We start from the raw sequence: 112,373 nt of genomic DNA on the forward strand, positions 1-112,373 counted from the left end.
TGTGGGTCATCAAGATGACTCACAGGCATCACCCTCATCGTGGTGTCCGCCGTCCGCCCCTCTGCTCGACCGAGGACCTTGACACACGGCCTAGCCGCCCAGCCGAGCAGGTCGGGCCTTTGGCCGCCCAGCCCGGGCAGGTCGGGCCTGGCCGCCCAGCCCGGGCCTGGCCGCCCAGCCCGGGCCTGGCCGCTCTGCCCGGGCAGGTCGGGCCTAGGGCTAGCCGCCCAGCCCGAGCAGGCGCTGGCGGCTCAGTGCGCCCACCGGGCGGCCGTCGTCGGTCACCAGGAGCCGGTCCTGTCCCGACGTCAGCAGTGCCGCCAGAGCGTCGTACGCCGTGCCGTCCAGCGTCACGCTGGGCAGGTCGGCAGGGGCGTCGGCGGGCACGGGCTCCAGTGACTCGCGGTCGAGCGGAGTGACCGCCAACCGGCGGATTCCCCGGTCGGCGCCGACGAACTCACGGACGAACGCGGTGGCCGGCGCGCCGAGCAGAGCGGCCGGGGTGTCGTACTGCTCGAGATGCCCACCCTCGGACAGCACCGCGATCCGGTCACCGAGCCGGACGGCCTCGTCGAGGTCGTGGGTGACCAGCACGATCGTCTTGCGGACCTCGGCCTGGAGGCGGAGGAACTCCTCCTGCAGGCGGGCCCGGACGATCGGGTCCACGGCGGAGAACGGCTCGTCCATCAGCAGCACCACCGGGTCGGCGGCGAGTGCACGCGCGACACCGACGCGCTGCCGTTGACCGCCTGACAGCTCGTGCGGATAGCGGCGGCCGAACTGGGCCGGGTCCAGACCCACCAGGTCGAGCAGCTCGTCGACCCGGGCGCGGGTTCGGTCGCGGGACCAGCCGAGCAGACCCGGCACGGTGGCCACGTTCGCCCGGACCGTCTGATGTGGGAAGAGGCCGACGTTCTGGATCACGTAGCCGATCCGGCGGCGTAGCCGCACCGGGTCGGTGTCCGTGACGTCCTCGTCGCCGAGCATGATCCGTCCGGCCGTGGGCTCGATCAAGCGGTTGATCATGCGGAGCACCGTCGACTTGCCGCAGCCGGACGGGCCGATGAGCACCACCAACTCGCCGGCCTTGACGTCCAGGCTCAGCTCCCGCACGGCCTCGGTGCCGTTCGGGTAGCGCTTCTGGATGCCCTGTAGAGAGATCGATGCCGCGCGAGGGGACCCGGCCGCGCCGGGGGCCTCCGGGGTAACGTCCACGTATGTCCTTCCGCCTGAGCTACCGGGCCGACCCGGGTAACCCCTGGTTCTCCTGGCAGTACGTGCGGGACAACTCTGACACGATCCTCGCCGCCTTGCGTGAACACGCCTCCCTCACCGGGCGCGCGGTGCTGATCGCGGTGTTGATCGCCCTGCCGTTGTCCGTGCTCGCGTACTGGGTCCGCCCGTTGGCCGGCCCGATCCTCGGTGTCACCGGCGTGATCTACACCATCCCGTCGCTGGCGTTGTTCGCGTTCATCGCGCCGTACCTGGGCACCGGCGCCACCACCGTACTGGTCGGGCTGGTCCTGTACGCGCTGCTGCTGATCGTCCGTAACGTGGTGGCGGGGCTCAACCAGGTGCCGCCGGAGGTCGGCGAGGCCGCCGAGGGCATGGGCTACGGCCGGTGGCGGCGGCTGTTCCGGATCGACCTCCCGCTCGCCATCCCCGGCATCCTGACCGGGCTGCGGCTGGCCACCGTGTCGACGGTCGCGCTGGTCACCGTCGGAGTGCTGGTGGGCCACGGCGGCCTCGGTCAACTGATCTTCGCGGGCTTCCAGAACAACCTCTACAAGGCCGAGATCATGACCGGGACGGTGCTCTGCGTGGCGCTGGCTGTGCTGCTGGACCTGCTGCTGGTGCTCGCGGGCCGGCTGGTCACCCCCTGGGCCGCCCGGGGCGTTCGATGAGCGCCGCCGCGAACCCCCTGCAGCAGGGGGTGCTCTGGCTCAACGACCCGCTGAACTGGACCAACCCGGGGGGCATCCTGGACCGCCTCGGCGAGCACCTGACGATCTCCGCCCTGGCCGTGGCGCTCGGCTGCCTGGTGGCCTGGCCGGTCGGGCTCTGGCTCGGGCACGTTGGTCGGGGCGGCGGCCTGGTGGTGCTCGTATCCAATGCCACCCTCGCCATCCCCACCCTGGCGCTGCTGACCATCCTGCCGCTGACGTTCCTCGGCTTCGGCCGTACGCCGGTGGTGGTGGCGCTCGCCGTCTTCGCCGTACCGCCGCTGCTGGCCAACGCCTACACCGGCGTACGCCAGGTCGACCCGGAGGCACGCGACGCGGCCCGTGGGATGGGCCTGTCCGGCGGGCAGTTGCTGCGGCGGGTGGAGTTGCCGTTGGCGGTGCCCTACCTGGCCGCCGGATTCCGGACGGCGGCCGTGCAGGTCATCGCCACGGCCGCGCTGGCTTCGTTCGTCAACGGCGGCGGGCTCGGCGAGATCATCCGCACCGGGTTCGGTCTGAGCATCGCCGCCGGTGGCGGACAGATCGTGGCCGGCGGCGTACTGGTGGCCGGGCTGGCGCTGCTGGCCGAGCTGCTGCTCGGGCTCGTCGAACGCGTGGTGACCCCGCGTCCACTGCGCCGGGGCCGGCAGCGTGCGGGCCGTCCGCGACCCGCGGACGCCACCGGCCGGGCCTGACGTGGTGGCGGGCCGTGGCCCGTCCGGGTGAGCGGACGCCGAAGCGGCGGCCAGCAGTGGGCCGGTCGGTGACGATGCGGTGACGAAGCCCATCCCAGGTTGTCGGTCGGTCGCGGACCATGTTGGGTGGAGAGTCGCGGGCGACCGACATCCAGGATCGCCCGTCGGACACGCGGCCGGCCCGGGACGGGTCGCGCCGGGACACGGAAGGCGGGCGGCACATGCGCGCACGTACACGTCTCGCGATCGGCGTCATCGGCGTCGTGGCCGGGGCAGCACTTCTCACCGGGTGTGGCGACGCCGGCTCGTCCGGCACCGACGCCCCCCAGACCAACGCCTCCGGCGCTGGGTGCGCACCGGTCGCCGGCAAGCAGCTCATCGCGCTGACCGACGACAAGAAGCTCCAGAATTCCGACAACGTCCTCCCGGCGGTCAACAGCAAGGTGGCCAACCCGCAGCTGATCGCCGCGCTCGACAAGGTCTCCGCAGCGCTCGACACGCCGAAGCTGGTCCAGCTCAACAAGGCCGTCGACGCCGACCGTAAGACCCCCAGGGTGGCCGCCGAGGAGTTCAGCAGCGCCAACAACGTCACCGCGGGCATCGCCAAGGGCCCGGGCGGTGAGATCGTGGTCGGCGCCGGCAACTTCAGCGAGAGCCAGACGCTGGCCGAGCTGTACCGCATCGCGCTCACCGCGGCTGGTTACCAGGTCAAGGTGCAGCAGATCGGCAACCGGGAGCTGTACGAGCCGGCGCTGGAGAAGGGCGAGATCCAGGTCGTCCCGGAGTACGCGTCGACCATGGCCGAGTTCCTCAACGCCAAGGCCAACGGCCAGAACCCGCCGCCCGTCTCCTCGCCCGACATCAACAAGACGGTGACCGCGCTCAAGGCCGAGGGCGACAAGGCGGGCATCACCTTCGGTGCCCCGGCCGCCGCGCAGGACCAGAACGCCTTCGCGGTGACCCAGGAGTTCGCCGACAAGTACGGCGTGCGGACCCTCTCCGAGCTGGCCGCGAAGTGCTCCGGCAGCGCCACGGTGCTGGGCGGCCCGCCGGAGTGCCAGCAGCGGCCGTTCTGCAAGCCGGGCCTGGAGAAGACCTACGGTCTCTCGGTGGGTTCGTTCTCCTCCCTGGACCAGGGCGGGCCGCTGACCAAGAACGGGCTGCGTGAGGGCAAGATCAGCGTGGGCCTGATCTTCTCCTCGGACGGCGCGTTCGCCACGAGCTGACGCTCCGCTACGGCGTGTCACGGACGCCCCTGCCCCCTGCGGGGCGGGGGCGCCCGTGCGTCCGGGATCCGTTCCCTCCGGTGCGGATCGTCGGTAGGCTGCTCTTCCATGCCAGCCCCGGCCACCCCCGACGCCCGGCGTCAACCGCTGCTGCTGACCGTGCTCTTCTGGGGCGGCGTGGCTCTGGCGCCCGTCGCGGCGCTGATACTCCTGGTGGCGGACGGTAACGGTCCACTGCGTCTCGCGGCGGTGCTCGCCATCGTGGCGGTGGTGCTGATCGGCCTCTCCATCGCGTTGCGCCCCGACCGTGACGGCGCCTCGGCGCGCGCCGACGAGCTGCTGGACGAGATCGAGGAGCTGCGTCGGGAGTTGCGCGCCGAGATCGTGGCCGCCGCGCAGCGCGGCAACCAGGCGCTGGACCAGGCGCAGCGAGCCCAGGAGGGCGTCGCCGCGGTGCGTCGCCGCCTCGACGCCACCGGCGCGGCCCTCGCCGGCGGTGCCCCGGCGGCCGAGCCGGCGACCGCCAGCCGTGCCCGCGGGCCAGCCGCCGACCCCGTGGACGAAACCCCGCCCGCCCGCAGCCGGGTCCCGGTCCCCGGCGACACTCCGGCCGCCCGCGTGCGGGTGCCGGCTCCGGTCGAGGCCGCCGCTCGGGTGCCCGCTCCGGGCACCGACGGGATGGCCCCCCGGACGCGGGTGCCGGCTCCGGACGATACGGCTGGTCGGTGGGGTCGGGACGAGCGCGACGACGACGAACCGGCGTACCGCCACCGTGCCGCCGACGCCCCCGAGCCCACCGCCGGCAGCGTGTACGGCGCCGCTCCCCGCCCCCCGGAGCACGACCGTGCGCGCGAGCACGGCCCTCAGCGCGAGTACGGCCGTCCGCGCGAACACGACCGTCCCGAGCCGGCGCACCGACCGGTCGGCGTGGTCCGCCACACCGAGACCGTGCACGTCACCACCCGGCACACGGTCGTCGACGGCGGCGGTACGGCGGAGCCGGCCGGACGCTACGGCGGCGGGTACGCCGGCCAGTGGACCCCGCCGGCCCAGGAGTGGACCCGGGGCGGTGGCGCCCAGGGGCGTGCCCGTTCCTGGGATGACGCGGAGGAGCCCCGGTCCGGGTACGCCGACGACCGGGACCGCCGCGCCGACGACCGGACCTGGGGTGCGCAGCAGGGCCCGCGGGGCGAGTCGGCCCCGACGGGCCCCCGCGACGGCTCAGCCCGGGGCGGACCCGAGCGCGGCGACGAGGAGCCCCGTTGGGCGGCTCCCCGCGACGAGCCGGAGTGGACCGACCAGCGCGACGCGTACGCACCGGCCGACGAGCCCGCCTGGGACGGCCGGGCGCAGCGCCGTGGGTGGTCGGAGCAGGTCGAGCCGGAGCGCGCCGGCGCCCCGCAGCCCGGTCCCGCGCTGCGGGCGGACGACACCGGCGAGTACTGGTCGCAGTTGCGGGCCGGCGACCGCTGGGCGGCGGCCCGCGACGACGAGAACGGTCGTGAGCTGCACGTCGGGGAACGCCGGGCCGAGGTGCACGCCGACGCCACGGGCACCGAGTACCGGATGGCGGACCGTTGGGCCTCCGTCCGCCACGAGGAAGCACGCCGCGAAGGCCCGCGCCGCCACGAGGACCCGCGGTGGCCGGACGAGCGCCGGCCGGCGTTGCCGGTCGGCGGGGTGCCCGTGCCGGACGAGTGGCGTCCGCCGCGCCAGCGCGGCCGCGAGCCGGAAACCGCCCCCGAGCAGCAGGGCGGCCGCCGTCGGGTCGATGAGCGGTACGGCTACCCGCCGCAGGACGACGCGCCCCGCGCCGGCGGTGCCCCGGTCACCGACCGCTGGCGCTGACCGGCGGGCCGACCCCGGTCACTTGTCGATGTCACCGACCACGAAGAACATCGAGCCGAGGATGGCGATCAGGTCCGGCACGAGGCAGCCGGGCAACAGGGTGGCCAGGGCCTGCACGTTGGCGTACGACGCGGTGCGCAGCTTCAACCGCCAGGGCGTCTTCTCGCCCCGGGACACCAGGTAGTAGCCGTTGATGCCGAGCGGGTTCTCCGTCCAGGCGTACGTGTGCCCCTCCGGCGCCTTGAGCACCTTCGGCAGGCGGGTGTTGATCGGCCCGGTCAGCCGGTCCACCCGGTCCAGGCACTGCTCGGCGAGGTCCAGCGACGCGTACACCTGGTCGAGGAGCACCTCGAAGCGGGCGTGGCAGTCCCCGGCGGTCTTGGTGACCACCGGAACCTCCAGCTCGTCGTACGCCAGGTAGGGGTCGTCGCGGCGCAGGTCCAGGTCGAGGCCGGAGGCGCGGGCCACCGGCCCGGACGCGCCGAACGCGGCGGCGTCGGCGGCGGACAGCACGCCCACCCCGACGGTGCGGGCCAGGAAGATCTCGTTGCGGCGGATCAGGTGGTCCAGGTCGGGCAGCCGTCCGCGTACCTCGCCGATCGCCGCCCGGGCCCGCCCGGTCCAGCCGTAGGGCACCTCCTCCTTGAGGCCGCCCACCCGGTTGAACATGTAGTGGATCCGGCCTCCGGAGACCTCCTCCATCACCGCCTGGATGGTCTCCCGTTCCCGGAAGGCGTAGAAGACCGGGGTGATCGCGCCGATCTCCAGCGGGTACGAGCCGAGGAACATCAGGTGGTTGAGCACCCGGTTCAGCTCGGCGAGGGCCATCCGCAGCCAGGTCGCCCGCTCCGGCACCTCCATGCCCATCAGGCGTTCCACCGCGAGCACCACACCCAGCTCGTTCGAGAACGCCGACAGCCAGTCGTGCCGGTTGGCCAGCACGATGATCTGGCGGTAGTCGCGTACCTCGAAGAGCTTCTCCGCCCCCCGGTGCATGTAGCCGACGATCGGCTCGCAGGCGACGACCCGCTCGCCGTCGAGGACCAGCTTCAGCCGCAGGACGCCGTGCGTCGAGGGATGCTGCGGACCGATGTTGAGCACCATGTCGGTGCCGAGCTGCTGATCGCCGGTGCCGGCGACCAGCCCGGCCCCGGTGCCGACGGTCAGTTCGCGAAGGTCCCCGGCGTCGGTGCTCATGCCCGTCATCGTGCCACGGCCGGCGACAGCGGGATGCCGACCGGTTGGCGCAGCCACCAGTGCCCGCCGAGACCGGCCGGGTCGGTCAGCTCGGCCACCGCCGACGCCGTGGCCAGCGCCCGCACGTAGCCGGCCGGGTCGGTGCCGGCCTGGCTGAGCGGTGGTCGCCCACCGTCGGCCCCGAGCGCCCGCAGCGCCTCTCGCTGCGAGACCAGGGAGTACGCACACCGGGCGACCGCCGCGCCGGCGGAGGCGACGGAGTCCATGGCGACGTGAGCGGTGACGTCACTCGACCCGTCCGGCACCGGAGGCACCTGCCGCCCAGCCCGGTAACCGGTCAACGTCCCGTCCACCGGTCGGCCGTTCCGCAGATGCCCGTAGTCGACCGTCACGGCCAGCCCTCGGCTGATCTTCCGGACCGCGTTGGCCCAGGCTTCGTCCCTTGGTCTGCCGATCTCTGCCCGGAGACCCGACTCGCTCTCGCTGGCTCCGTCCGTCCAGGTCAGCCCCAAATCTGGGTCGGTGGCCAGGCTGGCCGGACTAGCGTGACCGGGCCACCAGGTAGTCAGCCAATCAAGATCAGCGGCGTTGGCCGGCTCACCAACCGTCTCCACACCGGTCGAGGGCTCGACCAGTACGTATCGCCAGCCACCGTCGGCGTGCACCGCAGCGTCGAGCGGAACGTTGTCCAACCACTCGGTCGCCAGCAGTAGTCCGGTGATGCCGTCGGGGATCTCGGTGGTCCAGTGGATCTCCTTGGGCAGGTTCTCCGGCCGGTTGGCGTACTCGACCGCTGTGAAGCGGACTCGCTCCGCAAGCGACGGACGTCCGGTGAGCGACGACGGCTCGTCGGGTGACCGACGGACGGCGGCCGCAGGAGTCAGGGTCTCCGGGGAGCCCGACCACGTAGGGATCAAGCCTGACCGCCCGGAGTGGGCGGGCTCCCCGGAAACCCCCACGGCAACCGCCAAGGACATCAGCAGCTCCCCCCGCCCAGCCCCGACGTCGACCACGTCCAGCCGTGGTGGGTGGCCCAGGGCAGAGTCCACCTCCGCGACAAGGCGCAGGAGGGCGGCGGCGAAGGCGGGCGAGGCGTGCACGCTGGTCCGGAAGTGGTCGGCCGGGCCGGCGCCGGTCACGAAGAAACCGTCCGGCCCGTAGAGGGCCTGGCTCATCGCGTCCCGCCACGGGATCGGCATCAGCTCGTGCGGGGTGCGGGAGGCATCACCGTGCCGACCCTACGGCCACCGGCCCGGTGACGAGTCAAGATCTGCTTGGTGTCCGGGCGTGGTGAAGGTTTTCACACATGCTTGTCCCGGTTCGGCGGGCCGGGAGCATACTTGCGATCGACCGGTACCCCTTCTCGAGGACTGGATCGTCGTCATGAGCGCACCGTTGCGCCCGCGCCCGGCCGCCCCACGTGGGCCTGCCGGTTCGTGGGATCGCGCCGACACCGGCGTCCGCGCCACCCCCCGCCCGCTCACCGTCGGTGTCGTCGGCGCGGGCCGCGTCGGGGCGGTCCTGGGCGCGGCGCTCGCCGCCGCCGGGCACCACGTGGCCGCTGTCGCCGGTGACTCCGGGGCCAGCCGCGCCCGTCTCGCCCTGCTGCTGCCCGACGTGCCCCGCCTGCCGGTCACCTCCGTCGCCCACGCCGCCACCGACCTGCTGCTGATCGCGGTGCCGGACGACGCGCTCGCCGGGGTGGTCGCCGATCTCGCCGCCCGTGGTGCCCTGCGCCCGGGGCAGGTGATCGCGCACACCTCCGGCGCGCACGGTCTGGCTGTGTTGACGCCGGCCGCCGCGCTCGGTGCCCGGCCGCTGGCCCTGCACCCCGCCATGACCTTCACCGGTACGCCGGACGACCTGGCCCGCCTGGACGGCATCTCGTACGGGGTGACGGCCCCGGCGGAGCTGCGTGCGCTGGCCGCCCGGCTCGTCACCGACCTCGGCGGCGTGCCCGAGTGGGTGGCCGAGGCGGACCGCCCGCTGTACCACGCGGCGCTCGCCCACGGCGCCAACCACCTGGTCACGCTGGTGAACGAGGCGACCGACCGGCTGCGCGACGCCGGGGTGGCCCGCCCGGAGAAGGTGCTCGCCCCGCTGCTGCGGGCCGCCCTGGAGAACGCGTTGCGCCTCGGCGACGATGCGCTGACCGGTCCGGTGTCGCGGGGCGACGCGGGCACGGTCGAGCGGCACCTGGCCCGGCTGGCCGCCACCGCGCCGGAGTCGGTACCCGCCTATCTGGCGCTGGCCCGGCGTACGGCCGATCGTGCGATCGCCGCCGGCCGGCTGCGACCGGTGGACGCGCAGTCGCTGCTCGGCGTGCTCGCCGGAACCGATCGGGAGGTGGCGGCATGACGCAGGTGGTGCACACCCGTGCCGAGCTGGACGAGGCGCGGGGTGCGTTGAAGGGCACCGTCGGCGTGGTGATGACCATGGGGGCCCTGCACGAGGGACACGAGACCCTGCTGCGCGCGGCCCGGGAACAGGCCGACCACGTCCTCGTGACGATCTTCGTGAACCCGTTGCAGTTCGGGCCGAACGAGGACTTCGACCGCTATCCGCGCACGCTCGACGCCGACCTGGAGGTGTGCCGGCGGGCCGGTGCCGACCTCGTCTTCGCTCCCTCGGTGGCCGACATGTATCCGGACGGTCAGCCCCGGGTACGTCTCGACCCGGGTCCGCTCGGGGCGGAGCTGGAGGGCGCGAGCCGTCCCGGCTTCTTCCACGGCGTCCTCACCGTGGTCCTGAAGCTGCTCCAGCTCACCCGCCCCGACCTGGCGTTCTTCGGTGAGAAGGACTACCAGCAGCTCACTCTGGTGCGGCGGATGACCCGCGACCTGGACGTCCCGGTCGAGGTGATCGGCGTACCGACCGTGCGGGAGCCGGACGGGTTGGCGCTGTCCAGCCGCAACCGCTACCTGAACGAGTCCGAGCGCGCGGCGGCGCTGAGCCTGTCCGCCGCGCTGCGGGCGGGGGTCCAGGCCGCCGACGACGGCCTGGACGCGGGCGAGGTGCTGTCCGCCGCGCACGCCGCGTTCGGCGGCGGTACGCCGGGGGCGCGGCTCGACTACCTGGTGCTCACCGATCCCGCGCTGGAGCCGGGGCCGGTGTCCGGGCCGGCCCGACTGGTGATCGCCGCCTGGGTGGGCGCCACCCGGCTCATCGACAACGCGGCGATCCACCTCGCTCCCCGCCCCTGACCTCCGGCCTCACCCCACCACCACCTTTCCGAAAGGCCAGTCCGATGCTGCGGACCATGCTCAAGTCGAAGATCCACCGCGCCACGGTGACCCAGGCCGACCTGCACTACGTGGGTTCGGTGACGGTGGACGAGGACCTGCTCGACGCCGCCGACCTGATCCCCGGCGAGCAGGTCGCGATCGTGGACATCACCAACGGCGCCCGGTTGGAGACGTACGTCATTCCGGGTCGGCGGGGCAGCGGTGTGATCGGCATCAACGGTGCCGCAGCGCACCTCGTGCACCCCGGTGACCTGGTCATCCTCATCTCGTACGGGCAGATGGACGACGCGGAGGCCCGGTCGTACCGGCCACGGGTGGTGCACGTGGACGCCGACAACCGGGTGGTCGAGCTGGGCGTGGACCCCTCCACGGCGGCGCCGGGAACGGCCGGTGACCCGATGCCCAATCCGCTCGCGGTGTCCGGAGTCTGATCTCGCGCGACGCGATTCCGGTCTGTTACCGGAAGGTCATTTCCGGTTACCCTGGGCACGCTGGCGGAAGCCGGTGGGTGGCTGGGGGAGGCCGCGATGCGTCGTGCCATGACGACCCTGTTCGCCACTGCCGTCACGGCAGTGTTGCTGGTGGGCTGTGCCGGGTCCGGCGGCCTCGACGGTGATCTGACCGATGACTGGGCGGCGCTGCCGGCGGCGACGGCCTTCACGCCGGCCGCCGGGGTGTGCCAGGCCGCCGACTTCATCGAGGTGGTCACGCTGGCCGCCTACCAGCCGATCGACTGTGCCGGGCCGCACCTGGTGGAGACCGTGCACGTGGGGGCGTTCCCGCCCGAGCGCCCCGCCGCGCCGGCCACCGGTTCGGTGGAGCTGCGCGGGGCGTTCGCCGAGTGCGACACCAGGGCCTCCGCGTACGTGGGCGACGACTGGCGGGCCGGGCGACTGCGGCTGTCGGTGGCGCTGCCCTCCGGGCCGGGCTGGGCGGCCGGCTCCCGCTGGTACCGGTGCGACGTGACCGAACTGACAACTGTCGAGGCGGCGGCAACTGTGGTGGTCCGGTCGGGGAGCCTGCGGAACGCGTTGAAGGGTGCCTCCGGGCTGCGGTTGGGCTGCCAGCAGACCCGGGCCGGGGCGGGTCGCGGTGTGCAGACGCTGGTTCCGGTGGAGTGCGGTGGTCGGCACGACGCCGAGTTCGTCGGGGTGTGGCGGGCGCCGGACAAGCCGTACCCGGCCAAGGACGCCGACTGGGCGCCGCTCTACACCGGCTGCCGCAGCGTCCTCGGCCGCTACGTGGGCGTACCCGACGACTCCGACCTGCGGTTCCGCAGCGGTGTGGTGGTACGTCCGCCGGGTGCGGGGCGTTGGCGGGTCGGCGACCGGGGGGTTCGCTGCTACCTGTGGTTGAGCGACCGTACGGTCACGGCGTCGTTGAAGGGCGCGGGCTCGGCGGGTCTGCCGGTGCGGACGAAGTGAACAAGCTGCTCGTTCCCGGCCGGACGGGGTAGCCCAAACCACTCGTTGAGCCCCCGCCTCCCCCGGCGAGGATCCTTCGGGTTGACTGGTGGGATGGACCTTCCGACGGTCGACCTGCCGGCCCTGCCCCGACTGCTGGCCGCGCCCGAGCCCGGCTGGGTGGAGACCACCGACGTGATCGTGGTGGGGTCCGGGGTGGCCGGACTGACCGCCGCGCTGCACCTGCGTGAGGCGGGCCTGCACGTCACGGTCGTCACCAAGGTCAACATCGATGACGGCTCGACCCGGTGGGCGCAGGGCGGCATCGCTGCGGTGCTCGACCCAGCGGACACCCCGGCGGCGCACGCTCGGGACACCGAGATCGCCGGCGTGGGGCTCTGCGACCCGGCGGCCGTGCGGGTCCTCGTCGAGGAGGGGCCGACGCGGCTGCGGGAGCTGATGCGGATCGGCGCCGAGTTCGACCGCCACCCGGACGGCTCGCTGATGCTGACCCGCGAGGGCGGGCATCGGGCGGACCGGATCGTGCACGCCGGCGGTGACGCGACGGGTGCCGAGGTGCAGCGGGCCCTGCACGCGGCGGTGCAGCGCGACCCGTGGATCAGGCTGGTCGAGCACGCCCTCGTGCTGGACCTGCTGCGCGCGCCCGGCGACGGCCCGGACGGCCTCGGCCCGGCGTGCGGGATCACCCTGCACGTGCTCGGTGAGGGCAGCGAGGACGGTGTGGGCGCGCTGCTGGCCCGGGCGGTGGTGCTGGCCACCGGCGGGATGGGGCAGATCTTCGCGGCCACCACCAATCCGGCGGTCTCCACCGGCGACGGCGTGGCGTTGGCGCTGCGGGCCGGCGCGGCGGTGACCGACGTGGAGTTCGTGCAGTTCCACCCGACCGCGCTGATCACCCCGTCCCGTGCCGGGGTGCCCGGTGCCGGGCACGCGCAGCAGCCGCTGGTCTCCGAGGCATTGCGGGGCGAGGGGGCGTACCTGGTGGACGCCGACGGCAAGCGGTTCATGGTAAGCCAGCACGAGCTGGCCGAGCTGGCCCCCCGGGACGTGGTGGCCAAGGGCATCCACCGGGTGCTGCTGGCCAGCGGCGCGGACCACGTCTTCCTCGACGCCCGGCACCTGGGCGGCGACTTCCTGGCCGCGCGTTTCCCGACCATCGTGGCGTCCTGCCTGGCGATCGGCGTGGACCCGGCGACCGACCTGATCCCGGTGGCGCCGGCCGCCCACTACGCCTCCGGCGGGGTCCGCACCGACCTGCGCGGCCGCACGTCGATCCCCGGTCTGTACGCCTGCGGCGAGGTGGCCTGCACGGGCGTGCACGGCGCGAACCGGCTGGCCAGCAACTCGCTGCTGGAAGGACTGGTGTTCTCCCGGCGCATCGCCGACGACATCGCGGCCGGCCTGCCCGAGCAGGCCCAACCGGCCGACGTCGGCGCCTGGCGGGGTGGCGCGGGCTGGGTCGTACCGGCCGAGGCGACGTCGACGTTGCAGCGGGCGATGACCCGTGGGGCAGGGGTGCTGCGCTCGGCGGCGACGTTGGCCGAGGCGGCCGGGACGCTGACCGGGGTGGGTGCCGCCCGGGGTCGACCCCGGACCGCCGACTGGGAGGCGACGAACCTGCTCACGGTGGCGGCGACGCTCGTCGGGGCGGCCTACGCGCGGGGCGAGACGCGGGGCTGCCACTGGCGGGAGGACTTCCCGACGGCGGACGAGCGGTGGCGGGGCCACCTCGTCGGTTCGGTCGGGACGCAGGGTCGGATGACGCAGCAGTGGGAGGGGAGCGACCAGTGAGCGCGAGGAGTGAGCCGGTTCTGCGAGCGCCGCAGTCGCGAACGGAGAAGATGATGACGGAGTCGACGCGGGCGGCGCTGCGAGCGGCCGGACTGGACCCGGAACAGGTACGACGGGTGGTGGAGAACGCGCTGGTCGAGGATCTGGGGCCGGAGTTCCTGGACGTCACCAGCGTGGCGACCATCCCGGCCGAGCAGACCGACACCGCCGATCTGATCGCCCGGGCGGACGGCGTGGTGGCTGGGCTGGCGGTGGCTGCCGCGGTGTTCGAGCTGGTGGGCGAGGTGACGGACTTCGGTCGTACCGTCGAGGTGTCGGTGTCGGTCCAGGACGGCGAGCGGGTGGCCCGCGGCGACGTGCTGGCGACGGTGGCCGGCCCGACCCGGTTGCTGCTGACGGCCGAGCGGACGGCGCTCAACCTGCTCTGCCGGATGTCCGGGGTGGCCACCCACACCCGGGCCTGGGCGGACGCCCTGGCCGGCACGAAGGCGATGGTGCTGGACACCCGCAAGACGACGCCGGGCCTGCGGGCGCTGGAGAAGTACGCGGTCCGGGCCGGCGGCGGTACCAACAAGCGGATGGGCCTCTACGACGTGGCCATGATCAAGGACAACCACAAGCTGGCGGCCGGGGGCATCACGGCGGCGTACCGGCGGGTCCGGGAGTCGTTTCCGGAGGTGCCGGTGCAGGTCGAGGTGACCACCGTCGCCGAGGCCGTGGAGGCGGTGGAGGCCGGGGCGGACTTCCTGCTCTGCGACAACATGACCCCCCAGGTGCTGGCCGAGGCGGTCGCGGCGGTGGGCGACCGGGCGGAGCTGGAGGCGACCGGCGGCCTGACCCTGGAGGTGGCGGCCCGCTACGCGGCCACCGGCGTCGACTTCCTCTCGGTGGGCGCGTTGACGCACTCGTCGCCGATCCTGGACATCGCGCTGGACCTGCGCACCGATTAGTTGTCTAGGCTGCGAGCGTGCTGCTCTGCATCGACATCGGAAACACCAACACCGTGCTGGCGACCTTCGAGGGCGACAAGCTGGTGCACTCCTGGCGGATCAAGACCGACGCCCGTTCGACGGCGGACGAGCTGGGCCTGATGTTCCGGGGTCTGCTCGCCGGGGACAACGTCGAGATCACCGGTGTGGCGGCCTGCTCCACGGTGCCCGCCGCGCTGCGCTCGCTGCGGACCATGCTCGACCGCTACTACGCCGACCTGCCGAGTGTCATCGTCGAGCCGGGCGTGCGCACCGGGGTGCAGTTGGCGATCGACAACCCGAAGGAGGTGGGCGCCGACCGGGTGGTGAACACCCTGGCCGCGTACACGCTCTACGGTGGGCCGTCGATCGTCGTGGACTTCGGCACCACCACCAACTTCGACGTGATCAGCGGTCGCGGCGAGTTCCTCGGTGGCGCGTTCGCGCCGGGCATCGAGATCTCCTTCGACGCGCTCGCGGCCCGGGCCGCCCAGCTGCGCAAGGTCGAGGCCACCAAGCCCCGCTCGGTGATCGGCAAGAACACCGTGGAGTGCCTCCAGGCCGGCCTGTACTTCGGCTTCGCCGGGCAGGTGGACCGGATCGTCGAGCGGATGACCGAGGAGTTGGGCGAGGTGCGGGCGGTGATCGCCACCGGCGGCCTCGCCTCCCTGGTGATGAACGAATGCCGCAGCATCACCCACCACGAACCGATGATCACCCTGATCGGCCTGCGGATGGTCTACGAGCGCAACATCTGACCGGGTCAGAGGCGTCGGGCGCGCAGGACCAACGTCCGGTACGGCAGCTCGACGGTTTCCCGGCCGGCCAGGGCGGGGTGGGTGTCCAGCAGGTCGGCCAGCTCGCGTTCGACCCGCCGCTGGTCGTCGGCCGAGGCGGTGAGCCAGTACGAACGGGTGCGGATCATGCCCAGCACCTCGTCCGGGGTGAGGACCGTGCGGTGGCCGAACTCGCGTGCTTCGACGGCCGTGAACCCGCGGCCGAAGTCGGTGTTCTTCTTGACCAGCTCTGCCGACTTGTCGTCGAGGTGGGCGATCCGGCCCAGCTCTGCCACCCATTCGACGTTGTCGTCCCGGATGTTCCAGAGCGGGGCGAAGATGCCGCCGGGGCGCAGCACCCGGGCGATCTCGGCGTGCGCGGGCTCTCGGTCGAACCAGTGGTACGCCGTCCCGACCAGCACCGCGTCCGCCACGCCGTCGGGCAGTGGCACTGCCTCCGCGCTGCCCGCCAGCGCCGTCGTGCCCGGCGTGGAGACCGCGAGTTGCGTCCGCATCCCCTGATCAGGCTCGACGGGTACGACGTGGAAGCCCAGGGCCTGCACGGCGCGCGTCAGGATGCCGGTGCCCGCGCCCAGGTCGACGACCTGCCCGCCGTCGCCTGGCTCGGCCCGTCCGGCGTCGTTCAGGCCGTCGAGGGCCCAGCGAATCGCCTCTTCGGGATACCGGGGGCGGAACCGGTCGTAATCGCTCGCTGCGACACCGAACGAGAGCGCCTGGGTGTGATCGACCATGACGGGCAGTATCCGCTAACGGCTCCCGGAACGCTTGAGTACGCTCGGGCCTGACCCCCTGTATCTCCCGTGACGAGGAAGCGTGCCGTGAGCGAGCAGAACGCCGTGCCAGTGGACCCCGCCGACGACCTTCCCGAGCAGATGAAGGTCCGCCGGGAGAAGCGGGACCGGATGCTCGCCGACGGCGTCGAGCCCTACCCGGTCGGGTTCCCCCGGACCACCACGTTGGCCGAGATCCGTACCCGCTACGCCGAGTTGCCCACCGACACCGCCACCGGCGACGAGGTCTCGGTCACCGGCCGGGTGATCTTCGTACGCAACACGGGGAAGCTCTGCTTCGCGACCCTGCGCGACGGCGACGGCACCGAGTTGCAGGCCATGCTCTCCCTCGACAAGGTCGGCGCGGAGCGGTTGGAGGCCTGGAAGCGCCTGGTCGACCTGGGTGACCACGTCGGCGTGACCGGCGAGGTGATCACGAGCCGCCGGGGCGAGCTGTCGGTGCTGGCGCAGCGGTGGGAGATGACCGCCAAGGCGCTGCGGCCGTTGCCGGTGGCGCACAAGCCGCTCTCCGAGGAGGCGCGGGTCCGGCAGCGCTACGTTGACCTGGTCGTGCGTCCGCAGGCCCGGCAGATGGTCCGTACCCGCGCGGCGGCGGTACGCAGCCTGCGCGATTCGCTGCACGGTCAGGGTTTCATCGAGGTGGAAACTCCGATGCTGCAACTGTTGCACGGTGGCGCGACGGCCCGACCGTTCGTGACCCACAGCAATGCGTTGAGCACCGATCTGTATCTGCGAATCGCTCCGGAACTGTTTCTGAAGCGTGCCGTCGTCGGTGGCGTCGACCGCGTCTTTGAGATCAACCGTAACTTCCGTAATGAGGGTGTCGACTCTTCGCACTCGCCCGAGTTCGCGATGCTGGAGACCTACCAGGCGTACGGGGACTACGACACGATCGGCGAGTTGACCCGCAATCTCGTGCAACAGGCGGCGATCGCGGTGAGCGGCTCGACGGTGGTGACCCACGCCGACGGGCGGGAGTTCGACCTGGGCGGCGAGTGGCGGTCGGTGCCCCTGTTCGGGGTCCTTTCCGAGGCGCTCGGCGAGGAGGTCACGGTCCGTACCGAACGTTCCCGGCTGGTCGAGTACGCGGACAAGGTGGGATTGGCCGTGGACCCGAAGTGGGGCCCGGGCAAGCTGGCCGAGGAGCTGTTCGAGGAACTGGTCGTCCCCGGCCTGCAGGCGCCCACCTTCGTACGGGACTACCCGGAGGAGACCAGCCCGCTCACCCGGGCGCACCGCAGCGAGCCGGGGCTTGCCGAGAAGTGGGACCTCTACGTCCTCGGTTTCGAGCTGGGCACCGGGTACTCTGAGCTGGTCGACCCGGTGGTGCAGCGGGAACGGCTGGTCGCCCAGGCGCAGCTCGCCGCCCGTGGTGATGACGAGGCGATGCGTCTCGACGAGGACTTTCTCCGGGCCATGGAGTACGGAATGCCTCCGGCCGGGGGTATGGGAATGGGAATCGACCGCCTCTTGATGGCCCTCACCGGCCTCGGAATTCGGGAAACGATCCTCTTCCCGTTGGTCCGCCCGGAGTAGTCGACCGCCGGCTCCCAGCGAGTCGTAACGGCATCCTATTGACGGGGCGAGCAGCACGCGGGCTATTGTGCTCTCATTAGCAGGAGCGCCCTGCTCGAAAGGATTGTGGGACGTGGCCAAGCAGATCATTCACAAGCTGGTCGATGACCTGGACGGCGGGGACGCGGACGAGACCGTCAAGTTCGCGCTCGACGGCGTTCAGTACGAGATCGACCTGTCCGGCGCCAACGCCGCGAAATTGCGCGACGTATTCGCGCCGTATGTCGGAGCCGGCACCAAGGTCGGTCGCGGTGGCGTGGTGATCGGTGGACGGGCTGCTCGCGGTCGCGGCGGCGCCACCGCCGACCGGGAGCAGAACAAGGCGATCCGGGACTGGGCCAAGAAGGCCGGCAAGGACATCTCGGACCGGGGTCGTATTCCGCAGGAGATCGTGGACGAGTTCCACGCCAAGCGCTGATCCGTTCAGCTGACCGGTGGCAGCCGCCACCGCCAGGCGACACCGACGCCGGGCCGGAGCACTCTCCGGGCCGGCGTCGCCGTATTCCCGACCCGTCGGGTCGGATCGGAGCCACGGGCGCGCCCGCGGCGGGAATGGCGGGCGGCCCGACCGGCGTTGTCCACAGGCGGTGGAGTACCTATCCACAGCCTGTGGACGACCGGCTGGAGGCCTCCGCGTGGACCGTCGGATTTCGCTCTGCGCGTAGCGACAGGGGTACCGGAACACCTCCTGAGCGCGGACGGTTGTGCAAAACGACGTGGAACCGACCCCGACCAGAGAGACACGACCTCAGCTGAGTCGGTCAGCGACGATAGAGTAAGGAGGCACGGACGCCCGTCTTGGACGTTCGTGCACCGGCCCCGCCGAGATCTAGACCATCAAGGCGCACGGCACGTGAGGAGCACGAGGGCATGTTCGAGCGGTTCACCGACCGAGCGCGACGGGTTGTCGTCCTGGCCCAAGAAGAGGCCCGGATGCTCAACCACAACTACATCGGTACGGAGCACATCCTGCTGGGCCTCATCCACGAGGGTGAGGGCGTCGCCGCCAAGGCTCTGGAGAGCCTCGGCATCTCCCTGGAGGGCGTGCGCCAGCAGGTCGAGGAAATCATCGGCCAGGGTCAGCAGGCGCCGAGCGGGCACATCCCGTTCACGCCGCGGGCCAAGAAGGTGCTGGAGCTGTCGCTGCGCGAGGCGCTGCAGCTCGGCCACAACTACATCGGCACGGAGCACATCCTGCTCGGGCTGATCCGCGAGGGTGAGGGCGTCGCCGCCCAGGTGCTGGTCAAGCTCGGCGCCGACCTCAACCGGGTCCGCCAGCAGGTGATCCAGCTCCTCTCCGGTTACCAGGGCAAGGAGCCCGCCGCCGCAGGCGCCGCTCCGGGTGAGGCCGCGCCGTCGACCAGCCTCGTGCTGGACCAGTTCGGCCGCAACCTGACCCAGGCCGCCCGCGAGGGCAAGCTCGACCCGGTCATCGGGCGCGAGAAGGAAATCGAGCGGGTCATGCAGGTGCTCTCCCGCCGTACCAAGAACAACCCGGTCCTGATCGGTGAGCCCGGCGTCGGTAAGACCGCCGTGGTGGAGGGGCTTTCCCAGAAGATCATCAAGGGCGAGGTGCCCGAGACTCTGAAGGACAAGCAGCTCTACACGCTCGACCTGGGTGCGCTGGTCGCGGGTTCCCGCTACCGGGGTGACTTCGAGGAGCGCCTCAAGAAGGTGCTCAAGGAGATCCGCACCCGCGGCGACATCATCCTGTTCATCGACGAGATCCACACCCTGGTGGGTGCGGGTGCCGCCGAGGGCGCGATCGACGCCGCGAGCATCCTCAAGCCGATGCTGGCCCGTGGCGAGCTGCAGACCATCGGTGCCACCACGCTCGACGAGTACCGCAAGCACCTGGAGAAGGACGCCGCTCTCGAGCGCCGCTTCCAGCCGATCCAGGTGGGTGAGCCGTCGCTGGCGCACACCATCGAGATCCTCAAGGGCCTGCGTGACCGTTACGAGGCGCACCACCGGGTCTCGATCACGGACGCCGCTCTCGTGGCCGCCGCGACCCTGGCCGACAGGTACATCTCCGACCGCTTCCTGCCGGACAAGGCGATCGACCTGATCGACGAGGCCGGTGCCCGGATGCGGATCCGTCGGATGACCGCGCCGCCAGACCTGCGTGACTTCGACGAGCGCATCGCCCAGGTGCGTCGCGACAAGGAGTCCGCGATCGACGCGCAGGACTTCGAGCGCGCCGCCCAGCTGCGCGACAAGGAGAAGCAGCTCCTCGGTCAGAAGGCGCAGCGGGAGAAGGAGTGGAAGGCCGGTGACCTGGACGTCGTCAGCGAGGTCGACGACGAGCAGATCGCCGAGGTGCTCGGCAACTGGACCGGCATCCCGGTCTACAAGCTGACCGAGGAGGAGACCTCGCGCCTGCTGCGCATGGAGGACGAGCTGCACAAGCGCGTCATCGGCCAGGAGGACGCGGTCAAGGCGGTCTCGAAGGCGATCCGGCGTACCCGGGCCGGCCTGAAGGACCCGAAGCGCCCCTCGGGCTCGTTCATCTTCGCCGGCCCGTCCGGTGTGGGTAAGACCGAGCTGTCCAAGGCGCTCGCCGAGTTCCTCTTCGGCAGCGAGGACGCCCTCATCCAGCTGGACATGTCCGAGTTCCACGACCGGTACACGGTGTCCCGTCTCGTGGGTGCCCCTCCCGGCTACGTCGGTTACGACGAGGGCGGGCAGCTCACCGAGAAGGTGCGTCGTCGTCCGTTCTCGGTGGTCCTCTTCGACGAGATCGAGAAGGCCCACCCGGACGTGTTCAACACGCTCCTGCAGATCCTGGAGGACGGTCGGCTCACCGACGGTCAGGGTCGGATCGTGGACTTCAAGAACACGGTCATCATCCTGACCACCAACCTGGGCACCCGTGACGTCGCCAAGGCGGTGTCGCTGGGCTTCCAGCAGTCGGAGGACTCCGAGTCCACCTACGACCGGATGAAGCAGAAGGTCAACGACGAGCTCAAGCAGCACTTCCGGCCTGAGTTCCTCAACCGGATCGACGACACCATCGTCTTCCACCAGCTGCGTCAGACCGAGATCCTCTCGATCGTGGACATCATGATCCAGCGGATCGAAGGCCAGCTGCGCAACAAGGACATGGGTCTGGAGCTGACCGACAACGCCAAGAAGTACCTGGCGGCGAAGGGCTTCGACCCGGTGCTCGGTGCCCGTCCGCTTCGTCGCACGATCCAGCGCGACATCGAGGACAACCTCTCCGAGCGGATCCTGTTCAACGAGCTGACCCCCGGTCAGATCGTGGTGGTGGACTGCGAGGGCGACCCGAACGACATCGACAAGTCCAAGCTCGTCTTCCGGGGTGCCGAGAAGCCGGTCGAGGTTCCGGACGCCGTTCCGGCCGACCTCGGTGGCACGGCCGCCGGCACCGCGGCAGCGGCGACGGACGAGGTGGCATAACCAGCAGCACAAGGGGCGGGGCTCCGGCGGCGTAAGCCACCGGGGCCCCGCCCCTGTTGTGCGCCTGTCCAGCGGGCACTCGCCGACCCGGCGCGGCCCGCGCCGTCGTGCGCCACCTGCCCGTCTGCGCCGTCGAGCGCCACCGGCCCCAGTTGCGCGGCGGGCCGACCAGGAGCGCTGGCAAGATCGCGCTGCATCCTGGATGTAGTGGCATCCGGCGCGGCCGACACCACTACATCCAGGATCGAGCGTGATCTGACGTCCGAGCGCGGGGCGTGGGGCTTGAGCCCTAAGGGCCCGAAGGCTCGGCGGGTTCGAAGGCGCGGCCGGTCAGGCGGTCAGGTCTGCGGTGGCGGTGGGCGGGCCGTCGCCGGCCAGCCGGAACGAGTCCGTGCCGACCGGTTCGACGAGCCCGTCCTGCACGAGGCCGGCCAGCGCCCGTGCGCGCTGCACGGCGTCGGTCCAGACCTGGTCGAGGCGCTGGTGGGGGACCGGCCCGGTGGTCTCCCGGAGCACACCGAGCAGCAGTCCGCGTACCTGCCGGTCGGTGCCCGCGTACCGCTGGGGTCGGCGGGTCGGGCCGGTCGGCGGCTCCTGCCCGGAGGCCCGCCACGCGCAGACCGACTCGACCGGGCAGGCCGTGCAGCGCGGTGAGCGGGCAGTGCAGACCACCGCCCCCAGTTCCATGAACGCGGCGCTGGCGAGCGCGGCAGCGGCGGGTTCCGGCGGCAGCAGCTCTTCGGTGGCGACCAGGTCGGCGGGGCGGGTGACCGGTCCGGCGTCCGGCTCACCGGCCACGGCCCGACAGACCACCCGGCGTACGTTCGTGTCGACCACCGGATGCCGTTGCCCGAACGCGAACGCGGCCACCGCGCGGGCCGTGTACGTGCCCACGCCGGGCAGCGCCAGCAGCTGTTCCAGCCGGTCGGGCACCTGACCGCCGTGTCGGTCCACGATGGCTACCGCGCACTCCCGCAGACGGACGGCGCGGCGGGGATAGCCGAGGCGTCCCCACATGCGGATCGCCTCGGCCGGGGTGTCCGCCGCCAGCGCGGCGGGGTCGGGCCAGCGGGCCAGCCAGGCCTGCCAGGCCGGCACCACCCGGACCACCGGCGTCTGCTGGAGCATGACCTCGCTGACCAGGATGGCCCACGGGCTCACGCCGCGTTCCCGCCACGGCAGGTCACGGGCATGCTGCTGGAACCATCGGCTGACCAGGGCGGCGAAATCGGGTTGAGTCATGGCGTCGTCGATGATGTCACGCGGTCCGGTCCCGCTGGTTGGGCGGCTCGGGCGGGGTGTCGCGGTGGCGGTGGGCGGATCGGGCAGAATGCGCGGATGAACGAGCTCGCGATCACCGTCATCGGTCCGGACCGGCCGGGCATCGTGGCCGACGTCGCCGAGGTGCTGGCCCGGCTGGGCGCGAACCTCACCGACAGCACGATGACCCGACTGCGGGGGCACTTCGCGATGACCCTCATCTGCACGGGGCCGGCTGCGGCCGAGGTGGAGGCGGCGTTGGTGCCGCTGGCGGCCGAGGGGCAGCTACTGGCGACCGTACGCGCGGTCACGCCCGACGGTGCGGTGGCACCGGCCGGCGAGCCGTACGTGCTGGCGGTGCACGGGTCGGATCGGATGGGCATCGTGGCGGCGATGACCCGTGTGCTCGTGGACGCCGGCGGGAACGTCACCGACCTGAGCACCCGGTTGGCGGGTTCGCTCTACGTGGTGGTGGCCGAGGTCGAGTTGCCGGCGGGGGTCGTCGAGGCGTTGACCGAACGGCTGCACCGGACGGCCGCCGAGGTGGGGGTCGAGGTCACCCTCCGGCCGGCAGACCCGGATCTGCTGTGAGCGACGAGCAGCGCGGGTCGTACGCCGGTCTGGGGGGTTGGACGCCGGAGACGCTGGCTGTGGCGGGCGAGGTGCGGGCCGTCGTGTCGGCGCCGCACCCGGTGTTGAGCCGGGCCGGAGGCGATGTCGACCCGACCGCCGAGGAGACCGTCCGGTTGGCCGCCGACCTGGTCGCCACGATGCGGGTCTCGCCGGGCTGCGTGGGTCTGGCGGCACCGCAGGTCGGCGTCGGCGCCCGGGTCTTCGCCGTCGACGTGACAGGCCACCCGAAGGCGGTCACCGTGCACGGCACCTTCGTACTCTGCAACGCCCGGGTGGTGGAGGCGACCCGATGGAAGCCGGGTCGGGAGGGGTGCATGTCCGTGCCGGACCTGACCGGGGACGTGAAGCGGGCCAGTCGGCTGGTGGTGGAGGGTGACCTGCCGGGTACGGGCGCGCCCGTCCGGTTGGTGACGGACGGCTTCGAGGCGCGGGCGTTGCAGCACGAGATCGACCACTGCGAGGGGTTGCTCTTCCTGGATCGGGTTGCCGGTGCGCACGCCGTCTACCAGCGCAAGGTCTACCTCTGACCAGGTGGTCGGACGCTGGTCTGTCCGTCCTCAGTGGAGCGTTGTCGCGCCGCCCGGGTGGCGCTCCGGCGCGTCGTGACCCATGCGTGGGTGCGGCGCGACTACGGTGGGGGGCATCATGCGTCTGACGGTCGGCCCCCTGCCACCCGCCGTGTACTGGCGGCGTCGCGCCGTCGTACTCGGAGCGGGGCTTCTCTTCCTGATTGTCCTGCTCTACTCCTGCACCGGCTCGGGTCGCTCCGGCGGGCACACGGGGGCGGGGGCGACATCGACTCCGACGTCGAGCCCGGGGCCGAGTGGTTCGTTGCTGACCCCGCAGACCGGGGCGCCGCCGGCATCCGGCTCCGCGGAGCCGAATGCCACGGACCGGTCCGCCGATCCGAATGCCGTGAATGGCACGACTCCGAGCCCCGAGGTCACCAGCAACGACCCGCCGCCGGGCTCGGCCGCCGGATCGGTCGACGACGGCACCTGCACCGACGCGGAGGTCAGCGTGACGTCGGTGGCGCGACCTACTTCGGTCCAGCGTGGCGCGTTGGTGGACCTCCAACTGAAGATCAAGAACACCTCGGACCGTACGTGCAGCCGCGACGTCGGCGCCGACGTCCAGGAGATCTTCATCAAGGCCGGCGCCGAGAAGGTGTGGTCCTCCGACACCTGCGGCAAGGCCAAGGGCTCGGACGTGCAGTCGTTCACGCCCAATTTCGAGCGCTCCTACCAGGTGGGCTGGAACGGGCGGGACGCCACGCGCTGCGATGACGCGGGGCTGGCCGCCGGCCCGTTCCCGCCGGCCGGCACGTACCAGGTGTTCGCGCGGGTCGGCACCAAGTACAGCGCACCCGTGAAGATCACCGTCACCGGCTGAGCCGGATCAGACGTACCGCTCCAGGATGGAAGCCTCCGCGAGCCGGGACAGGCCCTCGCGGACGCCCCGGGCACGGGCGTCGCCCACGCCCTCGACGGCCTGAAGGTCCTCGACGGTCGCACCCAGCAGCCGCTGGAGGCTGCCGAAGTGCAGCACGAGGCGATCGACAACGGCCACCGGCAAGCGCGGCACCTTGGCCAGCAGCCGGAAGCCACGCGGGCTGACGGCGGCGTCCAGCGCGTCGGACGCGGCCGGGTAGCCGATCGCCTTGGCCACCGACACCAGGTCGATCAACTCGGTGGCACCGAGCAGGTCAAGCTCGACCAGCGCCTCGTCCAGCGTGCGGGACTTGCGGCCGACGGGCAGGTAGTCCCGGATGACGAGCGTGCGGTCGGCGTCGACGCCGGCCATCAGCTCGTCGAGTTGGAGGGCGAGCAGTCGACCGTCGGTGCCCAGCTCGACGACGTAACCGGCGATCTCGTCGGCGATCCGGCGGACCATCTCCAGCCGCTGCACCACGGCCACCGCGTCCCGCACGGTGACCAGGTCTTCGATCTCGAGCGCGGAGAGCGTGCCGGAGACCTCGTCCAGCCGGAGCTTGTAACGCTCGAGGGTGGCCAGCGCCTGGTTGGCCCGGGAGAGGATCGCCGCCGAGTCGTCGAGGACGTGCCGCTGGCCATTGACGTAGAGGCTGATGATCCGCATCGACTGGCTGACCGAGATCACCGGGTAGCCGGTCTGCCGGGCGACCCGCTCGGCGGTGCGGTGCCGGGTGCCCGACTCCTCAGTCGGAATGGACGGGTCGGGCATCAGGTGGACGGCGGCCCGGACGATGCGGGTGCCGTCGCTGGACAGCACCACGGCGCCGTCCATCTTGCACAGCTCCCGGACCCGGGTCGCGGAGAACTCGACGTCCAGCGGGAAGCCGCCGGTGCAGAGACCCTCGACGACCTTGTCGTAACCGAGCACGATGAGCGCGCCGGTGCGACCCCGCAGGATGCGCTCCAATCCGTCGCGTAGCGCGGTGCCGGGTGCCATCAGGGCGAGATTCGCCCGCAGCGGATCGCCGGCGCCCCCGGCAGCGGCGGTCACGCTCACGCTGATCGGGCGGGCCGGCGAGCCCACGGCGCCGGTGCGGGCCTGGGGCGGCGCTCCGGCAGGCTTGGTGGTATCGCGGTCGATCGGCACGGGCACAGTCTACGGACTGCCGTGCGGTGGGTGCTGTCGTGGTTACTGTGATGTGTCACGATGCCGCCCTTCGAACCGTTCCCACTTGCGCCGATGCTGTCCGGTATCGCCGTTGGCGTCGGCACGCTGAGTCACTCGGCGGACGCGCGGGCCGCGTGTTGCAGGGCCGAACGGACATCAGTGACCTCGGTCACCCGCATCTGCTCGGGACCGGCGCCGGTGCTGGTCGGGCCGCAGCCGGGCGGAACAAGTGCCACCTTGAAGCCCAGGCGGGCAGCCTCGGCCAGTCGGCGCGGCACCGCACCGACCCGGCGGACCTCGCCGGTCAGCCCCACCTCGCCGATCGCCACGAGGTGTGGCGCGATCGCCAGGTTGAGCCCACCGGAGGCCACCGCCAGCGCGACGGCCAGATCGGCGGCCGGCTCCACCACCCGGATGCCGCCCACGGTGGCTGCGAACACCTCCCGGTCGTGCAGGGTCAACCGCTCGGTGCGCCGTTGCAGGACCGCGAGCACCATGGCCAGGCGGGCCGAGTCGAGGCCCGAGACCGTACGGCGGGGAGAGCCGGCGACCGTCGCGCCGATCAGGGCCTGCACCTCGGTGACCAGGGCCCGTCGTCCCTCCATCGCCACGGTCACACAGGTGCCGGGCACCGGTTCCGAGTAGCGGGTGAGGAACAGCCCGGACGGATCGGCAAGGCTGCTGATGCCGCCCTCGTGCATCTCGAAGCAGCCGACCTCGTCGGCCGCCCCGAACCGGTTCTTGACGCCGCGCACGAGGCGTAGCGAGGAGTGCTTGTCGCCCTCGAAGTGCAGCACCACGTCGACCAGGTGCTCCAGCACGCGTGGCCCGGCCACCTGACCGTCCTTGGTGACGTGGCCGACGAGCACCGTCGCGATGCCCCGCTCCTTGGCGACCGACACCAGTGCGGCGGTGACCGCGCGCACCTGGGTCACGCCGCCCGGCACGCCCTCGGTGCCGGTGGTCGAGATGGTCTGCACCGAGTCGAGCACCAGCAGGCCCGGCTTGACGGCGTCGAGGTGCCCGAGCACCGACGCCAGGTCGCTCTCGGCCGCCAGGTAGAGCTGGTCGTGCAGGGTGCCCATCCGCTCGGCGCGTAGCCGGACTTGACTGACCGACTCCTCGCCGCTGACCACCAGGGAAGGGCTGCCGGCATTCACCGCCCACTGCTGCGCCACGTCCAGCAGGAGGGTCGACTTGCCCACGCCGGGCTCGCCGGCGAGCAGCACCACCGCGCCGGGCACCAGGCCACCGCCGAGCACCCGGTCCAGCTCGCTCACCCCGGTCGGCCGGGCGCGGGCCGGAGCCGCGCTGATGGTGGCGATCGGACGCGCCGGCTCGCTCGGCAGCCGTGAGCTGACCACCCGACCGGAGACGGTCGGCCCGGTCACCGTCGACTCCACCACCGAGCCCCACTCGCCGCACTCCGGGCAGCGACCCACCCACTTGGGCGGTTGGTGCCCGCAGGCGTCGCACTCGTACGCCGGGCGCGGCTCGCGGGCCGCGGACCGGGCACGGGGGGCACCGGCCGCGCCGCCACGGCCAGAGGTCGATCGGGAGGTGGTCACATCAGGACGCTAGCCCTCTCGTACGACGAAAACACCCCGGCGTGGTGGTTCCCACGCCGGGGTGTCCGGTACTCAGGATCAGGTCACTCGTGGGTGGTGCCGCCCTCGTTGCCCTCGTAGCCGCCCTCGCGCTCGATGATCGGCGAGACGCGGGCCGCTGGGGTGAGCGGCACCGCGATCGGCGCCGGACCGGAGACGGTGTTGCCGTTACCGAAGTCGAAGGTCACGACGATGCTCTGGCCGGAGCGCAGCGCCTCGGTCAGGCCGACCAGCCGCAGCTGCGAGGTGGCCTCCGAGTTGAGCTGGAGGTAGCTCAGCGGGGCCAGCTCGATACGGGCCGGCTGACCCGGCGCGGCCGGGCTGGCCGAACCCGACGCCCGCGCCGACTCCGGTGCGGACGGGGTCGCCGACGACGAACCGGTCTCGGAGGGGGTGGCCGACGGGCTGGCCGAACCGGACTCGCGGGCCGACGGGCTGGCAGAGGCCGACTCGGAGGCCGACTCCGAGGCGGACGGCGTCGCGCTCGCCGAACCACCCGAGATCAGTACCTCGCGGGCGCTCTGGGTGGTGACGGTGACCGTCACGGTGCTCTTCGAGTCGTTGTAGATCACCGCGTTGAGCGGGGCGTCCTGCCCGGCCCGGTAACCCTCGGTGCCGGGGTAGGTCACCAGCAGACCGCGCACCGAGTATGCGCCGTTGGGGGTCGTGAGGTTGACGCCCTGGACCGACGGCTCCTTCTCGGCGGTCTCGGCGACCTGACCGGCGCCGCAGCCGGACGCCAGCAGGCTGGTGGCCGCCGCGATCCCGGACAGCACCAGGGCCGCCCGCCGAGATCGGTTGATCGAGCGCGTCACGTCGGTCCTCCTCGTTACGATCCCCACCCGGGCGCACGCCGGGCGAGGTGGCCATACCCGCGCAGACCGCGCTCCAGGGTAGTTGGAGCTGATCGAGGCCCGCACGGGGACCCGGTATTGCCACCCCTCCCGGGTGCCCTCACACGACTCGACCGCTCGCCACCAGCAGCACGACGTCGATGAGAGCCACCAGCATCACCGCCCGGAAGGCAGCCACCGGCCGCCGGCCCGCCCGGGCCGCCGAGCGTTCGGCGTACCAGCTCAGCGGTGGCACGACCGCGGCCGTGGCGACCGCCGCGAGCCCGAGGGCCGACGGCTGTCCGGGCGGCCCCAGGACCAGGACGGCGGTCGCGGCCAGGAGCAGCCCCGCCGCGGCCGCCCGGCTGCCCGCCGCGCCGAGGCGGTGCGGCAGTCCGCGCACGCCGGTCCGGGCATCGTCGGCGAGGTCGGGCAGCACGTTGGCGAAGTGCGCGCCGGCACCGAGGCAGGCCGCCGCCGTCAGGAGCCAGACCGGTGGGGTCGGCTCGCCGGGGAGCGCCAGCACCACGAAGCCCGGCAGCGCGCCGAAGGACACGGCATACGGCAGGACCGACAGAGCGGTGGCCTTGAGCGGCCAGTCGTAGAGCAGCGCGGAGACCAGGGCGACCGTGAGCCAGAGCGCCGCCGTGGGGTTCGTGGTCAGCGCCAGCAGCGGGCACGCCAGCGCGGCGACCGCGGCGGCCCAGGCCGTGACGCGCCGGCCCACCGCGCCAGCGGCGACCGGCTTGTCGGTACGCCCCACAGTGGCGTCCCGCTCGGCGTCCAACGCGTCGTTGGTCCAGCCCACGGCGAGCTGGCTGGCGAGTACGGCCAGCACCACCGAGACGATTCCCACCGGCCGGTGCCCCACTCCCCAGGCCAGCAGACCGGACACTGTGGTCACCGCGGCGGCCGGTTCCGGATGGCTCGCTCTGACCAGCCCTAACACCCTCGACGGCATAAGGGAAGTCTGGTCGTTACCGAGCAGTCGTGCCACGCTCGGAGCCATGCGAGACGTGGCGTCCACCGCTGAGCGGGTGCTGCCGCGCAACGACCCGCGCCAGTACGACGATCTGGCCGGCGAGTGGTGGCGACCAGATGGCGCGTTCGCGATGCTGCACTGGCTGGCCGAGGCCCGCGCGGCGCTCGTGCCGCCGGCGACGCGTCCGGACGCGGTCCTGGTCGATCTGGGCTGCGGGGCCGGACTGCTCGCGCCGCACCTCGCCGGCAAGGGTTACCGGCACGTCGGGGTCGACCTGACCCGTTCGGCGCTCGTCCAGGCAGCCGAGCACGGCGTACGCGTGGTCCAGGGCGACGTCACGGCGGTGCCGCTGCCCGACGGGTGCGCCGACGTGGTCTCCGCCGGTGAGCTGCTCGAGCATGTGCCGGACTGGCCGCGCGCGGTGGCCGAGGCGTGCCGCCTGCTGCGCCCGGGTGGGCTGCTGGTGCTGGACACGCTGAACGACACGGCGCTGGCCCGGCTGGTCGCGGTGCGGATCGCCGAACGGCTGCCCACGGTGCCCCGCGGTATCCACGATCCACGGTTGTTCGTGGACGCGCGGGCACTGGTGACCGAGTGCGCCCGACACGGTGTCGAACTGCGTCTGCGCGGGATTCGACCGCAGGTCGGGGGGATGCTCGCCTGGCTGGTGCGGCGCGCCCGCGCGGCGCGGACGCCGGGTGCGCCGTCGACGGGTCGTGCGCCACGCATCGTGCCGACCCGGTCCACCGCCGTGCTGTACCAGGGCCAGGGGGTCCGCAGAGGATAGTCGGCTCGTGGCGGGGTATGGGACGCCGAGGAGGGAGCGATATGACGGTGCACGCGCTTGAGGCGGCCCGCCGTTTGACGCCGCGGTTCACCGCGCGGGCGGCGGAGCACGACCGGGATGGCTCCTTTCCGATCGAGGACTTCCGTGACCTGCGGGAGGCCGGCCTCTTCGGGTTGATGGTCCCCCGCGCGCTGGGCGGCCAGGGGGCGAGCTTCGCGGAGTACACCGCGGTGGCGACCGAGCTGGCCCGGGGCAACGGCGCGACGGCGCTGGTGTTCAACATGCACGCCTCGGTCACCGGCGCGCTGGGCGCGGTCACCGAGGAACTGGCCGAGGCCCTCGGTGTGCCCGACGAGGCGTTGGTCGCCCGGGACCGGCTGCTCACCGCGGCGGCCCAGGGCGCCTGGTACGGCGTGGCGATGAGCGAGCGTGGCACCGGTGCCCGGCTCTCGCAGCTGAGCACGGTCTACGAGCAGACCGACGGCGGCTGGCACCTCAAGGGCAGCAAGACCTTCTGCTCCGGTGCCGGCCACGCCGACGGCTACCTGGTGGCCGCGCGCAGCTCCACCGACCAGTCCGTGGTGTCGCAGTTCCTGGTGCCGGCCGGCGACGGTCTGACCGTCGAGCCGACCTGGGACGCCCTCGGCATGCGCGCCACCTCGTCGCATGACCTGCACCTGGACGTCACCGTGCCGGGCGACCGGCTGCTCGGCGGGGTCGAGGGGTTGGCGCTCGTGGTCGCCCAGCTGATGCCGCACTGGTTGGTGGCCAGCTACGCGGCGGTCTACGTGGGTGTGGCCCGCGCGGCCATCGACGCGGCCGCCGAGCACCTCAACGCCCGCAACCTGGCCGGTCTCCCGGCGGTGCGCTCGCGGCTGGGCCGGGCGGACGCGGCGACGGCGGCGGCGGAGCTGGCGGTGGCCGAGGCCGCCCGTCGGGTGGATGACGCGCCGGGTGACGCGGAGACCAACCGCTGGGTGTGGCGGGCGAAGCTGCTGGCCGGGACCACGGCCGCCGAGGTGGCGGCGTCGATGCTGGAGGCGGCGGGTACGTCGGCGACCCGGCGTGGTCATCCGTTGGAGCGGCTCTACCGGGATGCCCGGTGCGGCTCTCTGCACCCGGCCACCTCGGACGTCTGCGCCGACTGGCTGGGCATCGCCGCGCTGGGCGGCGACCCGGACCGCGACGGATCGGCACCTCGTTGGTGAGCCGGTGTCGCGGGACACGCACGGGAAAGGAACCGGCCGCGGTGGCCGGTGGGAAGGCCAGGGGGAGGACAGCGTCTGACGAGAGGTGGGGATCGTGTCCGTACCAGTGATCGCGGGGCTCGGGACAGCGCAGCCGCCGTCTGCTTCCCAGGACGAGTTGTGGGAGGGTTTCTTCGCCAAGCACTTCTCCGGCAACACCCGGGCGTTGGCCGAGCGGATCTTCGCGAATTCGGGGGTGACCCGACGTCAGGCCGCGGTCAATCCGTTGATCGAGGACGTCTCGGACTGGCCGACCGAGCGCCGGATGCGTCGCTACCAGGTGGAGGCGCTGCCGCTGGGCAAGGAGGCGGTGGGGCGCGCGTTGACCGCCGCCGGCCTGGACGCCGGCGACATCGGGATGTTCATCGTCTGCTCCTGCACCGGGTACGCCACTCCGGGGCTGGACATCCTGCTCGCCCGCGACCTGGGCATGGCAGCGGACACCCAGCGCATGTTCGTCGGCCACATGGGCTGCTACGCGGCGCTTCCCGGGCTGGGCGCGGCGAGTGACTTCGTCACCGCCCGGGGCCGGCCCGCGTTGCTGCTCTGTGCGGAGTTGACAAGTCTGCACATCCAGCCGTCCACGGCCCGGGTGGACACTCAGCAGATCATCTCGCACGCGCTCTTCTCGGACGCCGCCGTCGCCGCCGTGGTGGTGCCCGGCGGCCGGGGGTACGCGTTGCGCGAGGTCGTGTCGGTCACCGACACCTCGACAGCCGACCACATGACCTGGGACGTCACCGACGCGGGATTCCGGATGGGGCTGTCGTCGAAGGTCCCGCAGGTCCTCTCCCGACACGTTCGCGGTCTGGTCGACGACCTGCTGGCCCGGCACGGTGGCACCAGCTCCGACGTGGACGGCTGGGCCGTGCACCCGGGCGGGCCGCGGATCCTCAACGTGGTCGAGCGGGAGCTGGCCCTGCCGCCGCAGGCGTTGGCCGCGTCCCGGGCGACCCTCGACGAGCACGGCAACTGCTCTTCTCCGACGGTGCTGTTGATCCTGGACCGGTTGAGTCGTTCGACTCCGCCGCCCCGACGGGTCGTCATGCTGGCGTTCGGCCCGGGCCTCACCCTGTACGCCGTCCTGCTCGATCGACAGGAGTGAGCGCTCACGACCCGGCCGGTACGCTCCTCGCATGGATGCGGCGGTGGACGACCGGTTGCGCTCGGCGGTGCTCGTCGGGGTGGCCCTTGCCGCGCTGGCGCTGGGTGGCTGGTGGTGGCGTGCCGCCGCGCCCGCCCCGGTGGCCGGGCCGGTGGGCCGACCGGTGGTCGCACCCAGCGTCAGCACCGAACTGGAGCGCATCGTGGCCAGTGGTGTGCCCGAGGAGCGGGTGACGGTGTGGGTGGACCCGCAGACGGGCGAGGCCGTCCGGGTGGGCGGTGACCGTGGCCGGGTGATCGAGTTGGGGACGGATGCGAGCGCCGACAACGGCGCCGAGGGGGTCCTCGTACCCGGGAGCGACCTACCCTCGTTCCGCGACACGATCTGGAGAGAGCAGCGGGAGTTGGCGCCCGGTGAGGAGCGGACCCGACAGGCGTCCGACGACGGCGCGCGCTATCTGTTGCAGTACCGGTGCACCCGGCCCGGCACGCTGGCGGTGACGAGCACCGGGGCCGAAATTGTCGGTCCGCCGCGCATCGACTGCGACGGCACGCTCGCCTCGGCCCAGGTGCTGCCCGGCGGTGGGCCGTTCCGCGTGTCGCTGTCGGCCGTCGGCGACCGGCCCATCGACGTCCAGGCGCAGCTCGTCGCGCTGCCCCCGTCGTAGGCCGCGGGGTCGTTGGCCGTTCAGCGGGCCAGGGCGGTCAGATCATCCTGGTACGCGTCGACGGGCCCGACACCGGGCAGCACGCGCGTCACCACGCCGGTGCGGCCGACCAGCAGCGCGTTGGCGGCACCGGGGCCCAGGAACGAGCGCAGACCGCCGGCGGGGTCGGCTAGCGCGCGGACGCCGTCGAGCGGCGGTGCGGTGGCGACAGCCCGGCCCTCGGTCACGGTGACCACCGTGACGCCGGCGGGCGCCGCCGCCACGGCCTCGGTGACGACGTCCGGGCAGCCACAGTCGTCCACCAGGATGATCATGGCAGGGAGCAGGCCGCGGAGCGGCACGGGCGTCTGCCCGGCGTCGACCAGGTCCAGCGCGGGCAGCGCCCGGCCGGCGAGGGGCGTGGGCGGCGTGGAGGGTGCCGGGGTGGGCCGGTCGGTGCTCCGGCCGGCGCGGGGCCAGGTGACGGCGAGCAGGCCGGTCAGGGTGGTGAGCACCGCCACCAGCAGGACGAGCAGCGGCAGGGCGAGCGCCCGACGTCCGGCGTGCCGGCCGGTGGCCCGGCGGAGCTCACGACGTACCTGGGCGGCTTCGCTGGCGAGGGTTGAGGCGTCGTCGGGAACGACGATGCGGCCCCACTCGGGCGGTAGGTCGGGCAGGCCGTCGGGCGGCCCGTGGCCCTCTGCGTCCGGCTTGCCCATCGGACCCCCCAGGAAGCGTCTCGAGAGCGGAGTGTGGCTCGGACTCCAGGGTCCCGCACCGGGGGCACCTCCCGCTACATCTGGGCGCGGTCCCGCACGCCGGGATACCATGGGAGGAGCGCATAGCCCTTGATCTCGACGTTCTGCTCATCCGTATCGGGAAGTCATCCGATCGTCACAGAGCGTGTTTGAACCACCGGTTTGACCGCCTGTCAAGCTGAAGAAAGACCTCTCACAGGGCCCCTGAGCTGCGCCAACGGTCAGGACATCGGTGAGACATCGTTGCCTGAGCGTGTTACCCTAGACACAGCGAAAGGGGTTTCGAACCTATGGTTTTCAGTGTCGGCGAGACCGTTGTTTACCCCCACCACGGGGCCGCACTCATCGAGGCAATCGAGACTCGGGTCATCAAGGGCGAGCCTAAGCAATATCTCGTCCTGAGGGTCGCGCAGGGTGACCTGACGGTCCGGGTGCCGGCTGAGAACGCCGAGATCGTGGGCGTTCGTGAGGTGGTCGGCGAAGAGGGCCTCGGTAAGGTCTTCGACGTTCTCCGGGCTCCGCACACCGAGGAGCCGACCAACTGGTCGCGGCGTTACAAGGCCAACCTGGAAAAGCTGGCCTCCGGCAACCCACTGAAGGTCGCCGAGGTCGTGCGCGACCTGTGGCGCCGGGAGCGGGAGCGGGGCCTCTCCGCAGGCGAGAAGCGGATGCTGGCCAAGGCCCGCGACATTCTCGTCGGCGAGGTCGCGCTGGCTGAGAAGAGCACCAAGGACGAGGCGGAGACGCTGCTCGACAAGGTCCTCACCGAGGCCTAGTCCGCACACAGCATCGTCGTACCCACTTCGTAGCGAAGAAACCACCGAGGACCGCGACGTGACCGCGCAGCTCAACCCGCGCGGTGACGTCGCGGTCCTCGTGCCTGCGGCGGGTGCCGGCGTACGGCTCGGCCCCGGCCGACCCAAGGCGTTGCGTCTGCTCGCCGGCGAGCCGCTGCTGGTGCACGCGGTGCGCCGGCTCGCCGCCGCCGCATCGGTCCACACGATCGTGGTGGCCGCACCCGCGGCCGAGGTGGCGGGTGTCCGCGAGCTGCTGGCCCCGGTGGCACCGGTGACCGTGGTGGCCGGTGGCGCCGAACGGCAGGCCTCGGTCGCCGCCGCGCTCGCCGCCGTGCCGGCCGGCCCGACGATCGTCCTGGTGCACGACGCGGCCCGCGCGCTGACCCCACCCGAGCTGGTCGAATCGGTCGCCGCCGCGGTTCGGGGTGGGCACGCCGCGGTGATCCCGGTCCTGCCGGTGGTCGACACGATCAAGGAGGTCGGTGCCGGCGAGGTGGTGCTGGGCACCGTCGACCGATCGGCCCTGCGCGCGGTGCAGACCCCGCAGGGCTTCCGCCGGTCGGTGCTGACCGCCGCGCACGCCGCCGCGGGTGATCCACTCACCGACGACGCCGGCCTGGTCGAGAAGCAGGGCGTGGCGGTGACGTGTGTGCCCGGCTCGGAGTACGCGCTGAAGATCACCCGCCCGTTCGACCTGACACTGGCGGAGCATCTGCTCGCCGCCGACGCCTGAAGCGTCACTCGGTGGCTCAGATATCGGTCGTCGTGGTGGCCCGTCGGAGTCTGTCGCGGACGACATAACGCTGGCCCTGAGTGAAGGCGCTGCCTCTGCCCCTCGCCAGGTGGGGAACCGGCTGTCGCAGGCTGAGGTGGCCTCGCATCCCAGGCTCGGTCAAACCGAAGACCTGATAACGACCGTCGGTCCAGCCGAGCTTTCGGCTGGCCTCGATGATGTCGGCGACTCGTGCGTCGCGCGCCTGCCCTGTGACGCGTAGCCGGTTGATCTCTCCGGCGGACCAATCGACATTGTCGACGCGGAACACGATCTTCGGCACTTCGGCGTGAATCTGTTGCGGGAGTAGAAGGCCAGGTATTCCACCGGCTGGAAGGCGCGGCCAGCCTGGCACACATAGGCGCGTACGGACTCGTAGAGACCCCAGGCATCCCGAGCCGATACCACGACCGTGTCCTGTCGTGGTAAAGGTCGGGCCGTGTGTACGTGGGTGACCCGCTCGTTGTTCGCAAGCCAGTTGGCCGCGTCGGGGTCGGCCCAACCCAGTACATCGATCATCTGCGTGAGGCGGAATGGTACGTCGGCTGCGAGTAGCGAGTCGTGATGAGCCAGGCGGTTGCGAAAGACGCGCAATCTTTCCAGAGCCGCCACGACGTCGTTCCGCTTGCCGGAGGAGTGTGGGAACGCCCTTGTGGATGGCTTCCCGCCACAGCTGCTCATGCTTGGGACCCAGCAGGTTGACCCAGAACCCGAAGCTCAGGCCGGCGATGACCTGATCGCGCTTCTCCTTGCTGCTGTTCTCGCTGCGCAAACGGTTGCGGACCTGCAGGAAGGGGTGCTGCGCCATCGTCAAATGATAGGGAGAAGCACGCCCGCGAGCGGTGGCTGAACGACGTGTTCCGAAAATATTAGAGCCCCAGGAGCATGCAATAGGCAGAGGCGACCTGGGGCGTTCGGCCCGAAGCTACCCCCGGGGTAATTCGGTTGCCAAGACCACTTGAGCGTGGAGTGGGGCGTGATCCGTCCGTGGTGACGCGTAACCTCGGATCATGATCGTTCCTCGGGTGGCCATCGGCACCGATGTGCACGCGTTCGAGCCAGGCCGGCCCTGCTGGCTGGCCGGTCTGTTCTGGCCCGACCAGGATGGTCTGGCCGGGCACTCGGACGCCGACGTCGCCGCCCACGCCGCCTGCAACGCGCTGCTCTCCGCCGCTGGTCTCGGTGATCTCGGTTCCGCCTTCGGGGTGGGTCAGCCGGAGTGGGCCGGTGCGTCCGGGGTGGCGCTGCTGACCGAGACGGCCCGCCGGGTGCGGGCTGCCGGCCTGGAGGTCGGCAACGTCTCCGTGCAGGTCATCGGCAACCGGCCCAAGATCGGTCGCCGTCGGGAAGAGGCCCAGCGGGTGCTCTCCGAGGCCGTCGGCGCACCCGTGACCGTCTCCGCCGCGACCACCGACGGGCTCGGTTTCGCCGGCCGCGAGGAAGGTCTGGCGGGCGTCGCCGTCGCCCTGGTGTACGACGCGCCGGCCGCCTAGGCTCGCCGCGATGTCCACCGACCCCACTCCCGACCAGTTCGCTGCCGACGGCTACCTCGAACGCGCTCAGCTCCTCGCCGAGCTGGGCCGCCACGACGAGGCCGTCGGCGAGTTGACCGAGGGCCTCGCGTTGAAGCCCGCCGACCCGAAAGCCCTCACCATGCTGGCTCGGGTGCATCTCGCCGCCGACCGGCCGGTCGACGCGCTCGTCGCTGCGGATTCGGCCGTGGCCGCCGCACCGGACGCTCTGCCGACGCTCGCCGCGCGGGCCATGGCGCTGGTCGACCTGGGGCGGTACGCCGAAGCGGCGGCCATCGCCGACCGGCTCCTGGCGCTCGGGCCGACCGATGCGTACGCCCAACGCAGCGCGGCGGCGATCCTGGCCGACGCGCGCAACGGCCAGCCGGCGCTGAACGCGGCCTGGCGTGGGGTCGAGCTGGCCCCCCAGGAGCCGCAGGCGCACCTGGTGCTCAGCCTGGTCGCTGCTCGGCTGGAGCTGTTCGACCTGGCCGAGCGGGCCTACCGGGAGGCGTTGCGGCTCGACCCCCGCCTCACCGAGGTCGGGCACGACGTCGGCGTCCTGCGCCTCGAGCAGCGCCGCTGGTCGGGGGCACTGGAACAGGTGGCGGAGACGGTCACTCTCGGCCCGAGCCGGATCGACTCCCCTCGGACGCTCGCCTACGGCCTGCATCGCCTGGTGCTCTACGGCGCGGGCTGGTCACTGGTCGCCGCGGTGGTGGTCGCGTTCGCGGCGTCGACGAGCGACGGGTTCTCCCGGGTCCTGGCGGTGCTCGCCGCGCTGACCGGCGCCGTCGTGGTGTGGCAGCTCGCGTCACGGCTACCGGGGCTCACCCGGACCGTCCTGCCCGCCATGCTGCACGCCGACCGGACGATGGCCCTGGCCATCTACGCGGTGGCCGCCGCGCCACTGCTGCTGATCGTGTACGCGGTGGTCGGCTCGCCGTGGCCGCTGGTGCTGGCGATCGTCGCCACGGCAATAGCCGAGTTCGCGGTCTTCACAAGAACAGACTTCCGCTAGCCGCGACGCGCCCACGTCCAGGCGTACGCCTCGTCCTCGCAGGCGCATGCCGCGTCGCAGAGGTCGAGGGGGCGGAAGGTGTCGACCATGACGGCCAGCTCGTCGAAGTAGTCCGCGCCGATGGAGCGCTCGGCGGCACCCGGCTGAGGGCCGTGGGTGAACCCGGACGGGTGCAGCGAGATCGAGCCCTGCTCGATCCCGGAGCCGCGCCGGGCCTCGTAGTTGCCGCCGGTGTAGAAGAGCATCTCGTCGGAGTCGACGTTGTGGTGGTTGTACGGCACCGGGATCGACTGCGGGTGGTAGTCGACCTTGCGGGGCACGAAGGAGCAGATGACGAAGTTCGGGCCCTGGAAGGTCTGGTGCACCGGCGGGGGCTGGTGGATGCGGCCGGTGATCGGCTCGAAGTCGTGGATGGAGAACGCCCACGGGTAGAGGTGTCCGTCCCAGCCCACCACGTCGAAGGGGTGGTTGGCGTACACGTGGCGGGTCCAGCCACGGCGGTGCCGGACCAGGACCTCGACCTCCTCGCCGTCGACGAGCAGGGGGGTGTCCGGGCCGCGCACGTCGCGTTCGCAGTACGGCGAGTGCTCCAGGAACTGCCCGCGTACGGAGAGGTAGCGCTTGGGTGGGCCGATGTGCCCGGACGCCTCGACGGTCAGCAGTCGGACGGGCGCGTCGCCGGTGGGGACCAGCCGGTGGATGGTCGAGGTGGGAATGACGACGTAGTCGCCGGCGACCGCGTCCAGGGCTCCGAACGGTGACTCGACCCGCATGGTGCCCGCCTCGACGTACAGGCAGTGGTCGCCGGTGGCGTCGCGGAACAGCGGCGACGGGCGGTCGGCGAGCACGTACCCGATGCGGACGTCGTCGTTGGCGAGCAGGTACTGCCGGCCGAGGATCGGGTCGGCGTCACCGGCGTCGAGCTTGTGGGTGCGCAGGTGGCGGGGCTTGAGCGGCAGGTTCGGCGCGCGGGTGAACGCGGGTGGGGTGAACTCGTCGGCGGCGAGGATCGCGGTGGGCGCGTGCCGGTGGTAGAGCAGGGACGAGTCGGAGGAGAAGCCCTCCTGACCCATCAGCTCCTCGGCGTAGAGGCTGCCGTCGGGCTGGCGGAACTGGGTGTGGCGCTTGCGCGGCACCTCGCCGACGCTGCGGTAGTACGGCATGTCGCCTCCCGATCTATCCCGTTCACCGGTCGAAGGCGTCCGATAATCGGACGCTGTTGTCCGTTCCTCGTAGCGTCCCGTAGATTCTTGTTCCGTGTCAACGCAGGTGCCCGCGCTCCTTCACGCCCTGGTGGACGACGCCGCCGTCTTCCCTCCGGGCAGCGCCGCGCTGCACGACGCCGTGCAGGCGCACCGCAAGCACCGCACCGCCTGGTATGCCGACCTGGTCGGCCCGCTGCTCGTTCCCGCCTCGACCGTCGTGACCGGCGAGCTGAGCGGTCTCGTCGATCCCGGCGAGGCTCTGACGATCGGGTTGATCGGTGACACCGGGATCGCTGGCCTGCCGTTCGCGCTCTCCTTCCTGGCGCCGGACGGCGTGACGGCCCGGCAGGTCGAGGTGGCCGTGGCCAAGCGGGGCGAAGACCCACTGCCCGGCGCCACCGAACTGCTGCGGCTGACCGAGGCCATGCCGGGCATCGAGGCCGTGTACGCCGAGCTGCCGTTGACCTTCGGGCTGATGGGTGCGCTGGACGCGCTCACCGCCGCCCGGGCCGACGGCGTGCCGATCGCCGCCAAGTTCCGCACCGGCGGCCTCGCCGCCGAGCTGTTCCCCACCCCGGCCGAGCTGGCGGCGGTGATCTGCGCCTGCCGCGACCGCGCCCTGCCGTTCAAGCTCACCGCCGGGCTGCACCAGGGTCTGCGGCACCTGGACCCGGAGACCGGGTTCACCCACCACGGCTACACGAACGTGCTGGCCGCGACGCTCGCCGCCGCCGACGGTGAGAGCGTGCGGGTGGTCGCCGAGCTGCTGACCGCTCTCGATCCGCGTCCGCTGCTGGAACGCGTCAACGGAAGGCTGGACGCGCCGCGCCCACTCTGGGTCGGCTTCGGCTCGTGCAGCATCCTGGAACCACTTACCGATCTGATCCGGCTGGGGCTGGTGAACGGGGGCTGCGACGCATGACCTGGGTGAGCGACGTCGACGGTTCGCCGTACGGTGTGACGAACCTGCCGTACGGGGTGTTCTCCTCGGGCGGGGGCGAGCCGCGGATCGGCGTACGCGTCTCCTCGTGGGTGTTGGACCTGGCCGGGGCGGAGGCCGCGGAGCTGGTGCTCGCCGCCGGCACGCTGCGCCGGCCCACCCTCAACGACTTCATGGCGCTCGGACGTCCGCAGTGGACGGCGGTCCGGCAGCGGATCGTGGAACTCCTGACCGATCCGGCGCACCGGCCGGCGGTCGAGCCGCTGCTGGTGCCCCTGGCCGACGTGGAGATGCTGCTCCCGTTCGAGGTGGCCGACTACGTCGACTTCTATTCCTCGGAGCACCACGCGTCGAACGTCGGGCAGATCTTCCGCCCGGGTCAGCCGCCGCTGCTGCCCAACTGGAAGCACCTCCCGATCGGCTACCACGGGCGGGCCGGCACCGTCGTCGTCTCCGGCACGCCGGTGGTCCGGCCCACCGGGCAGCGGGCGTCCGCCGAGGGCCCGGTGACCGGCCCGTCGGTACGCCTCGACATCGAGGCCGAGGTCGGCTTCGTGGTCGGTGTGCCCAGCGCGCTCGGCGACCGGGTGTCGGTGGACGACTTCGCCGACCACGTCTTCGGGGTGGTGCTGGTCAACGACTGGTCGGCCCGGGACATCCAGGCCTGGGAGTACCAGCCGCTCGGCCCGTTCCTCGGCAAGTCCTTCGCCACCTCGGTCTCGGCCTGGGTGACGCCGCTGGAAGCATTGGCCGACGCCTTCGTGCCTGCGCCGGACCAGGACCCGCCGGTCGTCGACTACCTGCGCGACGTGCCGCACCTGGGGCTCGACCTCCGGCTGGCGGTCGAGTGGAACGGCGAACGGGTCAGCGAGCCGCCGTTCGCCGGCATGTACTGGACGCCGGCCCAGCAGTTGGCACACCTCACCGTCAACGGCGCGTCCCTGCGCACGGGCGACCTGTACGCCTCGGGCACCGTCTCCGGCCCGGACCGCTCCCAGGTCGGCTCGTTCCTGGAACTGACGTGGGGCGGGGCCGAGCCCGCCAAGGTCGGCACCGAGAGCCGTACCTTCCTCGCCGACGGCGACACCGTCACCATCACCGCCACCGCACCCGGTCCGGACGGCACCACCATCGCCCTCGGCGAGGTGACCGGAACGGTCAGGCCAGCCCGCTGAGCTGCCCGCGCTCTGACACCTGAGCGGCTGCCCGTCGGGCCGTCCCGTCACGTCGGCCGTCTCGTCGGGTCGCGCCGTCTCATCGACGAGACTCGTTATCGCACCGTCTGTGCGATAACCAAAAGCGGTTACCCCGTTGATCACGCGGATCACGTCGCCCCGCCACTCCCACAGGTCGGACCTTCTCCGGCCCGGGTGGTGGGGCGTCCCGACGCACACGGAGGTAACAACGATGCACGATCTCACCGGAGCGCTCTGGCGCACGAGCAGCCGATCCAATGACCAAGGGCTCTGCGTGGAGGTGGCGGACAACCTGGTCGACGTGATCGGCCTGGTCGCGGTCCGCGATTCCAAGGACCAGAGCGGTCCCACACTTGCTGTCAGCCCGCCGGGATGGACAGCATTCGTCGGCGCGATCAGGTCCGGTCGCTTCGAGCGCTGAGCGGTGTCGCACCGGTGAAACGGTGCGACATGGCCGCCGAAAAGGGACACGTGGCCTCCGGGTGGTGGAATTTCCGTCCGGGGGCCTCGTCCTGCCCGCACCGCGCGTACCGTCGACGGCACGGGAGGGTGACATGTCGACGGTCGCGGTTACCGGTTTCATCGAGGCGCACGCTGTCGATGTCTGGTGCCTGCTGACCGACAGGTCCGCCCGGGCCACCCGGCTGGCCGGGGCCGACAGCGTCCACGTGCTGACCCCGGGTCCGTTCGGGCCGGGCACCGCCTGGCGGGAGGAGCGCGTCCAGCCCGGTGGCGGCACGGTTGTCGAGGAGTTCCTGGTGGTGGAGGCGTTCGCGCCGCAGCGGCTGGTGCTCTGCTCCTCCGGCGCCGGTGCGGACTACCGGATCACGTGGAGCCTGCGGCCGGTTCGCCGTCGCCGTCGCCCGTGCACAGCCATCACCGTCACCCAGGAGGCGGTGCCCACCGACTCGTACGGACGGGTGGTGGCACTGCTGCTCGGTGGCCTCGCCGCCAGAGCGGTCGAGGTGGCGCTCCAGCGTGACCTCGCCGACCTGGCCGTCGCGGCCCGGGCCCTCGGCTCGCTCGAAGCGGCCTGACCTCCCGCTCCCGTCAGAGGTTCGACCCGTACGACCTGGCCGGGCTCGGGCCCGCTGCGCTGGGTAGGGTGCCGGGCGGAGGTGCGGCATGGGGTTCCCGAGGGGCCGGCGACGGCTCGTGCTGGCGGTGGCGGTGCTGCTCGCCGTGGCGGCCGTCGCGGTCGTCGTCCACCGAGTGCTCGCACCGGCCGAGGTGAGTACGCCGGCGCACGGTGACTATCCGGCCGCGCCCCGACCGGCCGCCGGTGTGATCGGTCGACTGCCGGTCGCCCCGTTGATCGTGGACGGGACGCTGCGGGTGTACGCCGCCCACCGCCAGGTCTATGCCGACCGACCGGTGGACGGGCGCTACCGGACCACGCCCTACTGGTCGTACCGGCGGTGGCCGGCGGAGCTGACCGGGGTGGTGGCGAGCGGCAGCACCGTGGTCAGCCGCTGGTCGGACGGTCGGTTGGTCGCGCTCGACGCGTCCACCGGTCGGGTGCGGTGGCGAGCCGATGGCCCGAAGCCCACCGAGAGCCGGGCGGTGGCACGGCGTACCGGTGCGGCAGTCGTCTGGGATCCGCGCGGGCTGCACCTCACCGACCTGACGGACGGCCGCACGGTGGTGGTGGTCAGCGGAGACGCCGAGGCACGCGGGGTCGAGGTGAACGGCGGTCAGCAGTTGTGGCGGGTCGACCTGCCCGGCCGGTGCCGCAGCGATGTCGGCACCACCGACGGGGGACAGCTGATCGGTCTGGACAGATGTGCCGGGCCCGCGGCCGTCGAGTTCCGGGACGCGGCGACCGGCGCGGTGCGCGAACGGTGGCGACCGCCGGGCGGGTCGGACGAGTTGGTGGTGACTCCGCTCGGTTGTCGTACCGGCTGGTCGGACTGCCAGGCCCTGCGCACGGCGGGGCCGGGTGACGAGGCCGGCCGGGGTTGGCTGGTGGGTGTGGGCGAGCCGGTCGCTGCCCCCGCGCTCGACCCGGCCGGTGCCACCGTGGTGGGCGAGCAGGCCGTGGTGGTGCTCGACGGGGTGGCGGTGGGCCGCTCGGTGCGTACGGGCGCGGAGCTGTGGCGGCGTGCCGATCTCGGTGTGGCACGGGTCCTGGCGGCGCAGCCCGGCCGGGTGCACCTGCTGACCGAAGCGAACGACCTGGTGACGCTGGAACCGGCGACCGGTACGCAGCTGTCCCGCTTTCCGCTGGAGGTCGGACGGGACGGGACGGGCTGGCTGCCCGGGGCGGTGGGGGCCGAGGGCGGCTACGTCGCGGTGGAACGCCTGCGCAGGCCGGTCGACCCCGCCGGCGACGACAGGCGTTACTACCTGACGGCGGAAGCGGTGGTCCTGGCCGCCACCTGATCGTGGTGTTCCCGGCGGCTGCAGAGCTGAACTGTCCATACCCTTTGTCGGTAAAAGGTATGTTTTTCACGGTTCAGTTCTCCGGGAAGGGGTCAGTGCATGGGCAGGACAGGCAACTACCTCGTGGGTGGCGCGCTGGTCGCCGCGGCGAGCCTCGCACTGGCGGGTCCGCCGGCGCTGAACGCGGATGCCGCCTGGGCGCGCGGGTTCGGGGGCGTCCGGGTCGCGCCGTCGGCGGACACCGGCGTCACCTTCGAGATCCTGCCGGCGTCTCCGACGCCCATGCCGACACAACCCCCGCCACCCACGCCCACACCCACGCAACCCACGTCGGCGCCACCCCAGCCCACGCCCAGCCACGGTGGCCGACTGCCGGTCACCGGTTCGGGCGGTTCGACGTTGCTGCTCGCCGGTCTGGGTGTGACCCTGCTGGTGGTCGGTGGGTTCGCCGCCCGCCGGAGGAAGGCCTGACGTGCGCCTGCCGTCGGCGGCCGTGCGTCGCGTCGACGCCGGTGTGGCGTCAACGTCCGGCCGGAACCCGCTCCCGTGGCCGCCCGGAGGGGGGTCGGCGGGACTGCCGGGAGCGGCGGGCCAGCACCGCGAGGCCGGCGAGGAGCAGGAGGCCCACACCAGCCGCCGTCACGATCCAGCCGGACGTCATCCGGGAGACGACGCTGCCCCGCTCGCCGACCTGACCCGCATCAGGGAACTCGATCCGCGCGCTGAGGCTGCGCTTCACCAGCCCGCTCTCCAGGTTCACCTCGACCTTCCAGGGCCCGTTCGGCAACTCGACCGGTAGTCGGGCGACGACCTGCCCGGAGCCACCCGGCGGCAGCGTGACGCCCTGCCCGACCTGGAACGGTCCGGCTCGGCTGCCGGCCGGCCCATCGGTGAGGGTGACCGAGCCGGCGAGGTCGATGGCGCGGCCGCCGGTGTTGGTGACCTGGGCGGTCACCGAGGGTTCGTCCGTCGGGCCGCGGGCCGGGCGAAGCTCGCCGATGGCGAAATCGGAGACCGGTTCGCCCCCGGGGCCGACGTCGAGGTAGACCCGGACGCCGACCCGATGGATCTGGGTCACCTCCTTGCCGGAGCGGGGCGCGGAGGTGGCGGACGCCCAGATCACGCCGTACCGCTCACCCCGCGAGGCGGCCGGCGGCACGGTGATGGTCGCCCGGACCCGGGCCTCGCCCCACGGTTCGATCTCCACGACGGGGCTGTCGAGGCTGATCCACGAGGTCAACTCATTGGCCGCGTGGCCCTCGCCGAACCTGAACGTCGAACCGTCGACGGTCGCCGACGCCGCGTACGCGTCGACGCGGCGGGCCTCGTCGGTGCGATTGGTGATCAGCAGTTGCCGCGTGATGGTGGTGCCCGGCGGCAGGTGGTCGACAATGTACCGCAGCGCCCGGGGGTCGTCGCGGCGATTGCTCGGCGCCTCCAGTAGCCGGATCCCGAGGCGGTCGTCGGCGTCCGGCTCGGCCGCGCCAGCCCGGGGCGGCAGACCCGGACCGGCGAGGCTGAGCAGCGCCAGTGCGACCGCGACGGTCGACCGGCTCCGGCGGCTAGGCCACCGAATGCGTCACCGTCCCGGTGTAGACGCCCGCGATGCTGTCCAACGGCACGTGGACGATCAGGGTGGGGTTCCAGGTCGCTGTGTTGCCACCCGTGCCGCCCGAGTGGGTGAACGCGGTGAGCGGAGTGACGCTGCTCAGTGGTGCGGCGTTGGCGGAGGTGGCCTGCCCCGGCGTGAAGGTGCCGTCGCCGGTGGTCGCCGTCGCCGGGCCGGACCAGTAGTCGATCTCCTCGGGGAGGACCGTCTCGGGAGGGCTGCCGCCGCCGGTCTGGAAGACGCTCGCGGTCACCGAGGCCACCCAGGAGGTATCCGAGGCGCCTCGGGAGTCGGTGACCGTGACCGGGCCGAGCTGGCCGGTGATGGTGCCACCGGGGGCACCATCACCGAGATCCGCGCTTGCGGGTGCGTCGATGTCGAGGGTCCCGGCGAGCACCTCGAACGTCGTGGTGGTGGTGTCGGTCGGCGCGGCGATGGCCGGTGCGGCGAGGAAGCCCACCATCGCTGCGGCGGCTGCCCCGGTGAGGCAGATCTTGGCAATTCGCACTGTTCGTTACCCCGTTTTCTCGAAGTGAGCCGGTGCGATTTGTCGAGGCGACCGGCTACTTCGGAAGATAGGGCAGCAACTCCGCTAAAGCGGACAAACAGGGCTTATCTCCCGATCTGGGTCAGGTCAGCGCCGACTCCGCAGCGGCCAGGAACGCGTCGTTCTCGGCAGGGGTGCCGATGGTGACCCGGACGCCGTCCCCGGCGAACGGCCGGACGATCACCCCACGGGCCTCGCACGCCTTGCCGAACGCCACGGCCCGGTCACCCAGCGGCAGCCAGACGAAGTTCGCCTGGCTGGTCGGCACGTCGGGCACGAACTTGCGCAGCGCCTCGGTGACCCGGTCCCGCTCGGCGACGACGAGCGCGCACCGGCGCTCCATCTCGTCCGCCTGGGCCAGTGCCGCGAGCGCGCCGGCCTGGGCGGCCGTGCTCGTGGAGAACGGCGTGACCACCTTGCGGACCGCCGCCGCCACGGCGGGCTGCGCGACCAGCCAACCGATGCGCAGCCCGGCCAGGCCCCACGCCTTGGACAGGGTGCGCAGCACCGCGACGTTCGGCCGAGCGAGGTAGTCCAGGCCGTCCGGCACCTCGGGGTCGGTCACGAACTCCCGGTACGCCTCGTCGATGACCACCAGCACGTCGTCCGGCACGGAGTCGAGGAACCGGTCCAGCTCGGCCCGGCGTACGGCCGTGCCGGTGGGGTTGTTCGGGTTGCAGACCAGGATCATCCGGGTCCGGTCGGTCACCGCCGCCGCCATCGCGGCCAGGTCGTGACCGTGCCCGGCGTCGTTGGCGACCCGCACGCTTGTCGCGCCGCTGGTCGCCGCGATGATCGGGTACGCCTCGAACGACCGCCACGAGTAGAGCACCTCGTCGCCGGGCAGGCAGGTGGCCCGGACGAGGTGCTCGGCGAGCGCCACCGACCCGCAGCCGGTGGCGATCCGGTCGGGGTCCACGCCGTAGCGCTGTGCCAACGCGTCGCGCAGCGCGACGACGCCCATGTCGGGGTACCGGTGCGACGCGGTGACCGCTTCGGTGACGGCCTCGACCACACCCGGCAGCGGCCCGTACGGCACCTCGTTGCTGGCGAGCTTGATCGCCTCTGGCAGACCCAGCTCGCGGGCCAGGTCGGCAGGGCTGCGCCCGGGGACGTAGCTGGGCAGCGCGTCCAGGTCGGCGCGGGTCAGTCGCAGCGCCGGCTCGTGACGTCCGGAGTCGGTCATGGGGTGTCTCCCGAGGGCTGAGGGTGATCGTCGGTGGCGGGGGGACCGGTGGTCGCCGGGACCTCGACGACGACCGTCTGCGCGCGCCTGTCGTGCAGCGCCCGGCGCAGCGGGTGGTCGAAGAGGGGGGACAGGGAGTCGACCAGTTGCAGCAGCAGGCCGAGCCCGAAGCAGTACCAGAGGAGTGTGGGCATGCCCAGCGTCGACCACCGGCGCAGCGCCCGGCCGAAGCCCAGCGGCTGGTCGGCGGCGATGGGGACCGCGCGGATCCGCATGACCCGCTTACCGATGGTCTGTCCGTTGCCCGCCATCGCGGGCACCTCGTACGCCAGCCACAGCGCGGTGGCGATCACCAGGATCACGATCTGGAGGAGCCCGGCCTGCTCGCTGATCGGCGGCATCCCCTCGCTGGAGGTGTTGCCCTCCGAGGCGCGCCGGAACGCCTCCCGCCAGTACGGTGCCAGCTCGTCCAGCCACCGCCAGACGAACCAGCCGTTGACAAGCGCGTTCAGTGCGAAGACGAGGCTGAAGTCGATCAGTCGGGCGACGAGCCGCCGGCCGTAACCGGCCAATCTGAACCCGTGCGGACGCGGCTCGGGCGGCCGGCCGGGCCAGCCGGGGGCCCAGCCGGGCGGGGGGCCCTGCGGACCCCAGGCGGGAGGGCCACCCGTTGGCGTCCAACCGGGCGGAGTCCCCTGCGGTGGCCAGCCGGGCGGACCGGCCTGTGGGCCCCAGCCACCCGCGCCCGGCGTGGGCTGCGAGCCGTACCCCGGGTGCGGTGGGGGTGGCGCGGGATGCGGTGGCGGCCCCGCGTGCGGTGGCGACCCGGGGTGCGGCGGCCAGCCCGGCGTGGTGGTCACCGACGGGGAGGTGGCGGGCGTGGCCGGGGCGACCGGTACGGGCGGGGGCTCGGGCGGCGGCGGCCCGTCGGGCGGGGTCGCGTCGACGGGAATGGGCGCGCCGAGCCAACCCTCGCCGTCCCAGTAGCGACGGGTCTCGGGGTCGGCGGGGTCGACGTACCAGCCGGGATCCACACTCACGCCGACGCTCCGCTGCCGTACCTGCTGGTTCGCTCGCTCACGCCGCAACCTTAACGACGACCGTTTTGGCGAACTTGTCGTGGAGGCACTGCTGCCAGGGCTTGTCCCAGAGTTGCCAGAATCCGTCGGCGTAGCTGAGGCCGGGGACCAGCGAGCAGGCCAGGTACTGCACGAGCCAGCGGCGGCCGGCCATCCCTCGGTCGAGCGTGCCGTTCGGGTCGAGCGGCACCACGCGCAGCTTCATGATCTTCTTGCCGAGTGTCTGGCCGCCGCGCTTGAGGTACTCCACGTGGTAGAGCCAGTACAGCCCGAGCAGCACGACGAACAGCCCGACCTCGAACAGCAGCATCGGCAGGAAGAAGCTGGTGAAGAAGGTGGCCGGGTCGGGCTCCACGAGAGTGCCGTCCGGGTTGGTCCGGGTCATCTCGCTGAACATGCGCCACCACAGGACGAGGAAGACCGGCATGAACAGCACGAGCGACACGACGCTCGCCAGGGCCGTGTCGATGAGCCAGGCGAGCAGCCGGTCACCGAAGCTGGCCAGGGGCTGTCCGGCCGGGCTGAGCGCAGGCGGGACGGCCGGCCAGTGCTGCGCGGGGTGCCCGGGTGGGGCGTACTGCGGCGGCGCGACGCCGCCGGCGGCGGGCGGAGGCCCACCCACCGGCGGCGTGTGGTACGGCGGAGGCTGCGTCACGCTCGACAGTGTTACAGGTTGCCGCGCGCTTCCTGCTCCCGCTCGATGGCTTGGAAGAGCGCCTTGAAGTTGCCCTTGCCGAAGCCCAGCGAGCCGTGCCGCTCGATCAGCTCGAAGAAGACGGTCGGGCGGTCCTGCACGGGCTTGGTGAAGATCTGGAGCAGATAGCCGTCCTCGTCCCGGTCGACCAGGATCTTGCGCTCCTTGAGCTGCTCGATCGGCACCCGCACGTTGCCGATGCGGGCGCGCAGCTCCGGGTCCTCGTAGTACGAGTCCGGGGTGTCCAGGAACTCCACGCCGGCGGCGCGCATCGCGTCGACGCTGGCCACGATGTCGTTGGTGGCGACGGCGATGTGCTGGGCGCCCGGGCCCTGGTAGAACTCCAGGTACTCGTCGATCTGCGACTTCTTGCGGGCGATGGCCGGCTCGTTGAGCGGGAACTTCACCTTGCGGGTGCCGTTCGCGACGACCTTGCTCATCAGCGCCGAGTAGTCGGTGGCGATGTCGTCGCCGATGAACTCCGCCATGTTGGAGAAGCCCATCACCCGCTTGTAGAACTCCACCCACTCGTCCATGCGGCCCAGCTCCACGTTGCCGACCACGTGGTCGACGGCCTGGAAGAACCGCTTCGGCTGGATGCCGGCGTCGATCATCGGCTGCCGGTCGACGATCGGGCCGCGGGCCACGAAGCCCGGCAGGAACGGGCCGCGGTAGCGGGAGCGGTCGACGAGCGTGTGCCGGGTGTCGCCGTACGCGGCGATGGCGGCGATCCGGACGGTGCCGTGCTCGTCGGTCACGTCGTGCGGCTCGACGACGCTGGCGGCGCCCTGCGCCACGGCGTGGGCGTACGCGGCGTCGACGTTCGGAACCTCGAGCGCGATGTCGCTGATGCCGTCGCTGTGCTTGGCCACGTGCTCGGCGCCGTCGGCGTCCGGGCGCACCGCGCCGGTCAGCACGAACCGGGCCGATCCGCTGGTCAACACGTACTGGGCATGGTCGCGGTAGCCCTGCTCCGGCCCCCGGTACGCCACACAGGTCATGCCGAACGCGGTGGAGTAGTAGTGCGCCGCCTGCTTGGCGTTGCCGACGAGGAAGTGCACGTGGTCGAGCCCACGGACGGGAAACGGGTCGTGGCTGATGTCGTGGTCGACAGCGCCGACGAGCCGGTCGATGTCGACGTCCTCGGTCGACTGGGGTCGGTCGATCGCCTGGGTCATGGTGGCCTCCCTCGCGTACCGGCCGGCCTCGTGGGCCGGTTCTTCACCGAAGGATCGCGGTACGGGCACCGGGTGGGCAACTGTTGGCATAAAGGCTGGTCAGGTTGCGCATTCGGTATGGTCTGGACCCATGAATGGTGAGCAGGCTGTACAGCTCGACGTGCTCGATGTCCGGTTGGTCGAACTGCTCGCCGAGGAGCCGCGGATCGGGGTGCTGGAGTGCTCCCGGCGGCTCGGCGTGGCCCGGGGCACCGTGCAGGCGCGGCTGGACAAGCTTGTCGACCGGGGCGTCATCCTGGGCTTCGGTCCGGAGATCTCGCCGGCCGCGATCGGGTTCGGGGTGACCAGCTTCGTCACCTTGGAGATCAGCCAACGGCAGGGCCACGACCCGGTCACGGCGCACCTCGCGGCGATCCCCGAGGTGCTGGAGGCGCACACCATCACCGGTTCCAGCGACCTGCTCTGCCGAATCGTGGCCCGCTCCAACACCGACCTGCAACGGGTCATCGACCAGATCGTCTCGTTCACCGGTATCACCCGCGCCTCGACGATCATCGCGCTCGCGGAGCAGATCTCGTACCGCACGCTGCCACTGGTCCGCAGCGCTGTAACACCTTCCGGCACAGAAAGCGCGGCGACACGGCGGCGCGGGCGTACGGAAGATCCGTGATCGTGGCTACGGTGTGCGGGTGGCGAAGGGGAGCGTGCGCGTCGGGCTGCTGGCCGGCCTCGCCGTGGTCGTCGCCCTCGCCGCCACCGGCGTATGGAATCCGTTCCCGGGCATCTGGGACTGGGTGGACCGCAGCGAACCCATCTCCGAGCCGGACGTCGTCTGGCAGCAGCGGGTCGGTGGCACCCCGCGCAGCGTGACCATCGCCGGCGACACCGTCGTGGTCGAGCAGCGCACCCGGGTGGAGGCCCGCAGCCTGGCCACCGGCGCCCAGCTCTGGGAGCGCAAGGCGGACTGGGCGGCGGTCGCCGGCGGCGACCGCGATCCGGTCGTCGCCGTGGGCAAACTCCTGGTCAAGGGGTACGAGCTGCTCGATCCGACCACCGGGGCGACCCGGCGGCGCGACAACGACGCCGTGGCCGTGTGGACGTACCGGAACCTGCTGCTGGACGCCCGCTGCTCGGACGCCACCGACTGCACCCTGAGCGCGTGGGACCCGCGCGGCACCGCACCGCTGTGGACGGCCTTTTTGCCCGGCGTGCACAGCGGCCTCCTCGCCGACAACCCCGGCCTGCGCGGCACGCGCCGGCTGACCGCCACCCGCGTCGACGACGGGGTGGCCGGGCCCGAGGCCGCGCCTCCGCTGCTCGGCTTCCCGGTCGACGGCCGCGTGCACGTCGTCGACACCGCCACCGGTCGGGTGTTGCAGAACGTCGAGCCCGGCCGGGACGAGCGGATCTCGGTGGTGGGCGGCCGGATGCTCCGGATCGCCGCCCGCTCGCAGGACGGCACCTGCTACTTCGCCATCTCGGCCCGTGACCCGGCGACCGGACAGGAGGCGTGGCAGCGGGCCGGGGTCAACCTGCGCACCGCCGACACCGCCGGCTGCGTCCAGCGCGAGGACCCGCAGGGCGCACGGAACGTGCTGATCGGCGTCGGCCCGGACGGCCGCGAGGCGGTCATCGACGGGTACGACGGGCGACTGCTCTGGGTCGGTGAGGCGAGCACCAAGCTCGTCGCCGTCGACGACCGCTACGCGGTGTTCCGCTCCGCGGACAAGCGCTCGGTGGTGTCCCGCGAACTCGGCGCCGACCGGGTCCGCTGGACCCGGCCGGCCAGCGCCAAGGCGGGTGCGGCGCTCACTCCGTACGCGGCGGTGCTCGCCGACGAGAAGCCGTCGAGGCTGGTCGCCCTCGACCCGCGCACCGGGCGGGAGCTGGCCGTGCTGCGGACCTCCGCGAACGCCCTCGCCGTCGGCTCACAGGGCATGATCATCGGCGAGGGTCGGGAGATCGGGTACGTCCGCTTCGGCACCACGCCCGGCGCTCCCGTCCCGCCTCCCGGCAACGGCGGCAACCCCGGCCCGGGCGGCACCCGTCCCGGGCAGGGCGACGACGGCAACGGTGACTGCGGGCCCAAGGGTGAGCTGTGCACCGAACCGGACGGCGGCAAGGACGGCTGAGCGGGCGGTACTCCGGCGCGTCGAGCGCGGCCGGCCCCGGCGGATGAGAGCGGCGTCCCAGACCCCGCCCGGCGGGTGGGAATGATCGACCGGTCTGCCCTAGGCTTGCCGCTCATGAGCAGTGCCGCCGCATTCTCGTACGCCCCCCTGCTGCCGACCGGTCCCGACCAGACGGAGTATCGCCTGGTCACCGACGAGGGCGTGGACGTCGTACACGGCCCGGGGGGCCGTCGTTTCCTCACCGTGGAGCCGGCCGCGCTCACCGCGCTGACCGCCGAGGCGATGCACGACATCGCCCACTTCCTGCGCCCCGCGCACCTGGCGCAGCTCCGGGCGATCATCGACGACCCGGCCGCCTCGCCGAACGACCGGTTCGTCGCGCTGGACCTGCTGCGCAACGCCAACATCGCCGCCGGTGGGGTGCTGCCCATGTGCCAGGACACCGGCACCGCGATCGTGATGGGCAAGCGCGGCCGACACGTGCTGACCGACGGTGCGGACGCCGAGGCCATCTCACGCGGCGTCTACCAGGCGTACACGAGGCTCAACCTGCGCTACTCCCAGCTCGCCCCGCTGACCATGTGGGACGAGCGGAACACCGGCAGCAACCTGCCGGCCCAGGTGGAGCTGTACGCCGAGGACCCGGACGGGCACCCGGACGCGTACAAGTTCCTCTTCATGGCCAAGGGCGGCGGCTCGGCCAACAAGTCGTACCTCTACCAGGAGACCAAGGCGCTGCTCAACCCGACGCGGATGATGCAGTTCCTGGAGGAGAAGCTGCGGCTGATCGGCACCGCCGCCTGCCCGCCGTACCACCTGGCCATCGTCATCGGCGGCACCTCCGCCGAGTACGCGTTGAAGACCGCGAAGTACGCCAGCGCCAAGTACCTCGACGCGCTGCCCACCTCCGGGTCGATGAGCGCCCACGGCTTCCGGGACCTGGAGCTGGAGGCCGAGGTGCTGGAGCTGACCCGCAACTTCGGCATCGGGGCGCAGTTCGGCGGCAGGTACTTCTGCCACGACGTGCGGGTGGTCCGGCTGCCTCGGCACGGCGCCTCGTGCCCGGTGGCGATCGCCGTCTCCTGCTCGGCCGACCGGCAGGCCGTTGCCAAGATCACCCCGTCGGGCGTGTGGCTGGAGCGCCTGGAGACCGACCCGGCGCGGTTCCTGCCCGACGTCACCGACGACGCGCTCGAGGCCGAGATGGTCGTGCGGGTCGACCTGAACCGGCCGATGGACGAGATCCGCGCCGAGCTGTCCAAGTACCCGGTGAAGACGCGGCTGTCGCTGTCGGGCCCGCTCGTGGTGGCCCGGGACATCGCCCACGCCAAGATCGCCGAGCGGCTGGACGCCGGTGAGCCGATGCCGCAGTACCTGCGCGACCACGCCGTGTACTACGCCGGCCCGGCGAAGACCCCCGAGGGGTACGCGTCCGGCTCGTTCGGCCCGACCACGGCCGGCCGGATGGACGCGTACGTGGAGAAGTTCCAGGCCGCCGGCGGCTCCCAGGTGATGCTGGCCAAGGGCAACCGGTCGGGTCAGGTGACCCGCTCCTGCCAGCAGCACGGCGGCTTCTACCTCGGCTCGATCGGCGGTCCCGCGGCCCGTCTCGCCCAGGACTGCATCAAGCACGTGCAGGTGCTCGAATATCCGGAGCTGGGCATGGAAGCGGTCTGGAAGATCGAGGTGGAGGACTTCCCCGCCTTCATCGTGGTCGACGACAAGGGCAACGACTTCTTCGCCGAGGTCACCAAGCCGGTGCTCACCATCGGCCACCGCTGACCGCTCCTGCTGGCCGGGCTGGGCTGACGGATCATCTGCGAGTCGGCCACGGGCGCGGCAGGATGGTACGCGTGACGACTCCAGAGGCGACCGGTTACCGGATCGAACGCGACTCGATGGGCGACGTGGAGGTGCCCGCCGAGGCGCTGTGGCGGGCGCAGACCCAGCGCGCGGTGCAGAACTTCCCGATCTCCGGCCGAGGCATCGAGCCGGCCCAGATCAAGGCGCTCGCGCAGATCAAGGGCGCGGCGGCCGAGGTCAACGGTGAGTTGGGCGTGATCGACGCCAACGTGGCCGCCGCGATCGCCGCCGCCGCCGCGCACGTCGCCGAGGGCGGGTACGACGACCAGTTCCCGGTCGACGTGTTCCAGACCGGTTCCGGAACGTCGTCCAACATGAACGCCAACGAGGTGCTCGCGACCCTGGCGAGCCGCGAGCTGGGCTCCCCGGTGCACCCGAACGACCACGTCAACGCCTCCCAGTCCAGCAACGACGTGTTCCCGTCCTCGATCCACCTGGCGGCCACCCAGTTCATCGCGGAGGACCTGCTGCCGTCGCTGGCCCACCTCGCCGAGGCGCTGGAGGGCAAGGCGTCCGAGTTCGAGACGGTGGTGAAGGCGGGACGTACGCACCTGATGGACGCCACGCCGGTCACCCTCGGGCAGGAGTTCGGCGGGTACGCCGCCCAGGTCCGCTACGGCATCGAGCGGTTGGAGGGCTCGCTGCCCCGGCTGGCCGAGCTGCCGCTGGGCGGTACCGCAGTGGGCACCGGGATCAACACGCCGCTCGGCTTCGCCGCCGCCGTGATCGGCAAGTTGCGCGAGTCGACCGGTCTGCCGCTGTCCGAGGCGCGTAACCACTTCGAGGCGCAGGGCGCCCGCGACGCTCTCGTGGAGACCTCCGGGCAGCTGCGGACCATCGCGGTGGGCCTCTACAAGGTCGCGAACGACATCCGCTGGATGGGTTCCGGTCCCCGGGCCGGCCTGCGGGAGCTGCGCATCCCCGACCTCCAGCCCGGCTCGTCGATCATGCCGGGCAAGGTCAACCCGGTGGTCGCCGAGGCGATGCGGCAGGTCTGCGCCCAGGTCATCGGCAACGACGCGACCGTCGGTTTCGCCGGCTCCCAGGGCGACTTCGAGCTGAACGTCATGCTCCCGGTGATGGGCCGCAACCTGTTGGAGTCGATCCGGCTGCTGGCCGCGGCGAGCCGGCTGTTCGCCGACCGCCTGGTGGCCGGCCTGGTCGCGGACGCCGAGGTCTGCCTCGCGTACGCCGAGGGTTCGCCGTCGATCGTCACTCCGCTGAACCGCTACCTCGGGTACGACGAGGCGGCCTCCATCGCCAAGGAGGCGCTGGCGAAGCAGGCCTCCATCCGCGAGGTCGTCATCTCCCGAGGGCACGTCGACTCCGGCAAGCTCACCGAGACCCAGTTGGACGAGACGCTGGACCTGCTCCGGATGACCCACCCCTGACCGGTTGCCGGGTGACTCCTCGCCGACCGCCTCAGGGCGGGTCGCCGCGCGGCGTCGCCCAGGCGAGGAACCGCGTGTAGAGGGCCTTCGGGTCCGGGCCGTCGTGCGGGTTGAGCCGGTACAGGTCGGCGGCCGCGTCGTGCAGGACCGTGCACAGGTAGATGCTCAGGGCGATCCGGTCGTGGGCGTACTCCTGGCGGAGGGCCAGTCGGGCGACCGGGCACGGCCACGGCGCGGCGCAGACCCGGCAGAGCCACAACGGCCGCAACGGCAGGTGCGGTCGACGGGGCGCGGTCGCACGGTCGTCCGGGACGGTCCGGGGCATGGTGGGAGTCCTCTCAAGCTGACCCGTTGGTGACATCACCCCCGCGCCCGATCAAGATCGTGCTCGATCCTGGATGTAGTGGTCTCGGCACGTCCGGAGGCCACTGTTTCCACGATCGAGCACGATCTTGCGGGGTGGGACCGCCCGGCACGGGGGTTCGGGCGGTCCCGTGCGACGCCGCCGGGCCCGGGGGACGGGGAGCGGCGTCGCACTTCACAGTCTGGTGATCGGACGACTACGGTCGGAAGGGATCGGTCGACCTGTCGTGGCTGCCCTGTTCCCAGGGGGTGCCGGCTCTGGTGGCCGTCTGTAGTTGATCGACGGCGGGTTGGAGAGTGGTCGGCATGGCCGATGGGCAGATGACGGCGGCGGCGTTCCTGGTCGCGGAACTGCGCCGGGCGCGCGCTCGACGGGGTTGGAGTCAGGACGAGCTGGCCAAGGCGGTCAACTACTCGCCATCCATGGTCAGCGCGGTCGAGCTGGGCCAGCAGCCGCCCACCGCGAAGTACCTGGAACTCGTCGACCGCGCCCTGGACACCGGCGGCCTCTTCACCCGCATGTCCACCGAACTGGTCAGCCTGGACCGGGCGCAACCCTGGCTGCGCGGTTGGCAGGCCATCCTTGAGCAGGCGCGCACGGTTCGGTGGTACGAACCGCGCTACGTGCCGGGGCTCTTCCAGACGGAGGCCTATGCCCGAGCGGTCTTCGAGGCGGGCAGTCTGCTCGAAGCCGACGAGGTCGACCGGCGGCTCGCCGACCGGATGGACCGTCAGGCCGTGCTGCACGGCGAGCGCTCGCCGCACATCGTGGCGGTGCTGGACGAGGCAGTGTTGCGACGACGGGCCGGCGGGCGGAAGGTGATGCAGGACCAGGCGTTGTACCTCGCCCGCATCGCCACCGAGCACCCTCGGGTGCGGCTGCACGTGGTGCCGCGAGCCGCCGAGGAGTACCCGGGGCTCGGTGGGCAGTTCGCGCTCGCCACTCTGCCCGACGGCGCGGAAGTGGCCTACCTGGACTGTCAGGTTCGCGGCCAGGAGCTGGACCAGCCGGGAGATCTCGCTCGGTTGCAGCGGGTCTGGGAAGTTACCCTGGGCGAAGCCCTGCCCCCGCAGGCGTCGATCGACTTGATAAACGAGGTGGCCGAGTCGTGGAGCTGACCGGCGCTTGCTGGCGCAAGAGCAGCCGCAGTAACCAGGACGCCAACTGCGTCGAGGTGGCTACGAATCTGGGGGGCGTGGTCGGGGTGCGAGACAGTAAGGACCCGGACGGACCCGTGCTGGTGGTCGACGCGTACTCCTGGCGGCTCTTCGTGGTCGCGCCCCCGCGCTGACGTGACCGCCCGGCCCGCGACGGTGGTCGCGGGCTTCCTCCGCAACTTCGGGTAATCGGCTCGACGGTGGGCGACGGGCGGCGGGATGATCCGGTCCATGGGTGGACGACCTCCGGCAACCGAGCGGTTGCGGATGCGCCGGTTGACCATGGCTGACGTGGACGCGCTGGTCGAGTTGGAGAGCGATCCCGAGGTGATGCGGTTCCTCACCGGCGGTGTCGCCACGGCACGCGCCACCGCGCGGGACGAGCAGTTGCCGAGGCTGCTCGCGCAGTACGGGCGGCATCCCGGCCTGGGGCGTTGGGCGGCGCTCGACCGGGCGTCTGGCGAGTTCCTGGGCTGGTTCGCCCTCGATCCCTCGGAGGATGGCGCGGAGGCCGAGTTGGGCTACCGGCTGCGCCGTTCGGCGTGGGGGCGCGGTCTCGCGACCGAGGGGTCGCGCGCGCTGGTCCGCTACGCCCTCGACGTCGTCGGTGTGCGGCGGGTGTGGGCGCAGACGATGGCGGTCAACGAACGGTCCCGCCGGGTGATGGAGAAGGCGGGGCTGCGTCACGTGCGCACCTTCCACCTGGACTTCGACGACCCGATTCCGGGGACCGAGCACGGCGAGGTGGAGTACGAGTTGCGGGCCGACGTTGCTCAGGACCGGCCGGCGGCTCTGCGGGCCCGGTAGGCGGTCACGGCCGCGCGGTTGCCGCAGCCGGCCTCGCAGAATCGGCGCGACCGGTTGCGGGACAGGTCGACGACGACGTTGTCGCAGTCCGGGTACTCGCAGGTCCGCAGTCGGCTCAGCTCGCCCATCCGCACCAGATCGGCGAGCGCCATCGCCGCCTCGACCGCCATCCGGGTGGCCAGCGGCGCGTCGCGGGGCACGGCGTGCAGATGGTAGGGCTCGTCGTCGTGCTCGATGAGCTGCGGCAGCGCCCGGTGTTCCCGCAGCAGGCTGTTGATGATGTCGACGACCTCGGGCGGTTCGGCGTGCCAGATCCGGCGTAGGCGGGGCCGCAGCTGTCGTACGGCACGCAGTTCGGCGTCGGTGTGCTCGTGCCGTCCGCTGTAGGCGTGCTGGGTGAAGAACGCGTCCAGCGCGGCGACGTCGGGCAGGAGCTCGCCGTCCCGGCCCGCGGTGTTGACGAGCGCGGTGGCGGCAATCAGCGAACATTCGGTGTCATGAGCAAATAGCAACTTGACTCCTGTCATGATGGCCGTCTAGCGTCACAAGCATAAGGATAGTTTGCTCATGACACCCGGGTCGAAGTGAGGAGCGCGAGATGCAGTCCCGACCCGCCGCCGGCGCCGCGCTGGCGCTGCTCTCCGCCGTCACGTTCGCCACCTCGGGCACCTTCGCGCGGTCGCTCATCGAGGCCGGCTGGTCGGCCGAGGCCGCGGTCGTCGCCCGCGTCGGTGTGGCCGCCCTGGTGCTGGCGATCCCCGCCCTGCTGTCGCTGCGCGGCAGGTGGCACGTGCTGCGCGGCAACAGCGCGGCGGTCGTGATGTTCGGGCTGCTGGGGGTGGCCCTGGCGCAGGTGTGTTTCTTCAACGCCGTGCGCTACCTGCCGGTCGGCATCGCGCTCCTGCTGGAATACCTGGGCATCATCCTCGTCGTCGGCTGGATGTGGCTGCGGCACGGCCAGCGCCCCCGCCGGCTCACCGTGTTCGGTTCCGCCGCCGCGCTGTGCGGGTTGGCGTTCGTCCTGGACCTCACCGGCAACGCCAGCTTCGACCCGGTCGGCCTGCTGTGGGGGCTGGGTGCCGCGTTCGGCCTGGCCGGCTACTTCGTGCTCGCCGGACGGGTGGACCCCCGACTGCCCTCGGTCGCCATGGCCAGCGGCGGAATGGCCGTCGGCGCCGCCGTGCTGCTCCTCGTCGGGCTGACCGGGCTGCTGCCGCTGCGCGCCACGTTCGGTGAGGTCAGCTTCGCCGGGCACCGCACCACCTGGCTGCTGCCCATCGTCGGGCTCACCCTCGTCGCCGCCGTGATCGCGTACCTCACCGGCATCGCCGGCACCCGCATCCTCGGTCCCCGGCTGTCGTCGTTCGTGGGACTGACCGAGGTGCTGTTCGCGGTGCTCATCGCGTGGCTGTTCCTCGACGAACTGCCCACCGCCTGGCAACTCCTCGGCGGTCTGCTGATCGTCGCCGGGGTCGCCCTGGTGCGCCTCGACGAAGTGCGCGGCGTACCCGTGCCCACCGCCGAGGAGCCCGCGTTGGCAGCCTCCGCCCGGTGAGATCACCGCACGGTGGGAGAGTGGGTGCCGTGCTGACCGCCGTGGTGTTCGACGCCGACGAGACCCTGCTCGACCTGCGGCCGGCGGTGACCGGCGGACTGGTGGCCGTCCTCGACGAGATGCGGCGGCGCACGCCGGCCGCAGCCGGCGTGACGCTCGCCGAGTTGGAGTCCGACTGGGGGGCGGTGTTCGGCGAGTTGAGCGCCGCGCCGGTGCTGGAGATCCGCCGCGCCGCGCTGGCCAGATCGCTGGCCCGCGCCGGCCTCGGCCAGCACCTCGACGAGATCGCCGCCCTCTTCTTCGCCCGCCGGTTCGCCCTCACCCGGCCCTTCCCGGACGTCCCGCCGGCGCTGGCGACGCTGCGCGGCCGGTACGCGCTGGGTTTCGCCACCAACGGCAACAGCCGCGCCGAACGCTGCGGGCTCGCCGGCGAATTCGCCTTCGAGTTGTACGCGCACGAGAACGGCCTGCCCAAGAAGCCCGCCCCGGGGTTCTACGCGGCGGTGGTCGAGGCCGCCGGGGTACCCGCCGAACAGATCGTGTACGTCGGTGACTCGTGGGAGCACGACGTGGTGGCACCCCGGCAGGCTGGCCTGCGGTCGGTGTGGCTCAACCGGCACGCGCTGCCCCGCCCGGCCGGGTTCACGCCCGACGCCGAGGTCTCCACTCTGAGCGATCTTCCGAAGGTCCTGGCCGAGCTGCCGTCGGCATCGTCCGACCGGCCGGACGTGGGCATCGAGCTGGGTGGATGAAGGAGAGATTCACCGGCATAACGGACGTTCACCTGGCGTAAACCCGCCGGGTGCTGTGTGATGGCGCCACGTCCCTCAACGAGAGGATTCGATGTGGTGAGCAAGCGCTTCACCGTCGGTGCCGTCGCGACCGCGGCGGTACTGGCACTTACGGCAGCGAGCCTGGGTGTACCGGCCAGCGCCGCGCCGAGCACCTCCCGCACCTTCACCGTCGTCGCCGAGGACGGGGTGGCCGCCGACACGGCCGTCGCCGCCATCCGGGCCGCCGGCGGCACCGTGGTGTCCTCGTCCGACGAGGTCGGCATGTTCCAGGTCACCAGCGACCGGGCCGACTTCGCCGCCCGGGCGGCCGCCGCGCCGACCCTGATCGGTGCCGCCGAGCAGAAGGCCATCGGCCGCAAGCCCAAGCTGGACCGGGTCGAGCAGGAGCACTTGTTGACGGCGTCGGCCGCAGCGGGCACCGCAGCTCGGCACGGCACCACGATGGACCCGCTCGATGACAAGCTCTGGGGCCTGGAGATGATCCGGGCCGACAAGGCCCGCAAGGTCGAGCCCGGTGACCGCCGGGTGACCGTCGGCGTGCTGGACACCGGCGTCGACGCGAGCAACCCGGACATCGCGCCCAACTTCAACTGGGCGTTGTCGCGCAACTTCGCGCCCGACCGGATCGACGTGGACGGCCCCTGCGAGGTGCCGAGCTGCCTCGACGCGGTGGGCACCGACGACGGCGGGCACGGCACCCACGTGGCCGGCACCATCGGCGCGGCCGCCAACGGCTTCGGCCTCTCCGGTGTCGCCCCGAACGTCTCGCTGGTCGAGCTGAAGGGTGGCCAGGACTCCGGCTACTTCTTCCTCGACCCGGTCGTCAACGCGCTGGTCTACGCCGGGCACTCCGGGATCGACGTGGTCAACATGTCGTTCTACGTCGACCCGTGGCTCTACAACTGCACCGCCAACCCGGCCGACTCCCCCGAGGCGCAGGCCGAGCAGCGGGCCACCATCAAGGCCATGAAGCGCGCGCTGGTCTTCGCCCACAACAAGGGCGTCACCCTGGTCGGCGCGCTCGGCAACAACAACGAGGACCTGGGCGCGCCGCGCACCGACACGTCCAGCCCCGACTACGGCGCCGACCCGTACCCCCGCCCGATCGACAACAACAGCTGCTGGGACCTCCCCACCGAGGGCCCGCACGTGATCGGTGTGTCGTCGGTCGGCCCGTCCGGCAAGAAGGCCGACTACTCCAACTACGGCACCGAGCAGATTTCGGTCGCCGCGCCGGGCGGCTGGTTCCGCGACGGCTTCGACACGGACACCTTCCGCACCGACGCCAACATGATCCTGTCGTCCTACCCGAAGCACGTGCTCCAGGAGGAGGGCTCGGTCGACGCCGACGGCAACATCGTCGCCGGCTTCGAGGAGTCCGTCTTCAAGCAGTGCAAGCGCAACGGTGAGTGCGGCTACTACACCTACCTCCAGGGCACCTCGATGGCGTCCCCGCACGCCGCCGGTGTGGCCGCGCTGATCGTCAGCCGGTACGGCAAGCCGCAGGGCCGGGGTGGCTTCGGCATGTCCCCGGACCAGGTCGAGCAGCACCTCTACCGCACGGCGGCCGAGCACGCCTGCCCGGAGCCGCGCCTGCAGCAGTACCGCAACGAGGGCCGTGACGAGACCTACGACGCGTACTGCGCCGGTGGCCTCAACTTCAACGGCTTCTACGGGTACGGGATCGTCGACGCGTACGCGGCGGTCAAGACCCCGCTCAAGCTCAACGCCCGCCCGTAACGCACCAGCCGCAGGGCCCGGTCGACACGCGTCGGCCGGGCCCTGCCGCGTGCGGCACACGCCCGGCGCGTCGGACGGCGGGCCGGCGGGGCGGCGGGCGGTCGGCGGGGCGGCGGGTGGCGGCATGATCGACTCCAGGTCGCCGATGTGGCGGTGTCAGGTGGCGGAGATACCCCCATATCGGGGAGCTGGAGTCGGTCACGGTTGGTGTGGTCAGCGGCGCCAGCCGCGGGAGAGCAGGGCCGACCGCACCTCGTTGAGCACGGCCGGGAACTCCCTGTGGAGCCTCCTGCTGGTCACGTGCAGCACCAGCCAGCCTGCCCCGACGAGGAGATTGAGCCGCCGACGGTCGAGGTGCAGTTGCTCGGGATCGGCGTGCCACCGGCCGTCGTACTCCACCGCCACGCGGAACTCGGGCCAGGCCAGGTCGGGATGGACCACCAGTCCGCGAGGCAGCCGGATCGGGTGCTGGGTGACCGGTCGAGGGAGGCCGCCCATCACCAGACGCACCCGCAGTTGCGACTCGGGCGGCGATTGCGCCCCCGGATCGGCGAGATCGAAGATCCAGTACGCACGTCGTCCGCCGGGCCGGTCGGCATTGGCGGTGGCGACAGTGGCCAGCGCGGTGCGGGTCAGGCCGGCCGCGAGCAGCGAGTCGACGATTCCGACCGCGCGCAGCGGATCCAACCAGACCGCCGTCTCCCACGCCGCTGATGCGGGATCGGTCTTGCGGAGGGTAGCGCCGCCGGATCGTGCGCCGGGCAGGGTGCGCACTTGCATGGACGGCTGCGGGCCGGTGGCCGGCGTGCGCAACGGCGTCGCGGCGGTATCGGGGCCTAGCACGTGTACGTGCAGGCCGCGCCGAGAATCGACGCGGGCTGCCTTCGGCACCAGCACGTGCACGTCGTCGTCAAAGCCGGCGGCATGCTCGACGCCGTGCAGGTAGGCGGACGACGGGCCGGCGATCAGCGCCTGCGGTGGCAGCCGTAGGGCAGCGGCACGGCAGGCCAGCTCGTGGTTGCGTTCCAGGCGGGCGTCCGCGTACACGTCATGGCGGAGTCGAACCCACGACGAGCCGCGTAGTTGGTGCCTGGTGATCAGACCTTGTTGGGTCACCGCGGAGCCACGGAAGACCTGCCAGGCGAGGGCGGGAGGCCGGTGGTGGTGTGGGGGCATGCGGCCAGCTTGCGATTTCCGGCGCTGCGGCGAACACCCCCTGTGGACAGTGCCGGAGGCGCGCGCCGCACCTGCCTGTGGACAACCGCCGAGAGGCCGATGCACGTGCTATACGGCGAGATCATCACTAGGTCGGCGTAGTGGCGCTATCGAAGGCTCGTGATGGCGCCACATCGGTGACCTGGAGTGGATCAAGGGTCAGTGGAGGGTCGCCGCCACGGCTGTCGCGGCGGCGAGCACCTGGGGGCCGACCAGACCGACGTCCAGCGGGGCGAGCGCGACCACACCGACGCTGGCCTCCAGACCCGGTACGCCCAGCACCGGCGCGGCCACCCCGTACGCCCCGGACTCCAGCTCACCGCTGCTGCTCACCGGCTCGGACGCGCCGCCCCTGCCGGCGAGGATGGCCCGACCTGCCGCACCCCGCTCCAGGGGGTGTCGCGCCCCGGTCCGGTACGCGACGTGGAACGACGTCCAGCTCGGCTCGACCACGGCCAGGGCGACACCCTCGTCGCCCTCGACCACCGTCAGGTGCGCGGTGGCGCCGGCCTGCTCGGCGAGCCGGCGTAGCGCGGGCATCGCCCCCTCGGCGAAGAGCGGCTGGGCGCGTCGGGCCAGGTGCAGCACCCCGGCCCCGAGGCGGAGCCGCCCGTCGTCGGCGCGGCGCAGCATGCCGTGCCCGATCAGTGGGCCGACCAGCCGGTAGACGGCCGCCCGTCCGACGCCGAGTCGGTTCGCCGCCTCGCTGACGGTCAGTCCCGTCGGCGTGTCGGCGACCAGGTGCAGAAGCCGTAGACCCCGGTCGAGCGTCTGGGACGTCTCCCCGGTCCGGTTGGGCCCTGCCGTCGCATCCACAGCACGCAGCGTACGACCCGGCACCGGCGGACCCGGACAGGCGTGGACGGCTACCCTTGTACGGTGACGCTACGCCTGTATGACACCGCCACCCGATCGGTGCGGGACTTCGTCCCGCGGGAAGCCGGCAAGGTGGGGGTCTACCTGTGTGGTCTCACCCTCCAGGCACCGCCGCACATCGGCCATCTTCGCTCGGGCGTCAACTACGACGTGCTGCGCCGATGGTTGCTGGCCGCTGGCTACGAGGTCATGTTCATCCGCAACCTGACCGACATCGACGACAAGATTCTCGTCAAGGCGGGGGAGCAGGGTCGACCGTTCTGGTCGATCGCGTACGCCAACGAGTTGAAGCTCGCCGCGTCGTACCGGGCGTTGAACGTGCTCCCGCCCACCTACGAGCCGCGCGCGACCGGGCACATCCCCGAGATGCACGAGCTGATCACGAAGTTGATCGCGGACGGGCACGCGTACCCGGCCACCGACGGCTCCGGCGACGTCTACTTCGACGTGGCCTCCTGGCCGGCGTACGGGTCGCTGTCGGGTCAGAGCCCGGACGCGATGCAGTCGGCCGGCGACGCGCCGGACCGGGGCAAGCGTGACCCGCGCGACTTCGCGCTGTGGAAGGGCGCCAAGCCGGAGGAGCCGGCGGACGCGTACTGGCCGTCGCCGTGGGGGCTGGGCCGTCCGGGTTGGCACATCGAGTGCTCGGCGATGTGCTGGCGTTACCTGGGCCCCGAGTTCGACATCCACGGCGGCGGTCTGGATCTGACGTTCCCGCACCACGAGAACGAGATCGCCCAGTCCAAGGCTGCCGGGCTGCCGTTCGCCCGCTACTGGGTGCACCACGGCCTGCTCAGCATCGGCGGGGCCAAGATGGGCAAGTCGGCGGGTAACGCCCTGGACCTCGCGTACGTGGACTCGCTGGCTGTGCGGCCGGTGGAGCTGCGTTACTACTACGCCGCCGCGCACTACCGCTCGGTGATCGACTACTCGGAGGACTCGCTGCGCGACGCGGCCACCGCGTACCGGCGGATCGAGGGGTTCGTGCAGCGGGCCGCCGAGCGGGTGGGCGCCGGGCAGCTCGGCGAGCTGCCGGCCGGCTTCGTCGCGGCCATGGACGACGACCTCAACACGTCCGCCGCGTTGGCCGTGCTGCAACAGCACCTCCGGGACGGGAACACCGCGCTGGGCACCGGCGACGATGTGACCGTCCGCACCACCCTGGCCGTGGTACGGGCGATGCTGGATATCCTCGGCATCGACCCCCTCGACGAGGCGTGGACCGGCGGCGATCGCTCGGACGATCTGCGTGCCGTGGTGGACTCCCTGATCGCGCTGGCCCTGGAGCAGCGCGCGCAGGCCCGGGGCCGCAAGGACTGGACCGCCGCCGACGCCGTGCGTGACCAGCTCAAGGTGGCCGGCGTGGTGGTCGAGGACACCCCCCAGGGCCCCCGTTGGACTATTGGAGAGCAGGACTGATGGCCGGCAACTCGCAGCGCCGTGGCCGGCGACTGACGCCGAAGGCGGGTGCCCCCAAGGGCTCCGGTGGCAAGAACAAGGACTCCCTCGCCGGGCGGGGGCGCACTCTGCCCGCCGACGAGCGCCCCTGGCACAAGGGTTACTCGGGCACCGAGAAGCTGCCCCAGCGCACCGCCTGGAAGCAGGACAAGGAGCGCCGGGCGGCGGCCGAGGAGGGGCGCGCCCCCAAGATCGGCCAGCCGGGCAGCAAGGACACCACCTGGGGCAAGGGCGGCGGTCGGGGCGTACCGGCCGGTCGTGGCGCCGCGGGCCGGGGCGGTAAGCCCGTCGGCCGCAGCGGTCCGCGGGTTGCGCCCGGGCGCAAGTCCAACCCGTCCAAGGACACCCCGGAGCTGCTGGTCGGGCGTAACCCGGTGCTGGAGGCGCTGCGCGCCCAGGTGCCGGCGACGGCGCTCTACACGGCCCAGGGCATCGACATGGACGACCGGGTCAACGAGATCATCCGTACGGCCGCCGACCGGGGTATCGCCAACCTGGAGATCAGTCGCGCCGAGCTGGACCGGATGACCGGTGGGGTGTTGCACCAGGGCGTCGGGTTGCAGGTGCCGCCGTTCGCGTACGAGCTGTTCGAGGACTTGGTCGCCGCGTCGCTGGAGCAGCAGGCGCCGCTGCTGGTCGCGCTCGACGGGGTCACCGACCCGCGCAACCTGGGCGCGGTGATCCGTTCGGCCGCCGCGTTCGGCGCGCAGGGTGTCTTCGTACCCGAGCGGCGGGCCGCCGGGATCACCGCGACCGCCTGGCGGACCAGCGCCGGCGCGGCCGCGCGCGTGCCGGTGGCTCAGGTCACCAACCTGACCCGGTCGCTGAAGGCGTGCCGGGACGCGGGCTTCATGGTGGTCGGCCTGGACGCCGACGGCGACACCGACCTGTACGACCTGGAGGCCGCCGTCGGCCCGCTGGTGGTGGTCGTCGGCTCCGAGGGGCGCGGGCTGTCCCGGCTGGTCGGGGAGACCTGCGACCTGACCGTCAGCATCCCGATGATCTCCGAGGTGGAGTCGCTCAACGCCAGTGTGGCCGCCGCGGTCACCCTGGCCGAGGTCGCCCGCCGCCGCTCGGTCGAGCTGTAACGACGTCGACGAAGCCCCCTCCCCGAACCGGGAGGGGGCTTCGTCGTCAGATCTGGTGGGTCCAGGCGACGAAGAGGACCGCACCGGCCGCTGCGATCAGCAGCGTGGTCGGCAGCAGCCAGGCCGGACTCCGCTCCCCGTCGAGGCGTCGGGTCAGTCGTTGGTGTACGGCGGCGATGCCGATCAGCGCGGCCAGCCCGCCGGCCGGGCGCGCCTGCCGGGGGCGCGGCGAGCAGGCCGGTGCGCAGGGCGCGCCACCGCGCCGCAGCGGCATCGCGCCCACCCGTCGGGGCTGTCACCAGCGTGAACAGCGCGACCGGCGTCAGCGTCGCGCAGTAGGCCAGGCTACGACCGGCCCGGCGGGCGAGCCGGTACGGCCGGGAACGGGACGTCGGTTGAGCGGTGGCGGTGGCGGACACGACGACTCCTCGGGCTCGGTGTGCCGCGAACGCTATGGGCGCGGCACACCCCGCCGCGTCACCCTCGGGAGCCACACCCGCGCTGGCTCCCGAGGGTGAGGACCCATCCCGGGTACGACGAAAGGGGCGGCCCGCCGAAGCGGACCGCCCCTCGCGTGTACGGCGTTACGTCAGATCCGGCTGCCGGTGGCGGCGTGGAAGACGTGGCTGCGACCGGCGACCGGCTTGACGAACACGGTGTCACCCATGTTCGGCATGCTGCGCCGGTCGGTACGGACGACGAAGCGCTCCGAGTTGCCACCCAGCGCGGCGTGGCCGTAGACGTTGGCGTCCGAACCGAGGTCCTCGACCAGCTCGACCACGACCGGCATGCCGCCCTCGGTCGGGCTGACCAGCTCGCAGTCCTCCGGGCGGAAGCCCACGGTGACCTTGCCGTCGCCACCTTCGGCGCGGGCCGCCTCGACCTGCTCGCGGGTCAGCGGGATGCGCAGCTCGGCGAACTCGGCGCCCTGCTCGTGCAGCGGGACGGTCTTGATGTTCATGGCCGGAGAGCCCATGAAGCCGGCGACGAACACGTTGGCCGGGGTGTCGTAGAGCGCCCGCGGCGTGTCGACCTGCTGCAGGACACCGTCGAGCAGCACGGCGACCCGGTGACCCATGGTCATGGCCTCGACCTGGTCGTGCGTCACGTAGACGGTGGTGACGCCCAGCTTGGCCTGGAGCGACGCGATCTGGGTACGGGTCTGCACGCGGAGCTTGGCGTCGAGGTTCGACAGCGGCTCGTCCATGAGGAAGACCTGCGGCTCGCGGACGATCGCCCGGCCCATCGCGACACGCTGACGCTGACCACCGGAGAGCGCCTTCGGCTTGCGGCTGAGGTACTCCTCGAGCTGGAGCAGCCCGGCCGCCTCCTTGACCCGCCGGTCGATCTCCGACTTGGAGGTCTTGCGCAGCTTCAGGGCGAACGCCATGTTCTCGTACACCGTCATGTGCGGGTAGAGGGCGTAGTTCTGGAAGACCATCGCGATGTCGCGGGCCTTCGGGGGAAGGTGGGTGACGTCGCGCTGGTCGATGTAGATCGAGCCGGCGTCGACGTCCTCCAGCCCGGCGAGCATCCGCAGACTGGTGGACTTGCCGCAACCCGACGGGCCGACGAGGACGAGGAACTCACCGTCGCCGATCTCGAGGTTCAGCTCGTTGACGGCGGGACGCTCGGTGCCCGGGTAGATCCGGGACGCCTTGGAATAGGTGACCGTAGCCATGGTGGTGCGCTTCCTTTCACCGGCAGGAACGTGCCGGACGATCCGAGTGAAGGAGCGACCGGCACGAACCCGTGCCGGTCAGCGGACGGCGGGTCGACCGCGGGGGCGGCCGGACTGTCGTCCGTGTGACTGCACCGTAAACGGCTTTCCCCGCGCTGCCAAGACGAGGAACCCTCAGAAGTGATCCAACGACTACGCATTACGGGCAGTCGGGCACGGGCAGGCATCAATCGGCGTCGTGGTGGGACCTCGGGCGTCGGGTTGTTGACGTTTCCCGTGCTCGGGAGGCCTCGCGAGCGGGATATCCGGACGCCAGTCGCTATGCTGGCCTCGACACACGCGCCCCTGTAGCTCAGCTGGCCAGAGCACTCGCCTTGTAAGCGAGATGTCGCCGGTTCGATCCCGGCCGGGGGCTCCATATCTACAGGGCGCTTCCCCGGCCGCAGGACCGGGAGCGCGGTGATCGACAGCAGTCGGGTCTCCGCAGCCATCGGCGCCCGGTGTGGTCGGTCACCGCCGCCCAGGAGCATCGCCGATGGGAGTACTTCGAGTGTGGTCTTCAGCGATGACAGCGGCGATCGTCTAAGGAACGAGCTCCGCAGGAGACCTGCGGAGCTCAACTAGCTTGGCCGAAGCGGGCGTTTGGCGCCTAGCAGGTCGCCAAGTGCTTGACAGCGTCGGATGCCTTTTGCACGATTCGCCTGCGAGTTGCGGGCAGTGGCGGGTTCTGGGCAAGAGCTACCCGCATCGCCTCCGCGCAGAACTCCAGACAGGCAAGAGCGGCGTCGTCGGCGCTCAAGTCGGCGGGAAGCTGCCACTCGCGTTCGAACACGAGGCGGTTGTCGTAAGCAACGCCCATCGTCGTGTACCGAGATCGTGAGGACTTGACGACGATGGTGTCGAGATAATCCGAGTCGTCGTCCGTGTTGAGATGCTCTTCGTCGGGGTTCGTCAGCGGTACGTAGAGCCATACCGAGACGTGCTCATCGTCGGAAAGTACTCGCCAGAAGAGGCAGGTCTCGCCCTGTGCTCGAGCAACCCCGAGGGTCGGCACTCCGTTGTATCGATCGATGATCTCAACGGCTTCGACGGTAGGTAGTGGTGCCCAAGCGAGGTTCCCAAGCTCGGGCGCAGGTCCGTAGCTACTCACGAGTACCACCTCCTCCGTGCGGTTCAGTGAAGCAGTCAGAGAACTTCTTGGCTAGGGAGTCATCCCAGTCCTCGGGATCGCTCCCGTCGAGTGGCGGGAAGACACTTACATGCATCGGGTTGGGGCCTGTTGGCGTGTGACGAACGATGAAACCTTTTGCGCGCAGCGCCCCGGCCGTGGTGTACCGAACTGCAGACAGCGGGCTTGCCCACTTGTCGACGATCCTTCGAGCTTCGTCAACATCTACCCGTCCCCACAGCAGTGACACGTCTGGCTCGTTGATCTCTGCACGCGGTCGATCCCTGAATCGGGTGGGGGAACCGAACGGCCCCTTCCCGTACTGGGTCGGTTGCGCGCTGTCTGGGATATCTAGCGATCTTCCCGGCCGCCTTGGCATGCATCCATCCCCGGGGCTGCTGCTGTTGCTGAGCGCGATACAAGCCTTACGGACAGCAGTATCGTAGGCGGCACTCCCGAGGTCAAACCTCCCAAAGCTCTCGAACCTTCCGGTATGCAACGAGAGTAACGCGGAGGAGCCATTCCGTGTGTCAACATTTGGTCACCTTGCGCTATCGCGCTTCGGTCTCTCCTGGAGCGCGGCTCCAGGCGTACCGACATCGGCCCGCCGTCGGCGCTGCTGGCAGGGACGACCATCGAGGGTCTGCCACTCCTACAGTTCGGGTACCACTGACCGTCGAGGAGTCGCATGAGCCCGCTCGGCGCGATCGTCGGCAGCGTCCAGGACAACCGCTCCTACTTGCCCGCCGTACGCGATGCGCAGTTGCTGGCCCGCCCGTGGGTGCCGCGGGGCAGCCCGCGGTGAGTCGGGCCGTGGAGGAGTCGAACCGGGCGATGCTGCGCGCCCGCGACGCGATGGACCGGGCGTACGCCGACCCGCTGGACATCCCGGCGCTGGCCCGGATCGCGCACGTCTCCGAGGCGCACTTCATCCGGACGTTCCGGGCGACCTTCGGTGAGACGCCGCACCGGTATCTGCAACGCCGCCGGGTCGAGCGGGCGATGACGCTGCTGGTGGAGACCGGCCGGGACGTGACGGACATCTGCTACGCGGTCGGGTTCGGCAGTCTGGGCACGTTCAGTCGGACTTTCCGGCAGATCGTGGGGGAGTCGCCCTCGGATTTCCGACGTCGCCGCGCCGCTGCCGGCAATGTGCCGTCCTGTTTCACCAAGGCGTGGACGCGTCCCAGCAGTTTTGGATAAGCAGCAGGTCAGGGCCACCCTCTACGGTCGTTGGCATGACGATGAACGCGATCAGCCGCTCCCAGATCTACGTGCTCGACCAGGACGAGGCGCTTGACTTCTACGTCAACAAGCTCGGCATGGAGGTCAACACCGATCAGGATCTCGGCTTCATGCGCTGGCTGACGGTCAACCTGCCGGGCGACCCGGAGCGCGAGATCCTGTTGGAGAAGCCCGGCCCGCCGGCGCTGGACCCGGGGACGGCCGAGCAGGTGCGGGAGCTGCTCACCAAGGGTGCCCTGGGCGGGTACCTCTTCATGACCACCGACGACGCCCACAAGACCCACGAGGACCTGGTGGCGAAGGGCGTCGAGATCACCGACGAGCCGACCGAGCGCCCGTACGGGATCGACTTCGGCATCCGGGACCCGTTCGGCAACAAGATCCGTATCGGCCAGATGTTCCCCCGGGCGTAGCCACAAGATCAGATAATCGGAGGGCGCGGGCCAGCACCGCGCCCTCCGGTGTGTTGGGGTGTACGGCATGCGCGCCCGGCTGCTGTACCTGACCCGACACGGCGAGCAGGACCTCACCGGGCACGCCGACACGGGCTCGACCGAGCCGGACACCGGCCTGCCGTCGGCGTACGCCGAGTTCCTGGCCGGATTCACGACGGCCGAGCGGGCCGACGGGCCGCGCGTGACGGCGGACGCCGTGCGCTTCACCGGACCGGTCGCCCCCGATGGCGTGGTGGCCGAGGCGGAGCCGGTCCGGGAGCTGGTGGTGACGCACACCTTCCTGATCGCCTGGCTGGTCCGGCACGCCCTCGACGCGCCGGAGCGGCGGTGGCTGGGCTTGAACCACCACAACGCGGGGTTGACCGTCATCCGGTACGGCGTGGCCGGGCCGCCGAACCTGATCGCCGTCAACGACGTGGCGCACCTGCCCCACGAGCTGCGCGGCACCGGCCTCCCCCCGGACTACCTCGTGTGACTGCCGGTCAGGCGGTGACCCGTAGCAGCAGCTCGACAATCGCCCGGGTGGCCGAGGGAGGTCCGGGGTCGGCGGGGCAGTCGACGTACCCCGTCTCGACACCGCCGACGGTCAGGCGGTAGCTGAACGCGTCCGCGCAGCTTGACGTGGTGGCCGTGCGGCGGGCCTCGGTCGTCAGCCGGGAATCGGCGGCCAGGCCGCGGAGCCGGCCGAGGTCGGCGGCGTCGAGTTTTCCGGTACGACGGCCACCGGCCCGGTCCACCACTGTCCACCGGCCGTCCGCTTCGATGGTGATGTTGTCGCCGCGCCCGGCGAAGCCGCCCGAGCGGAACAGCGTCACGCGCCCGGCCGCCGCATCCGTGGCACCCGGTCCGGTCGGCACGGGTCCGGTCGGCGCGGTGCCCGTCGGCGCGGTGCTGGTCGGTGTCGCGGTCGTTGGCGGCGGGGTGCCGGTGGCCGATGGTTGGTCAGCGGCGCTGCCGGCCCGGTCGGTGCCGGTGCAGCCGGCCAGGAGGGCGGCCAGGAGCGCGATGGTGACGCCGGTCGTCGAGGCGGGTCTCATGTCCGTCGGACGTGCCGCTGCGTGCGTTGGTTCCCTTGTCAAGGCCCTCATCCGTTTGGCCAGTCTCAATGTCTGGGAGCGGTCCAAGACTTCTCTTTTCTTCAATGCATAGCTATATCTACATGCGTGACTACCCCCGTCACACCCTTACTCCTTCCAGGAGGGCACGTGAAACGACCCATCGCGGCCGTCAGCGCAGCGCTGCTCACCAGCGGCCTGCTGACCTGCGTCGCCACCGCGGCGCAGGCCGCCCCACCGCCCGTTCCCGTGCCGGACGCCTCCGCTGTGGCCCGGGCGGCAACCGTCCTGCGAACGAACCCCGGCGCCGTCCAGGGTTCGAGCGCCGAGTCCTACCAGGTGCTCAGCACCCGGGTGGACGCCTCCGGCGCGGCGCACACCCGCTACTCCCGCACCTACCAGGGGCTGCGGGTGTACGGGGGTGACTTCGTCATCCACACCGCGCCGAACGGCACCTACGCCGGCAGTTCGGTCGGACTCGCCGCACCACTGACCCTCCTCACCGCGCCACGGGTCAGCGCCGACGCGGCGAAGAAGACGGCCCGCGCCGGGTTCACCGGCACGGCCGAGGCCGTGGGCACTCCGGAACTGTTCGTCGACGCCACTTCTGGCAAGGGCCGACTCGCGTGGGAGACGGTCGTCAGCGGCTGGCAGCCGGACGGGCAGACACCGTCGCGACTGCACGTGATCACCGACGCCACCTCCGGCGCGACCGTCGGGTCGTATGACGAGATCGAATCGGTCACCGGCAGCGGGCAGGGCATCTACACCGGCACGGTCGGCATCGACACGACGCTCTCCGGCAGCACGTACCAGATGATCGACCCGGTACGCGGCAACGGCCGTACCTGCGACATGAACAACGGCACGTCGTCCTGCACCACGTTCACCGACGCCGACAACGCGTGGGGCACCGGTGCCAACTCGAACCGGCAGTCGGCCGGTGTCGACGCGCACTTCGGCGCCGCCAAGACGTTCGACTACTTCAAGAACGTGCACGCACGTAACGGCATCTTCGGCAACGGCAGTGGTGTGCCGAGCCGGGTCCACTACGGCAACAACTACGTCAACGCCTTCTGGGACGGCGCCCAGATGACCTACGGCGACGGCTCGGGCAACTCCCGTCCGCTGGTCGCGTTGGACGTGGCCGGGCACGAGATGAGCCACGGTGTCACCGAGGCGCTGGCCGGGCTGGTCTACTCCGGCGAGTCCGGTGGCCTGAACGAGTCCACCAGCGACATCTTCGGCAACATGGTGGAGTTCTACGCTGCCGCGCCGAGCGACCCGGGCGACTACCAGGTCGGTGAGAAGATCAACATCAACGGCAACAACACGCCGTTGCGCTACATGTACAACCCGTCGCTGGATGGCTCGTCCGACTCCTGCTGGTCCACCAGCACGAAGAACAAGGACGTGCACTACTCCTCCGGCGTCGGCAACCACTTCTACTTCAACCTCGCCGAGGGCACCGGCGCCACGTCGTACGGCACCTCGCCGGTCTGCGGCTCGGCTCCCGCGGTGACCGGCATCGGCCGCGCCAAGGCCGAGAAGATCTGGTACCGGGCCCTGGACGTCTACTTCACCAGCAACACGTCGTACGTCAACACCAGCAACCCGGCGAACACCGCCCGCGCCTACAGCCTGCGGGCGGCCACCGACCTGTACGGCAGCTGCTCGACCGAGTACAAGGCCGTGCAGGCCGCCTGGACAGCGGTGAACGTGGCCGGCAACGACGCGACCTGCTCCACCGGCAACGACTTCTCCGTGTCGCTGTCGCCGACCGCCGGCTCGGTGAACCCGGGCAGTGCGGTCTCCACCACCGTGTCCACCGCCACCACGAGTGGTTCGGCGCAGACGGTGACGTTCTCCGCGTCCGGCCTGCCCAGCGGCGCGAGCGCCGCGTTCAGCCCTGCCTCGGTGACCTCGGGCGGCTCGTCGACCCTCACCATCAGCACCTCCGCGAGCACCTCACCGGGCACCTACTCGATCACCGTGAACGGCGCGGGCGCGGTCACCCGCAGCGCCACCTACACGCTGACCGTGAACGGCACCGGCGGCGGCTGCACCTCCTCGGGCCAGAAGCTGGCCAACCCGGGCTTCGAGTCCGGCGCGACCGGCTGGACGGCCAGCTCCGGGGTCATCACCAATTCCAGCGGCCAGGCGGCCCACGGCGGGTCGTACAAGGCATGGCTGAACGGGTACGGCAGCACCCACACCGACACGCTCGCCCAGTCGGTGGCGCTCCCGACGGGCTGCTCGTCGTACACGGTCAGCTTCTGGCTGCACATCGACTCGGCCGAGACCACCACCAGCACGGCGTACGACAAGCTCAACGTGCAGGTGCTCAACTCGGGCGGGACGGTGCTGGCCACGCTGGCGACGTACTCGAACCTGAACAAGGCCTCCGGCTACAGCCAGAAGTCCTTCTCCCTGGCCGGGTACGCCGGCCAGACCGTCACCCTGAAGTTCACCGGCACCGAGGACTCCTCGCTCCAGACGTCCTTCGTGGTCGACGACACGGCGGTCAACGTCTCCTGACCTGACCAACGCCCGGACCCGGCGGCCACCGCAACGGTGGTCGCCGGGTCTGGCAGTCTTGGGCGGTTGGCGTGGGAAGACGCGATGACGGCGGCGCCGGTGCCGACCTGGGTGATCTGGCCGAGCTGCTGGACGCCGGCGACACCAGCATCGCGGTGGCCGCCGAGGAGCGGCTGGCAAGCTTCGCCAAGCCAACCATCGCGGCGATCCGGGGTGCCTGCGTCGGGGGCGGCGCGCAGCTCGCGGTCGCCTGTGATCTGCGGATCGCCTCGGACGACGCCCGTTTCGGCGTACCCCCGGCCCGGCTCGGCCTGGTCTACCCTGCGCCGACGACGCGCCGGCTGGCGCGACTGGTCGGCCCGTCCGCGGCGAAGCACCTGCTGAGCGTCACCGCCGCCAAGGAGATCGTCGACGACCGGGCCGGACCGGCGCGGATCGCCTGGTGGCACCGGAAGGTCGCGGACAGCGGCGAGGCCCGGGAGGGCGTGGCGGCCATGGCCGAACGTCGTATGCCCCGCTTCGCCTGGCGAGCACCGAACGACGGCTGAGGGATGCCCCGGCCCACCCACCCTGGCCGGCACTGATGGGGGGAGGCCGGCCGGGAGGCTGCATGCGTACGGCCTAGCCGTGGACACGGTTCCACCCATTGCGAAACCTCGATCCCGGCTGGTGCCAAACGCGAGTCGTACGGCAGGCTGTCCGTCGTGCAGCGTGATCAGTTGCTTGCGGGCCGCTACCGGCTCCTGGAGCGTCTCGGCAGCGGCGGCATGTCGGCGGTGTACCGGGCGTACGACGAGGTGCTCGAACGGGACGTTGCGGTGAAGGTGCTCGTCGCCTCGGACCCCAACGCCCGGCAGCGAATCCGGGCCGAGGCCAAGGCGGCGGCCCGGTTGTCGCACCCGCACGTGACGAACGTCTGCGACTTCGGCGAGTCGCTTCTGGACGGTGCCCAGGTGCCGTTCGTGGTGCTGGAACTGCTCAACGGCGACACCCTCGAACGACGGCTGGCTGCCGGCGCGCTGCCGCCCCGCGCCGCGCTGCGGGTCTGTGCCGAGGTGGCATCCGCCATCGAGGCGGCGCACGCGCAGGGGCTGGTGCACCGGGACGTGAAGCCGAGCAACGTGATGCTCACCCCCGCCGGCGCGAAGGTGCTCGACTTCGGTATCGCGGCGGCAGCCGGTGACCCCGAGATCGACTTCGACGGCCGGCTGCTCGGTACGCCCGCGTACCTCGCTCCGGAGCGACTGGCGGCCGGCGAGGTCCTGCCGGCCTCCGACGTGTACGCGCTCGGCCTGCTCCTGCACCGGACGCTCACCGGCCGACTGCCGTGGGCCGCCGAGACGCAGACCGGAATGCTCCGTGCCCACGTGCACGTCGATCCGGACCCGCTACCCGAGATCGACCGGGTGCCCGCCGAGGTCCACCGGCTCTACCACTGGTGTCTGGCTCGCAACCCCGACGACCGGCCTCCGGTGGCCGAAGTGGCCCGCATCCTGCTCACGGTCGTCTCCGGGCTGGCCGGTGCAACCGCCGTTTCCGGTGCGACCGCTGCTTCCGGTAAGACCGCCGCCTCCGGTGCAACCGCTGCTTCCGGGCCGTCCGGCGGGGACCGGTCGGCCCGGACGGCTGACGGCGCGAACCGGGCTGCTTCCGGCGCTCTCCAGCGACGGTCCTGGCGTCGCCGACGGGTGGCGCTGGTGGTCGGCGGTGCGGTGATCGCCGCGGTGGCGGTGGCTGGCTCGCTCGGCGACTACGGCACGCGATGGCACGACGGGACGAACCCGCGAACCGAGATCGGCACGGGCGGCACCACCACGGTGGGCCTGCCGGAGACCGTCGCGCAGCCCGAACCGTCCACTGTGCGCCCGCCCGCCGACCCGACCGCCCCTGCCACGTCGGCCGCTCCCCGCCCTGGCCCCGGAGCGGGCCCGGGCCGGCCGTCGGCCCCGGGTCAGCCGCCGCCGACCCTCGCGCCGACGGTCGCGCCCACGGACGCGTCAACGCCCGCCGAATCCCCGGGGCTCACGGTGCGCGCCCAGGGCGGGGCGGTCACCGTCCGCTGTGTCGGGGGTTCGGCCGAACTGCTCACGGTCGACCCCGCGCCGGGTTACCAGGTGACGCCGTACGACGCGGGGCCGGCGAAGCAGGTCAGGGTGGAGTTGGCCTCACCCGAGCACACCAGCGAGATCCGCGTCCACTGCGCCGCCGGGCGGCCGAAGCCGAAGGTCAGTGAGCGCGCCACCTGACCTGGGGCCGGCGGGTGCCGCGCCGGGGCGTACCCCGGACGCGGCCCCCCGTTCCCGCCGGCCGGTCGGTCACCGCCCGGCGAGCGCCGACCAGCCCGGGGTCACCGGCTCCCGGCGCAGCGGCATGCCCGCCTCGGCCGGGGTCCGGTCGCCCTTGCGCTGGTTGCAGCCGTAGCAGGCGGCGGTGGTGTTGCGCCACGTGTTCCGGCCACCTCGGGAACGCGGCAGGATGTGGTCGATGGTCGACGCCGGACCATCGCAGTACGCGCAGCATCGCTCGTCGCGGCGCAGCACTCCGGCCCGGGACCAGGCCGCTCCGGAGTTGAACCGCCACCGGGTGACCACGTAGCGGACCAGCCGCACCACCCGGGGCAGCGGGAAGACCCCGATCAGCCGATCCGGCTCCGCCTCGTGGATCTCGGCCACCCGTCGGCAGAGCATCCGTACAGCGTGTTGGACGGTGACCCGGTGCAGCGGGCCGAGGTCGGCGTTGACGACGAGGACGGCGTCCACCGGGACTCCTTTCGACGGTGGCGACGGACAGCAAAGAGCCGCCCGGTCCGGCGTTCGGACGGGCGGCTCGGCGCGTACGGGTACGCGTCAGTCGGGCCGGCCCGGCCGGGGACCTTCCACAAGGCGACCGCGGCCGCGCAGCAGCGACGACGGCACGGTGGTGACGTGCGACATCGTCATCATCTGCTCCCGCGGTGGTGGTTGACCTTGCGCGATCACGGTAGGTCCGCACGGGAGCGGGGGGCAACGTATTTCGATCGGCCGCCCGGCTCCTCGGGACGACGCTGACGCCGGGTTTGGGGAGCGACCCCGGCCGCGCTGCGGGCGGTGGTCAACGGGCGGTCCAGCCGCAGTGCCATCCGGGCGGTGAGTTCGCTGTCCAGCAGCGGCCGGTTGATCTCGCTGGCGACCGCCAGCGCAGGTCCGGAGACCGAGCGCCAGATGGCGGCCAGCCCGGCGCCCAGGCCGAGGAGGGCGACGGCGGCCCGCGTGGTCGGTGAGCCGGCCGCCGCGGCGGCACTGACCCCGACCAGCGCGAAGAGCACCACCAGCAGCGGCACCAGCACCGGCCAGAAGATGCCCCGGGCGGCCTGGGCCACCAGCCGCCGATCCCGGATGATCAGGTTTCGGGCGACCACCGCGTAGTCTTCCTCGTCGAGCAGGTCGCGCGGGTGCAGTCCGCCGGTGAGCACGCCGCGCCAGAGGTCGCCCTGGTTGCGCAGTTCGCGGCTCAGTTCGGCGGGCTCCGGTTCGGCCGGATCACCTCGACCCGCCCGTTCGACGGCGACCGCCCAGGCGGCCAGCGAGCGGCGTACCACCGCGGCCGAGTACGGGGGCAGCACGCTGGCCAACTCGTCCAGCCACCGGCTGATCTGGATCTGCCGGCCGTCGAAGCGGCGCAGCAGTTGGGCGGCGTCGCCGGGGCGGACCGTGTCGGCCAGCGACCGGCCCAGCCGGTAGGCGAGCCCGACCCGGAGGTTGGTGGCCATCGCCCAGCGCAGCACGTCCACGTTGAGGTCGTCGAGGGCCAGCAGCAGCGGTTCGGTGTCGATCAGACCGGGCTGTTCCAGGTCGGGCAGCCGGTCCGGGTCGGGCATCCGGTCCAGGTCGGGCAGGTGGGTGCGGGCGGCGGACGTGTCGGGCAACGAGCCGCTGTGCCGGGTGAGGGCCGAGATCTGGGCCAGCGCGACGTCGACGCCGTCCAGGTACATCCGCATCCGGCGCGGGAGCGACATCTCGGTCAGGTTGGAGAGCTTGGCCGGCGGGTGGACCGGGGTGGCCGGGGCGGGCTCGGCGTGCTGTCCCTGGTGGTAGGCGTCCGCCATCCACCAGCCCAGTCGCAGTGCGGTGACGACGCAGGCGCGCTCGTCACGGATCAACGGGTACGCGTCGTCCCGCGCGGTCGCCTCGGCTCGTACGTCCGCCGCGCCAGCGCGGTGCAGGGGTGACATCGCCGCTGCCCTCCCGCCCGGTCGATCGACGGATGATCAACCGAGCGTACGGCAGCGTACCGTCGCTTATGTAGCTTTTTGTCGGTTTGGGGTGCCTCGCCCCGCCAGCAGGCCACGCGGGCGGACCGAGCGCACCGGCTCGCCCGCGACGCCCTGCTCGCGCAGGATGTGGTTCGCCGCGATGATCCCGGTGGACGCGGACCGTTCCATCAGGGCGGTCGGGAAGTCCGTGGCGATCCCGTCGCCGGCCAGATAGACACCGGGAGCCTCGGTGCGGACCCCGGGACGCCAGGCGTGGCTGCCCGGCGTGAACGCCGGCGCCTGCGCCTCCACCCGGGCGCGCAGCTCCCGGACCCGCAGGTCAGCCGCCTCCGGCCAGAGTGCCGCCAGCTCTCTGCGCATCCGCTCGGCCAACTCCTCGGCCGGCACACCGGGCTCGCAGGCGTACGCGTGCAGCTCGACCACCGAACCGCCGGTCCGGCGCGCCCAGCGCCGCGACTCGTTCTCCAGCCGGTGGTACAACGTCACCGAGTCCAGTGTGGGCTGCCGGGACACCCCGCTGAACACCGCCCGGTCGGCGGCGACGTCACCGTCGCACCAGTACCGTGCCACCGCGTACGGCGGGCCGGGCGTGCCGAAGCTGGACATCCGCGCCGCTAGCCCCGGTGCCCCCGCGATCAGGTCGGGGGAGGCCGCCACCAGCGCGGCGAGCGCAGGCGGATCGACGGCCAGCACCACGTGGGCCGCCCGGTGGTGGTCACTGCCGTCGGTGGTCGTCACCCGCCAGCCGTCGCCGTCACGGTGCACCCCGGTCACTCCGGAGCGGGTGAGCACGCGACCGCCGTGCTTCTCCAAATGCCCGGTCAGCGGCTGCCAGATTGCCGTCGCGTAATCCTCGTCGGGGCAGTCGAAGGCCAGCCCCTCCGGGTTGCCGAGCAGGTAGAAGTGGAACTGGGCGACCATCTCGGCGGCCGACATCTCCGCCTCGTGGTTGAAGAACGAGTGCGAGAAGACCTCGAACAGCATCGCCCGCGCCCGATCCGGCAGCCGCAGCGAGGCCAGCAACTCGTCGGCGGTGGTGTCGTCCAGCTCCGCGTAGGTGCGCACCGGGTCGTAGGTGAGCAGCGGCAGCGCCGCGTCCCGGTCCATCGACCGTAGATCAGCCAGGCGCAGGCTGGGACTGCGCAGCAGCAGCGCCAGCAGGTTCGCCGGGGGCGCGGGAGGCAGCCTGCCGAACTCCTCGGTCGGCCACTCGGCGCTCAGGATCGGATAGCCCGGGATCGGTTTGAGAAAGCCCAGGTCAGGCTCGACGCGGCGGAGGATGGACCGCCAGTTGTAGTACTGCCGGAAGAACGCGTGGAAGCCGTGCTCGTTCTGCTGTTCCCCGTCGGGCAGGGCCTCGGGCCAGGCGCCCAGCCGTCCGCCGACGGTCGGTGCCGCCTCCAGCACCGTCACGTCCACGCCGCGTTCGGCGAGCACCACCGCCGCCGACATGCCGGCGATCCCACCGCCGACCACGACCGCCGTGACCGGTTGCGGCACGCGGTCGGCGCCAGCACCGCCCGGGTCCACCAGGTGCTGGCGTACGCCGATAAGCCGACCCACCACACGCGACAGCGCCACGGGTACCTCCCTCGTCTGCCGCCAGTCTCCTACGGCAGGCAGCGCCGCGCCCGGTCGGACGCGGGCCAGACGTACTCCAGGTCGTCCGGTGTGTCGACGCCGAAGATCGGAACGTAGTGCGTCGGGTCCTTGCGGATCAGCGACGATCGGTGGCTCAGGTGCAGGTCGTCGCGGCCGAGCCAGGACGGCAGGTCACCCGCCTGGGCCAGCTCGTCCTGGGTGCGTACGACACCTGCTCCGCACGCGGCGGCGAGGTCGACGGTCAGCGTCGTGGCGCAGGTGTCGGCCCGGCCCGGCTCGGTCCAGACCGCGCACATGTCCAGCCCGTAGCGGGTCAACGCCTCCTCGTACCCGGCCCACATCTTCACCGCCGGGTGGTTACGCCAGCCGTACCCCGGCCAGGTGAGCCCGCGCAACACCTGGATGGCCTCCACCCGCTGCTTGCCCAGCCGCTTCTGGTCCAGCACGCGGGCGCTGGCCAGAAAGTCCGGGTACGGGAGGAAGGTCTGCATGGCAGTGCTCTACCCACCGTCCGGGTCGCCATGCCTGCCCGGGGACGAACCGGGCGGGGTCGCCCGGGGTGTTCGTGCTGGTTACGATCCGGGCATGGCGGAGCCGTGGCGGGACCGGGCGCGACGGGCGGTCGAGTGGAACTGGCGGCTCCGCTCCGTCGGCGACCCGCGCCCGCACTACGTGATCTGCGGCCGGGACGCCCTCGCCTACTACGTGGCCCGCGCGATGCTCGAATCCGACCTTCCCGTCGGCGGCGCACGGGTGACCGTCGTGGTACCGGAGCGCTACCGCAGCACCGGTCCGGACGTGGCCGGCCTGCGCGGTGTCCGCGTGATCCGCTCGGAGCGCCTGGACGTGGCGACCTTCGAGGCGGCCGGGCTGGCCGGCGCGACCGGGTTGGCCCTGCTGCACCAGGACGACGTGGGCAACCTGCACGCCGCGCTCTGTGCCCAGGCCGTCGACCAGCGGGTCCGCCAGGTGCTGCGGATGTTCAACGGCACCCTCGCCGACGGCGTCCGCAAGCTGATCAAGGCACCCGTCGAGGTGCTCTCCGACGCCGAGATGGCGGCCCCGGCGTTCGTGGCCGCCGCACTCGGCGAGGTCGACCCCAGCTCCTTCCAACACCGGGACAAGACGTTGCGGGTGGCGCGCCGTGCCGACGTCCGGGCGCAGGACGTGGTGTGCGCGCTGGCCCGCCCCGACGGGCAGCAGGGGGTGGAGCTGTTGCCTACCGAGCAGGCCGGCGCGGACCTGGTGCTCGCCGAGGCGACCGGCCAGCCGCCGGGCACCGAGGTCGCCGCGCGGCGGCTGGTCCGGGCCCGACGTCGACGACGTCCGGTCGCGGTGCTGCTGCGGGCCCTACGCGGCTTCGCCACCCGCAAGATCGGCATCGCGGTGATGGTGGTGCTCGCGGTGATCGCGGTGCTGGGCGCGCTGATCTCCCGCGCCGAGGACGTCTCGCCGTTGGAGGCGCTGTACCTGACGCTCGTCACCACGCTCAGCGGCGCCGACCCGGACACCGGCAAGGCCGCCGACGCCCAGATCATGCAGGTGGTGCTCAACCTGGCGGGGCTCGCACTGATCCCGCTGATCACCGCTGTGGTCGTGGACGGCATCGTCAACGCCCGGCTCGCCCTGCACACCGGTCTGCTGCAACCGGCTCGCGCCGGGCACGTCGTGGTGATCGGCCTCGGCAACGTCGGCACGCGGGTCATGGCCCAGCTGCGCGAGTACGACGTCGAGGTCGTGGCTATCGACAAGGACCCGGCACCGCGCGGAGCGACCCTGGCCCGGCAGTTGGAGGTGCCCCTGGTCATTGGTGACGCCGCGCTGCCCGAGACCCTGGCCGCCGCGTCGGTCGCGAACTGTCAGGCGCTGGTGGTGGCGTCCACCGACGACGTCGCCAACCTGGAGGCGGCGTTGGCGGCCCGTGATCTCCGCGACGACCTGCGGGTGGTGCTGCGGCTCTTCGACGGTGACTTCGCCGAGCGGGTGGAGGAGACCTTCGCTCTCGGGGTGTCCCGCTCGGTCTCCTATCTGGCCGCGCCCGCCTTCATCGGCGCGCTCACCGAACGCGCGGTCATCACCACCATCCCGGTCGACCGGCACGCGCTTCCGGTCGCCGAGGTGCCGGTCGCCGCCGGTTCCGAGCTGGACGGTCGGCCGCTGGACACGGTGAACCGGGACGGGCAGGTCCGGCTGATCGCCCGGACTCCGACCGGCGGGGCAAAGACGATCTGGTGGAAGGACCTCGACCCGCGGCAGGTGATCTTCGCCGGTGACCGGCTCACCGTGGTCGCCCGCCGACGTGGCCTGGACTGGCTGACCCGGCAGTGCGCCCCGCCCGCCGGCCCGGTCCCGATTCCCCGGGAGGGTGGGCCGGCCCACGGTGGGGCTGACACACCAACGACGACATCTCCCTCGATCCCGAGCCCGATCGCCCCCGGGATCGTCACGTCCGCGCCTGGCGCGGACCCTCTTCTCTCTCCGGCCGAAGGTGCTTCCGCGACCGCCAATGGTGGGGTAGCGCCGGAAGTCGAGCGGACCAGCCGGCGTCAAGGGCTTTCGGAAGGAATTTGAGCTGGGCATGTCCAGCGATGGGGTAGCGCGGTACCGCGTGGTACGTTTCTCGTATGGACAGGATCACGCTGCGAGAGTTCCGCGACGGCGCGGGTCGAGTGCTGGATGGTGTCGAGCGCACGGGGGAGCCGGTGATCATCACAAAGTACGAACGGCCCGTCGCCGTACTCATCGGCATCGACGAGTGGGAAGAGATCGAGGCGTTCCGGGATCGCCGCGATTCAGCAGCGATCGCACGGTCACGCGCCGAGGGCCAGTTCGTGCCGCTGTCGGCGGCACTGGAGTCGCTCGGGGTCGATCCTCAGGAGGTTGAGGCGCTGCTGGCCGAGCGAGCCAAGGGCGAGGCGGCGTGAAGGTTCAGGTCGACCGGGACGTGCTGGTTTGGCTGCACAAGCAGCCGCGCAACGTGTTCCTTACCGTTTTGGGAGCAATCCTCGGCCTGGTCTCAGACCCCGCTCCGCAAAGCTCGACAGAGATGCGTGACGGATCAGGGCGCCGTTTGCGGGTCGGTGACTATCGGATCCTTTATCGCCTCGACGGCGACGAGTTGACGAGCCACGATGTTGGTCACCGTAAGGATGTGTACTCATGAATCACGCCGCCCAGGCCACCGCTGCGTCTTAGCCACGCATCCGCAGGGCGAAGAAAACGGCCCCGGCGGCGAGTACGCCGAAGCCGGCGACGACACTGCCGAGCGGCAGGTTGACCGCGAGCACCAGGCAGCCGACCAGCCCGAACCCGGCGAGCACCTGCCCCGGTAGCCGTCGCCCCCGGTCCCGCCCCAACGTGAGCGCCGCCGCGTTGGTGATCGCGTAGTAGACCAGCACCGTGCAGCTCGAAAAGCCGATCGCCTGCCGCACGTCGCCGAGCAGCACCACCGCGATCACCACGGCGGCGACGGCCAGCTCGGCGCGGTGCGGCACCCGGTGCACGGGATGCACGGCGGCCAGCGCGCCGGGCAGGTCGTGCCGGCGGGCCATCGCGAGCGTGGTGCGGCCGACCCCGGCGACCAGGGAGAGCAGCACCCCGACGACGGCGACGGTCGCCCCGGCGCGGACCATCCAGGCCAGACCCGGCAACCCGGCGGCGGTCACCACGTCGACCAGGGGCGCTGCGGACGCGGCCAGCCGGTCGGCACCGAGCACGCCGAGCGTGATCACGGCCAGCGCCAGGTAGATCGCGAGCACCGCCCCGAGCGCCAGCGGCACCGCGCGCGGGATGGTCCGCTCCGGGTCGCGGACCTCCTCGCCGAGCGTGGCGATCCGCGCGTACCCGGCGAAGGCGAAGAACAGCAGCCCGGCGGCGGTGAGCACACCCCGCGCGGAGCCGCCGGGGTCGGCCAGCCGGTCCAGGTGCACCGGCCCGCCGACCAGACCGACGACCGCGACGAGGGCCAGCACGGCGAGTACCAGCGCGACCAGCGCCTTTGTGGCGGTGGCCGTCTTGCCGATGCCGCGCAGGTTCACGGCGGTGACCGCGAGCACCGCGCCGACGGCGACCAGCCGGGCCTGCCCCGGCCACAGGTACGCCCCGATGGTCGACGCCATCGCCGCGCAGCTCGCCGTCTTGCCGACCACGAACCCCCAGCCCGCGACGAATCCCGCCAGCGGTCCGAGGCGTTCCCGGCCGTAGACGTAGGTGCCGCCGGACTCCGGGTAGCGGGCCGCCAGGCGCGCCGAGCTGGTCGCGTTGCAGAAGGCGACGAAGCCGGCGAGCAGCAGCGCGGGCAGCAGTCCGGCACCGCCGGCCGCCGCCGCGGCGGGGCCGAAGACCACGAAGACGCCCGCGCCGAGCATCGAGCCCAACCCGATGACGACCGCATCGCGTACGCCCAGCCGCCGCGCCAGTCGATCCACGAGCCGAAACCCTAGGTGTACGACGTGAACGGCCGGTCCCACTCGCGTAACCGGCCGGGGAGCGGCAGATCGTCCCACGGCACCCGGTGCAGCAGCCGGTCCAGGAGCAGGCCCAGCAGCAGTCCGGCCACCGAGTCGGTCAGCCAGTGCCAGCCCAGGTAGGTCGTGGTGGTGAGGACCACCAGCGGCGGCACGATGCGGATCACGGTGACGAGCCGTGCCGGCAGGTGTCGGCCGAAGCTGCGGGCCAGCGGAGCGAGCAGCAGTGCGATGACGCCGTACCAGACGATGGCGTTGGCGACGTGCCCCGACGGGTAGGACTGCGCGAACCGCACCGGCAGGTCGTCGTGGAACAGCGGCAGGGTCTGCTCGGGCGTCAGGAACGGCTCCTTGCTGCTCGCGCTCGGCGCTGCCCGGGCCGTCCACACCTTGAGCGGACCGATCGTCAGGTAGGTCAGGATGAATCCGACCACCGGCGGCAGGATCGGCCGGATCGACCGCAGCCGGACCGCCAGCAGCACACCCAGCCCGGCGGCGATCAGGGTCAGCGGGGTGCCCTGGCCGAGGTGATTCAGCACCCAAGCCACCCAGTAGGCGACTGTCGGTCGATGCCCGTCGGCCCAGTCGGCGACCGCCCGGTCCAATCCGAAGAGTTGATCGGCGGCGAGGGCCACCGTCAACCCCACCAATCCGGCCAGCAGGAGGGCGTCGAACCACCAGCCGGCCGGGCGGACAGGCCGTAGCCGCAGGTCACGTCGTACACCCGTGGGTTTGAGCACGCGACCACGCTACCGGCCCGGCGCGAGGCCGGGGTCCGCGGCGCTGTGGGCCCAGCCACGATGTGAGGCGGATGCGGGGGCCGAGGCGTCATGCTTGTCCCCGTGCGGATCACATCTGCCCTCGTCGACCCGGCGCTTCTCGACCTGCCCTGGTCGACACCGCTGGAGGAATGGCCTGCCCAGCATCTGGTGGCCCTGCCGCAGGGCATCTCCCGGCACATCGTCCGGTTCGTCCGGTTGGGCGACTACGTGTACGCCTTCAAGGAGACCCGGGAGCGGATCGCCGAGCGGGAGTACGACCTGCTCCGGTCGCTGGAGCGGATCGACTTTCCCTCGGTCGAGGCGGTGGCGGTCGTCGCCGACCGGCAGACCGACGACGGGGAACCCCTCGAGTCGGTGCTGATCACCCGGCACCTCCAGTTCTCGCTGCCGTACCGGGCGCTCTTCTCGCACACCCTGCGGCCGGAGACGATGAGCCGGCTGCTCGACGCGCTCGCCGCCCTGATCGTGCGGATGCACCTGACCGGCTTCTTCTGGGGCGACTGCTCGCTGTCGAACACGCTGTTCCGCCGGGACGCGGGAGCCTTCGCCGCCTACCTCGTCGACGCCGAGACGGGGGCGCTGCACCAGTCGCTCTCCAACGGTCAGCGTGGCGAGGACCTGGAGATCGCCCGGGTGAACATCTTCGGGGAGGCGCTGGACCTGCAGGCCGCCGGCCTGCTGCACGAGTCCATCGACCCGGAGGTGGTCTGCGAGGAGGTCGTGCAGCGCTACGAGCGGCTGTGGCACGAGATCACCTATGAGCAGGCGATCGAGCGGGAGGCCCGGCACGACATCGAGGGCCGGATCCGTCGCCTCAACGACCTGGGTTTCGACGTTGCCGAGGTGGCCATGTCGAGTGCCGAGGACGGGCGTTACCTGGTCCGGCCGAAGGTCGTCGACGCCGGCTACCACACCCGGCGGCTGCTGCGGCTGACCGGCCTCGACGCCGAGGAGAACCAGGCCCGCAAGCTGCTCAACGACCTGGACGCCTACCGCGCGGAGAGCGACCTGACCGACGAGCAGCAGGCGGCGCACCGCTGGCTGACCGAGGTCTTCGAGCCGGTGGTCCGGGCCGTGCCCGCGCACCTGCGACACAAGCTGGAGCCGCAGGAGCTGTTCGCGCAGATCATCGAGCACAAGTGGCTGCTCTCCGAGCGGGCCGGCCGGGACGTCGGGATGGCGCCCGCCGTGCAGACGTACCTGGCGGACGTGCTGGTGCACCGCCCCGACGAACAGGCCGTCCTCGGCGTCGACGCCCCCGCCCTGAGCTGAGCCGACTGCCGCTTCGTCACTCCACCCAGGAGCCTGCGCGCAGCACCCGCACGACGTTCAGCTCGTCGTCGAGCACGACGAGGTCGGAGCGGAGGCCGACCTGGAGGGCACCGAGCCGGTCGCCCAGACCGATCGCGCGCGCCGGGGTGGTCGCTGCCATCCGGGCGGCGTCGGCCATCGGGATTCCGGCGTGCACCGCGTGCCGCAGCGCCGCGTCCATGGTCAGCGTGCTGCCGGCGATTGCGCCGTCGCGGGCGAGCCGGGCCACGCCGTCGGTCACCGTGACGGCCTGACCGCCCAACTCGTACTCACCGTCGGCCATCCCGGCGGCGGCCATCGCGTCGGTGATCAGCGCGGCCCGGTCGGGTCCGGCGGTCGTCGTGGTGAAGGTCAGCATGCCGTCGTGCAGGTGCACGCCGTCGGCGACCAGTTCGCAGACCACTGTGGACGCGTCGAGCAGGGCCACCACCGGGCCCGGCTCACGGTGGTGCACCGGGCGCATGCCGTTGAACAGGTGCGTTCCCACGCTCGCCCCGGCGGCGATCGCGGCCCGGGTCTGCTCGTAGGTGGCGTCGGTGTGGCCCACGGCTGCCACCACGCGCTGCGCGGTGAGCAGCTTGATCGCCTCCAGCGCGCCGTCGCGCTCCGGGGCGAGGGTGACCATGCGGATCGCGCCGCGGCCCAGCTCGATCAGCTCGGCCAGCTCGTCGGTCGACGGGTCGCGCAGGTACTCGGGGTTCTGCGCGCCGCAGCGGTCGGCGGAGAGGTAGGGGCCCTCGAAGTGGATTCCCGCCAGCACACCCTCGTCGACGAGCGGGGCGAACGCCTCGGTGGCCGAGCGCATCACCTCCAAGGGCGCGCTGACCAGGCTGGCCAACAGCGTGGTGGTGCCGTGTCCCAGGTGGAAGGCGGCCGCCGCGCGGGCCTGGTCGGCGTCCCCGGTGGTGAAGGTGTGCCCGCCGCCGCCGTGCGTGTGCATGTCGACGAGGCCCGGCAGGATCCAGTGCCCGTCGCGGACCGACGGATACTCGGCCACGGCGGTGATCCGTTCACCGTCCCACTCGACGCACCCCTGCCGGATGACACCGTTCGGGGTCACCACTCGGCCGTTCACCCGTTCGGTCATCGTTCCTCCTGATGGTCAAGCACGGTCAGGGTGTCCAGCGCGAGGAGAGCGGCGCCCAGGCAGCCCGCCTCGTCGCCGAGGGCCGCCGCGACGAGACGCGGCTCCCGGTGGAAGGTCATCCGGTCGTGCAGGGCCGCCCGCAGGGGGACGAGCAGCAGGTCACCCGCCTGGGCGAGACCGCCGCCGAGCACGATCGTCGTCACGTCGAACAGCGCCTGCCCGGTGGCGAGGCCGTCGGCGAGTGCCTCGACGGCAGCTCGCCAGACTCCGGCGGCGAGTGGTTCGCCGGCCGCGGCCCGTTCCGCGACGGCGGCCGCCGTCGCCGGGGCATCGGGGCTGCCGCCGGCCAGTTCGGTGTAGCGCCGGCCGATCGCGGACGCCGAGGCGACCGCCTCCAGGCAACCGGGTCGCCCGCATCCGCAGCGTGGGCCGTCGGGTCGGACCATGATGTGGCCGATCTCGCCGGCCGCGCCGTGCGCGCCGACGGCTGCCACCCCGCCGACGACGTGCGCGGCGGCGATGCCGGTACCGATCGCCACGAAGAGCACGTGGTCGGCGCCGCGTCCGGCGCCGAGCCGGGCCTCGGCGAGACCACCGACGCGTACGTCGTGGCCGAGCGCGGTGGGCAGTCCGAGCCGCCGCACCGCCAGGTCCCGCAGCGGTACGTCCCGGAAGCCCACGTTCGCCGACCACACCGCGACCCCGCGTGCCTCGTCCACCACCCCGGGGACCGCGACGCCGATCGCGACCGGGGTGAGGCCGTCGGCGCGGGCCTTGGCGGCCAGTCCCTCGGCGACGTCGAGGATGGTGTCGACCACGGCGGCCGGGCCGCGCGCGGCGTCGGTGGGGTGTCGTTCGGTGCGTACGGCGACACCGTCCGGCCGGACCAGGGCGCACTTCATGCCGGTGCCGCCGATGTCCAGCGCCACGACCACCCGGTCGCTCATGCGAGTACCACGGACCGGGACAGGTGTCGGGGCGCGTCCGGGTCGAGGCCACGGCTGGTCGCCAGGGCGACCGCGAAGCGCTGGGCCAGGATCAGGTCGGCCATCGGGTCGACCGGGGTGCGACCGGCCGACCAGCTGCCGAGCACCGTGCGCCAACCGTGCGTACGGCTGTGCACGAAGGCGGCGCCGGTGGCGGCGACGTCCTCGGGCAGCCCGTCGGGCAGCTCGCCGAACGCCCAGACCAACCGGCCCGGGGCGGCGATCGAGATGGGACCGTGTCGGTAGTCCATCGCGGGGTAGGCCTCGGCCCAGAAGGTGGCCGCCTCCCGGCACTTGAGCGCGGCCTCCTGGGCGAGGCCGACCGTCCAGCCGCGACCGAGGAAGGTGGCCTGCCCGATGGTGGCCGGGTCGATCGGCAGCGGGGAGCGCACCGCCACCTCGGCGTCGGCGGCGAGCGCGGTCACCGGGTCGCCGAGGTGCGCGCGCAGCAGGGCCAGCGCGGTCGTCGCGAAGCGGGTCTGCACCACCGACCGCTCGTCGGCGAAGGGCATGGTCACCGCAGCGGCGGCCAGGTCGACGGCCGGTGCCGCCGGATCGCCGACGATGACGGTGGTGGGCGTACGACCGCGTAGCGCGGCGAGCAGCTCCAGTACCTCGGTGGTGGTGCCGGAGCGGGTGATCGCGATGAGCCGGTCGTAGTGGCGGCCGGTGGGGAACTCGGACGCCTGGAACGCGTCGGTCTCGCCCTGGCCGACCTGCTCGCGGCGGGCCGCGTACGCCATTGCCATGAACCACGACGTGCCGCAACCGACGACGGCGACCCGCTCGCCGGGGTGCGGGAGGTCGTCGCGTACGACGTCGGACAGCGAGGCGGCCTCCCGCCAGCAGTCGGGTTGGCTCGCGATCTCCGCGTCCACGTACGCCATTGGTAACTCCTCGCAGGGCCGACCTGTCTGCGCAATACGGCTCGTTAGGGCCATATTTCGCGCGTTATTCTGCGCGAATCGGGGTGGTCGTGGCAACCGACCGGCCGATCGCGCAGACCGGCCTTTTGCGCCCGCCCAGTTTCGCGCACTAGTGTGCACGCAATCAATCACCGAGCGTGCAGTTGCTGGGAGGGTCGCCGAGGTGGACCGGTACGCCAGATGGAACGCCCTGCTGGAGATGCTGACCGACAACGGTCGGGTCAGCGTCGAGGCGGCCGCCGAGCGGCTGGACGTCTCCCAGGCCACCATCCGGCGCGACTTCGACCAGCTCGCCCAGCAGCAGATGATCACCAGAACCCGGGGTGGCGCGGTCGCCAACGGCGTGTCGTACGACCTGCCGCTGCGCTACAAGACGGCCAAGCACTCGGCCGAGAAGCAGCGGATCGGGGCCGCCGCCGCAGCGCTGGTCACGCCCGGCACCGTGGTCGGCCTGAACGGCGGCACCACCAGCACGGAGGTGGCCCGGGCGCTCGCCGTCCGGCCGGACCTGAACACCAGCGCCGAAGGTGCCCAGCTCACCGTGGTGACGAACGCGCTGAACATCGCCAACGAGCTGCTCGTGCGGTCGCGGATGAAGGTCGTGGTGGCCGGCGGCGTGGTGCGCCCGAAGTCGTTCGAGCTGGTCGGCCCGCTGGGCGGCGCATTGCTGCGTGAGGTCACCCTCGACGTCGCCCTGCTCGGCGTGGACGCGATCGACCCGCAGCTCGGTGCCGCCGCCCATCACGAGGGGGAGGCGGCCATGAACAACCTGATGGTGGCCCGTGCCAAGCGGGTCGTGATCATCGCGGACTCGTCCAAGTTGGGCGGTCACGCCTTCGCCCGGATCTGCCCGGTCGAGCGGGTCGAGACGCTGGTGACCGACTCCGGGGCCGCGCCCGAGGTGGTGGAGGCGTTCCGGGCCGCCGGCGTGCAGGTCGTCTGCGCCTGAACGGTCACGCTCCGTCGATGGTATGCATCGACCGGCGTGTCAATGCATACCGCGTATTGCGCATCGCTGCATACCGCGTATGGTGTCGGCTGTCACGCCCACCATCGGGGGAGGTGCAGCTTGCCAGCTGTCCTGGAGATCGAAGGTCTACGTAAGACGTACAAGAGTCGTCGACGCGGCACCCGCAACGCGCTCGACGGCTTCGACATGCGGGTCGACGCGGGGCAGGTGCATGGCTTCCTGGGTCCCAACGGGTCCGGTAAGACCACCACTCTGCGTACGCTTCTCGGCCTGATCCGACCCGACGGCGGACGGATGACGCTGCTCGGGCACGAGGTCCCCGACGCGCTGCCCACGGTCGCCGGCCAGGTCGGCGCGATCGTCGAGAGCCCACAGTTCTTTCCGCACTTCACGGCACGGGACACACTGTCCCTGCTGGCGGGTGCGGGCGAGGTGCCCGCAACACGGGTCGACGAGGTCCTGGAACTCGTCGGGCTGCGCGACCGGTCCGGCGAGCGGGTCAAGACGTACTCACTGGGCATGAAGCAGCGGCTCGCCGTCGCGTCCGCCCTGCTGAAGAACCCGAAGCTGCTCATCCTCGACGAGCCGGCCAACGGCCTCGACCCGGGCGGCATCCGGGAGATGCGCACGCTGATGCGCACCCTCGCCGAATCCGGCATGACCGTGGTGCTGTCCAGCCACATCCTCGGCGAGATCCAGCTCATCTGCGACTCGGTCACCATCATCTCGCTCGGCCGGCGGGTCGCCTTCGGCCCGGTCGACGAGGTGCTCGCCCAGCACTCGTCCGGCGCGGTCCGGGTCCGCCTGGAGGCGGTCAGCGACCTGCCGACGGCCACCGAGGCCCTCACCCGGGCGGGTGTCCGGGTCACCGGGCACCCGGACCACCTGATGCTGACCGGCGTCGACAAGCCGGCCACCATCACCCGGCTGCTCGCCGAGCAGCACCTGTACGTCAGTGAGCTGGCTCCGATCGCGGTCGATCTGGAGAGTGTCTTCCTCGAACTGACCGCCACCGCGCCGGTCCCCGGCCAGCACCGGCAGGTCGACGAGTCCACGAGGGTCGGTGGGACGGGTCAGCCCGGCGCCACCGGGGGAGGGTGGGGCGCGTGAGCCTCTATCGGACGGAGCTGCGCCGACTGACCAAGCGGCGCTTCACCCGCTACATGACGCTGCTCGGCCTGCTGGTGCTGGCCGCGGTGGTGGTCGGTGTCTTCTTCACCAACCAGAAGATCGACGCCAGTCAGATCGCCAAGGCCGAGCGGCAGGCCGACCAGCAGTACCAGGAGCAGGTCCGCTACAGCGAGCAGGATCGGGTCAACTGCGAGCAGGCCAAGAAGGCCGGCACGTCGAACGACGGTCGCTACCCCGAGGACTGTTCGATGATCACGCCTCCGTCGCGGGACCAGATCGAGGCGGAGTGGTTCCTGCCGTCGACGTTCAACTTCCGCGAGACCTTCGACGAGACACTGGTCCCGTTCGCGGCGATCCTCGCCCTGGTCGGGTTCGTGGTCGGCGCGTCCTTCGTCGGGGCCGAGTGGAGCACCGGCGGCATGATGAACCTGCTGCTCTGGCGGCCGAAGCGGCTCACCGTACTGCTCACCAAGCTGGCCGCGCTGCTCACCGGCATCCTGGCGGTGACGCTGCCTGCCGCGGTGTTGTGGTTCGCCGGATTCTGGGCGGTCGCCAGCTTCCGAGGCAGCACCGAGAAGATGACCTCGGGCGTCTGGCAGTCGTTCGCGCTGACCGGGTTGCGGGGCGTGGCGCTGGTGCTTGTCATCACCACCATCGGCTTCGCGCTGGCCTCGCTGGGTCGGCACACCGCGATGGCCCTCGGCGGTGTCGTGGCGCTGATGGTGGTCGGCCAGTTCGGCCTCGGCATCCTGCTGGCGATGGCGAACGTCAAGTTCGCCGAGGCGTGGCTGCTGCCCACGTACGCGCTGGCCTGGATGACGAAGACGGTCAAGCTGGAGAACTGGCAGTCCTGCAACGCGACCTACTACGGCGAGTGCAAGCCGGAGACGATGGACATCACCTGGCAGCAGTCGTCCGTGCTGTTCTCGATCGGGCTCGTGGTGATCCTCGGCGCGGCGCTCTGGGCGATGCGTCGCCGCGACATCTCCTGAGCGTCCGGCAGCAGCGGAAGCCCCTGAACCGCCGGGGGCTTCCGCTGCTCTCACAGGGTTGCGCTGGCACTACGTGCGGTCAGCTGAGCTTGCACTCGCTGAGCCGCATCGCGTAGAGCTGTCACCACCGCCTCGACCGCCGTGGATTGTGCCCTCCTGACACCCATGGAGATGTAGATCCGTCGACGCGGCCAGTTTCTCAGCGGCACGGCTTTCAGCCGGGGGTCGAGGTGGGTGGCGATCGCCAGCTCATTCATCAGAGTGATGCCGACACCGGCGGCCACCAGGTTCTGGATGGCGACGATGTCAGAGGCGGTGACGACGATGCGTGGCTGGAATCCGGCTGCCTCGCAGGCCGCGGTGAAGCGGTCGCGCACACTCTCCATCACCCATGATTCCTGCGACAGGTCCGCGAAGTCGATCTCTGGTTGATCAGCTAGCGGATGACCGTGGGGAAGCAGAACACACCTCCGATCGCTCATCAGAGGAATCCGGCGCAGCTTCTGTTCATCGGGGCTGGCGGCCTCATTCGCCCAGTCGCACATGACCGCGAGGTCGACCTCGTTGCTGACGACGAGCGGTGTAGCCTCGGCCGGCTCCAACTGCCGGACGACGACCTTCGTCGGTGTGCCCTGCCCGGCGAGCAGGTCCAGCATGACGGGCACAAGCGTGGAGCAGCTGCTCTGGAAGGCAGCGAGGCGGATCACCGTCCCGGTGTCGGCGTTGAGCGCGGCGATATCGGCCTCGGCCGCGGAGAGCGCCGCGAGGACGACGTCGGCATGGCCGGCCAGCCGCCGACCTGCTTCGGTCAGGCGAACAGTGCGGCCGGCATGCACCACCAGGGGCGTCCCGGCGGCTCGCTCGAGCTGACGCATCTGGTAACTCACCGCAGGCTGCGTGTAGCCCAGGGCACTGGCGGCGGCCGTGTACGAGCCGGTACGTGCCACCTGGGTCAGGGTGAGCAGCTGGCGTGCGTCAAACATGAGGGAAGCATATAAACCTACCTGATCGGTAGGTTAAATCTTTCTATTGGACGGTCGCTCCCGGAGCCGCCACGCTTGCCCGTGGGGCCGCTCGTGCCCCCACCCCGTCGAGCACATCACACCGGCGGCCAGGTTCGAGGTGGTCGCCGGCTTCGAAAGGTTGGCAATGGCACTCCTTCACACCCCTTCGACAGGGGCGTTGGCCAGAACAGGGATCAGGTTCACCGGCACAGTGGCGGCTCTGCTGCTGGCTGCGACCATCGCCGGCTGCGGTGGGCAGAGCGCCGCACTCCCGGGCGGGCAGAGTGGCACCTCCGCAGGAGGCGACAGCATCGAGAAGGTGCTTGCCGAGGCCCCGATCGCGGCACCCAACCTCATCTCCGCCGGCACCACCATGGCCACAATCAAGGAGAAGGGGGTACTGACGGTCGGCGGCACCGAGACCGCGGCGCTCTTCTCGCTGCGCGATCCGTTGACCGGCAAACTCACCGGCTTCGATGCGACTCTGTCGCAACTGCTGGCGAAGTACATCACCGGTAAGCCGGAGACGAAGCTGGTCCAGGTCACGGCGCAGACCAGGGAGCTGCTGCTGCAGAACCGAACCGTTGACACCGTCTTCGCCACGTACACGATCACTCCGGCCCGAGCCGAGAAGATCTCGTTCGCGGGACCGTACTACAGCTCGGGTACCTCCATCCTCGTCAAGAAAAATCGAACCGACATCAAGCAGGTGACGGATCTCGCCGGCAAGTCGGTGGCGACCCAGGCCAACTCAACCGCTGCGGCGACCTTGGCCAAGCAGGTTCCGGACGCGAAGGTGTTGCTCCTCGGCAGCAACGACGAGTGCGTGCAGGCCGTTCGGCAGGGACGCGCCGAGGCATACGTGATCGATCAGGCGATCCTGGTTGGCGATGTGGCCCGCAACCCGGAACTCAAGGTGGTCGGCAACCCCTTCACCACGGAGCCGTACGGCATTGGCCTACCGCCCGGCGACGCCCAGTTCAAGACTTTCGTCAACGACTGGCTGCGGTCGATCGTCGCATCCGGGCTCTGGGAGCGAACCTGGAAGTTGACTGTGGGAACGGCGGTCGAGGGCGCAGCGCCGACGCCACCGCAGCCGGGATCCGTGGCCGGGAGTTAGTGCCGTCGATGGACGTCGTTGGCCACCTTGGCCCGCTGTGGGATGGTCTTCTGGTCACTCTCCAGTTGACCATCCTGTCCTTCGTTGGGGCGCTGTTCCTGGGCGTCGTGCTGGCCGTCATGCGAATCTCTCCCATTCTACCGTTGCGGGCACTGGCCGGCGTCTACGTGGAGGTGGTCCGCAATGTTCCCCTGCTCGTCCTACTGGTGATCTTTGTCTTCGGGTTACCAGAGATCGGCATCATCTACTCGCTATTCTTCACCGTGGTGACAGCCATGGCCCTCTATGGGGCGGCTTTCGTGTGCGAGACGGTGCGTACAGGCGTGGCTACCGTGTCAGTCAATGAAGCCGAAGCGGCGCGGGCGCTCGGGATGACGACATCGCAGACGATCTGGTACGTCATCCTGCCGCGGTCCTTGCGCGCGATGATTCAGCCGCTCGGAAACGTCTTCATCTCGATTGCCCTCAGTAGCTCGCTGGCGGCAGCCGTGGGTGTGAGTGAATTGACCGGGAAGACTGACATGATCAATCTGGAATACGCGGACGCCGGCTTGACGCTTCTGATCAGTGGTGCGCTCTACATCGGGATCACCTTGAGTGGGGGTCTCTTCTTTGGCTGGTTGGAGCGACGGTTGGCAGTCGGCCAATGAGAACCGAAGTTCATCGTCTGTTCGATCCACCCGGTCCGCGGGCAATACGCCGCAACCGCGTCATCACCGTCGCCGTCGCCCTGGTGCTGCCGGCACTTGCGCTGTTGGTGATTTCGCGGTTCGCCGCCGCCGGTCAACTCGAGCCGGGGAAATGGTCCACCTTCGGACAGTGGCCGGTTGTTCGATACCTCCTCGACGGCGTGGGAAAGACGCTCCTCGCGACCGCGGTCGCCACCGGCCTGACCGTGCCCATTGGTCTGCTCGTCGCGCTCGCCAGGTTGGCGCGCAATCCGGTGCCCCGACTACTCGCTGCTGCGTACGTCGAACTGTTTCGCGCGGTGCCGGTCCTGTTGCTGCTGTTCGCCTGCATGATTGCGCTGCCTCGCTACGGCATGCGGATGCCGATATTCTGGCAACTCGTCGTTCCGGTTACGCTGTCCAATATCGCGGTGATCGCCGAGATATTCCGGGCCGGCATCATCGCGTTGCCTCGGGGGCAGACTGAGGCGTCGTACGCCATTGGCATGTCATATTGGCAGTCGATGCGCCTCGTGCTGATTCCGCAAGCTGTCCGTCGGCTCCGGCCCGCGCTCGTGACTCAACTCGTGCGGCTACTGAAGGAGAGCACGCTCGGCTTCGTGGTCAGTTACACGGAGTTGTTGTACGCGGGCAAGGTGCTTGGCGAATACACCCATGCGCTGATCCAGACCTACCTGGTCATAGCGGTCATCTATATCGCTATCAATTCTCTGCTCTCGTGGTTCGCGGGAGCGCTTGAACGTAGGTCAGCACTGAAAGCCTACTAGAAGAGCCGGCAAGCTTCCTGGAAACCTCACATCGCCGAAAGGTCCAATCGCCAGCATGTGTCGCCTCCTCGGCGTCGTCTCGTCGTCCCCAGATACCATCGCGAACCTTCTCGACGAAGACCTGCCCAGCTTCACCGCCCTCTCCGAGGAACACGCGGACGGTTGGGGGGTGGCCTATCGGACCGTCGACGGGATCGGTGCGAGGCGTTCGGTGGAGCCTGCCTATCAGAGTTCGGCTTATGACCACACAGTCGGTGCCATCCGGACCGATCTCGCTCTGCTGCATCTCCGACTCGCCAATCCGGGTTCGCGGTTGACCGAGTCGAACACGCATCCGTTCGTGCTGGGAGCCACCGCTTTCGCGCACAACGGCCACTTCAGCCCGCCGGACGCGCTGGACGATCTCATCGATCCGGATCTGCTGGCCCTGGCCGCTGGTGATACGGACAGCGAACGCTACTTCCTCCTCGTCCTACAGGAGCTTCGAGGCGGCCAGGACCCGGTGTCCGCACTGCAGAACGCGTCCCGATCGGTGCGCGAACGTACGACGTTCAGCGGTTTGAACTGTCTCCTGCTGACACCCGACACGCTGTACGCCCACAGCGACAACGACCCGGAGTCGGAGGTCAGTCGCCGTAGGGGACCAGACTTCTTCAGGCTCAGCTACCGTGTCACGGCCGATCGTGTCGTGGTGGCATCCAGCGGTTGGACTCAGCCCCAGACGCGGTGGACCGGCCTCGGTAGCGGTACCGTGCTGCAGATCGACCGCACCGGCCTGCGGGTGCAGGTGCACGAGCCCAGCGCCATCCCAAACCGCGTGCCGTGAGTTAACTGGATCTCGCCGTCGTGGTTGGCCGCCCGGGGGCCTGCTGGCGTTCAGCAGTTGAGCACCTCGGCGGCCAGCCGCTGGAAATCTGCACCTCTGTTTCCGTTGGAGGTCTGGGCCGACACGCTGCGGATCGCGTCGACCCAATCTTGCTTCCCCGCGATGCTCAGGCTGCCGGACCTTGCCTTCACGTACTCCAACGCCTTTGATACATCGTTGTCGAGCATCAACCTCATCGCCTCCATGACTGTCGCCGCGCCAGCGGTCTGGTGGCCAGTCTGTTTGATGAGGCTCACGCGTTGGTCGACAGGAATGTTGCTACCCCGGTCGTCGATCAGCAGGCGGTTGCGTTCGACCGGGTCCGTCGACTCCTGGTAGTCGAGGACGAACTCGGCCTCGCCTGATGCTCCGAACTCGCCCAGCAACGGTGTGAACTTGTCGAACCATTCATCGTCGTCGACTTGCTGAACGATCACTCTCAGGTCGTCGCGCACCCGCTGGAGCGCAGCGTCGGCTTCGGTCGTACTGCGTCGCCTGAGCTCGGCGATGTCACTGAAGAGGGTGTTGACGACCGTCAGCTTCGCGTCCCTGTTCGGCGCGAGCAGCAGCTTGCCGACCGTTGTGCTCGTCGAGCCGAGGACCGGCCCGTCCAGCGCGGTGGCTCGCCGGAGAAACCAGGGCTTTAGACGGCCTTCGTCCAGGTCGACAGCGGACGAGGGAGCGGCGTACGCCCGCCAGATCGGGTTCAGCGCCAGGCCTGTGCCGTTGGCTGGCGACTTGGGGACGAGATGCACGATGCTGAGGCGGTAATTCTCCGACAACTTCTTGAGGCTGGCGTTCAGTGCTGCCTCAGTGACCACGACGGCCTGCTGCCCGCTGAGGGCGAACTGTTGAACCAGGCGCCTGACGTCTCGGATGACCTCGCCGGGGGCCTCCACACCCCGCTTCTGCACGCCCAGGTAGATGACTTGGCGGTCGACGTTGCGCGCGGCTTCGCGGATCTCGTTCTGCGTCTGATCGGCGGGCAGGTGGCCCCGCCAGTAGAGGTTGGATCGTTCCTTGTCGCGCACGACGCCCGGTGGCAGCAGCGCGTTGTCCAGAAGGGGCGGACTCGGGGGCTCTGCAGACGACGGGCGAAGATCACCGGTGGACGCGTCGACTCCGGTGTCCTGCAGGAAACCGTCGAGGTCGACGGGTCGGCCGCTTGCGTCGAGCACGAGCACGTCGGTACCAGGTGCGGACAACTGTCTGTACCGGTCGTCGTCGACCGTCGCGACCTTGTCGAACAGACCACGCTCCTGCGTGTCCAGCCACCGCAGCTGGACCTGCCCACTGCGGTCATCAGCCAGGAGCCAGTACACGTGAGCCGGCTGACCGGTGGGTCGAACAGCCACGAGCATCATCGCACTCGGATTTCGCTCCATAGCCCGCCACAATCGTGCAGGATCGACCTGATACGCGGGCGTCAGACTGGTGCCGCCGAGAGCGCTGACGAGGTCAGACAGGTGCGGATCCGTGAACACGGAATCGTCGACGGTTTGGTTGCTGATCCGACCGTGAAATGCGGCGAACGCTCCCATAGCGCGCATCAAACAGTCTGACTCGCGATTCGGAAGCGGATGGGCGGCAGACTGGTTTGTGGAGATCCATCCGCTGAGCCGTTCGGCCGAGCGGCCCGACTTCGGGTCGTTCCGCACTGCGGCCACGGCCGCGCTGAACGGACTCTCGGTGCCGGAGGTGGGCGACTTCGGCTTCTCGATCTCGGCCAGCAGCTCCGTAACCTTGGCGTCCGTCACGAGTTTCCGACGGTGCCACTCCTGCTGCTCACGTACCCAGGCGGCATCGAGGTCATCGAGGGAGGTTGCGGTGGTCGGCGTCGGAGCCGACGTGCTCGTGGCGTCGGGTGCGGCTGCTTGGTTCAGCTCGCCAGCGAGCCGCGCGCGTTCGTAGGCCAAGTTCGCTGAGCGCCAGGCGATGAAGCTCTGCTGCTGCGACATTGCCGCCGAATTCGCCGCGGCGAGCCGCTCCATCGCCCGAGGGTCGTCGGCAAAGCCTAGATGGTGCGCCGCATCGACCAGGTCCATCCAGACCGGGGCCGCGTCGGGAATCGTCACCATCAGCGCGGCTGTGGTGTCCGCGGTGGCCCTGGGCATGCTGGCCATGACGACGAGCTGCTCGGTCCACTCGATCAAGGCGCTCGGCTCCCTGCTGTGGAGCAGGGACAGGTCGACGACACCACCCAGGCCGGTACCCGCATCCTGTGAACCGGCCAGCCCGCTGGCGGCATCGGCACCTGCACCGACTCGGTTCGAACTCGACCTGTGGTCGTGGGCGCCCCAGTAGCTGTCCGTCGGCGCGCTGGTCGGGTCAGCTTGTCCAGCGTGACTGTCGACCTGTCCGGGCCGACCGCTGCCCGCACCGGAGAACGTTGCGACGTCGATCCGGCTTTCGCTGCTGCTCGTGCCGGAGCTGGTGTTGCGGCCACCACGCGTATCCCGGACGTGCGGCGGTTGCACGGAAACGAGCCGAGCGCGAACGATTCTGCTGTGCAGGGTGAGGGTCATCTTGCCGCCCACCAATCGCGGATCCTCGATCGGTATCTCCAGCGGACCGGACAGGCGGGTTCGCAGGGTGCCCCACAGCATGCTCTGCCCCAGCGAGGTGATCAGCTGGTGCGCGAGGAAGCCGCCGAGCTTGGCCTCGTCGCCAGCCAACCCAGCGCCGATCAGAGCTTGCATCGCTGCGGCCTGGACCGCCGCAGCGCCTCGGAAGTCCGCTACCTGGAACTGCGGCGGCAGTCGCAGCGACGTCGTGCCCTCGTTGCCGAAAGAGTGCTCCCCTAATTGCCAGCGGCGAAGGTTGGCCTCGGCAGGGTGAGACACGAGTCGCGTCCACGACACGGGTCGGGGAGTTCCGAGGTCCTTGGCATCGGTCCGGAGGTGGTTGGCGAACTTGTCGGTGACCAGGTCGTGTCCGATTCGCAGCGGAGCGCCCAGTGGAAGACCTCGGTGGTACGCGTTCGCCAGCAACGTGACCCGTTGGCGCACCTCGGCCCATGCACCCGGCATGTCGACGGCCACCATTTCCCGATCTGCGACCGTCGAGACCCGGGCGCTCTGATGGGCTCTGCCCAGTGTCCCGGTCATGCCGGTAGACCCTGAGCGTTGAGGCTCCACCGCGCCGGCGAAGACTTCTGTCACCGTTTCCGTAGCGGTGTAGCCGACCTGCTGAAGGCTCCTCGCGGCCGTGCTCGTCACGTCGAGCTCCAGGTTTCTCGGACCCGCGGTCACCTGTGTGATGTGCGGTTCCGTCGGCAGCCCCCCGTCGTCCTGCGCAACCACCTGCAACACGATTTGAACCGTGCGGCGACCGATTCGTCCCGGGTAGGTGAGCAGGAGTGAAATGCCCCCATCGATCAGCGCGCCCCAGTTTCCCTCAAGATGTTCGCTGGTCGTGTGGTCCAAGACCAGATCGGCGTTGTTCAACCCTGTCTTGTTGTCGCCGATCAGGGGCTCGGCATCACCGACGTTGAGCTGTTGTGGAAAGTGGATGTTCCGGAGCCAGGTCAGCACCTCGCTGCCTACCGCCTGCACGTTCAACAGCCGTGCCGAGCCGAGGTTCCGTGGCGGACTGAGAAGCGCTCCGCCGCCGAGGGTGAGCGAGGACGTCGGTGCGGTGTTGAACGGCTGGGCGATGAAGAGAGAAGGTTCGGTGGAGGTCGGCGGCCGAGGGGCATCCAGCACACCCATTCGGCGAGCCGTCGCGGACATCATCAGCCCGAATGCGGTCGCATTCTCGACGGATCGGCTGGCGCTGAAAAAGCTGTCCGATCCGATCACGGGCTCGTTGGTGAGAACGGCGTGGACCACGAAGCGAACACGGGCCTGCACGGGAACCTGCAGTCCGCGATCGTGATAGTTGGTGTCGTTGCGTTCGATTTCTGTACTCAAGCTAAATGACCGGAGTTTCGCCCTCCCTGCGGTACGTCGGCGAACTGAATCACCCTGAACCATTCCGGACGACGACCCCGCGTGAGCGCCCGGACCGGCGGAGAGTGAGCCCTGCACACCGCGCGTCCAGGAACTGTTGACGCTGTGGTTCACGGCGATGCCATGCTCGATCGCATGTTCGAGCACGCCCTGTGGGCCGATCTTGGGCGTCTCGACGAAGGCGCGGACGTACACCGAGCCGCTGACCGCCGGGTCGTTGAGGATCTCGCCGAGACCGTGCAGGCGGACGGCCTGTCGGGTCATCGTGGGCAGGAGCGCGGCCACCCGATCTGGAGTGAGCTGCTGGTGCAGCAGGTAGTGCGACAGGCTGGCGGGAGTGGTGATCCCGACGGCGGTGCCGCGAGCAGAGGCACCCTGTTGAATCATCAGTTGCCGGGCCTGGGTCACCGCTTGCTCGACCGCCGTCACCAAGGCGTCGGTGCCGTGGACATAGGAGAGGTGGTCCCAGTTGGTCACCATCTTCGTAGGTGCATCGCCGAGCGTCCGGTCACGCGAATGCCGCCGTTTGAGGTTAACGGTTGAAATCTTCGGCTCAGGCAGGTCGACAACACCCGCCAGGGCGGCATTCTTATCCTCGAAGGTGAGATCCCGGGAGATGGAGAAACCGACAGGAAGGCTGAACGTTTGTGAATCCACGTCGCCGATGAGACGAACCGGGCGTGGCTCGGCACCGAGCAGGCGCTTCCAGAGTTGGTTTATCCGACTCACCGGACTCTTCAGCGCGTACACCCCGAGCGTGACCTCGAAATCCTGCACGTAGACCGCTTGGGCCTTGTCACCACCATCGAGGAAAGTCTCGTTAGTGGTCTTGGTCACGGTTGTTTGGCGCCGACGGAGGTAGCGGAGCATCGCGGCGAAGAAGCCGACACGCCCGACTCGGATCCTGGCGTTCGGGCCGATGCTGGTGTTGATCGCGCCGACGGATTCGGTAGTGTGCGTCACGCCGCGTTGCAGACGGTGCGGCGTCGAGGGCAGCGTTCGGCCCTGGGGAGGTTGCACGACAACGGACGCGGCAGGCTGCTCGACCTCTTCAGAGTCCTCGGGAATCGTCACCATGAGCGGCGGTGGAGTTCGCTCGTCATTGCGAATGCCGATGTACTGCGGTTCTACGTCGGGACGGGCGTTGCGGAGTTGAATGATCAGCGCCAAAGAACGGGAACCGTTGTCGAGACCCAGCCGAACAGCGATGTGTCCGGCGGTCAGGCTGAGGAAATCAGCCGCCATCCGTGTCGCCCCAGCCTGCGTGGTGAGGCTCTCTTCGTTGAGCATTGCCTGCATGATCCGCCTGGTCACCATTCGTTTGGTCTGCGGCGTATCCCAGGCCGGCAAGAAGTCCCGAAACTCTGCGTTCTCCGGCCGATCCAACAGGAGTCGGAGGCGCTCTGCTATGCGGATCGCGATTCGTTCGGCCCCGAAGAGAGTCGTCTGCCCGAGCCGGAGCTGACCATCGCGCCACATGTACGTGGGCAGGTGTCGACGCGCGGTAGGCATCGTGGCTACACGGAGGCGTTCGATCAGTTCAGTGCCTTCCGCCGACACCGCTTCCGCCGCGGTCTGCTCGCGACGCGCCGTCGGCCCGACCACACGATGGATGGCTGCGCGGTAGATGCCGGCCGGCACTTCCTCTACCGCCTCAAGTTCCGAGACGACCGGGGCCGGGTCCACTCCGCGACGGTGCCAGAACCGCACCCGGTCCCGGGACGTGACCCGCATGACTGTGGCCCGGTACCGGGTGCGCACCAGCACGGTCGGAACGGTCAATTCCTGCCCTGCGCGGCTGCTGGTAGCTGTTGCCGAGTTTGCGCCAATCATGCTGCTCTGCGTGGCCGTCATGCCGGCGGAAATGAGCGACAAGGGGTAGATCGAGCTGACGGTGGCCTGCAGCCGCAGGCCGGTCCGGCTGTCGGTGCGAGTTCCTACGTCACTGACCGCTGTTGGCTGTTTGCGGAGCCAGGCGTCAGCGGCGGGGGTGCCGATCTGCTCCGCCGACACGAGCTGCAACCGAGTCCGCAAGCCCGCTGAGGACGGCATCCTGAACCAGCACCGGCTGGACAGGAAACGAGGACCGTGAATGTTGCGAAGCAGCCGTTTGAGTGCTCTACCTCCCGACCAGTGGCTGTAGATCTGCTGCCGGTTCTCGCTTGCGGCAGGCGCGATCGATTCGTCGCCGATCAGTTCGGCCACCTTGCGGGCTAGTCCGCCGGTCTCGTCACCGACCTGCACCGTCGACAGGCTGGGTGTCAGCAGAGTCACTGCCGCGTCGTCGAGCGTGTGCGCCGGGCCTGGCGCTGGCGTCATGAGCGCCAGACGCTTGGTGATCCGAAACCAGTGTGAGCCCACTGATGTTTCAGCCGCGTCGGCCGGCGGCTCGTTGTCGCGCCAGACGCGCAGGGTCAGTTCTGAATCGACGAGGTACGAGTCGGCCTCGCCCCAGGATGCTTGGGCATCGGTCGTGGTCATGCTGGCCTGGCTGCTTTGTGTTGCTCTTGCGTCCAAGGCCGCTGCGCCAAGGGTCACGGGCACCCCCGCAGCGATCAGCGGTATCGGTACCTGGAAGAACCCGCGCTGCGGGCGGCCACGACCGTGCTGAGTATTTGTTTGGTCCCGGCTGAACTGGCTGAGCCGGTTGCCTGAGTCGATGCGGACCTGATCGGTCATCTTCGGTCGTGGCGTCAGGGACACCCAGACGATCTCCCGCCGACCTGACTTCCACCAGTGCCCCGAGCGGGTCCGGACCACGAAAGCTCGGCTGTTGTGGAGGAACGTCTCAGGTTCGGTGGAGAGTGCCTCGATCAAGGGATGAGCGTCGGCAGCTAGGTCGAACTCGCGCAGCGCGGAGCGTACGTGTTCGATGAGCCGCGCCGACCAGCTCGGCATGTCGAAGGGGGTCGCCGGCACGTTGAGCAGGTGTGGCACAGCGGCTACGGCAGCTCGGACCGTCGCCGCGTCGTCCGGGGACGCCTCCTTGACCAGCGCCCAGACCGCCTCGGCCTCGGCCCTGTCGGTGTGTCCCTGCGCCGTGGGAGGGTCGGCCGACAGCTGAGGCCGCCCGGGCGCGGGCAGGCTGGCAGGAAAGATGGGGGTCTGCAACGTCGATACCGCGGCGCGGAGCCGAGCACCCCACCGCCCCGGGCGTCTCGGGCCGACGAACGGATCGAGCAACGCCGCCAATGTGCGGTCATTGCCGAGACCGCTGATCGGGTCAGCGGATTGTAGGAGCGCGGCGATGGTGGTCGCGTTTCCGGACGGGTCGATGAGCAGAACCTGTGTGCCGGGCGCGGTGAGTTGCCGGTTCAGGGAAGAGCCAGCGGATGCGTCCGTTTCGGGAAGCCCGGCGACGTGTACGCGGGCCACGGATAGTCCAGGGACGACCCAACGTGCAAGGACGTGTCCGGCCTGGCCATCGGCGATCAGGCCGGACAGCCTGGTCGGGCTGGCGGCGAAGCGCACGAATGCCAGCGTGCCGGGCGCGCGCTGCAGAGCGGCGAACAACAACCGGACGTCGGCCAACGGACTGAAGTCTCCCCCAATCACCTGCGCGAGACGGGAGGGATCGAGGTCAGCAAGGAGCTCCGAGGGGGAGGCCAGCTGCGGTGCACGTTGAAGCGAGGCAATGTACGACTTCACCGCGGCGACCACGGTGTGCCGGTCGGGCAGGTCTGTCGTCGGGCTCAGGCGGTCCTGGTCAACTTCCCGGACGAGCGTCCGCATGGTGCTGACGGTGTTCAGCCGTGCGGCGAGGATCGGATCGTAGGCCTCGGGGCGCAGCCGCCCCGGTGGGGTGAGTGAGGCGTCGTAGCGGCGGACCAACTCGATCAGTTGCGCGGTGCGTTCCCGCAGCGTTGCCAGGTACGCCGCCGGCGACGCGTGCGTGCCGATCGGGTTCCAGTCCCGCAGGGAAGGTGGCTCATCGCGTTGTTGACTCGCCTTGTGCGCTGCTTGGGGGTCGAAGGATCCGAGCTGCTCTATCGCCCACTGTTCGGTGCGTCGGTAGCGTGCGTTCACCAGGTGCTCGGCGGGCAGCACGAGCACGGCATTCGCCTCGCCGCGCGCGTCGAACGGCAGGAGCCGCGGGGCGTGCCGGACCCACGACTCAGGTACCTGTGCCAGGGTCGGAAGGCCAACCTGGTCGGCGCGGGTCATTGCCGGTGCCACGCCGGGTGCGAGTCCGTGGGGTACATGCACCATTCTCGCGAGTAGGTCCAACGACTGGTCGCGCAGGATGACGGCGACGGCCCCCTGGTCGACGACCGCTGTGTCGATGTGCACCTGGTGCAAGCCCTGCACTGGCGGTGCGTTGAGCACCGCGTCGGGCACGACACCGCCGGGGCCAATCCACATACCCGAGCGCACCCACGTAACGATGGACTCGACGCAGACCGGTTCGGCGGGTTGGCTCACCTCGCATCCCCTTTCAGCGGATAGACCCCGACAGCGTCACCGCAACCTAGGGGCCGGACGTTTCGTACGTGCTCTACGTCAGTCGCGATCCGACAACGGAGTGGATGTTGGTCACTCGTGCGATTGACATCGGAGGTGCGCGCGAGGTCGTGGTGTCTCGGCCATATCCTACTATCTATAGCGGTTAGGTAGTGATCTAAGTGGGCCCGCGCTCGGGGACCGTGGTCGGGGCTCAGCGGAAAACGCGCGAAGTCAGCCTGCCGGCCACGTCAGTTACTGCGACCCTGATCGGCCTTGGCTAGGCTGAATGGCATGCCCACCGATCCCGTCCCGGCCGCAGCCGAGCCGTCCACTGACGATCGTTGGGCTGACGACATCGCCGCTAGTAGGCTGCCCGTCCCTACACCACGCCCGGCACCGCCCATTGAGACCGCGGACGGGCCGGAGCCGCCCATCGAACGCCCCGACGAGGTCGGGTTGACCGAGCGGGAATGCGCCATCCTTGCCTTCGAGCAGCGCTGGTGGCGGCACGCCGGCGCCAAGGAGCAGGCTCTGCGGGACACCTTCGGGATCTCCGCGACCCGCTACTACCAGTTGCTCAACGGGCTGCTGGACAATCCGGCCGCACTCGCCGCCGATCCCGTACTGATCAACCGACTGCGCCGGCTCCGCTCGTCGCGGGCCCGCAACCGTCGCCGTTGACGTTCGCCCTACTTCTTCTCGTACCCCTGTGGCCCGTTGCCGATGGCGAGCAACGTCAGCGCCCACCCGGACGGTCTGCGCGGTTCCGACGCCGCCGTCCGCGATCCGCCGGATACCCCCGTTCCTGCCGCGTCCGGTCGTCCGGAAACTCCGGGAATGACTGCTGCTGACGCGACCGCTCGTGCTGCCTCCGATGCGGTGGGCTTCGGCCCTCATTGGGTGCTCATGCCAGGCCAGCACAGCTACCGGTTCGCATGTCGGCCGCGTGGACGGGTAGGCGACGAGTGTTCCGGGGTCGCCAGGCGACCGAGCACCCAGGAGGGGAGCGGAGCATGACGGCAACGAATCAGAGCGGTAGGGGGCAGCAGGCCCGGCAGGAGGCGTCCCGCGTCGGCCACCAGGCAACGCAGGCCGGCGGGCAGGTCGCCCACACCGCCGCCGAGCAGGGCGGGCAGGTGGCCGCCGAGGCGCGCCGACAGGCCCGGCAGCTGACCGGCCAGGCCGGCGGACAGCTTCGGGAACAGGCGCAGACGCAGCAGCGGCGCGCCGCCGACGGTCTCCGCGACATCGGTCGCGAACTAGGATCGATGGCCGAGCGCGACGGCGATACCGGGCTGGCCGGTCAGGCGGTACGCCGGGTGGCCGACGCCGCCCAACAGGCCGCCGGCTGGCTCGACGAGCGCGAGCCCGGCGAGGTGCTCGACGATGTCCGCACGTACGCCCGGCGTCACCCGGGCACGTTCCTGGCCGGCGCGGCGGTGACCGGACTTCTGGTCGGACGGCTCACCCGTGGGCTGACCGGATCGTCCTCCGGCAACGGCGGGAGCGCAGGCATGCCGAGTGCCCAGCCGGCCGCTCCCCAGGGCACACCGGCGGAGACCGGGCAGGCGCAGCCGTACGTGGGGGCGGCGCGGGCGCGGAACGTCTCGCCCGCCGGTCGTCCGCAGGGGGATCTGCCCGGCGGGGTGGCGCCGTGAGCGCCCCCGAGAAGGAGCGGACCCAGGCATCGGTCGGTGACCTCCTCGGCGACGTGACCAGGGACATGTCCACCCTGGTGCGCAAGGAGGTCGAGCTGGCCAAGGCCGAGCTGCGCGAGGAGGTCAGCCAGGCGGGCAAGGCCGGCGGTATGTTCGGCGGTGCCGGGCTCGCCGGGTTCCTGGCGGTTCTCTTCGTGTCGTACGCCGCGTGGTGGGGGCTGTCCAACGCGATGGACCAGGGCTGGGCGGCGTTGATCGTCGCGATTGTCTGGGCCGCTGTCGCCGGTGGACTCTTCCTCAACGCACGGACCCAGCTGAAGCGGGCACGCGCGGTACTGCCTCGGACGAAGCAGACCGCCCGGGAGTTGCCGGACGCCCTGCGGGGCCGGTGACCGAGTCGGTAGGGAGCAGACCATGTCCAGTGATCCGGATCGGATCCGGCGGGAGATCGAGACCACCCGCAACGAGTTGAGCAGTGACGTCGACGCCCTGGCCGACAAGGTCAACCCGCGTCGGATCGCCGGTGACAGCGTCGGGCAGGCTCGCGGCGCGCTCACCCGAGCGAAGGAGAAGATGATGGGCAGCTCGAACCATCTGGGGCAGGAGACCGGCCAGCGGATGTCGCACGCCGCGGGCTCCGTACGCGACGAGACCCGGTCGCTCGGGCAGCAGTCCCGCGCGCAGGCGCAGGGCAATCCGCTGGCCGCCGGGCTGGTCGCCTTCGGCGTCGGCCTGCTGGCTGCCTCGCTCGTTCCGCCGAGCGGGCGTGAACGGCAACTCGCCGGCCGGGCGCGGGAGATGGTGAGTGAGCACTCGGGTGAGCTGCGACAGCAGGCGAGCCAGGTCGGCCACCAGGTCCAGGACAACCTGCGGGAGCCCGCGCAGCAGGCGGCCCAGTCGGTGCGGTCCAGCGCCCAGCAGGGCATGTCCACGGTGCGCGACCAGGGCCGTTCGGCCGCCGGTCAGGTGCAGGGACAGGCGCATGCGGCCGCCGACGACCTTCGGCAGCGCTGATGTGACGGGGCCGGCGTCGATGATGCGGGTACGTACCGCGTCCGCGCCGGCCCCGGGCCGGCCTCTCAACGAGGACCTGGTCTTCCAGTTCGGTCCGCTGGTCGGTGTCCTGGACGGCGCGACCGTGCCGGATGGCTTCGACACCGGCTGCGTCCACGGACCGGCGTGGTACGTCCGGCACCTGGCCGCCCGGCTCGCGGTGGCGGAGGCGGCCCGTCCGGCGGCCCGCCTGACCAGCAACCTCGCCGCCGCCATCCTCGCCGTCCGCGCCGACCACGGTGGGCAGTGCGACCTGGACCATCCGGGCACACCGTCCAGCACCGTGTGCCTGCTGCGTGACTGCGGCGACCAGGTGGAGCACCTCGTGCTCTGCGACAGCCCCATGGTGCTGGACGTGGGCGGTCAGGTGAGCGTGGTGACCGACGACCGGCTGGACACCGCGATGGCCGAGCTGCGACAGACCCTGGCCACCGTGCCGGCGGGCGCGTCGGACCCGGTCGAGCGTTTCCGGCACGCGGTGGGCGTCCAGCGGGAGCGGATGAACCGTACCCACGGCTACTGGGTCGCGGCGGCCGACCCGGACGCGGCCTTCCACGCGGTGACCGGGACGTCGCCCCGGCGAGGTTCGGCGGCCCTACGTCGGGCGGCGCTGCTCAGCGACGGCGCGTCCAGTCTCGTCGAGCAGTTCGGGCTGACCGACTGGGCCGGACTGCTGGATCTGCTGAGCGCCGAGGGTCCGGCCGCGCTGCTCGGCAAGGTGCGGGACGCCGAACGCGACCATTCCGACCGGCTCCGCCGGCACAAGCCCAGCGACGACGCCTCGGTGGTGTTCTGCGAGTTCGGCTCGGTCGACCCATAGGCCATATGACGACGGAGCGTGAGGAAAGACACCCGAACCGCCCGACCGGCCGGTACCCGTAGCCGGACCGCCATCCGATGCCGAATGGGGTGGACTTCGGCCGATGGGGCCGGCAGACTGCGGCACGTGGCGGGTGCGGTCCGGCTGGAGCCGGTGGACGAGCGGAATCTGGAGCCGTTGCTCTCCGTAGCGGCGGCGGAGGCCGAGCCGGGTGAGGTGATGCCCCCCGTCGAAGCGCCCGCCGGCTGGTCGCTCGCCCGCCGGGAAGCCTTCCGTGAGTTCCACCGGGCGAGCTTCGCCGGCCTGGATGGCGCGACCGCCTCCCAGATGTACGCGATCCTCGTCGGCGGCGAGGTGGTGGGGATGATCCGGATGACGCGCTGTGACGAGCCGGGCACGGTGGAGACCGGCATGTGGCTCGGCCTCTCGGCGCGCGGGCAGGGGATCGGTGCGGCCGCCCTGCGCGAATTGCTCAATGTCGCCGCCCGTGTTGGCATGCGTGCGGTGGTCGCCGAGACGACGTCCGACAATATTGGCGCGCTCACCGTCCTCGAAAAGTGCGGTGCGAAACTGCGCGAGGACAACGGAAAGGTGCACGCCGAAATCTGCCTGGATTCCACGCCACCGGCTTTGTGACTGGGTCTTTTCTCTTTCGCTTCTCCCCGGTAACCCTCCTTGGCCCCTGAGCGGGCAGACGCCCCGGACCCGCCGGGGGGTGAGGGAGACACGCCGCCAACGCTCCGGCCACGGCTCGCACCGTCGACGTACGCCCGGCCATTCACGATCGCCCGTCAGCACGTGACAACGGCCAGCGTCGAGGATTTAGTCGTGTTTCACCGCGGGCGGTCACCGTCGGCTCGGGGTGGCCGCCGTCGACCTGGCCAAACGCCTCGGGAAGGACTACTCCAGCAGCGCCCGGGTCTTGGCGCGCTTCACCTTGCCGCTCGTCGTGACCGGAATGCCGCCGGTGGGCAGCAGACGAATGTCGGCCAGGGAGACGCCGTGCTCGGCGAGGACCGCGCTGCGGATCGCACCCTCGACCCGGGCCTGTGTCTCCGCGTCGAGAGGCAGCCGCAACGTGGTCTCGGCCACCACGGCGAGCTGGTCCTGCTTAGGGCCGAGCGGCACCGCGGCGCAGCGACGCCCGTGCAGCTCAGAAAGGCTGCGCTCGACGGTGTGCTCGATGTCCTCGGGGTGCAGCGTCAGGCCCTCCAGGTTGATCACGTCGGCAAGGCGACCACAGACGTAGAGCTCACCCTGCCAGAGGAAGCCACGATCGCCGGTACGAAGGTACGGCTGCTCGTCGAAGCCGGCGATCCGCGCGGCAAAGACGTCTGAGCTTTCCGGGACACCCCAGTACGCGCTACCGGTGCTCGGGCCGTGCAGCCAGATCTCGCCGAGCCGGCCCGACGGGCACTCCTCGCGCGTGTCCGGGTCGACGATCCGCACGGACAGGCCCTCGGGTCGCAGCCCACACCCCACCTTGGGTAGGCCGGCCTCGGCATCCTCCACGGCCAAGCCGATCTGAAGCTTCTCGCGATCGAAGCGCACCGTCGTCGCTTGGCCACCGCCGTACCGGACACCGCTGACGAAGACCGTGTTCTCGGCGAGGCCGTAACACGGCGCCACTGCCTCGGGGCGGAAGCCGGCCGGCGCGAAGTGGTCGTTGAACCGCTGCACGGTGTCGGGCCGCACCTGCTCGGCGGCGTTCAGCACAACAGCCATCGAACGGAGATCCAGCTCATGGACGTCGTCTCTGGACACTCGCCGTACGCAGAGATCGAAGGCGAAGTTCGGGGCGGCGGTGAGGTTGCCTCCGACCTCGCCGATGGTCTGTAGCCACTCGGCGGGATTCTTCAGGAAGGCGATCGGTGGGATCAGGGTCATGGTGCCGCCCGCCAGGACCGTGTACATCATCAGCGCGAGCCCCATGTCGTGGAAGTGCGGGAGCCAGCAGACCATCTGGACGTCCCGAACCTGTGGCGCGATGGAGTGATAGAACTCGTCGAGCATGCGCAGGTTGTGCAGGTACGCGCGGTGGGTGACCAGCACCCCCTTGGGAAGTCCGACAGAGCCCGAGGTGTACTGGATCAGCGCCAGGTCGTCAGCCGATCGCTCGACCACCTCGTCGACCTCCGCCGACAGAGCCTGGTCGATCAGGAGCTTGGGGCCTTGCACCGCCTCGGCGACAGCGGTCTGCGTGAGCGTGACTTTCGCTCTGCCATGGGTGGCGGCCATGTTGCCGGCCGGGCCCGGCGGCACCGGGATGGCGACGGCACCCGCGTACCAGCAACCGAACAACGCGGGCAGGAAGTTGACGTCGGTCGGGAATGCCAGCGCGACCCGGTCACCTGGCTCGACCTGCTTGGAGAGTGACGCGGCAGCGAGACGGGCGCGGCGCTCCACCTCGGCCCAGGAGAGGTCCTCTTGGCCCGCCACCCGCACAGCCGTCTGCTCGCCGCGCTCGATGGCGTTTCGCCGCAGCAGGTCACCGATACTCGGGGAACGGTGCATTCTTTCTACACTTCTTTCTTGTCGGAATTTGCGCCGTCGAATTCGGAGGGCAGCCCGGAGACCTCAGTTGACAGATGTTTCATGTAGGTCACGTCGGCGAATGAAGGCGAACGCGACCACGGCCCCGACGAGGGCGACTGTCGCCGCTACCACCATGACGACGTCGAACCCCACCATGAACGCCGAACGCGCCGCGTCGAGTGCCTGAGCGGCGAGCCCGGGCTGCCCGGCCGCAGCGAAGACGCGAGACCCACCGTCCGCCGCCACCGAGGCCGCTGCCTCCTCGCCGAACACGTGTCCGACAGTCGACTGCGCAAAGTCGGCGCTGACCCGGTTCTGGAACAGTGCTCCGAGCGCCGCGATGCCAATGGCCGTCCCGACCTGTTGGAAGGTGACGTTGATGCCCGATGCCATGCCGGCCCGGGCCGGTTCCACCATGGCGATCGCAAGCGCCGAACGCCGTCCGGTGAACAAGCCCATCCCTGCCCCACCGATGATGAAGCCGGGCAGGATCGCGGTCCACGCGCTCTCGGCATTCACGCTCGTGACCAGCAGGAGCCCTGCCGTGATCGCGAGCAGCGCCCCGCCGGTGACCGCCCAGACCGGCAGTCGCTCGGCGAGCGCACCGGACACCGCTGCGGCGACGAACAAACTGACGGTCAGGGGGAGCATGCGAACGCCAACTTCCCAGGCCGACAGCACGACGATGTTCTGCAGGTATGCCGTGAAAATGAAGATCGCGAACATGAACGAACCCGCGCAGAGGGCGGTCGCCACGCCCATGGCGACGAACGTCCGGTTGCGGAAGAGCCTGAGGTCGAGCATCGCGTCGTCACCGGCCCTGCGTTCCACGGCGACGAAGAACGCCAGGGAGAGAGCGAACGCCGCGAACAGGCCGAGAATGATG

Annotated in this window: 104 protein-coding genes, 1 tRNA gene and 1 pseudogene (1 of these 106 running past the window's edge); 67 read left to right on the forward strand and 39 right to left on the reverse strand. The window is 70.9% G+C overall.

Annotated elements, in window-relative coordinates:
• Positions 1-219: 219 nt before the first annotated feature.
• Positions 220-1,215, reverse strand: coding sequence for an ABC transporter ATP-binding protein (locus ACGFH9_RS04650; protein WP_393215300.1), 996 nt, complete (start codon positions 1,213-1,215; stop codon positions 220-222).
• 2 nt (positions 1,216-1,217) lie between these two features.
• Between ACGFH9_RS04650 and ACGFH9_RS04655 the strand changes: the two genes are divergently transcribed.
• The 4 genes from ACGFH9_RS04655 (at position 1,218) to ACGFH9_RS04670 (ending at position 5,712) form a co-directional block, all read left to right on the forward strand.
• Positions 1,218-1,904 (forward strand): ABC transporter permease, encoded by a 687-nt coding sequence (locus tag ACGFH9_RS04655; protein ID WP_393215303.1) that lies wholly within the window; start codon positions 1,218-1,220, stop codon positions 1,902-1,904.
• Positions 1,901-2,638 carry an ABC transporter permease gene (locus ACGFH9_RS04660; RefSeq protein WP_393215307.1) on the forward strand — a complete coding sequence of 246 codons (738 nt, stop codon included), beginning with the start codon at positions 1,901-1,903 and terminating at the stop codon, positions 2,636-2,638. The genes ACGFH9_RS04655 and ACGFH9_RS04660 overlap by 4 nt, the downstream gene beginning before the upstream one ends.
• A 221-nt stretch (positions 2,639-2,859) precedes the next feature.
• Complete coding sequence (locus ACGFH9_RS04665; protein ID WP_393215310.1) at positions 2,860-3,864, forward strand: glycine betaine ABC transporter substrate-binding protein; 1,005 nt, start codon at positions 2,860-2,862, stop codon at positions 3,862-3,864.
• 108 nt (positions 3,865-3,972) lie between these two features.
• Complete coding sequence (locus tag ACGFH9_RS04670) at positions 3,973-5,712, forward strand: hypothetical protein (RefSeq protein ID WP_393215313.1); 1,740 nt, start codon at positions 3,973-3,975, stop codon at positions 5,710-5,712.
• A gap of 18 nt (positions 5,713-5,730) precedes the next feature.
• On the opposite strand, the gene ACGFH9_RS04675 is transcribed toward ACGFH9_RS04670, so the two are convergent.
• Entirely contained in the window at positions 5,731-6,918 is a 1,188-nt protein-coding gene (locus ACGFH9_RS04675) for an NADH-quinone oxidoreductase subunit D (RefSeq protein ID WP_393215316.1), read from the reverse strand.
• Positions 6,915-8,108 (reverse strand): SAM-dependent methyltransferase, encoded by a 1,194-nt coding sequence (locus ACGFH9_RS04680; protein WP_393215319.1) that lies wholly within the window; start codon positions 8,106-8,108, stop codon positions 6,915-6,917. The genes ACGFH9_RS04675 and ACGFH9_RS04680 overlap by 4 nt, the downstream gene beginning before the upstream one ends.
• Before the next feature lie 184 nt (positions 8,109-8,292).
• On the opposite strand from ACGFH9_RS04680, the gene ACGFH9_RS04685 reads away from it, so the two are divergent.
• The 7 genes from ACGFH9_RS04685 (at position 8,293) to ACGFH9_RS04715 (ending at position 15,095) form a co-directional block, all read left to right on the forward strand.
• Positions 8,293-9,267, forward strand: a complete 975-nt coding sequence (locus ACGFH9_RS04685; RefSeq protein ID WP_393215322.1) for a Rossmann-like and DUF2520 domain-containing protein — start codon at positions 8,293-8,295, stop codon at positions 9,265-9,267.
• The gene (panC, locus tag ACGFH9_RS04690; RefSeq protein WP_393215325.1) at positions 9,264-10,112 is read left to right on the forward strand and encodes a pantoate--beta-alanine ligase; all 849 of its coding nucleotides are present in this window, start codon (positions 9,264-9,266) and stop codon (positions 10,110-10,112) included. Before ACGFH9_RS04685 ends, panC begins: the two co-directional genes overlap by 4 nt.
• 44 nt (positions 10,113-10,156) lie before the next feature.
• A complete protein-coding gene (gene panD, locus ACGFH9_RS04695) occupies positions 10,157-10,585 on the forward strand; it encodes an aspartate 1-decarboxylase (RefSeq protein ID WP_355238486.1) in 429 nt (142 codons plus the stop codon).
• A 96-nt stretch (positions 10,586-10,681) separates the two neighbouring features.
• Entirely contained in the window at positions 10,682-11,578 is an 897-nt protein-coding gene (locus ACGFH9_RS04700) for a septum formation family protein (RefSeq protein ID WP_393215328.1), read from the forward strand.
• A gap of 93 nt (positions 11,579-11,671) precedes the next feature.
• Positions 11,672-13,369: an L-aspartate oxidase gene (locus tag ACGFH9_RS04705; protein ID WP_393215331.1), complete on the forward strand. Its 1,698-nt coding sequence runs from the start codon at positions 11,672-11,674 to the stop codon at positions 13,367-13,369.
• A 53-nt stretch (positions 13,370-13,422) separates the two neighbouring features.
• Positions 13,423-14,319: a carboxylating nicotinate-nucleotide diphosphorylase gene (gene nadC / locus ACGFH9_RS04710; RefSeq protein WP_393215334.1), complete on the forward strand. Its 897-nt coding sequence runs from the start codon at positions 13,423-13,425 to the stop codon at positions 14,317-14,319.
• Positions 14,320-14,336: 17 nt separating this feature from the next.
• Positions 14,337-15,095, forward strand: a complete 759-nt coding sequence (locus ACGFH9_RS04715; RefSeq protein ID WP_355238474.1) for a type III pantothenate kinase — start codon at positions 14,337-14,339, stop codon at positions 15,093-15,095.
• 5 nt (positions 15,096-15,100) lie between these two features.
• Here the strand turns inward: ACGFH9_RS04715 and ACGFH9_RS04720 are convergent, their stop codons facing one another.
• A complete protein-coding gene (locus ACGFH9_RS04720) occupies positions 15,101-15,865 on the reverse strand; it encodes a class I SAM-dependent methyltransferase (protein WP_393215337.1) in 765 nt (254 codons plus the stop codon).
• An 87-nt stretch (positions 15,866-15,952) separates the two neighbouring features.
• Between ACGFH9_RS04720 and lysS the strand changes: the two genes are divergently transcribed.
• The 3 genes from lysS to ACGFH9_RS04735 all read left to right on the forward strand — a co-directional run bounded on the left by lysS (position 15,953) and on the right by ACGFH9_RS04735 (position 20,920).
• Positions 15,953-17,461, forward strand: a complete 1,509-nt coding sequence (lysS, locus tag ACGFH9_RS04725; protein WP_355625664.1) for a lysine--tRNA ligase — start codon at positions 15,953-15,955, stop codon at positions 17,459-17,461.
• A 112-nt stretch (positions 17,462-17,573) separates the two neighbouring features.
• On the forward strand, positions 17,574-17,918 hold the full coding sequence (locus ACGFH9_RS04730) for an Lsr2 family protein (protein ID WP_355051005.1): 345 nt from the start codon (positions 17,574-17,576) through the stop codon (positions 17,916-17,918).
• A 452-nt stretch (positions 17,919-18,370) separates the two neighbouring features.
• On the forward strand, positions 18,371-20,920 hold the full coding sequence (locus ACGFH9_RS04735) for an ATP-dependent Clp protease ATP-binding subunit (protein ID WP_393215342.1): 2,550 nt from the start codon (positions 18,371-18,373) through the stop codon (positions 20,918-20,920).
• Positions 20,921-21,250: 330 nt separating this feature from the next.
• Here ACGFH9_RS04735 and ACGFH9_RS04740 read toward each other — a convergent pair whose 3' ends face one another.
• Positions 21,251-22,162 (reverse strand): A/G-specific adenine glycosylase, encoded by a 912-nt coding sequence (locus tag ACGFH9_RS04740; protein ID WP_393215345.1) that lies wholly within the window; start codon positions 22,160-22,162, stop codon positions 21,251-21,253.
• Between the two features lie 96 nt (positions 22,163-22,258).
• Between ACGFH9_RS04740 and ACGFH9_RS04745 the strand changes: the two genes are divergently transcribed.
• The 3 genes from ACGFH9_RS04745 to ACGFH9_RS04755 all read left to right on the forward strand — a co-directional run bounded on the left by ACGFH9_RS04745 (position 22,259) and on the right by ACGFH9_RS04755 (position 24,205).
• Positions 22,259-22,771 (forward strand): glycine cleavage system protein R, encoded by a 513-nt coding sequence (locus ACGFH9_RS04745; protein ID WP_393215348.1) that lies wholly within the window; start codon positions 22,259-22,261, stop codon positions 22,769-22,771.
• Positions 22,768-23,340: a peptide deformylase gene (locus ACGFH9_RS04750; RefSeq protein WP_393215351.1), complete on the forward strand. Its 573-nt coding sequence runs from the start codon at positions 22,768-22,770 to the stop codon at positions 23,338-23,340. The genes ACGFH9_RS04745 and ACGFH9_RS04750 overlap by 4 nt, the downstream gene beginning before the upstream one ends.
• A 118-nt stretch (positions 23,341-23,458) precedes the next feature.
• Entirely contained in the window at positions 23,459-24,205 is a 747-nt protein-coding gene (locus ACGFH9_RS04755) for a hypothetical protein (protein WP_393215354.1), read from the forward strand.
• Positions 24,206-24,211: 6 nt separating this feature from the next.
• On the opposite strand, the gene disA is transcribed toward ACGFH9_RS04755, so the two are convergent.
• The 4 genes from disA to ACGFH9_RS04775 all read right to left on the reverse strand — a co-directional run bounded on the left by disA (position 24,212) and on the right by ACGFH9_RS04775 (position 28,863).
• Entirely contained in the window at positions 24,212-25,393 is a 1,182-nt protein-coding gene (gene disA / locus ACGFH9_RS04760; RefSeq protein WP_355238449.1) for a DNA integrity scanning diadenylate cyclase DisA, read from the reverse strand.
• A 131-nt stretch (positions 25,394-25,524) separates the two neighbouring features.
• A complete protein-coding gene (gene radA, locus ACGFH9_RS04765) occupies positions 25,525-26,982 on the reverse strand; it encodes a DNA repair protein RadA (RefSeq protein ID WP_393215358.1) in 1,458 nt (485 codons plus the stop codon).
• An 83-nt stretch (positions 26,983-27,065) separates the two neighbouring features.
• Positions 27,066-27,836, reverse strand: coding sequence for a hypothetical protein (locus ACGFH9_RS04770; RefSeq protein WP_393215361.1), 771 nt, complete (start codon positions 27,834-27,836; stop codon positions 27,066-27,068).
• Positions 27,837-27,975: 139 nt separating this feature from the next.
• Positions 27,976-28,863 (reverse strand): UbiA family prenyltransferase, encoded by an 888-nt coding sequence (locus ACGFH9_RS04775; protein ID WP_393215364.1) that lies wholly within the window; start codon positions 28,861-28,863, stop codon positions 27,976-27,978.
• Here ACGFH9_RS04775 and ACGFH9_RS04780 point away from each other — a divergent pair.
• The 4 genes from ACGFH9_RS04780 to ACGFH9_RS04795 all read left to right on the forward strand — a co-directional run bounded on the left by ACGFH9_RS04780 (position 28,862) and on the right by ACGFH9_RS04795 (position 32,642).
• On the forward strand, positions 28,862-29,623 hold the full coding sequence (locus tag ACGFH9_RS04780) for a methyltransferase domain-containing protein (protein ID WP_355238435.1): 762 nt from the start codon (positions 28,862-28,864) through the stop codon (positions 29,621-29,623). The two genes, ACGFH9_RS04775 and ACGFH9_RS04780, sit on opposite strands and share 2 nt — an antisense overlap.
• Positions 29,624-29,664: 41 nt before the next feature.
• Positions 29,665-30,831 carry an acyl-CoA dehydrogenase family protein gene (locus tag ACGFH9_RS04785; protein WP_393215368.1) on the forward strand — a complete coding sequence of 389 codons (1,167 nt, stop codon included), beginning with the start codon at positions 29,665-29,667 and terminating at the stop codon, positions 30,829-30,831.
• Positions 30,832-30,916: 85 nt separating this feature from the next.
• Positions 30,917-31,975 (forward strand): type III polyketide synthase, encoded by a 1,059-nt coding sequence (locus ACGFH9_RS04790; protein WP_393215371.1) that lies wholly within the window; start codon positions 30,917-30,919, stop codon positions 31,973-31,975.
• A 31-nt stretch (positions 31,976-32,006) separates the two neighbouring features.
• Complete coding sequence (locus ACGFH9_RS04795) at positions 32,007-32,642, forward strand: hypothetical protein (protein WP_393215374.1); 636 nt, start codon at positions 32,007-32,009, stop codon at positions 32,640-32,642.
• Between the two features lie 20 nt (positions 32,643-32,662).
• On the opposite strand, the gene ACGFH9_RS04800 is transcribed toward ACGFH9_RS04795, so the two are convergent.
• The gene (locus ACGFH9_RS04800; RefSeq protein ID WP_393215377.1) at positions 32,663-33,340 is read right to left on the reverse strand and encodes a hypothetical protein; all 678 of its coding nucleotides are present in this window, start codon (positions 33,338-33,340) and stop codon (positions 32,663-32,665) included.
• Positions 33,341-33,669: 329 nt separating this feature from the next.
• On the opposite strand from ACGFH9_RS04800, the gene ACGFH9_RS04805 reads away from it, so the two are divergent.
• Positions 33,670-34,155 carry a CarD family transcriptional regulator gene (locus tag ACGFH9_RS04805; protein WP_007073334.1) on the forward strand — a complete coding sequence of 162 codons (486 nt, stop codon included), beginning with the start codon at positions 33,670-33,672 and terminating at the stop codon, positions 34,153-34,155.
• A 58-nt stretch (positions 34,156-34,213) separates the two neighbouring features.
• Positions 34,214-34,909 (forward strand): 2-C-methyl-D-erythritol 4-phosphate cytidylyltransferase, encoded by a 696-nt coding sequence (gene ispD, locus ACGFH9_RS04810; protein WP_393215382.1) that lies wholly within the window; start codon positions 34,214-34,216, stop codon positions 34,907-34,909.
• Positions 34,910-34,925: 16 nt separating this feature from the next.
• Here the strand turns inward: ispD and ACGFH9_RS04815 are convergent, their stop codons facing one another.
• Positions 34,926-35,231 carry a hypothetical protein gene (locus ACGFH9_RS04815; RefSeq protein WP_393215385.1) on the reverse strand — a complete coding sequence of 102 codons (306 nt, stop codon included), beginning with the start codon at positions 35,229-35,231 and terminating at the stop codon, positions 34,926-34,928.
• Between the two features lie 724 nt (positions 35,232-35,955).
• On the opposite strand from ACGFH9_RS04815, the gene ispF reads away from it, so the two are divergent.
• Both ispF and ACGFH9_RS04825 read left to right on the forward strand, forming a co-directional pair.
• The gene (gene ispF / locus ACGFH9_RS04820) at positions 35,956-36,441 is read left to right on the forward strand and encodes a 2-C-methyl-D-erythritol 2,4-cyclodiphosphate synthase (RefSeq protein ID WP_393215959.1); all 486 of its coding nucleotides are present in this window, start codon (positions 35,956-35,958) and stop codon (positions 36,439-36,441) included.
• A 10-nt stretch (positions 36,442-36,451) separates the two neighbouring features.
• Positions 36,452-37,480, forward strand: a complete 1,029-nt coding sequence (locus tag ACGFH9_RS04825; RefSeq protein WP_393215387.1) for a tetratricopeptide repeat protein — start codon at positions 36,452-36,454, stop codon at positions 37,478-37,480.
• Here the strand turns inward: ACGFH9_RS04825 and ACGFH9_RS04830 are convergent.
• On the reverse strand, positions 37,477-38,643 hold the full coding sequence (locus tag ACGFH9_RS04830) for a homogentisate 1,2-dioxygenase (protein ID WP_393215390.1): 1,167 nt from the start codon (positions 38,641-38,643) through the stop codon (positions 37,477-37,479). The two genes, ACGFH9_RS04825 and ACGFH9_RS04830, sit on opposite strands and share 4 nt — an antisense overlap.
• Positions 38,644-38,737: 94 nt before the next feature.
• Here ACGFH9_RS04830 and ACGFH9_RS04835 point away from each other — a divergent pair, with 94 nt between their 5' ends.
• The 6 genes from ACGFH9_RS04835 to ACGFH9_RS04860 all read left to right on the forward strand — a co-directional run bounded on the left by ACGFH9_RS04835 (position 38,738) and on the right by ACGFH9_RS04860 (position 43,674).
• On the forward strand, positions 38,738-39,607 hold the full coding sequence (locus tag ACGFH9_RS04835) for a hypothetical protein (protein WP_393215393.1): 870 nt from the start codon (positions 38,738-38,740) through the stop codon (positions 39,605-39,607).
• Positions 39,604-40,800 carry a fumarylacetoacetase gene (gene fahA / locus ACGFH9_RS04840; protein ID WP_393215396.1) on the forward strand — a complete coding sequence of 399 codons (1,197 nt, stop codon included), beginning with the start codon at positions 39,604-39,606 and terminating at the stop codon, positions 40,798-40,800. Before ACGFH9_RS04835 ends, fahA begins: the two co-directional genes overlap by 4 nt.
• Positions 40,801-41,032: 232 nt before the next feature.
• The gene (locus ACGFH9_RS04845) at positions 41,033-41,242 is read left to right on the forward strand and encodes a DUF397 domain-containing protein (RefSeq protein WP_355050986.1); all 210 of its coding nucleotides are present in this window, start codon (positions 41,033-41,035) and stop codon (positions 41,240-41,242) included.
• Between the two features lie 133 nt (positions 41,243-41,375).
• A complete protein-coding gene (locus ACGFH9_RS04850; RefSeq protein ID WP_393215399.1) occupies positions 41,376-41,858 on the forward strand; it encodes an SRPBCC family protein in 483 nt (160 codons plus the stop codon).
• Positions 41,859-41,946: 88 nt separating this feature from the next.
• On the forward strand, positions 41,947-43,203 hold the full coding sequence (locus ACGFH9_RS04855; RefSeq protein ID WP_393215402.1) for a PQQ-binding-like beta-propeller repeat protein: 1,257 nt from the start codon (positions 41,947-41,949) through the stop codon (positions 43,201-43,203).
• A 99-nt stretch (positions 43,204-43,302) separates the two neighbouring features.
• Positions 43,303-43,674 (forward strand): LPXTG cell wall anchor domain-containing protein, encoded by a 372-nt coding sequence (locus ACGFH9_RS04860; RefSeq protein ID WP_393215405.1) that lies wholly within the window; start codon positions 43,303-43,305, stop codon positions 43,672-43,674.
• A gap of 49 nt (positions 43,675-43,723) precedes the next feature.
• On the opposite strand, the gene ACGFH9_RS04865 is transcribed toward ACGFH9_RS04860, so the two are convergent.
• The 6 genes from ACGFH9_RS04865 to hppD form a co-directional block, all read right to left on the reverse strand.
• Positions 43,724-44,410 carry a hypothetical protein gene (locus ACGFH9_RS04865; RefSeq protein WP_393215408.1) on the reverse strand — a complete coding sequence of 229 codons (687 nt, stop codon included), beginning with the start codon at positions 44,408-44,410 and terminating at the stop codon, positions 43,724-43,726.
• A 355-nt stretch (positions 44,411-44,765) separates the two neighbouring features.
• Positions 44,766-45,320, reverse strand: coding sequence for a hypothetical protein (locus tag ACGFH9_RS04870; protein WP_393215411.1), 555 nt, complete (start codon positions 45,318-45,320; stop codon positions 44,766-44,768).
• Between the two features lie 121 nt (positions 45,321-45,441).
• Complete coding sequence (gene hisC, locus ACGFH9_RS04875; RefSeq protein ID WP_393215414.1) at positions 45,442-46,545, reverse strand: histidinol-phosphate transaminase; 1,104 nt, start codon at positions 46,543-46,545, stop codon at positions 45,442-45,444.
• Entirely contained in the window at positions 46,542-47,585 is a 1,044-nt protein-coding gene (locus ACGFH9_RS04880) for an RDD family protein (protein ID WP_393215417.1), read from the reverse strand. The genes hisC and ACGFH9_RS04880 overlap by 4 nt, the downstream gene beginning before the upstream one ends.
• 37 nt (positions 47,586-47,622) lie before the next feature.
• On the reverse strand, positions 47,623-48,279 hold the full coding sequence (locus tag ACGFH9_RS04885) for an RDD family protein (protein ID WP_393215420.1): 657 nt from the start codon (positions 48,277-48,279) through the stop codon (positions 47,623-47,625).
• An 11-nt stretch (positions 48,280-48,290) separates the two neighbouring features.
• Positions 48,291-49,496, reverse strand: a complete 1,206-nt coding sequence (gene hppD / locus ACGFH9_RS04890) for a 4-hydroxyphenylpyruvate dioxygenase (RefSeq protein WP_393215423.1) — start codon at positions 49,494-49,496, stop codon at positions 48,291-48,293.
• A gap of 130 nt (positions 49,497-49,626) precedes the next feature.
• Here hppD and ACGFH9_RS04895 point away from each other — a divergent pair, with 130 nt between their 5' ends.
• The 4 genes from ACGFH9_RS04895 to ACGFH9_RS04910 all read left to right on the forward strand — a co-directional run bounded on the left by ACGFH9_RS04895 (position 49,627) and on the right by ACGFH9_RS04910 (position 54,882).
• The gene (locus ACGFH9_RS04895; RefSeq protein ID WP_355238382.1) at positions 49,627-50,166 is read left to right on the forward strand and encodes an Lrp/AsnC family transcriptional regulator; all 540 of its coding nucleotides are present in this window, start codon (positions 49,627-49,629) and stop codon (positions 50,164-50,166) included.
• A gap of 13 nt (positions 50,167-50,179) precedes the next feature.
• Positions 50,180-51,628 carry a PQQ-binding-like beta-propeller repeat protein gene (locus ACGFH9_RS04900; RefSeq protein ID WP_393215425.1) on the forward strand — a complete coding sequence of 483 codons (1,449 nt, stop codon included), beginning with the start codon at positions 50,180-50,182 and terminating at the stop codon, positions 51,626-51,628.
• Between the two features lie 114 nt (positions 51,629-51,742).
• Positions 51,743-53,410: a fumarate hydratase gene (locus tag ACGFH9_RS04905; RefSeq protein ID WP_393215428.1), complete on the forward strand. Its 1,668-nt coding sequence runs from the start codon at positions 51,743-51,745 to the stop codon at positions 53,408-53,410.
• 62 nt (positions 53,411-53,472) lie between these two features.
• Positions 53,473-54,882: a class II fumarate hydratase gene (locus ACGFH9_RS04910; RefSeq protein ID WP_393215431.1), complete on the forward strand. Its 1,410-nt coding sequence runs from the start codon at positions 53,473-53,475 to the stop codon at positions 54,880-54,882.
• 31 nt (positions 54,883-54,913) lie between these two features.
• Here ACGFH9_RS04910 and ACGFH9_RS04915 read toward each other — a convergent pair whose 3' ends face one another.
• Positions 54,914-55,207, reverse strand: coding sequence for a hypothetical protein (locus tag ACGFH9_RS04915; protein WP_393215434.1), 294 nt, complete (start codon positions 55,205-55,207; stop codon positions 54,914-54,916).
• 344 nt (positions 55,208-55,551) lie between these two features.
• Between ACGFH9_RS04915 and ACGFH9_RS04920 the strand changes: the two genes are divergently transcribed.
• The 3 genes from ACGFH9_RS04920 (at position 55,552) to ACGFH9_RS04930 (ending at position 57,210) form a co-directional block, all read left to right on the forward strand.
• Entirely contained in the window at positions 55,552-56,364 is an 813-nt protein-coding gene (locus ACGFH9_RS04920; RefSeq protein WP_393215437.1) for a Scr1 family TA system antitoxin-like transcriptional regulator, read from the forward strand.
• Positions 56,355-56,537, forward strand: coding sequence for a DUF397 domain-containing protein (locus ACGFH9_RS04925; RefSeq protein WP_393215440.1), 183 nt, complete (start codon positions 56,355-56,357; stop codon positions 56,535-56,537). Before ACGFH9_RS04920 ends, ACGFH9_RS04925 begins: the two co-directional genes overlap by 10 nt.
• Before the next feature lie 88 nt (positions 56,538-56,625).
• Entirely contained in the window at positions 56,626-57,210 is a 585-nt protein-coding gene (locus tag ACGFH9_RS04930) for a GNAT family N-acetyltransferase (protein WP_393215962.1), read from the forward strand.
• Here the strand turns inward: ACGFH9_RS04930 and ACGFH9_RS04935 are convergent.
• Complete coding sequence (locus ACGFH9_RS04935; RefSeq protein ID WP_393215443.1) at positions 57,177-57,737, reverse strand: CGNR zinc finger domain-containing protein; 561 nt, start codon at positions 57,735-57,737, stop codon at positions 57,177-57,179. The genes ACGFH9_RS04930 and ACGFH9_RS04935 overlap by 34 nt on opposite strands.
• A 71-nt stretch (positions 57,738-57,808) precedes the next feature.
• Here ACGFH9_RS04935 and ACGFH9_RS04940 point away from each other — a divergent pair, with 71 nt between their 5' ends.
• The 3 genes from ACGFH9_RS04940 to ACGFH9_RS04950 all read left to right on the forward strand — a co-directional run bounded on the left by ACGFH9_RS04940 (position 57,809) and on the right by ACGFH9_RS04950 (position 61,299).
• Positions 57,809-58,765, forward strand: a complete 957-nt coding sequence (locus tag ACGFH9_RS04940; RefSeq protein ID WP_393215446.1) for a DMT family transporter — start codon at positions 57,809-57,811, stop codon at positions 58,763-58,765.
• Between the two features lie 29 nt (positions 58,766-58,794).
• Positions 58,795-59,517, forward strand: a complete 723-nt coding sequence (locus ACGFH9_RS04945) for an HAD family hydrolase (protein ID WP_393215965.1) — start codon at positions 58,795-58,797, stop codon at positions 59,515-59,517.
• Positions 59,518-59,613: 96 nt separating this feature from the next.
• Positions 59,614-61,299: a S8 family serine peptidase gene (locus ACGFH9_RS04950; protein ID WP_393215449.1), complete on the forward strand. Its 1,686-nt coding sequence runs from the start codon at positions 59,614-59,616 to the stop codon at positions 61,297-61,299.
• A gap of 213 nt (positions 61,300-61,512) precedes the next feature.
• Here the strand turns inward: ACGFH9_RS04950 and ACGFH9_RS04955 are convergent, their stop codons facing one another.
• Both ACGFH9_RS04955 and ACGFH9_RS04960 read right to left on the reverse strand, forming a co-directional pair.
• A complete protein-coding gene (locus tag ACGFH9_RS04955) occupies positions 61,513-62,475 on the reverse strand; it encodes a hypothetical protein (protein WP_393215452.1) in 963 nt (320 codons plus the stop codon).
• A gap of 198 nt (positions 62,476-62,673) precedes the next feature.
• Positions 62,674-63,339 (reverse strand): IclR family transcriptional regulator, encoded by a 666-nt coding sequence (locus ACGFH9_RS04960; protein ID WP_393215968.1) that lies wholly within the window; start codon positions 63,337-63,339, stop codon positions 62,674-62,676.
• A 54-nt stretch (positions 63,340-63,393) separates the two neighbouring features.
• On the opposite strand from ACGFH9_RS04960, the gene cysS reads away from it, so the two are divergent.
• Positions 63,394-64,809, forward strand: coding sequence for a cysteine--tRNA ligase (cysS, locus tag ACGFH9_RS04965; RefSeq protein WP_393215455.1), 1,416 nt, complete (start codon positions 63,394-63,396; stop codon positions 64,807-64,809).
• A complete protein-coding gene (gene rlmB, locus ACGFH9_RS04970; protein ID WP_393215458.1) occupies positions 64,809-65,936 on the forward strand; it encodes a 23S rRNA (guanosine(2251)-2'-O)-methyltransferase RlmB in 1,128 nt (375 codons plus the stop codon). Before cysS ends, rlmB begins: the two co-directional genes overlap by 1 nt.
• Positions 65,937-65,982: 46 nt before the next feature.
• On the opposite strand, the gene ACGFH9_RS04975 is transcribed toward rlmB, so the two are convergent.
• Positions 65,983-66,210 (reverse strand): hypothetical protein, encoded by a 228-nt coding sequence (locus ACGFH9_RS04975; RefSeq protein ID WP_393215461.1) that lies wholly within the window; start codon positions 66,208-66,210, stop codon positions 65,983-65,985.
• A 315-nt stretch (positions 66,211-66,525) separates the two neighbouring features.
• A complete protein-coding gene (locus tag ACGFH9_RS04980) occupies positions 66,526-67,617 on the reverse strand; it encodes an ABC transporter ATP-binding protein (protein ID WP_393215464.1) in 1,092 nt (363 codons plus the stop codon).
• Positions 67,618-67,958: 341 nt separating this feature from the next.
• Here ACGFH9_RS04980 and ACGFH9_RS04985 point away from each other — a divergent pair.
• Positions 67,959-68,035, forward strand: a tRNA-Thr gene (locus ACGFH9_RS04985).
• Positions 68,036-68,266: 231 nt separating this feature from the next.
• Here ACGFH9_RS04985 and ACGFH9_RS04990 read toward each other — a convergent pair.
• A complete protein-coding gene (locus ACGFH9_RS04990) occupies positions 68,267-68,767 on the reverse strand; it encodes an Hsp20/alpha crystallin family protein (protein WP_393215467.1) in 501 nt (166 codons plus the stop codon).
• 819 nt (positions 68,768-69,586) lie between these two features.
• On the opposite strand from ACGFH9_RS04990, the gene ACGFH9_RS04995 reads away from it, so the two are divergent.
• The 3 genes from ACGFH9_RS04995 (at position 69,587) to ACGFH9_RS05005 (ending at position 70,960) form a co-directional block, all read left to right on the forward strand.
• A complete protein-coding gene (locus ACGFH9_RS04995; protein ID WP_393215470.1) occupies positions 69,587-69,988 on the forward strand; it encodes a helix-turn-helix domain-containing protein in 402 nt (133 codons plus the stop codon).
• A 35-nt stretch (positions 69,989-70,023) separates the two neighbouring features.
• On the forward strand, positions 70,024-70,443 hold the full coding sequence (locus ACGFH9_RS05000) for a VOC family protein (RefSeq protein WP_355238324.1): 420 nt from the start codon (positions 70,024-70,026) through the stop codon (positions 70,441-70,443).
• A 67-nt stretch (positions 70,444-70,510) separates the two neighbouring features.
• On the forward strand, positions 70,511-70,960 hold the full coding sequence (locus ACGFH9_RS05005; protein WP_393215474.1) for a histidine phosphatase family protein: 450 nt from the start codon (positions 70,511-70,513) through the stop codon (positions 70,958-70,960).
• 7 nt (positions 70,961-70,967) lie between these two features.
• On the opposite strand, the gene ACGFH9_RS05010 is transcribed toward ACGFH9_RS05005, so the two are convergent.
• Positions 70,968-71,522 carry a hypothetical protein gene (locus ACGFH9_RS05010; protein WP_393215477.1) on the reverse strand — a complete coding sequence of 185 codons (555 nt, stop codon included), beginning with the start codon at positions 71,520-71,522 and terminating at the stop codon, positions 70,968-70,970.
• A gap of 168 nt (positions 71,523-71,690) precedes the next feature.
• On the opposite strand from ACGFH9_RS05010, the gene ACGFH9_RS05015 reads away from it, so the two are divergent.
• The 3 genes and pseudogenes from ACGFH9_RS05015 (at position 71,691) to ACGFH9_RS05025 (ending at position 76,324) form a co-directional block, all read left to right on the forward strand.
• The gene (locus ACGFH9_RS05015; protein WP_393215480.1) at positions 71,691-74,078 is read left to right on the forward strand and encodes a M4 family metallopeptidase; all 2,388 of its coding nucleotides are present in this window, start codon (positions 71,691-71,693) and stop codon (positions 74,076-74,078) included.
• 95 nt (positions 74,079-74,173) lie between these two features.
• Positions 74,174-74,626 (forward strand): annotated as a pseudogene (locus ACGFH9_RS05020) (enoyl-CoA hydratase/isomerase family protein); the annotation flags it as partial.
• Positions 74,627-74,782: 156 nt separating this feature from the next.
• Positions 74,783-76,324, forward strand: a complete 1,542-nt coding sequence (locus tag ACGFH9_RS05025; RefSeq protein WP_393215483.1) for a serine/threonine-protein kinase — start codon at positions 74,783-74,785, stop codon at positions 76,322-76,324.
• 69 nt (positions 76,325-76,393) lie between these two features.
• Here ACGFH9_RS05025 and ACGFH9_RS05030 read toward each other — a convergent pair whose 3' ends face one another.
• The 4 genes from ACGFH9_RS05030 to ACGFH9_RS05045 all read right to left on the reverse strand — a co-directional run bounded on the left by ACGFH9_RS05030 (position 76,394) and on the right by ACGFH9_RS05045 (position 80,423).
• Positions 76,394-76,837 (reverse strand): HNH endonuclease, encoded by a 444-nt coding sequence (locus tag ACGFH9_RS05030; protein ID WP_393215487.1) that lies wholly within the window; start codon positions 76,835-76,837, stop codon positions 76,394-76,396.
• 215 nt (positions 76,838-77,052) lie between these two features.
• Entirely contained in the window at positions 77,053-78,288 is a 1,236-nt protein-coding gene (locus ACGFH9_RS05035; protein ID WP_393215490.1) for a hypothetical protein, read from the reverse strand.
• A 66-nt stretch (positions 78,289-78,354) separates the two neighbouring features.
• Positions 78,355-79,911, reverse strand: coding sequence for an FAD-dependent oxidoreductase (locus ACGFH9_RS05040; RefSeq protein WP_393215493.1), 1,557 nt, complete (start codon positions 79,909-79,911; stop codon positions 78,355-78,357).
• Positions 79,912-79,940: 29 nt separating this feature from the next.
• Positions 79,941-80,423, reverse strand: coding sequence for an MSMEG_6728 family protein (locus tag ACGFH9_RS05045; protein WP_393215496.1), 483 nt, complete (start codon positions 80,421-80,423; stop codon positions 79,941-79,943).
• A gap of 94 nt (positions 80,424-80,517) precedes the next feature.
• Between ACGFH9_RS05045 and ACGFH9_RS05050 the strand changes: the two genes are divergently transcribed.
• Genes ACGFH9_RS05050 through ACGFH9_RS05060 form a run of 3 tightly spaced genes read left to right on the forward strand, consistent with a single transcriptional unit; the run spans position 80,518 to position 83,095 of the window.
• Positions 80,518-82,503: a potassium channel family protein gene (locus ACGFH9_RS05050; RefSeq protein WP_393215499.1), complete on the forward strand. Its 1,986-nt coding sequence runs from the start codon at positions 80,518-80,520 to the stop codon at positions 82,501-82,503.
• A gap of 53 nt (positions 82,504-82,556) precedes the next feature.
• A complete protein-coding gene (locus ACGFH9_RS05055) occupies positions 82,557-82,856 on the forward strand; it encodes a type II toxin-antitoxin system Phd/YefM family antitoxin (protein WP_393215502.1) in 300 nt (99 codons plus the stop codon).
• Entirely contained in the window at positions 82,853-83,095 is a 243-nt protein-coding gene (locus ACGFH9_RS05060; protein WP_393215505.1) for a type II toxin-antitoxin system RelE/ParE family toxin, read from the forward strand. The genes ACGFH9_RS05055 and ACGFH9_RS05060 overlap by 4 nt, the downstream gene beginning before the upstream one ends.
• A 28-nt stretch (positions 83,096-83,123) precedes the next feature.
• Here the strand turns inward: ACGFH9_RS05060 and ACGFH9_RS05065 are convergent, their stop codons facing one another.
• Together ACGFH9_RS05065 and ACGFH9_RS05070 are read right to left on the reverse strand one after the other, a co-directional pair.
• Complete coding sequence (locus ACGFH9_RS05065) at positions 83,124-84,359, reverse strand: APC family permease (RefSeq protein ID WP_393215508.1); 1,236 nt, start codon at positions 84,357-84,359, stop codon at positions 83,124-83,126.
• Positions 84,360-84,370: 11 nt separating this feature from the next.
• On the reverse strand, positions 84,371-85,108 hold the full coding sequence (locus ACGFH9_RS05070) for a phosphatase PAP2 family protein (protein WP_393215971.1): 738 nt from the start codon (positions 85,106-85,108) through the stop codon (positions 84,371-84,373).
• 120 nt (positions 85,109-85,228) lie between these two features.
• Between ACGFH9_RS05070 and ACGFH9_RS05075 the strand changes: the two genes are divergently transcribed.
• Complete coding sequence (locus ACGFH9_RS05075; protein ID WP_393215511.1) at positions 85,229-86,452, forward strand: DUF4032 domain-containing protein; 1,224 nt, start codon at positions 85,229-85,231, stop codon at positions 86,450-86,452.
• A 16-nt stretch (positions 86,453-86,468) separates the two neighbouring features.
• Here ACGFH9_RS05075 and nagA read toward each other — a convergent pair whose 3' ends face one another.
• Genes nagA through ACGFH9_RS05090 form a run of 3 tightly spaced genes read right to left on the reverse strand, consistent with a single transcriptional unit; the run spans position 86,469 to position 89,451 of the window.
• Positions 86,469-87,578: an N-acetylglucosamine-6-phosphate deacetylase gene (nagA, locus tag ACGFH9_RS05080; RefSeq protein ID WP_393215514.1), complete on the reverse strand. Its 1,110-nt coding sequence runs from the start codon at positions 87,576-87,578 to the stop codon at positions 86,469-86,471.
• Positions 87,575-88,525: an ROK family protein gene (locus tag ACGFH9_RS05085; RefSeq protein ID WP_393215517.1), complete on the reverse strand. Its 951-nt coding sequence runs from the start codon at positions 88,523-88,525 to the stop codon at positions 87,575-87,577. Before ACGFH9_RS05085 ends, nagA begins: the two co-directional genes overlap by 4 nt.
• The gene (locus tag ACGFH9_RS05090) at positions 88,522-89,451 is read right to left on the reverse strand and encodes an SIS domain-containing protein (protein ID WP_393215520.1); all 930 of its coding nucleotides are present in this window, start codon (positions 89,449-89,451) and stop codon (positions 88,522-88,524) included. The genes ACGFH9_RS05085 and ACGFH9_RS05090 overlap by 4 nt, the downstream gene beginning before the upstream one ends.
• 202 nt (positions 89,452-89,653) lie before the next feature.
• Here ACGFH9_RS05090 and ACGFH9_RS05095 point away from each other — a divergent pair, with 202 nt between their 5' ends.
• From ACGFH9_RS05095 to ACGFH9_RS05105, 3 genes are all read left to right on the forward strand, one after another.
• A complete protein-coding gene (locus tag ACGFH9_RS05095) occupies positions 89,654-90,439 on the forward strand; it encodes a DeoR/GlpR family DNA-binding transcription regulator (protein WP_088987368.1) in 786 nt (261 codons plus the stop codon).
• Between the two features lie 120 nt (positions 90,440-90,559).
• A complete protein-coding gene (locus tag ACGFH9_RS05100) occupies positions 90,560-91,570 on the forward strand; it encodes an ABC transporter ATP-binding protein (RefSeq protein WP_393215524.1) in 1,011 nt (336 codons plus the stop codon).
• Entirely contained in the window at positions 91,567-92,583 is a 1,017-nt protein-coding gene (locus ACGFH9_RS05105; RefSeq protein WP_393215527.1) for an ABC transporter permease subunit, read from the forward strand. Before ACGFH9_RS05100 ends, ACGFH9_RS05105 begins: the two co-directional genes overlap by 4 nt.
• 50 nt (positions 92,584-92,633) lie before the next feature.
• Here ACGFH9_RS05105 and ACGFH9_RS05110 read toward each other — a convergent pair whose 3' ends face one another.
• Entirely contained in the window at positions 92,634-93,566 is a 933-nt protein-coding gene (locus ACGFH9_RS05110) for a LysR family transcriptional regulator (RefSeq protein WP_393215530.1), read from the reverse strand.
• A 139-nt stretch (positions 93,567-93,705) separates the two neighbouring features.
• Between ACGFH9_RS05110 and ACGFH9_RS05115 the strand changes: the two genes are divergently transcribed.
• The 4 genes from ACGFH9_RS05115 to ACGFH9_RS05130 are packed head-to-tail and all read left to right on the forward strand — an operon-like array spanning position 93,706 to position 96,989.
• Positions 93,706-94,707 (forward strand): glutamate ABC transporter substrate-binding protein, encoded by a 1,002-nt coding sequence (locus ACGFH9_RS05115; protein ID WP_393215533.1) that lies wholly within the window; start codon positions 93,706-93,708, stop codon positions 94,705-94,707.
• Positions 94,708-94,715: 8 nt separating this feature from the next.
• Complete coding sequence (locus ACGFH9_RS05120; RefSeq protein ID WP_393215536.1) at positions 94,716-95,357, forward strand: amino acid ABC transporter permease; 642 nt, start codon at positions 94,716-94,718, stop codon at positions 95,355-95,357.
• Entirely contained in the window at positions 95,354-96,163 is an 810-nt protein-coding gene (locus ACGFH9_RS05125; protein ID WP_393215539.1) for an amino acid ABC transporter permease, read from the forward strand. Before ACGFH9_RS05120 ends, ACGFH9_RS05125 begins: the two co-directional genes overlap by 4 nt.
• 55 nt (positions 96,164-96,218) lie before the next feature.
• Positions 96,219-96,989, forward strand: a complete 771-nt coding sequence (locus tag ACGFH9_RS05130; protein ID WP_393215542.1) for a class II glutamine amidotransferase — start codon at positions 96,219-96,221, stop codon at positions 96,987-96,989.
• Positions 96,990-97,039: 50 nt separating this feature from the next.
• Here the strand turns inward: ACGFH9_RS05130 and ACGFH9_RS05135 are convergent, their stop codons facing one another.
• Positions 97,040-105,400 (reverse strand): hypothetical protein, encoded by an 8,361-nt coding sequence (locus tag ACGFH9_RS05135; RefSeq protein ID WP_393215545.1) that lies wholly within the window; start codon positions 105,398-105,400, stop codon positions 97,040-97,042.
• Between the two features lie 312 nt (positions 105,401-105,712).
• On the opposite strand from ACGFH9_RS05135, the gene ACGFH9_RS05140 reads away from it, so the two are divergent.
• The 6 genes from ACGFH9_RS05140 (at position 105,713) to ACGFH9_RS05165 (ending at position 109,588) form a co-directional block, all read left to right on the forward strand.
• Positions 105,713-106,102: a DUF3263 domain-containing protein gene (locus ACGFH9_RS05140; RefSeq protein WP_393215548.1), complete on the forward strand. Its 390-nt coding sequence runs from the start codon at positions 105,713-105,715 to the stop codon at positions 106,100-106,102.
• A 332-nt stretch (positions 106,103-106,434) separates the two neighbouring features.
• Positions 106,435-107,079: a hypothetical protein gene (locus tag ACGFH9_RS05145; RefSeq protein WP_393215551.1), complete on the forward strand. Its 645-nt coding sequence runs from the start codon at positions 106,435-106,437 to the stop codon at positions 107,077-107,079.
• On the forward strand, positions 107,076-107,471 hold the full coding sequence (locus ACGFH9_RS05150) for a phage holin family protein (RefSeq protein ID WP_393215553.1): 396 nt from the start codon (positions 107,076-107,078) through the stop codon (positions 107,469-107,471). The genes ACGFH9_RS05145 and ACGFH9_RS05150 overlap by 4 nt, the downstream gene beginning before the upstream one ends.
• A 22-nt stretch (positions 107,472-107,493) precedes the next feature.
• Entirely contained in the window at positions 107,494-108,093 is a 600-nt protein-coding gene (locus ACGFH9_RS05155) for a DUF3618 domain-containing protein (protein WP_393215556.1), read from the forward strand.
• Complete coding sequence (locus tag ACGFH9_RS05160; RefSeq protein ID WP_393215559.1) at positions 108,062-108,952, forward strand: hypothetical protein; 891 nt, start codon at positions 108,062-108,064, stop codon at positions 108,950-108,952. The genes ACGFH9_RS05155 and ACGFH9_RS05160 overlap by 32 nt, the downstream gene beginning before the upstream one ends.
• A 126-nt stretch (positions 108,953-109,078) precedes the next feature.
• Positions 109,079-109,588, forward strand: coding sequence for a GNAT family N-acetyltransferase (locus ACGFH9_RS05165; protein ID WP_393215562.1), 510 nt, complete (start codon positions 109,079-109,081; stop codon positions 109,586-109,588).
• A 264-nt stretch (positions 109,589-109,852) separates the two neighbouring features.
• Here the strand turns inward: ACGFH9_RS05165 and ACGFH9_RS05170 are convergent, their stop codons facing one another.
• Positions 109,853-111,466, reverse strand: coding sequence for a fatty acyl-AMP ligase (locus ACGFH9_RS05170; protein ID WP_393215565.1), 1,614 nt, complete (start codon positions 111,464-111,466; stop codon positions 109,853-109,855).
• A 63-nt stretch (positions 111,467-111,529) separates the two neighbouring features.
• On the reverse strand, positions 111,530-112,373 hold the 3' portion of the coding sequence (locus ACGFH9_RS05175) for an MFS transporter (RefSeq protein WP_393215568.1). Its footprint extends 665 nt past the window's final position; 844 of the gene's 1,509 nt are visible here — the last part of the coding sequence; the start codon falls outside the window, past its right edge; its stop codon occupies positions 111,530-111,532.

It is taken from the genome of Micromonospora sp. NPDC049102 (assembly GCF_043197485.1).
Classification (GTDB): domain Bacteria; phylum Actinomycetota; class Actinomycetes; order Mycobacteriales; family Micromonosporaceae; genus Micromonospora.

Excerpts from the sequence above, each read along its gene's own strand:
- ACGFH9_RS04825 (WP_393215387.1), top strand. The coding sequence starts at position 36,452 with ATGTCCACCGACCCCACTCCCGACCAGTTCGCTGCCGACGGCTACCTC.
- ACGFH9_RS04780 (WP_355238435.1), top strand. The coding sequence starts at position 28,862 with ATGCGAGACGTGGCGTCCACCGCTGAGCGGGTGCTGCCGCGCAACGAC.
- rlmB (WP_393215458.1), top strand. The coding sequence starts at position 64,809 with ATGGCCGGCAACTCGCAGCGCCGTGGCCGGCGACTGACGCCGAAGGCG.
- nagA (WP_393215514.1), bottom strand. The coding sequence starts at position 87,578 with ATGACCGAACGGGTGAACGGCCGAGTGGTGACCCCGAACGGTGTCATC.
- ACGFH9_RS04675 (WP_393215316.1), bottom strand. The coding sequence starts at position 6,918 with ATGACGGGCATGAGCACCGACGCCGGGGACCTTCGCGAACTGACCGTC.
- ACGFH9_RS04975 (WP_393215461.1), bottom strand. The coding sequence starts at position 66,210 with ATGCCGCTGCGGCGCGGTGGCGCGCCCTGCGCACCGGCCTGCTCGCCG.
- ACGFH9_RS04740 (WP_393215345.1), bottom strand. The coding sequence starts at position 22,162 with ATGACTCAACCCGATTTCGCCGCCCTGGTCAGCCGATGGTTCCAGCAG.
- ACGFH9_RS04665 (WP_393215310.1), top strand. The coding sequence starts at position 2,860 with ATGCGCGCACGTACACGTCTCGCGATCGGCGTCATCGGCGTCGTGGCC.
- ACGFH9_RS04795 (WP_393215374.1), top strand. The coding sequence starts at position 32,007 with ATGGATGCGGCGGTGGACGACCGGTTGCGCTCGGCGGTGCTCGTCGGG.
- ACGFH9_RS04720 (WP_393215337.1), bottom strand. The coding sequence starts at position 15,865 with ATGGTCGATCACACCCAGGCGCTCTCGTTCGGTGTCGCAGCGAGCGAT.
- ACGFH9_RS05125 (WP_393215539.1), top strand. The coding sequence starts at position 95,354 with ATGAGAACCGAAGTTCATCGTCTGTTCGATCCACCCGGTCCGCGGGCA.
- panD (WP_355238486.1), top strand. The coding sequence starts at position 10,157 with ATGCTGCGGACCATGCTCAAGTCGAAGATCCACCGCGCCACGGTGACC.
- ACGFH9_RS05170 (WP_393215565.1), bottom strand. The coding sequence starts at position 111,466 with ATGCACCGTTCCCCGAGTATCGGTGACCTGCTGCGGCGAAACGCCATC.
- ACGFH9_RS04660 (WP_393215307.1), top strand. The coding sequence starts at position 1,901 with ATGAGCGCCGCCGCGAACCCCCTGCAGCAGGGGGTGCTCTGGCTCAAC.
- ACGFH9_RS05110 (WP_393215530.1), bottom strand. The coding sequence starts at position 93,566 with ATGTTTGACGCACGCCAGCTGCTCACCCTGACCCAGGTGGCACGTACC.
- ACGFH9_RS04935 (WP_393215443.1), bottom strand. The coding sequence starts at position 57,737 with ATGACAGGAGTCAAGTTGCTATTTGCTCATGACACCGAATGTTCGCTG.
- ACGFH9_RS05005 (WP_393215474.1), top strand. The coding sequence starts at position 70,511 with ATGCGCGCCCGGCTGCTGTACCTGACCCGACACGGCGAGCAGGACCTC.
- ACGFH9_RS05130 (WP_393215542.1), top strand. The coding sequence starts at position 96,219 with ATGTGTCGCCTCCTCGGCGTCGTCTCGTCGTCCCCAGATACCATCGCG.
- ACGFH9_RS04685 (WP_393215322.1), top strand. The coding sequence starts at position 8,293 with ATGAGCGCACCGTTGCGCCCGCGCCCGGCCGCCCCACGTGGGCCTGCC.
- ACGFH9_RS05010 (WP_393215477.1), bottom strand. The coding sequence starts at position 71,522 with ATGAGACCCGCCTCGACGACCGGCGTCACCATCGCGCTCCTGGCCGCC.
- hisC (WP_393215414.1), bottom strand. The coding sequence starts at position 46,545 with ATGACCGACTCCGGACGTCACGAGCCGGCGCTGCGACTGACCCGCGCC.
- ACGFH9_RS04845 (WP_355050986.1), top strand. The coding sequence starts at position 41,033 with ATGCACGATCTCACCGGAGCGCTCTGGCGCACGAGCAGCCGATCCAAT.
- ACGFH9_RS04860 (WP_393215405.1), top strand. The coding sequence starts at position 43,303 with ATGGGCAGGACAGGCAACTACCTCGTGGGTGGCGCGCTGGTCGCCGCG.
- hppD (WP_393215423.1), bottom strand. The coding sequence starts at position 49,496 with ATGACCCAGGCGATCGACCGACCCCAGTCGACCGAGGACGTCGACATC.
- ACGFH9_RS05085 (WP_393215517.1), bottom strand. The coding sequence starts at position 88,525 with ATGAGCGACCGGGTGGTCGTGGCGCTGGACATCGGCGGCACCGGCATG.
- ACGFH9_RS04680 (WP_393215319.1), bottom strand. The coding sequence starts at position 8,108 with ATGCCGATCCCGTGGCGGGACGCGATGAGCCAGGCCCTCTACGGGCCG.
- ACGFH9_RS04735 (WP_393215342.1), top strand. The coding sequence starts at position 18,371 with ATGTTCGAGCGGTTCACCGACCGAGCGCGACGGGTTGTCGTCCTGGCC.
- ACGFH9_RS04850 (WP_393215399.1), top strand. The coding sequence starts at position 41,376 with ATGTCGACGGTCGCGGTTACCGGTTTCATCGAGGCGCACGCTGTCGAT.
- ACGFH9_RS05120 (WP_393215536.1), top strand. The coding sequence starts at position 94,716 with ATGGACGTCGTTGGCCACCTTGGCCCGCTGTGGGATGGTCTTCTGGTC.
- ACGFH9_RS05000 (WP_355238324.1), top strand. The coding sequence starts at position 70,024 with ATGACGATGAACGCGATCAGCCGCTCCCAGATCTACGTGCTCGACCAG.
- ACGFH9_RS04940 (WP_393215446.1), top strand. The coding sequence starts at position 57,809 with ATGCAGTCCCGACCCGCCGCCGGCGCCGCGCTGGCGCTGCTCTCCGCC.
- ACGFH9_RS04980 (WP_393215464.1), bottom strand. The coding sequence starts at position 67,617 with ATGGCTACGGTCACCTATTCCAAGGCGTCCCGGATCTACCCGGGCACC.
- ACGFH9_RS04830 (WP_393215390.1), bottom strand. The coding sequence starts at position 38,643 with ATGCCGTACTACCGCAGCGTCGGCGAGGTGCCGCGCAAGCGCCACACC.
- ACGFH9_RS05055 (WP_393215502.1), top strand. The coding sequence starts at position 82,557 with ATGGACAGGATCACGCTGCGAGAGTTCCGCGACGGCGCGGGTCGAGTG.
- ACGFH9_RS05075 (WP_393215511.1), top strand. The coding sequence starts at position 85,229 with ATGCTTGTCCCCGTGCGGATCACATCTGCCCTCGTCGACCCGGCGCTT.
- ACGFH9_RS05145 (WP_393215551.1), top strand. The coding sequence starts at position 106,435 with ATGACGGCAACGAATCAGAGCGGTAGGGGGCAGCAGGCCCGGCAGGAG.
- ACGFH9_RS05155 (WP_393215556.1), top strand. The coding sequence starts at position 107,494 with ATGTCCAGTGATCCGGATCGGATCCGGCGGGAGATCGAGACCACCCGC.
- ACGFH9_RS04670 (WP_393215313.1), top strand. The coding sequence starts at position 3,973 with ATGCCAGCCCCGGCCACCCCCGACGCCCGGCGTCAACCGCTGCTGCTG.
- ACGFH9_RS05035 (WP_393215490.1), bottom strand. The coding sequence starts at position 78,288 with ATGTCACCCCTGCACCGCGCTGGCGCGGCGGACGTACGAGCCGAGGCG.
- ACGFH9_RS05090 (WP_393215520.1), bottom strand. The coding sequence starts at position 89,451 with ATGGCGTACGTGGACGCGGAGATCGCGAGCCAACCCGACTGCTGGCGG.
- panC (WP_393215325.1), top strand. The coding sequence starts at position 9,264 with ATGACGCAGGTGGTGCACACCCGTGCCGAGCTGGACGAGGCGCGGGGT.
- ACGFH9_RS05140 (WP_393215548.1), top strand. The coding sequence starts at position 105,713 with ATGCCCACCGATCCCGTCCCGGCCGCAGCCGAGCCGTCCACTGACGAT.
- ACGFH9_RS04775 (WP_393215364.1), bottom strand. The coding sequence starts at position 28,863 with ATGGCTCCGAGCGTGGCACGACTGCTCGGTAACGACCAGACTTCCCTT.
- fahA (WP_393215396.1), top strand. The coding sequence starts at position 39,604 with ATGACCTGGGTGAGCGACGTCGACGGTTCGCCGTACGGTGTGACGAAC.
- ACGFH9_RS04705 (WP_393215331.1), top strand. The coding sequence starts at position 11,672 with ATGGACCTTCCGACGGTCGACCTGCCGGCCCTGCCCCGACTGCTGGCC.
- ACGFH9_RS04800 (WP_393215377.1), bottom strand. The coding sequence starts at position 33,340 with ATGGGCAAGCCGGACGCAGAGGGCCACGGGCCGCCCGACGGCCTGCCC.
- ACGFH9_RS04920 (WP_393215437.1), top strand. The coding sequence starts at position 55,552 with ATGGCCGATGGGCAGATGACGGCGGCGGCGTTCCTGGTCGCGGAACTG.
- ACGFH9_RS04910 (WP_393215431.1), top strand. The coding sequence starts at position 53,473 with ATGGTACGCGTGACGACTCCAGAGGCGACCGGTTACCGGATCGAACGC.
- ACGFH9_RS04755 (WP_393215354.1), top strand. The coding sequence starts at position 23,459 with ATGCGTCTGACGGTCGGCCCCCTGCCACCCGCCGTGTACTGGCGGCGT.
- ACGFH9_RS05045 (WP_393215496.1), bottom strand. The coding sequence starts at position 80,423 with ATGCAGACCTTCCTCCCGTACCCGGACTTTCTGGCCAGCGCCCGCGTG.
- ACGFH9_RS04905 (WP_393215428.1), top strand. The coding sequence starts at position 51,743 with ATGAGCAGTGCCGCCGCATTCTCGTACGCCCCCCTGCTGCCGACCGGT.
- ACGFH9_RS04915 (WP_393215434.1), bottom strand. The coding sequence starts at position 55,207 with ATGCCCCGGACCGTCCCGGACGACCGTGCGACCGCGCCCCGTCGACCG.
- ACGFH9_RS05050 (WP_393215499.1), top strand. The coding sequence starts at position 80,518 with ATGGCGGAGCCGTGGCGGGACCGGGCGCGACGGGCGGTCGAGTGGAAC.
- ACGFH9_RS04655 (WP_393215303.1), top strand. The coding sequence starts at position 1,218 with ATGTCCTTCCGCCTGAGCTACCGGGCCGACCCGGGTAACCCCTGGTTC.
- ACGFH9_RS04955 (WP_393215452.1), bottom strand. The coding sequence starts at position 62,475 with ATGCCCCCACACCACCACCGGCCTCCCGCCCTCGCCTGGCAGGTCTTC.
- ACGFH9_RS04805 (WP_007073334.1), top strand. The coding sequence starts at position 33,670 with ATGGTTTTCAGTGTCGGCGAGACCGTTGTTTACCCCCACCACGGGGCC.
- ACGFH9_RS04700 (WP_393215328.1), top strand. The coding sequence starts at position 10,682 with ATGCGTCGTGCCATGACGACCCTGTTCGCCACTGCCGTCACGGCAGTG.
- ACGFH9_RS04785 (WP_393215368.1), top strand. The coding sequence starts at position 29,665 with ATGACGGTGCACGCGCTTGAGGCGGCCCGCCGTTTGACGCCGCGGTTC.
- ACGFH9_RS04855 (WP_393215402.1), top strand. The coding sequence starts at position 41,947 with ATGGGGTTCCCGAGGGGCCGGCGACGGCTCGTGCTGGCGGTGGCGGTG.
- ACGFH9_RS04745 (WP_393215348.1), top strand. The coding sequence starts at position 22,259 with ATGAACGAGCTCGCGATCACCGTCATCGGTCCGGACCGGCCGGGCATC.
- ACGFH9_RS05160 (WP_393215559.1), top strand. The coding sequence starts at position 108,062 with ATGCGGCCGCCGACGACCTTCGGCAGCGCTGATGTGACGGGGCCGGCG.
- ACGFH9_RS04895 (WP_355238382.1), top strand. The coding sequence starts at position 49,627 with ATGAATGGTGAGCAGGCTGTACAGCTCGACGTGCTCGATGTCCGGTTG.
- nadC (WP_393215334.1), top strand. The coding sequence starts at position 13,423 with ATGACGGAGTCGACGCGGGCGGCGCTGCGAGCGGCCGGACTGGACCCG.